General features: G+C 71.9%; 75 protein-coding genes (1 of these 75 cut by a window edge). 28 read left to right on the top strand and 47 right to left on the bottom strand.

What is annotated here, in order from left to right:
* Nucleotides 1-167: 167 nt before the first annotated feature.
* Nucleotides 168-338 (bottom strand): hypothetical protein, encoded by a 171-nt coding sequence (locus ACIQFY_RS14080; RefSeq protein ID WP_153257418.1) that lies wholly within the window; start codon nt 336-338, stop codon nt 168-170.
* A gap of 135 nt (nt 339-473) precedes the next feature.
* Nucleotides 474-4,133, bottom strand: coding sequence for a S8 family serine peptidase (locus ACIQFY_RS14075; protein WP_400340608.1), 3,660 nt, complete (start codon nt 4,131-4,133; stop codon nt 474-476).
* A gap of 158 nt (nt 4,134-4,291) precedes the next feature.
* Between ACIQFY_RS14075 and ACIQFY_RS14070 the strand changes: the two genes are divergently transcribed.
* The 4 genes from ACIQFY_RS14070 (at nt 4,292) to ACIQFY_RS14055 (ending at nt 9,135) form a co-directional block, all read left to right on the top strand.
* Nucleotides 4,292-4,948 (top strand): TetR/AcrR family transcriptional regulator, encoded by a 657-nt coding sequence (locus tag ACIQFY_RS14070; RefSeq protein ID WP_066657692.1) that lies wholly within the window; start codon nt 4,292-4,294, stop codon nt 4,946-4,948.
* Nucleotides 4,945-5,661: a hypothetical protein gene (locus tag ACIQFY_RS14065; RefSeq protein WP_400340606.1), complete on the top strand. Its 717-nt coding sequence runs from the start codon at nt 4,945-4,947 to the stop codon at nt 5,659-5,661. The genes ACIQFY_RS14070 and ACIQFY_RS14065 overlap by 4 nt, the downstream gene beginning before the upstream one ends.
* Complete coding sequence (locus ACIQFY_RS14060; RefSeq protein ID WP_400340604.1) at nt 5,658-7,727, top strand: YhgE/Pip family protein; 2,070 nt, start codon at nt 5,658-5,660, stop codon at nt 7,725-7,727. The genes ACIQFY_RS14065 and ACIQFY_RS14060 overlap by 4 nt, the downstream gene beginning before the upstream one ends.
* Nucleotides 7,728-8,115: 388 nt before the next feature.
* A complete protein-coding gene (locus ACIQFY_RS14055; RefSeq protein WP_400340603.1) occupies nt 8,116-9,135 on the top strand; it encodes a LacI family DNA-binding transcriptional regulator in 1,020 nt (339 codons plus the stop codon).
* Nucleotides 9,136-9,290: 155 nt separating this feature from the next.
* On the opposite strand, the gene ACIQFY_RS14050 is transcribed toward ACIQFY_RS14055, so the two are convergent.
* From ACIQFY_RS14050 to ACIQFY_RS14035, 4 genes are all read right to left on the bottom strand, one after another.
* Nucleotides 9,291-9,962 carry a TrmH family RNA methyltransferase gene (locus tag ACIQFY_RS14050; RefSeq protein ID WP_400340623.1) on the bottom strand — a complete coding sequence of 224 codons (672 nt, stop codon included), beginning with the start codon at nt 9,960-9,962 and terminating at the stop codon, nt 9,291-9,293.
* Nucleotides 9,963-10,059: 97 nt separating this feature from the next.
* The gene (locus tag ACIQFY_RS14045; RefSeq protein WP_400340601.1) at nt 10,060-10,371 is read right to left on the bottom strand and encodes a DUF4190 domain-containing protein; all 312 of its coding nucleotides are present in this window, start codon (nt 10,369-10,371) and stop codon (nt 10,060-10,062) included.
* A gap of 58 nt (nt 10,372-10,429) precedes the next feature.
* Nucleotides 10,430-11,296, bottom strand: a complete 867-nt coding sequence (locus ACIQFY_RS14040; RefSeq protein ID WP_400340600.1) for a hypothetical protein — start codon at nt 11,294-11,296, stop codon at nt 10,430-10,432.
* Nucleotides 11,293-12,069: a TetR/AcrR family transcriptional regulator gene (locus ACIQFY_RS14035; RefSeq protein ID WP_400340598.1), complete on the bottom strand. Its 777-nt coding sequence runs from the start codon at nt 12,067-12,069 to the stop codon at nt 11,293-11,295. The genes ACIQFY_RS14040 and ACIQFY_RS14035 overlap by 4 nt, the downstream gene beginning before the upstream one ends.
* 138 nt (nt 12,070-12,207) lie before the next feature.
* Between ACIQFY_RS14035 and ACIQFY_RS14030 the strand changes: the two genes are divergently transcribed.
* Entirely contained in the window at nt 12,208-13,005 is a 798-nt protein-coding gene (locus tag ACIQFY_RS14030; protein WP_058730132.1) for an HAD-IIA family hydrolase, read from the top strand.
* Between the two features lie 93 nt (nt 13,006-13,098).
* Here the strand turns inward: ACIQFY_RS14030 and ACIQFY_RS14025 are convergent, their stop codons facing one another.
* From ACIQFY_RS14025 to ACIQFY_RS14015, 3 genes are all read right to left on the bottom strand, one after another.
* Nucleotides 13,099-14,535 (bottom strand): phytoene desaturase family protein, encoded by a 1,437-nt coding sequence (locus tag ACIQFY_RS14025; protein WP_400340596.1) that lies wholly within the window; start codon nt 14,533-14,535, stop codon nt 13,099-13,101.
* Entirely contained in the window at nt 14,532-15,428 is an 897-nt protein-coding gene (locus ACIQFY_RS14020; protein ID WP_400340595.1) for a UbiA family prenyltransferase, read from the bottom strand. The genes ACIQFY_RS14025 and ACIQFY_RS14020 overlap by 4 nt, the downstream gene beginning before the upstream one ends.
* A 108-nt stretch (nt 15,429-15,536) precedes the next feature.
* Complete coding sequence (locus ACIQFY_RS14015; protein ID WP_400340593.1) at nt 15,537-16,418, bottom strand: lysostaphin resistance A-like protein; 882 nt, start codon at nt 16,416-16,418, stop codon at nt 15,537-15,539.
* 84 nt (nt 16,419-16,502) lie between these two features.
* Between ACIQFY_RS14015 and ACIQFY_RS14010 the strand changes: the two genes are divergently transcribed.
* Nucleotides 16,503-17,192: a metal-dependent transcriptional regulator gene (locus ACIQFY_RS14010; RefSeq protein WP_066652032.1), complete on the top strand. Its 690-nt coding sequence runs from the start codon at nt 16,503-16,505 to the stop codon at nt 17,190-17,192.
* Nucleotides 17,193-17,557: 365 nt separating this feature from the next.
* On the opposite strand, the gene ACIQFY_RS14005 is transcribed toward ACIQFY_RS14010, so the two are convergent.
* The gene (locus ACIQFY_RS14005) at nt 17,558-18,853 is read right to left on the bottom strand and encodes a sodium:proton exchanger (protein WP_400340591.1); all 1,296 of its coding nucleotides are present in this window, start codon (nt 18,851-18,853) and stop codon (nt 17,558-17,560) included.
* A gap of 349 nt (nt 18,854-19,202) precedes the next feature.
* Nucleotides 19,203-19,847 carry a HEAT repeat domain-containing protein gene (locus tag ACIQFY_RS14000; protein WP_400340590.1) on the bottom strand — a complete coding sequence of 215 codons (645 nt, stop codon included), beginning with the start codon at nt 19,845-19,847 and terminating at the stop codon, nt 19,203-19,205.
* 91 nt (nt 19,848-19,938) lie between these two features.
* Between ACIQFY_RS14000 and ACIQFY_RS13995 the strand changes: the two genes are divergently transcribed.
* Nucleotides 19,939-20,892, top strand: coding sequence for an aldo/keto reductase (locus tag ACIQFY_RS13995; RefSeq protein WP_400340588.1), 954 nt, complete (start codon nt 19,939-19,941; stop codon nt 20,890-20,892).
* A gap of 141 nt (nt 20,893-21,033) precedes the next feature.
* Here ACIQFY_RS13995 and ACIQFY_RS13990 read toward each other — a convergent pair whose 3' ends face one another.
* Nucleotides 21,034-23,394, bottom strand: a complete 2,361-nt coding sequence (locus ACIQFY_RS13990; RefSeq protein ID WP_400340586.1) for a hypothetical protein — start codon at nt 23,392-23,394, stop codon at nt 21,034-21,036.
* Complete coding sequence (pyrE, locus tag ACIQFY_RS13985) at nt 23,391-23,942, bottom strand: orotate phosphoribosyltransferase (protein WP_058729844.1); 552 nt, start codon at nt 23,940-23,942, stop codon at nt 23,391-23,393. The genes ACIQFY_RS13990 and pyrE overlap by 4 nt, the downstream gene beginning before the upstream one ends.
* A gap of 76 nt (nt 23,943-24,018) precedes the next feature.
* Between pyrE and ACIQFY_RS13980 the strand changes: the two genes are divergently transcribed.
* The 3 genes from ACIQFY_RS13980 to ACIQFY_RS13970 all read left to right on the top strand — a co-directional run bounded on the left by ACIQFY_RS13980 (nt 24,019) and on the right by ACIQFY_RS13970 (nt 28,221).
* Nucleotides 24,019-25,707 (top strand): hypothetical protein, encoded by a 1,689-nt coding sequence (locus ACIQFY_RS13980; protein WP_400340584.1) that lies wholly within the window; start codon nt 24,019-24,021, stop codon nt 25,705-25,707.
* A 93-nt stretch (nt 25,708-25,800) separates the two neighbouring features.
* Nucleotides 25,801-27,153: a peptidoglycan DD-metalloendopeptidase family protein gene (locus ACIQFY_RS13975; RefSeq protein ID WP_400340582.1), complete on the top strand. Its 1,353-nt coding sequence runs from the start codon at nt 25,801-25,803 to the stop codon at nt 27,151-27,153.
* 231 nt (nt 27,154-27,384) lie between these two features.
* On the top strand, nt 27,385-28,221 hold the full coding sequence (locus tag ACIQFY_RS13970) for an exodeoxyribonuclease III (protein ID WP_400340581.1): 837 nt from the start codon (nt 27,385-27,387) through the stop codon (nt 28,219-28,221).
* Between the two features lie 358 nt (nt 28,222-28,579).
* On the opposite strand, the gene ACIQFY_RS13965 is transcribed toward ACIQFY_RS13970, so the two are convergent.
* The gene (locus ACIQFY_RS13965) at nt 28,580-29,503 is read right to left on the bottom strand and encodes an AEC family transporter (protein ID WP_400340579.1); all 924 of its coding nucleotides are present in this window, start codon (nt 29,501-29,503) and stop codon (nt 28,580-28,582) included.
* A 126-nt stretch (nt 29,504-29,629) separates the two neighbouring features.
* Here ACIQFY_RS13965 and ACIQFY_RS13960 point away from each other — a divergent pair, with 126 nt between their 5' ends.
* Nucleotides 29,630-30,223, top strand: coding sequence for a nitroreductase family protein (locus tag ACIQFY_RS13960; RefSeq protein ID WP_400340577.1), 594 nt, complete (start codon nt 29,630-29,632; stop codon nt 30,221-30,223).
* Between the two features lie 70 nt (nt 30,224-30,293).
* Nucleotides 30,294-31,052: an HAD-IIB family hydrolase gene (locus ACIQFY_RS13955; protein ID WP_209684113.1), complete on the top strand. Its 759-nt coding sequence runs from the start codon at nt 30,294-30,296 to the stop codon at nt 31,050-31,052.
* Nucleotides 31,053-31,143: 91 nt separating this feature from the next.
* Here ACIQFY_RS13955 and ACIQFY_RS13950 read toward each other — a convergent pair whose 3' ends face one another.
* Nucleotides 31,144-31,767 (bottom strand): phosphoribosylanthranilate isomerase, encoded by a 624-nt coding sequence (locus ACIQFY_RS13950; RefSeq protein WP_400340575.1) that lies wholly within the window; start codon nt 31,765-31,767, stop codon nt 31,144-31,146.
* 64 nt (nt 31,768-31,831) lie between these two features.
* Nucleotides 31,832-32,884 carry a serine/threonine-protein kinase gene (locus ACIQFY_RS13945; RefSeq protein WP_066652012.1) on the bottom strand — a complete coding sequence of 351 codons (1,053 nt, stop codon included), beginning with the start codon at nt 32,882-32,884 and terminating at the stop codon, nt 31,832-31,834.
* Between the two features lie 200 nt (nt 32,885-33,084).
* Between ACIQFY_RS13945 and ACIQFY_RS13940 the strand changes: the two genes are divergently transcribed.
* Nucleotides 33,085-33,288, top strand: coding sequence for a DUF2945 domain-containing protein (locus ACIQFY_RS13940; RefSeq protein WP_058729617.1), 204 nt, complete (start codon nt 33,085-33,087; stop codon nt 33,286-33,288).
* Between the two features lie 4 nt (nt 33,289-33,292).
* Here the strand turns inward: ACIQFY_RS13940 and ACIQFY_RS13935 are convergent, their stop codons facing one another.
* From ACIQFY_RS13935 to ACIQFY_RS13905, 7 genes are all read right to left on the bottom strand, one after another.
* On the bottom strand, nt 33,293-34,066 hold the full coding sequence (locus ACIQFY_RS13935) for a DedA family protein (RefSeq protein WP_209684115.1): 774 nt from the start codon (nt 34,064-34,066) through the stop codon (nt 33,293-33,295).
* A 329-nt stretch (nt 34,067-34,395) separates the two neighbouring features.
* The gene (locus ACIQFY_RS13930; protein WP_400340573.1) at nt 34,396-36,525 is read right to left on the bottom strand and encodes a fructose-specific PTS transporter subunit EIIC; all 2,130 of its coding nucleotides are present in this window, start codon (nt 36,523-36,525) and stop codon (nt 34,396-34,398) included.
* A gap of 82 nt (nt 36,526-36,607) precedes the next feature.
* The gene (locus ACIQFY_RS13925) at nt 36,608-37,612 is read right to left on the bottom strand and encodes a 1-phosphofructokinase family hexose kinase (RefSeq protein WP_235426453.1); all 1,005 of its coding nucleotides are present in this window, start codon (nt 37,610-37,612) and stop codon (nt 36,608-36,610) included.
* Between the two features lie 17 nt (nt 37,613-37,629).
* Nucleotides 37,630-38,418 (bottom strand): DeoR/GlpR family DNA-binding transcription regulator, encoded by a 789-nt coding sequence (locus tag ACIQFY_RS13920; RefSeq protein ID WP_400340572.1) that lies wholly within the window; start codon nt 38,416-38,418, stop codon nt 37,630-37,632.
* Nucleotides 38,419-38,567: 149 nt separating this feature from the next.
* Nucleotides 38,568-39,122, bottom strand: a complete 555-nt coding sequence (locus ACIQFY_RS13915) for a DUF2231 domain-containing protein (RefSeq protein WP_400340570.1) — start codon at nt 39,120-39,122, stop codon at nt 38,568-38,570.
* A gap of 90 nt (nt 39,123-39,212) precedes the next feature.
* Nucleotides 39,213-41,381, bottom strand: coding sequence for an ATP-dependent Clp protease ATP-binding subunit (locus ACIQFY_RS13910; protein WP_400340568.1), 2,169 nt, complete (start codon nt 41,379-41,381; stop codon nt 39,213-39,215).
* Between the two features lie 53 nt (nt 41,382-41,434).
* Entirely contained in the window at nt 41,435-42,829 is a 1,395-nt protein-coding gene (locus ACIQFY_RS13905; protein ID WP_326496668.1) for an MFS transporter, read from the bottom strand.
* Between the two features lie 77 nt (nt 42,830-42,906).
* Here ACIQFY_RS13905 and ACIQFY_RS13900 point away from each other — a divergent pair, with 77 nt between their 5' ends.
* Nucleotides 42,907-43,056: a hypothetical protein gene (locus ACIQFY_RS13900; RefSeq protein WP_400340566.1), complete on the top strand. Its 150-nt coding sequence runs from the start codon at nt 42,907-42,909 to the stop codon at nt 43,054-43,056.
* Nucleotides 43,057-43,461: 405 nt separating this feature from the next.
* On the opposite strand, the gene tatA is transcribed toward ACIQFY_RS13900, so the two are convergent.
* Nucleotides 43,462-43,752, bottom strand: coding sequence for a twin-arginine translocase TatA/TatE family subunit (gene tatA / locus ACIQFY_RS13895; protein ID WP_396137163.1), 291 nt, complete (start codon nt 43,750-43,752; stop codon nt 43,462-43,464).
* Nucleotides 43,753-44,005: 253 nt separating this feature from the next.
* Complete coding sequence (locus ACIQFY_RS13890) at nt 44,006-46,750, bottom strand: glycoside hydrolase family 2 protein (protein ID WP_400340564.1); 2,745 nt, start codon at nt 46,748-46,750, stop codon at nt 44,006-44,008.
* A gap of 317 nt (nt 46,751-47,067) precedes the next feature.
* On the opposite strand from ACIQFY_RS13890, the gene ACIQFY_RS13885 reads away from it, so the two are divergent.
* Together ACIQFY_RS13885 and ACIQFY_RS13880 are read left to right on the top strand one after the other, a co-directional pair.
* Nucleotides 47,068-47,466, top strand: a complete 399-nt coding sequence (locus tag ACIQFY_RS13885) for a pilus assembly protein CpaE (RefSeq protein ID WP_400340562.1) — start codon at nt 47,068-47,070, stop codon at nt 47,464-47,466.
* A 79-nt stretch (nt 47,467-47,545) separates the two neighbouring features.
* A complete protein-coding gene (locus ACIQFY_RS13880) occupies nt 47,546-48,376 on the top strand; it encodes an aldo/keto reductase (RefSeq protein ID WP_326496671.1) in 831 nt (276 codons plus the stop codon).
* A gap of 50 nt (nt 48,377-48,426) precedes the next feature.
* Here the strand turns inward: ACIQFY_RS13880 and ACIQFY_RS13875 are convergent, their stop codons facing one another.
* Nucleotides 48,427-49,575 carry a methyltransferase gene (locus ACIQFY_RS13875; protein ID WP_326496672.1) on the bottom strand — a complete coding sequence of 383 codons (1,149 nt, stop codon included), beginning with the start codon at nt 49,573-49,575 and terminating at the stop codon, nt 48,427-48,429.
* Between the two features lie 39 nt (nt 49,576-49,614).
* Here ACIQFY_RS13875 and ACIQFY_RS13870 point away from each other — a divergent pair, with 39 nt between their 5' ends.
* Complete coding sequence (locus ACIQFY_RS13870) at nt 49,615-50,118, top strand: hypothetical protein (RefSeq protein WP_400340560.1); 504 nt, start codon at nt 49,615-49,617, stop codon at nt 50,116-50,118.
* A 153-nt stretch (nt 50,119-50,271) separates the two neighbouring features.
* Here the strand turns inward: ACIQFY_RS13870 and ACIQFY_RS13865 are convergent, their stop codons facing one another.
* The 4 genes from ACIQFY_RS13865 to dnaK form a co-directional block, all read right to left on the bottom strand.
* The gene (locus ACIQFY_RS13865) at nt 50,272-50,682 is read right to left on the bottom strand and encodes a heat shock protein transcriptional repressor HspR (RefSeq protein ID WP_251160524.1); all 411 of its coding nucleotides are present in this window, start codon (nt 50,680-50,682) and stop codon (nt 50,272-50,274) included.
* Between the two features lie 123 nt (nt 50,683-50,805).
* Nucleotides 50,806-51,810, bottom strand: a complete 1,005-nt coding sequence (locus ACIQFY_RS13860) for a DnaJ C-terminal domain-containing protein (RefSeq protein WP_326496674.1) — start codon at nt 51,808-51,810, stop codon at nt 50,806-50,808.
* Between the two features lie 24 nt (nt 51,811-51,834).
* Nucleotides 51,835-52,509 (bottom strand): nucleotide exchange factor GrpE, encoded by a 675-nt coding sequence (locus tag ACIQFY_RS13855; protein ID WP_326496675.1) that lies wholly within the window; start codon nt 52,507-52,509, stop codon nt 51,835-51,837.
* Nucleotides 52,510-52,511: 2 nt separating this feature from the next.
* Nucleotides 52,512-54,383: a molecular chaperone DnaK gene (dnaK, locus tag ACIQFY_RS13850; protein ID WP_326496676.1), complete on the bottom strand. Its 1,872-nt coding sequence runs from the start codon at nt 54,381-54,383 to the stop codon at nt 52,512-52,514.
* 619 nt (nt 54,384-55,002) lie between these two features.
* On the opposite strand from dnaK, the gene ACIQFY_RS13845 reads away from it, so the two are divergent.
* Nucleotides 55,003-57,564 carry a hypothetical protein gene (locus ACIQFY_RS13845; RefSeq protein WP_400340557.1) on the top strand — a complete coding sequence of 854 codons (2,562 nt, stop codon included), beginning with the start codon at nt 55,003-55,005 and terminating at the stop codon, nt 57,562-57,564.
* Nucleotides 57,565-57,675: 111 nt separating this feature from the next.
* Nucleotides 57,676-58,077 (top strand): DUF3060 domain-containing protein, encoded by a 402-nt coding sequence (locus ACIQFY_RS13840; protein WP_326496678.1) that lies wholly within the window; start codon nt 57,676-57,678, stop codon nt 58,075-58,077.
* A 310-nt stretch (nt 58,078-58,387) separates the two neighbouring features.
* On the opposite strand, the gene ACIQFY_RS13835 is transcribed toward ACIQFY_RS13840, so the two are convergent.
* Genes ACIQFY_RS13835 through ACIQFY_RS13820 form a run of 4 tightly spaced genes read right to left on the bottom strand, consistent with a single transcriptional unit; the run spans nt 58,388 to nt 63,535 of the window.
* Entirely contained in the window at nt 58,388-59,746 is a 1,359-nt protein-coding gene (locus ACIQFY_RS13835; RefSeq protein WP_326496679.1) for a polysaccharide biosynthesis tyrosine autokinase, read from the bottom strand.
* Between the two features lie 36 nt (nt 59,747-59,782).
* Nucleotides 59,783-60,706 carry a glycosyltransferase family 4 protein gene (locus ACIQFY_RS13830; RefSeq protein WP_400340620.1) on the bottom strand — a complete coding sequence of 308 codons (924 nt, stop codon included), beginning with the start codon at nt 60,704-60,706 and terminating at the stop codon, nt 59,783-59,785.
* Nucleotides 60,618-62,198, bottom strand: a complete 1,581-nt coding sequence (locus ACIQFY_RS13825; protein WP_400340555.1) for a hypothetical protein — start codon at nt 62,196-62,198, stop codon at nt 60,618-60,620. Before ACIQFY_RS13825 ends, ACIQFY_RS13830 begins: the two co-directional genes overlap by 89 nt.
* 41 nt (nt 62,199-62,239) lie before the next feature.
* Nucleotides 62,240-63,535 carry a hypothetical protein gene (locus ACIQFY_RS13820; protein ID WP_326496681.1) on the bottom strand — a complete coding sequence of 432 codons (1,296 nt, stop codon included), beginning with the start codon at nt 63,533-63,535 and terminating at the stop codon, nt 62,240-62,242.
* Nucleotides 63,536-63,557: 22 nt separating this feature from the next.
* On the opposite strand from ACIQFY_RS13820, the gene ACIQFY_RS13815 reads away from it, so the two are divergent.
* Nucleotides 63,558-64,376 (top strand): glycosyltransferase, encoded by an 819-nt coding sequence (locus ACIQFY_RS13815; RefSeq protein ID WP_326496682.1) that lies wholly within the window; start codon nt 63,558-63,560, stop codon nt 64,374-64,376.
* A 30-nt stretch (nt 64,377-64,406) separates the two neighbouring features.
* Nucleotides 64,407-65,594, top strand: a complete 1,188-nt coding sequence (locus ACIQFY_RS13810; protein ID WP_400340553.1) for a glycosyltransferase — start codon at nt 64,407-64,409, stop codon at nt 65,592-65,594.
* A 91-nt stretch (nt 65,595-65,685) separates the two neighbouring features.
* On the opposite strand, the gene ACIQFY_RS13805 is transcribed toward ACIQFY_RS13810, so the two are convergent.
* From ACIQFY_RS13805 to ACIQFY_RS13795, 3 genes are read right to left on the bottom strand one after another with little or no spacing between them, the layout of a single operon-like run.
* A complete protein-coding gene (locus ACIQFY_RS13805) occupies nt 65,686-66,429 on the bottom strand; it encodes a sugar transferase (RefSeq protein WP_326496684.1) in 744 nt (247 codons plus the stop codon).
* A gap of 45 nt (nt 66,430-66,474) precedes the next feature.
* A complete protein-coding gene (gene galE, locus ACIQFY_RS13800; RefSeq protein WP_400340551.1) occupies nt 66,475-67,560 on the bottom strand; it encodes a UDP-glucose 4-epimerase GalE in 1,086 nt (361 codons plus the stop codon).
* 1 nt (nt 67,561) lies between these two features.
* The gene (locus ACIQFY_RS13795) at nt 67,562-69,565 is read right to left on the bottom strand and encodes an acyltransferase family protein (RefSeq protein ID WP_400340550.1); all 2,004 of its coding nucleotides are present in this window, start codon (nt 69,563-69,565) and stop codon (nt 67,562-67,564) included.
* Between the two features lie 94 nt (nt 69,566-69,659).
* Between ACIQFY_RS13795 and ACIQFY_RS13790 the strand changes: the two genes are divergently transcribed.
* On the top strand, nt 69,660-70,586 hold the full coding sequence (locus tag ACIQFY_RS13790) for a hypothetical protein (RefSeq protein WP_400340548.1): 927 nt from the start codon (nt 69,660-69,662) through the stop codon (nt 70,584-70,586).
* A gap of 76 nt (nt 70,587-70,662) precedes the next feature.
* Here the strand turns inward: ACIQFY_RS13790 and ACIQFY_RS13785 are convergent, their stop codons facing one another.
* The 7 genes from ACIQFY_RS13785 to ACIQFY_RS13755 all read right to left on the bottom strand — a co-directional run bounded on the left by ACIQFY_RS13785 (nt 70,663) and on the right by ACIQFY_RS13755 (nt 79,435).
* Nucleotides 70,663-71,859 (bottom strand): glycoside hydrolase family 1 protein, encoded by a 1,197-nt coding sequence (locus ACIQFY_RS13785; protein ID WP_400340618.1) that lies wholly within the window; start codon nt 71,857-71,859, stop codon nt 70,663-70,665.
* 8 nt (nt 71,860-71,867) lie between these two features.
* Complete coding sequence (locus ACIQFY_RS13780; protein ID WP_400340546.1) at nt 71,868-72,755, bottom strand: alpha/beta fold hydrolase; 888 nt, start codon at nt 72,753-72,755, stop codon at nt 71,868-71,870.
* Nucleotides 72,752-74,515 (bottom strand): ABC transporter ATP-binding protein, encoded by a 1,764-nt coding sequence (locus tag ACIQFY_RS13775; RefSeq protein WP_326496689.1) that lies wholly within the window; start codon nt 74,513-74,515, stop codon nt 72,752-72,754. The genes ACIQFY_RS13780 and ACIQFY_RS13775 overlap by 4 nt, the downstream gene beginning before the upstream one ends.
* Nucleotides 74,512-75,471 carry an ABC transporter permease gene (locus ACIQFY_RS13770; protein ID WP_326496690.1) on the bottom strand — a complete coding sequence of 320 codons (960 nt, stop codon included), beginning with the start codon at nt 75,469-75,471 and terminating at the stop codon, nt 74,512-74,514. Before ACIQFY_RS13770 ends, ACIQFY_RS13775 begins: the two co-directional genes overlap by 4 nt.
* Complete coding sequence (locus ACIQFY_RS13765; protein ID WP_066651916.1) at nt 75,468-76,448, bottom strand: ABC transporter permease; 981 nt, start codon at nt 76,446-76,448, stop codon at nt 75,468-75,470. Before ACIQFY_RS13765 ends, ACIQFY_RS13770 begins: the two co-directional genes overlap by 4 nt.
* The gene (locus ACIQFY_RS13760) at nt 76,445-78,226 is read right to left on the bottom strand and encodes an ABC transporter substrate-binding protein (RefSeq protein WP_326496691.1); all 1,782 of its coding nucleotides are present in this window, start codon (nt 78,224-78,226) and stop codon (nt 76,445-76,447) included. Before ACIQFY_RS13760 ends, ACIQFY_RS13765 begins: the two co-directional genes overlap by 4 nt.
* Nucleotides 78,227-78,331: 105 nt before the next feature.
* Nucleotides 78,332-79,435: a LacI family DNA-binding transcriptional regulator gene (locus ACIQFY_RS13755; RefSeq protein ID WP_400340543.1), complete on the bottom strand. Its 1,104-nt coding sequence runs from the start codon at nt 79,433-79,435 to the stop codon at nt 78,332-78,334.
* 206 nt (nt 79,436-79,641) lie between these two features.
* On the opposite strand from ACIQFY_RS13755, the gene ACIQFY_RS13750 reads away from it, so the two are divergent.
* Nucleotides 79,642-79,797, top strand: a complete 156-nt coding sequence (locus tag ACIQFY_RS13750; RefSeq protein ID WP_326496693.1) for a hypothetical protein — start codon at nt 79,642-79,644, stop codon at nt 79,795-79,797.
* A gap of 194 nt (nt 79,798-79,991) precedes the next feature.
* On the opposite strand, the gene ACIQFY_RS13745 is transcribed toward ACIQFY_RS13750, so the two are convergent.
* Entirely contained in the window at nt 79,992-80,732 is a 741-nt protein-coding gene (locus tag ACIQFY_RS13745) for a GntR family transcriptional regulator (protein WP_326496694.1), read from the bottom strand.
* A gap of 134 nt (nt 80,733-80,866) precedes the next feature.
* Here ACIQFY_RS13745 and ACIQFY_RS13740 point away from each other — a divergent pair, with 134 nt between their 5' ends.
* A complete protein-coding gene (locus ACIQFY_RS13740; protein ID WP_400340617.1) occupies nt 80,867-82,030 on the top strand; it encodes an MFS transporter in 1,164 nt (387 codons plus the stop codon).
* A 126-nt stretch (nt 82,031-82,156) separates the two neighbouring features.
* Here the strand turns inward: ACIQFY_RS13740 and ACIQFY_RS13735 are convergent, their stop codons facing one another.
* Together ACIQFY_RS13735 and ACIQFY_RS13730 are read right to left on the bottom strand one after the other, a co-directional pair.
* Nucleotides 82,157-83,323, bottom strand: a complete 1,167-nt coding sequence (locus tag ACIQFY_RS13735; protein ID WP_400340541.1) for a Vms1/Ankzf1 family peptidyl-tRNA hydrolase — start codon at nt 83,321-83,323, stop codon at nt 82,157-82,159.
* Complete coding sequence (locus ACIQFY_RS13730) at nt 83,323-83,598, bottom strand: hypothetical protein (protein ID WP_251154157.1); 276 nt, start codon at nt 83,596-83,598, stop codon at nt 83,323-83,325. The genes ACIQFY_RS13735 and ACIQFY_RS13730 overlap by 1 nt, the downstream gene beginning before the upstream one ends.
* 363 nt (nt 83,599-83,961) lie before the next feature.
* On the opposite strand from ACIQFY_RS13730, the gene ACIQFY_RS13725 reads away from it, so the two are divergent.
* The 4 genes in view from ACIQFY_RS13725 to ACIQFY_RS13710 are tightly spaced (at most 23 nt apart) and all read left to right on the top strand, a layout consistent with a single transcriptional unit that may run on beyond the window.
* The gene (locus ACIQFY_RS13725; RefSeq protein ID WP_251160513.1) at nt 83,962-85,326 is read left to right on the top strand and encodes an ABC transporter substrate-binding protein; all 1,365 of its coding nucleotides are present in this window, start codon (nt 83,962-83,964) and stop codon (nt 85,324-85,326) included.
* Nucleotides 85,323-86,426, top strand: a complete 1,104-nt coding sequence (locus tag ACIQFY_RS13720; protein ID WP_326496697.1) for a sugar ABC transporter permease — start codon at nt 85,323-85,325, stop codon at nt 86,424-86,426. The genes ACIQFY_RS13725 and ACIQFY_RS13720 overlap by 4 nt, the downstream gene beginning before the upstream one ends.
* Nucleotides 86,427-86,449: 23 nt before the next feature.
* Nucleotides 86,450-87,358, top strand: coding sequence for a carbohydrate ABC transporter permease (locus ACIQFY_RS13715; protein WP_400340615.1), 909 nt, complete (start codon nt 86,450-86,452; stop codon nt 87,356-87,358).
* A gap of 2 nt (nt 87,359-87,360) precedes the next feature.
* Nucleotides 87,361-90,115, top strand: partial view of a glycoside hydrolase family 2 TIM barrel-domain containing protein gene (locus ACIQFY_RS13710; protein ID WP_400340613.1) — the 5' portion only. 302 nt of this gene lie beyond the right edge of the window; the window shows 2,755 of its 3,057 coding nt (coding positions 1-2,755); the start codon lies at nt 87,361-87,363; the stop codon falls past the right edge of the window.

Below are 90,115 nucleotides of genomic sequence, written 5' to 3'. Positions count from 1 at the left end.
CGGCCCGCCCCCGCCCGCGGCCGGGGCGAGACCCGTGGCCCCCGCCGCCCGCGGGGGGCCCCCCGCCCCCCCCCCCCCCGGCCCGCCCCCCCCCCCCCCCCCGGCGGGGGGGCGGGGGGCCCGGGGCCCCCCCGCCTCCCGTCCGTCGTGGTGGTGGCGTTCCGCGATCAGGCGCGGAAGAAGTCCTGGTACGACGGGTCGCCCACCGGCTGGGCGTGACCGGGCTGCGCGAGCCGCTCCTCGACCATGGCCTGGAGCGCGTCGGGCGGGGTCAGCCCACGGCGGCGCCACTCCATCGGGTTCGCCCGGAGCTGCATCAGGGAGGTGTGGGATCGCATGGTCTCACTCTCCCATCCATTGCCTAGTTTGCCTAACTACATGTCCCATTGCCGCACTCGGGACCACTCCGCTCGGAGACCGGGAACGGCGAACGCCCCGCCACCGGACCGGTGACGGGGCGTTCGTGTCGATCGCTACTTGCGAGGTGCCACCTTCGCGGTCTCGGCGGAGGTCGCCGAGCCGTCCTGGTAGCCCGTCGCCTTCGCCGTCACCTCGACGGAGAAGCGGTGCCCCGCGTCCGTCGTGCCGAGCGTGTAGCGCTGGTCCGTCGCACCCTGCACCGCGACGCCGTCACGGAGCCACTGGTACGAGTACGAGACCTTCTTGCCGTCCCACGAGCCGGGCTTCGCCTTGAGCGTCTTGCCGACCTTCGGGGTGCCGGAGATCGTGACGGCGCTGCCCTCGCGGAGGGTGAGCGTCGGCGCGGTCTGCGCCGCCTGGAGCACGTCGGCCTGGTCGCCCACCGCGTTGCCGAGGTGGAGCAGCAGGACCCGGGCGTTCGTGGCGTCGGCCTGTCGCGTGACCTGCAGCGCGCCCTTGTCCGCGTAGAGCACACCGGTGGTGGTGCCCTGCGCGAAGGTGAGCGCCGGTGCCGACGGGTCGTACGTCGCCGGGTCGGTCTCGTCCACGACGTTGGAGCCGCTGGTGGCGAGGGCCGGGGCGTACGCCGACTCGGTCAGGACCGAGTAGTCGAACGGACCGGTCGCACCGATGGTCGACGCCGACACCGTCAGCACCTTGACGGCGCTGTCGAACGTGTTGACGTCCTGTCCCGCGGTGCCGCCGTTGAGCGGCTGCGCGTCGACCGTCTTGCCCGTCGCGAGGTCCACCGTGGTGGCGAGCGTCGCGTCGACCGTGGCCGACTTGGCGTCGTAGACCAGGTAGTCCGGCTCACCGTCGCGGTCCGTGTCGATGAGGACCTCGACGTTGGTCACCGCGCCGGGGTTCGCGTCGGCACCCGCGGTCTGGACGCCGAAGGCGAGCGTGTCGGACGCCGCGTCGTAGTTCGCGCCGTAGGCCCGGATGTCGGCGGCCTGCAGGGACTGCTTCGCCGAACCGGCGGGCAGCGGCTCCTGCGGGTCGGTCCCGCCCAGGACGAACGGCGCGACGGACGAGTGGTACCCGGTCACGGCGTCGCCCTGGTCGACCGAGCGGCCGGTGAGCGCGAGCTCCGCGGTCGTGGTCGAGCCCGAGAACGCGATGTCCTTGCCGTGCACGGCGCTGACCGGCTTCGGCGCGACGTACGCACCGAGGCGCATCGGGTTCAGCTTCGCGTCGGTCGGCGTGAAGGACACGACACCGGACTCGGCGGCGACGAACTCACGCTGGTAGCCGGACTGCACCGACTCCTGCGTGGGGTCGATGACGCGACGCAGCTGCGTCGGGTCGGCGATCGTGTACGTCAGCTTGACCGTCGCGGTGCCGTGCGCCGGAGCGGTGACCCGCTTCGTGCTCAGCGAGAACGCGACACCCGGCTGGTCCACCTGGGCCTGGTACGCCACGTCGTACGTGTGCGGACGGCCGTCGGTGTTCTGGATCTGCAGGGTGCGGGACTCGGTGGTCTTCCCGCTGACCTCGACGACACCGTACGAGGCGGTGACGAGCTGGTCGTTCTCGATGCTGCGCACCGTGGTGCCCGCGGTGACCGCCTGCAGCGCGTCGACGCGGCCGGTGCCCTGGCGCAGCAGCGTGGCGTTCCGGTCACCCTGACGAACGTCGTGCGTCGCGGTGTTCATCACGGCGGCCTTGACCTGCGGGGCCGTCCACGACGGGTGCGACTGGAACGTCAGCGCGACGATGCCGGCCACGTGCGGGGTCGCCATCGAGGTGCCGCTCATCGACATGCGGCCGTCACCGGTGCCGTTGGCCGCGGAGATCACGTTGACCCCGGGGCCGGCGACGTCCGGCTTGACGATGTCGTCGAACGAGCCGTGCACGCCACGGCTGGTGAACGGGGCGAGCGTGTTCACGTTCGCCTGGTCGGTCGCCAGCTGGAAGCCCTTGAGCTCCTGGGCGAACTGCACGTGCAGGGTCCCGGCCGTCGCGGCGGCCTGGAGGCTCGCAGCACTGTCCGAGGTCAGCTCGGCACCCGGGATGGTCGCGTTCCCCGCGATGCCGGAGTCGAAGCTGGTCACCGTCCCGGCCAGCAGGACGCCGACACCGCCGGCGGCCTGCACGTTGTTGAAGCGCACACCGGAGCCACACTCGAGCGCCCCGTCGGTCCACTTCAGCCAGACGACCTTGCCCTTGACCTTCGCGGCCTCGTCGGCGCTGAACGCTGCGCAGCCGTCGATGTTCGTGGTCGGGACGACGACGTCGCCCTCCACCGGCAGGGTGCCCTGGTAGTTCTGCGAGTACTGCGCACGGTAGGTGCCGGCGACGTCGGACGGCGCGGTGGCCTTGACGCCGTCGAACAGCGACTGCCCGGTGGCGCTCGCGGCGACGGTGAGGGCGCCCTCGGCGTTGCCCGGCGAGCCACCGATGTCGGTGAAGTCGTCGGCGTTGCCCGAGGCGATGACGGGCAGGACACCGCGGGCGGTGAGCGCGTCGATCTTCGCGTTGTCGGGGTCGTCCGGTGCGCCGTAGTCGGAACCGAGCGACAGGTTGAGGACGTTGATGTCCTTGCCCTCGGTCAGGGCCTGGCCGACCCAGTCGAGCGCGGCACCGGTCAGGTCGGTCGAGCCGCCGCCGTCACCGAACACCTTGAGGGCGTAGAGGCCGGCGTCCGGCGCGGTGCCCGGGCCGATCCACATGTCCTGGACGGACTGGTTGGTCAGCTTCGTGTAGTCGCCGCGGAACGTCTTCTTGTCCGCGGTCAGGCCGTAGCCCGCGGCGGTGCCGGACACGTGCGTGCCGTGGTCGCCGCCCTTGCCGTCGATCGGGTTCGCGTCCGGCTTCGGGGTCGGGTCGTAGCCCGCGCTCGAGGAGTCGGCGTTGTAGGTGGGGCCGGCGAAGTCGTAGCCACCGAGGTACTTCTTCGCGTCGAACCAGCTCGGGTCCGGCGCGCTCGTGCTCGCGATGGCCTGCTCGTACGCGGCCGTCGTGCCGGGGCCGCCGAAGTCGGCCTGGGTGTAGTCGAGACCGGTGTCGAGGACGGCGACGTTGACGCCCTTGCCGGTGCGGCCGGTCTGCTGCCACGCGTCGAGCGAGCGCGTGTAGACGTCGCTCGCGGCGTTCTTCGGGCTGACGCCGTCCGCGCCCGGCTGCACCAGGTCGGGGTCGACGCCGCTCGGGGCCTTCGACGCGTCACCCGGGGTCGGGTCGACGATCTTCTTCGGCGTGAGCGGGATGATGCTCTCGACGTCCGACCGGCTGGCGATGTCGCGCAGGGCGTCGACGTCGGCGACGACGGCGACACCGGGGACGGTGTACTCGGTCGAGTACAGCTCCGTCGCCGTCGCGTCGGAACGCTTGACGGCGGCGCGGACGGCGTCGACGGTCGACGTGATCGCCTGCACGCGCTCCTTCGCGGCGGACGACGGCGTCTTCGACTTCGTCAGGTCGCCGCCCTTCGCCTTCGCGTCGACCTCGAGGGCGCCCTGGCCGGTCGTGCGGACGAACGCCGCGACCGTCTTCTGGGGCTTGGCGTCGCGCAGGGGCGCCGCGAGCTTGAGGTCGGCGGCGGAGAGACCGCTCGGCGCGGCGGTCGCTGCGCCGCCCACGGCGAGACCGCCGCACGACAGGGCGACGGCGGCGATGCCGGCGGTCAGGATGCGTGCGACGCGTGACCGCGTGGTGCGCTCCGTGGTGGGTGGTTGCTCGGGTACTGCACGGTTCGGTGTTGCACGTGTCACAGGGCGCACTCCTCGGCTCTGTCCGTGGTGGGAATTCCTGTGAAGTTATGCGTTCGTTCACAGGCGGAACAGTCCGCACTTTGGAGGACTGGCCCTCGTTCGGGGGTACAGCACCTCGTAACTTGCACAGCTGTGTGCACGTTATTACGATGGTGCTCGTGACCACCACCGACCAGCCCGGACGCGCGCCCCGACGGGACGCGACGGCGAACCGGGCCGCCCTGATCGAGGCCGCACGGAGCGTCCTGCAGCAGGACCCCGATGCCTCGCTCGAGACCATCGCGTCCGCCGCGGGCCTGTCGCGCCGTGCGGTCTACGGACACTTCCCCTCCCGCGACGACCTCGTGCGCGAGGTCGTGACCGGCGGCGCCGCACGGATCGCCGGCGCGATGCCGTCGTCGTCCGAGCTCGCCGACCTCCCGCCCGCCGCACGGCTCGCGGCGATCGCCGTGACGCTCTGGGCCGAGGTCTCGCACGTGCGCTCCATGGCCCGCGTCGCCCTGCGCAGCCCGTTCGCCGAGTCCGTGGCCGAGGTGTTCGCGCCGCTGCGGGCACAGGTCCGCACGGCCTGCGCGCTCGGCATCGACGAGGGCTCGATGCGCGACGACGTCGACGCGGACACGCTCGCCCGCCTGGTCGAGGCCGCCTGCATCGCCGTCCTCGACGAGGCCACCCGGTCCGGCACGAGCGACGAAGCCGGTCGCCGCACGGTCGTGCTGTCGGCGCTCGGCACCGCCGGCATCGACTGGCGCACCGCGCTGCTGTCCGAACCCGCCGCACCCGCACCCCGTACCGAGCAGGAGACCCGCGCATGACGCTCGAACTCGACCACGTCGGCATCGGCGACGAGCCCGGCGCCGCGCTGCCCGTCGTGTCCGCCGTCGCCGCCCCTGGTCGCCCCGGTGTCGTCGCCGTCGAGACCGAGCAGGCCCCGGTGCTCGCGTCCCTGATCGCCGGCGGGCGGATGCGTCCCGAGTCCGGGCGGGTGCTGCTCGACGGACACGAGGACCCCGCAGCGGTGCGCGCGGCCTTCGCGCTCGTGGACACCCCGGGCGTCGCCGAACCGTTCCCCGTCATGACGCTCCGGAAGGTCGTGCGCGAGGAACTCGCGTTCGCCGGGCAGCGCCCCTCCCGCGACCACGTCGACACCGTGCTCGACGAGCTCGGCATGCGGGACCACGCCGACACGCACGTGCAGCGGGTCCCGACCGACGTGCGGGTGCGGCTGCTCGTCGAGCTCGCGCTGCTGCGGGACGGGGTCACGGGCATCGTGCTCACCTCGCCCGAGCGGCACGGCGGCGCCGTGGCCGACTGGTTCGCGGTCGTGCGCGACGTCGCCCGGCGCGGCGTCACCGTCGTCCTCGTGACGTCGAAGGCCGCCGCAGCCACCGTCGAGCAGCTGCTCGACACGATCCGCACCGAGGGTCCCGACGACGCGACCTCGACCGACGGAGGCGACCAGGGCCTCCCGTCCGGCCCCTCCGACCCCGAAACTCCCGCAACCGTCCCGACGGAGGCACCCGCGTGACCATCCCCTCGCTCATCCGCGCCGAACTGGCGCGCCTCACCGCCACGCCGCTCGCCCGGCTCGCGTTCGTCGCCCTCATGGTGGTGCCGCTGCTCTACGGCGGCGCGTACCTCTGGGCGAACCGCGACCCGTACGCCAAGCTCGACCAGATCCCGGCCGCGATCGTCGACCAGGACGCCGGCGCGACGCTCGACGGCGACCGGGTCGACTACGGCGAGGACGTCACGAAGGAGGCGATCGACGGCGCCGACTTCAAGTGGACCGAGACGACCGCGGCCGACGCGCGCTCCGGCGTGCGGAACGGCAAGTACGACTTCGTCGTGACGATCCCGCACGACTTCTCCGAGGCCCTGGCGTCGGCGCAGGGCGACGACCCGAAGCGTGCCGAACTCGTCATGACGACCGCGGACACGAACTCGTACCTCGCCTCGACCATCGCGGAGCAGGCCGGCAAGACCATGCGCACGGCCGTCGCCGAGCGGGTCGGCAAGCAGGCGGCGACGACCCTGCTCGTCGGACTCGCCGACGTGCGGGACAGCCTCGGCGACGCCGTCGACGGTGCGGGACAGCTCGCATCGGGGGCGACCACGGCTGCCGACGGCGCGTCCTCGCTCGCGTCCGGCACCTCCGCGCTTTCCGACGGGGCCTCGCAGCTCGCCTCCGGTACCGCCTCGCTGCCCGCGCAGACCGCGCAGCTCGACAGCGGCGCACAGCAGGTCGCGTCCGGGGCCTCGACCCTGGCGTCCGGCCTGCACTCCGCACAGCAGCAGACCGCGTCGCTGCCGGCGCAGACCGCGCAGCTCAACGACGGCGCGCAGCGGGTCGCCGCGGGGAACGCCGCGCTCGCCGAGAAGGTCGACTCGGTCAGCGCCGACGTCGACGCGGTGCAGCCGGTGGACGCCGCCACGGTGCTCGCGCAGATCACCGCGAACCTGCCCGAGGGCGTCACGCTGACCCCCTCGCAGCAGGAGGCGATCACGAAGGCGGTCGGCGACGTGAACACCGCCGGCGCCTCGGCCAAGGAGACCTACGCGTCGACCAAGTCGGCCGTCGACCAGCTCCGCGACGGGTCGGCCCAGGTCGCGGCCGGCACGTCGGCGCTGGCCTCGGCGTCGCCGCAGCTCGCGGACGGCATCGCATCGGCGTCGAGCGGCGCCTCGCAGCTCGCATCCGGCTCGTCGCAGGTCGCCGCAGGCACGTCGACGCTCGCCGCCGCGGCACCGACGCTGTCCTCCGGTGCGGCCTCGCTCGCGGACGGTGCCGCGTCGGCCGCGTCCGGTGCCTCGCAGCTCTCATCGGGTGTCGACCAGCTCGAGGACGGCTCGAAGGAGCTCGCCGCGAAGCTCGACCAGGGACGCACGAGGATCCCGGCGTCGACCGCCGCACAGCGCTCGTCGCAGGCGTCCGTGATCTCGGACCCGGTCAAGGTCGGCGACGACAACGTCGCCGCCGCGTCGAACTACGGCGCCGGCCTCGCACCGTTCTTCATCTCGCTCGCCGCCTGGATCGGCATGTACGCGCTGTTCCTCATCCTCAAGCCGATCTCCAAGCGGGCGATCACCGCCGTGCAGAAGCCGCTGCGCGTGGTGCTCGGCGGCTGGCTCACCCCGGCGCTCCTCGGGGTCGTGCAGATGGCGGCGCTGTTCCTGATCGTGCGGTTCGCGCTCGACCTCGACGTGGTGCACGCCGGGTCGACGGTGGCCGTGATGGTGCTCGCCTCGGCGACCTTCGCGGCGATCATCATGGCGCTCAACGTGCTGCTCGGCTCGGTCGGGCAGTTCCTCGGCCTGGTGCTCATGCTCGTGCAGCTCGTGACCGCCGGCGGGACCTTCCCGTGGCAGACGCTGCCGGGGCCGTTGGCGGCGCTGCACTTCGCGCTCCCGATGACCTACTCCGTCGACGCGATCCGGCAGACGATGTACGGCGGGTCGTTCGCGGCGGTGTGGTCGGACGCGGGGGTGCTCGCGTGCTGGTTGCTCGGCGCGCTGCTCGTGTCGTACGTCGTCACCGCGCGGCAGACCCGCTCGCGGACGCTGCGCGACCTGCGGCCGAGCCTGATCGGGTAGCGCGGGCGGCGCGCGCGCTCGGGCGCGGGCGGCGCGGCGCGGCGCGGGCGGCGCGGCGCGGGCGCCCGGCGCTCGGCGCTCGGCGCTCGGCGCTCGGGGCTCGGGGCTCGGGGCGGCCGTCAGCACAACGAGAAGCACGTCGCACCACGGGATTCCGTGGCGCGACGTGCTTCCAGTGGTGCGCGAGCACCCGGCACCACGCGCCGCCTCCGCGCCACCTCCGCCCCGCGAGCACGCCGGACACCCTGCGCCCGCCCCACCCACCGCACCCCACCGCACCGCACCCCACCGCACCGCACCGCACCCTCGGTCCGCCCCTCATGTCCTGACAACCGCTCGAGTCGGGGCCGCTACGATCGAGGGACACCACGACGGGTCGAGGGAGATCATGGGAGACGGCAGGTCCGCCACCGCAGACGGCAAACCGGCGACCATCTACGACGTCGCCGCCCGCGCAGGGGTCTCGAAGTCCCTCGTCTCGCTCGTGCTCCAGCGCTCCCCGAAGGTCAGCGACCAGCGCCGCGAGGCCGTCCTGCGAGCCATCCAGGAACTCGACTACCGCCCGAGCACCGCGGCCGTGTCCCTCGCCGGCACCCGCAGCCGCACGATCGGCGTCGTGCTCGACGACTTCCGCAACCAGTGGTTCGTCGACCTGCTCACCGGCCTGCGGGAGGCGCTGCAGGACCAGGGGCACCGCCTCGTCGTCGCCGACCGCTTCCTCAACACCGGGCTCGACGCCTCACCCGTCGAGGGCTTCCTGTCCATGCGCGTCGAGGGCATCGTCATCGCCGGCGAGCCCGACACCGACCTCGCGATCCCGGCGAGCATGCCCGTCGTCGTCGCCGGCGGTCGTGCGGTGCTCCCCCGCGCCGACACCGTCGCGAACGACGACCGCGCCGGTGGTCGGATGGCCGCCGAGCACCTGCTCGCGCTCGGCCACACGCGCATCGGCTTCGTCGGTGGGCGCTCGGCTGCGTCCGCTGAGCGGCTCACCGGCCTGGAGGCACGGATCACCTCCGCCACGTCGGCCGCCTCGCTCGCCACCCACGTCATGCCCGTGGAACCCACCGAGGAGGCCGGCGCCGAGGCCGTCGGGCACCTGCTCGACGCCCACCCCGACGTCACCGCGGTGTTCGCCGCGAACGACGTCATGGCGCTCGGTGCGATGTCGGGGCTCGCTGCACGGGGCTTGCGCGTCCCCGAGGACGTGTCGGTGATGGGCTACGACGACACCCCGCTCGCGGCGTCGTCCTACGTCGGCCTCACGAGCATCGACGACCGCAGCGTGGAGATCGGCCGCGGCGCCGGGGAGCGTCTGCTCGCCCGCATCGCCGACCCGACCGCTCCGGCGCAGGAGACCCTGGTCGAGCCCCGGCTCGTCGCCCGCCGCACGACCGCTCCGCGCTGACACGAGCGAGCCCGCGCGCACACGAGACTCGCCTGGGCGGACACGTTCGCGGCCCCGGTGCCGCGAACGTGTCCGTGGAGCCGAGTCTCGTGCGCGGCCCCGCCGGCCCCGCGGCCCCGCCGGCCCGGCGGCCCGGCGGCCCCGCGGCGAGCGCGTCAGTCCGTGGGCAGGACCGCGTGCTGGACGACCCAGGCGTGCATGACGATCGCCGCCGCGGCCGAGGCGTTGATGCTCCGCGTCGACCCGAACTGCGTGATCTCGAGGTGGGCGTCCGCACCCGCGACGGCCTCGTCGGTGAGCCCGGGTCCCTCCTGCCCGAACAGGAACACGCAGCGCTCCGGGATCGCCGCGGTCTCGATGCGCTCGGCACCCGGGGTGTTGTCGATCGCGATGACCGGTCGCCCCTCCTCGTGCATCGCGGCGAGGAACGCCGCGACGTCCGGGTGGTACCGCACGTGCTGGTACCGGTCGGTGACCATCGCCCCGCGCTTGTTCCAGCGCCGCCGACCGATGACGTGCACGGTGCCGGCGAGGAACGCGTTCGCACTCCGCACGATCGACCCGATGTTGAGGTCGTGCTGCCAGTTCTCGATCGCGACGTCGAAGGCGTGCCGGCGGGTGTCGAGCTCGGCGACGATGGCGTCCATCGACCAGTACCGGAAGCGGTCGACGACGTTGCGAGTGTCCCCGGCGGCGAGCAGCTCCGGGTCGAGCCGGGGGTCGTCCGGCCAGGGCTCGGGGTGCGGCCCGACGCCGTTCGTCGTGGCCTCGTGGGTCGGTGGCAGCGTGGGACCGCCCGGCTGCGCCGGTCCCGTCGACGGGACCACGGGGTCGGACGGGAGGCGCTCGGTCACGTGACCAGCGTAGGGCGCGTGCCCCGCGCCTCCCGTCCGGCGACCGCCGTCAGCCGCCGGTCGCGAGGAGTCAGTACGACGTCGGGTACGTGACCGACGGCTCGGACATCGCGACCGCGACGAGCGCGATGAAGAGCACGGCGTAGAAGACCGTGATCACCCCGCCGACGATGACCGCGGCGAGCGCCAGGCCACGGCCGCCCTCGTCACGCTTCTTCGCCTGGGACATCGCGACGAAGCCGAGGACGAACCCGACGATCGGCGCGACGAACGCCGCCACGAGCGCGATGATCGCGAGGGTGTTCGTGCGCTGCGGGGCGGCCGGCGCCGTTGCGTACTGCTGGTTCGGGTGCTGCTGGGGCTGGACGTTCTGTTCTGACACGGCTGACGAGCCTAGGAGCGCCGCGTTTTCGTGGAGAAGTGCCAATCTTCGTCCGGCCTCAGGTCGTGCCGGGGCGCAGGAAGTCCTCGGCGTCGTCACCGCTGCCGGTCGTCGTGAAGATGCGCTTGCGGTCGCCGGGGCGGGCCGGGTCGTGGAGCACGGTCACCGTCCCACCGAGCACCGGAGCGGTGCCGTGGGTGAAGCCCTCGGTCCGCTCGACCCAGCGCCGGACGCCGTGCAGGTCCACGAACGAGAACGTCCACCGCAGCAGCGTGCGCGACGCGTCCGGGGTCGTACCGCCGCTGATCGCGGTGACCTCGCCCGTCGTGCGACGGCCGTTCGCCAGCACGTCCGTGAGCCGGGCGCGCCGGTTCCCACGGCCGATCCGCGTGGCACCGCCGGCCACGAGCGCGAGGACGGTCACGACGGTGAGGAGCCCCGGCAGCCACCACACGGCGGTGTACAGGATCCAGCTGCCGATGCCCCACGTCTCGTCGTGCCCGAACGTCGGGTCGACGGCCACGCCGACACGGTCCGGGGCGGGCCACTGCGTGGTCGTGGCCCACCAGGTGCACGCGGTGGCACCGACGAGCCAGAGCGGCAGCGGCCCGAGCCCGACCAGGTCGGTGGTGCGCCCGGACCAGCGGTGGTTCCACCGCGTGTACACGCCGACGGCCACCAGGGTGCCGACGACCGCGCTCGGGGCCGCCCACAGGTGCGTCTCCGGGTCGGGGCTGTCGGAGAAGATGCTGTTGACCGTCATCATCCGGAAGCGCAGGACGAAGTCCGACACCGCGAGTCCACCGACCACCCCCGCGGCGACGACCAGCAGTGCACCGACGACGGTCATCGTCAGGGCAGGGGTCGAGCCGCGGTACCGGGCCTCGCGTTCGCGGCGTGCCTGCTGCGGGTCGACCGTGCTCACGACGCGACGGTGCCGTGCGTGCGGACGCGGGCCTCGATGCCGGCGGTGATGATCTCGAGGCCCAGGGCGAAGCGGTCGTCGTACGAGTGCTCGCCGAGGATCTCCCCGACCACACGGTGCCGCTCGGGGCGCCCGGCCTCGGAGTCGCCGCGGCCGACCTGCACGCCGGCGTGCCCGACGACGAAGTCGTAGACCACGAAGAACGCGTACATGGCCTCGCGCTCGGGCAGACCCGCCTGCTGCAGGGCCCCGACGACCTTCGCCACGACGGCGTCGGACTCGGTGGAGGCGAGCGGGGCGCGCTGGCTGTGCGACTCGAGCACGAGGGGGTGGGTGCGCATGAGGTCGCGGAAGGTGCAGGCGAAGACGTGGACGACCGAACGCCAGTCGTCCGGCCAGACGAAGGTGGCCGTGAACTCGTCGACGGTACGACGGACGAGCTCGGCGTGCAGGTCGTCGAGGCCGCCGATCGTCCGGTGCACGGTCATCGGTGCGACGCCGAGCTTCGCGCCGAGGGCGCGGAAGGAGAGGCGGTCGAGGCCCTCCTCGTTGGCGATGGCGGTGGCGGCGTCGACCACCTGCTGTCGACTCAGGACGTTGGGGCGACCGCGGCGTCGACGGGGTGCGGCGGCGGTGTCGGCTGCCGGTGCCGTCCCGGTGGGGGCGTCGGTCGCCGGGGTGGCTCCGGTGGGGGCGTCGGCCGCTCCCGCGCCGGTACGGCCGTCGGTCGTGGTGCGCGGCTGGGCGGTGGGGCTGCCGGGGTCGACGAGCACGTTGAGGCCTCCTTGATCCGGTACGTGTCCCGAAAATCGTAGCCCAAAGCCGAACGCCGGTCGGTGTCCGGTCGGCCAGTCCTCCACAGCCGGGTGACCACCGGGTCCGGCGAGCGGCGGCCCCAGTACGCTGGACCCATGGCGACCCGCGACGAAGTCGAGTGCTGGCTGACCGACATGGACGGCGTGCTCGTCCACGAGAACCAGGCCCTGCCGGGCGCTCCCGAGCTCATCCAGCAGTGGTTGGACGAAGGGACCGAGTTCCTCGTCCTGACGAACAACTCGATCTTCACGCCGCGTGACCTCAGCGCCCGGCTGCGGTGGTCGGGGCTCGAGGTCCCCGAGGAACGCATCTGGACGTCGGCGCTCGCCACCGCGGACTTCTGCCGCTCGCAGATGCCCGGGGGCTCCGCGTTCGTGATCGGCGAGGCCGGCATGACGACGGCGCTGCACGAGGCCGGCTTCATCATGACCGAGACCGCGCCCGACTACGTCGTCGTCGGTGAGACCCGCAACTACTCGTTCGAGGCGATCACCAAGGCCGTCCGGCTCATCCGCGACGGCGCCCGGTTCATCGTGACGAACCCCGACGCCACCGGGCCCAGTGCCGAGGGGGTCCTGCCGGCGACCGGGGCCATCGCCGCGATGATCGAGAAGGCCACCGGGAAGCAGCCGTACGTCGTCGGCAAGCCGAACCCGATGATGTTCCGCTCGGCGATGAACCGGATCGGGGCCCACTCCGAGAACACGGGCATGATCGGCGACCGCATGGACACCGACGTGCAGGCGGGCATCGAGGCCGGGCTCCACACCGTCCTGGTGATGACCGGCATCAGCGACCAGGCCGAGATCGACCGGTACCCGTTCCGCCCGAGCGAGGTCATCGCCGGCGTGCACGAGCTCGTCCGCGCGGAGCCGATCGAGGTCGAGCTCTAGCGATCGGTCACCACGGGTCCCGGTGCGCCGACCGGCGAGTCACCACCGGTCCCGGCCTGCGGACCGGCGACCGGAGCAGGCGCGCCGTCGCGCTCAGACCGGGTTCGCCCGGAGCAGCCGCTCCGTCGCGATCATCGCGCCACCGACGACCGCCGGGATCCCCCCGCCGGGGTGCACCGACGCGCCCACCCGCCACAGCCAGGGCCGCCAGCGGTCGTTGTACGAGGGGCGGTGGAACGGCCCGCTCTGCCACGGCGGACGGGCCGCCCCGTAGAGCGCCCCGTGCGGTTCTCCCCCGGTGCCGTAGTACTGCGGGTCGAGGACCACGTGGTCCTCGAGCAGGTCGGTGATAGGTCGGTCGAGACCCAGCGCTGCCGACACCCGGTCGATCTCCCGCCGCACGAAGGGGTGGTCGATCTCGTAGTGCGCGCCGTCCGCGGGTGCGGTCAGCAGCACGCCCACGGTGCCGTGCGGGTTCGGGGAGAGCTCGCCGGCGCGGTAGTGGTTGACGAACACCATCGTGTCCGCCGGCTCGTCGCCCGCTTCGAGGCTCCGGTACAGCGCGTCCGGCTTCGTCGGCAGCACCACGCTGTGCGTCGCGAGGCCCTCGGGCAGCTCCTCGCGCAGCACGCCGTAGAGCGCGACGGCGGAGCAGGACAGGGCTCGGGGGCGGGGGCGGGAGCGCGGGCGGAGCAGCGCGGACATCGCGGACGGACCGGCCGGTCCGGTCAGCGCGGCGAGCCGGTCGGCGTCGAGGGCGCTGACGACCAGGTCGGCGGGGTGGTGTGCGGCCTCGGTGGTGACGCCACCGCGCGCGATGCGGGTGACGGCCTCGCCGGTGCGGACCTCGACGCCGGCGGCATCGGCGAGTCGCTGCAGCGCGAGCACGACCTCGTACACGCCGCCGCGGGGCACCCACGCGCCGGTCTCCGCCATGATCGCCGGCATGCTCGCGTAGAGCGCGGGGGTGCGTGCGGGTGAGACCCCGGCGTTGAGGGTGTGGATCGCGATGATCTCGCGCAGTCCGTCCGGCAGCCAGGACAGGCCGTCGAGGTAGGCGCGCGTGGTGAGCCGCGAGCCGTAGACGGAGAGCAGGCGACGGACGGCCGGCAGGGCCGAGCGGTCGAGCGGGTCGGCGAGCAGGAGCCGCGTGACGTCGTCGGCGAGCGGCGCGTGCAGGTCGGCGAAGCGTCGCCACGCCGGGTACCAGGGGTGGTCGGGCGAGACCGGCAGCGCGGTCTCCTCGACGCCGTGGAAGTACCGGCCGACCTCGGGCATGCGCACCATGTCGAGGTGCCCGTCCTCGCCGGAACGTCCGCCGAGTCGCCGCAGCAGCTCGTCCCACACCGTCGGGAAGGTGACGAGCGACGGCCCGGTGTCGATCCGGTCCGCCCCGAGCTGGATGCGACGGCTCTTGCCGCCGAGCCGGTCCGACGCCTCGAGCAGGGTCACCCGGTGCCCGGCACGGGCGAGCAGGGCGGCGGCGGTGAGGCCACCGATCCCGCCTCCGACGACGACGACACGACTCACCGGGCACCTCCGAGCACGATGGACACCAGGAGCAGCACCCCGGCGAAGGATCCCGCGATGTACGGGAAGGCGACCGACAGGCGGTACAGGCGGTGACCGGTCTCCGGCGACGGGGTACGCAGCAGGCGCACGACGAGGACGCCCGCGATGAGCAGGTTGACGGCGGCCACCGGGATGCTCACCACCGCGAACAACACCGTCGACACCGCCCACCAGGCGCCGCTCCACAGTGCGGTCCCCCGGGGTCCGAGCCGGACCGCGGTCGTGGTGATGCCCGCGTCACGGTCCTCGACGATGTCCTGCACGGCGTCGAAGGCGTGCTTGGCGACGCTCCAGGCCATCAGTCCCAGCGCGGCGGGCCACGTCGGCTCCTCCTCGAGGGCGAACGGCACGATGACCAGCGGCAGCGCGTACGCCGCGTTGCTCAGCGAGTCGAGGTACGGCCGGGCCTTGAAGCGCAGCGGTGGCGCGGAGTAGCAGACGAAGACGACCGCGTAGAGCAGGATCGCGGCGTTCGCGAGCGGCGGCAGCGTCAGCAGGAACGCGACGAGGAACGGCACGTTGACCACGGCGACCGCGCAGACGATGAGCCGGACCTCCGACTGCCGGATCCTGGCACCCTCGATGGACCCCTTGCGCGGGTTCGTCGCGTCGGTGTCCTGGTCGAACACGTCGTTGACGCCGTAGATGAGCAGGTTGAACGGCAGCGTCAGCCAGATCAGGATCGGCAGCGCCCGCAGGTCGAACAGCGCTCCGGTGAGCCACACGGCGACCAGCCCCGAGCCGATCGTGTTGATCCACAGGACCGGACGCGAGACGTGCACCAGTCGGCGCACGGTCGCACCGGCCCCGGACCGCAGGGTCCTGGGCAACTGTCCGGTCCCGTCGGTCACCGGCCCGAGCGTACCCGGCGTCTCCGACCGGCGGCCCGGGTGCGCACCGGCGGACGAGTCAGCCCGGCGGCACCCGCCGGGCCCGGTACCGGAGCGCAGGCGGTCGGGTCAGACGGCGGACGGGAGGCGCGGCTCGTCCCCCTGCACCTCGGGCGCCCCCACGGGCGGCACCGACCGCCACCGGCGCAGCAGGCGGCGGCCCCGGTCGTCCCGCCATGCGACCACGCCGCCGGCGACCACCCCGAGGGCGAGCACCGCGAACGCGAACAGTCCGAGGAGTCCGACGGGCACCATCCGCACCAGGTCCTGCGTCGGCACCGTGGCCGACACCGCGATCGACCCGAAGTCCCAGAAGGCGTGCAGCAGCACGGGCGCGAGCAGGTTCCCGGTGAGCCGGCGGGCGAGGTAGAGCGTCGAGCCGAACGACGCGGCGAAGACGACCTGCACGACGGTCGCACCGACCCCCGCACCGGAGAGGACGTTGAGGAAGTGCAGCAGCCCGAACAGCACGCACGACGCGATCCACACGCCGAACTCGGGCAGCCGCCGCCGGAGCCCGACGAGCAGCACGCCGCGGGTGAGCAGCTCCTCGAACACCCCCACGAACAGGACCCCGACGGCGAGCAGCAGGAAGTACCGCACCGGCTGGGCGCCCCACTCGACGAGCGGGAGCCGGGCGACGCACACGGCTGCGATCAACGCCGGGGCCGTGAGCGTCCACCGGAGTGCCGTCCGACGGCGGTCGGTGGTCGCGATCGGCCACCAGCCCAGCGCGGTGACGTAGACGCAGAGCACGAGCACCGCGATGCCCTCCGGCACCACGAGTGCCCCGAGGACGCCCTCGACGGTCTGGCCGAGCGTGCTGTAGTCGTCGCTCGGCCGCGAGCGCCAGGCGCTGACGGCCGCGAAGGCGACGAGCGGCGCGAGGCCGAGCAGGAGCGACGGGGGCACCGGCCAGCGACGGCGTCGGACGGGTGCGGTGGTGGTCACCCGCCGTTTGTACCATTGACGCATGCGCCTGCCCTCCCTGTCCGTCATGGCCCGGAGTGGACACTGCACCACGGCGGTGTCGTGATGCGCCTGCCCTCCCTGTCCGTCATGGCGGAGGACTACGTGAAGCTCGTGTGGAAGTCGACCGAGCGCGGCGGCGAGGGGCTCGCGACGCGGGACATCGCGGCGGCCCTCGGGGTCTCGGCGTCGACGGTGTCGGGCAACCTCCGGAAGCTCGACCGCGACGGCCTCATCGAGCACACCCCCTACTACGGCGTCGTGCTCACCCCGCTCGGGCAGCAGGTCGCCGTGGCGATGGTCCGTCGCCACCGGCTCATCGAGACGTACCTGGTGCAGCGGCTCGGCTACTCGTGGGACGAGGTCCACACCGAGGCCGAGGCGCTCGAGCACGCGGTGTCCGAGACGTTCCTCGAGCGGGTCGACGCCGACCTCGGCCACCCGACGCACGACCCGCACGGTGACCCGATCCCGGCGACGGACGGGTCGGTCCCGTCGTCGGCCGGCACGCTGCTCGGCTCGGTCGAACCCGGGGCCTGCGGGGTCGTGGACCGGGTGTCGGACGACGACCCGGCCCTGCTCCGGTACTTCGACGAGCTCGGGGTCGCTCTGGGTACGCACCTGCGCGTCGAGCGGGTCCGCGACTACGCGGGTGTGATCGCCGTCAGCCGGCGGGCTCCCGACGGCGAGGAGTCGCTCGTCGACCTGCCGGCCGCAGCCGCCTCCGCCATCTGGCTCGCCCCCGACGCCGACTGACGCCGCGGCCGGGGCCGCCCGCTCGCCGAGCGGGCACTTCCTGACACACTCGGCGGCTCCTGCCGACGGATCCTGCCCGCCCGACGGAACGCACGCGGCATGTCCTGCCCGTTCGATGCGGCTGGTGCCCACGAACGGACGGGAGGCCCGGTTCCAGCCCGCCCCGAGCCTCCCGTCCCACCATTCCCGTCGCACGACATGCCGCTCACCTCCGCCGCCGACGGCACGTCGTGCGACCTGAACGGTCGCCGACGGCAGGTCATGCGACCGGAACGGCCGCCGGCGGCAGGTCGTACGACCGGGACCGCCCGCGGCGGCGGCCGCAGCCGCCGCCGCCGCTGCCGCGGGCGGAGCCGCGCTGCCGCCTACGCGGCCGGAGCGTCGGCGGCGCCGGCCCGCCGGAACGGCGCCCGCAACGTCGGCACGATGTCCTTCCGGTTGATCCACAGCACCACGAGCGCCGCGACCACGTGCACCCCGCTCAGCACCCACCGCCCGCTCGTGTCCGTCACCACGAACTGCACCGCGAACAGTGCCACGAGCGCGATCGCCGACCACCGGTGGAAGCGCAGCGCGATGATGATCGCCACGCCCAGCACGGTCTGCGACGCGGTGAGCACGAACTCCTCGACCTGCCGACCATCGAGCGGCAGCCCGCCCGTCGTCCCGCCACCGAGCACGTGGGCGATCGGCAGCGACCCGACGAGCAGCGACCACTGGTTGACCTTCGACGCGATGAGCGTCCCGATCGCCGCGCCACCCATCCCCCGCAGGGCGAAGAGCGCTGCGACGATGAACTCGGGCGCCTCGGTGGCGAGCGGCGCGAGCCACTGCACGAGGAAGTAGCTGTCGATGCCGAGCGCGCTCCCCGACTCGACGAGTGCGTCCGCGAACGGCTCCGCCGACGACAGGATGACGGCGGCGGCCACGAGGAACAGTGCGACGATCGTCCAGCGGCGCGCACGCTGCGGCATCGAGGCGATGTTCCCCGCCATGCCGACCATCTCCTCGTCGCCGCCGTCGTCCGGCGCCCGCGACGCCCGCCACAGGTACGCGACGAAGGCGGCGAGCAGCACGAACCCGAACCACAGCGGGATCGAGCCCATCAGCGGGATGAGGAACGCGACGACCGCCAGGAGCGCCAGGAAGCCGATGTCCAGCCGTGAGGACTGCTCCAGCTGCAGCACCTTCGTCGCCGACCGGGGCAGGGTGCCGGCGCGGACGTACCGGCGGGCGACGAGCAGCGAGATCACCACGACGAGGGGCCAGCCGAACCCGAGCAGCAGCCGGTTCGAGCCGGTCATGTTCGCGGCGGCGAACTGCTCGTACGACGGGTCGTACCCGGAGCGGAACGCGTAGTACAGGTCGACGGCGTACTCGGGCAGCACAGCGATGAGCGCGAGGATCGCGATGGCGAGCGTCCCGGAGATGTCCTTCTGCGCGGCCTCGGCGGCCCAGGCGAGCAGGAACGAGGCGGCGACCACCGCACCGCCGAAGACCAGCAGGTCGACGACGGGGTTCGGGGCGGAGCCCGTGACCCGGAAGACCACGGCGGGCAGGGCGATCACGATGCAGATCGCGATGCGCCCCCAGGCGCTGCGTCCCATGCGGGCGGGCGGTGCGTCGGCATCGACGACGCGGACGGGTGAAGTGTCGATCACGGGGTGGTCCCTTGGTCGGGCCGCACCGATCGCGCAGGGGTGGGGAGCGCTTCGGCACGGCAGAACGGCCGAAGGTCTCGCTCGCCCGCCGGGTGGGACCGGCAGGTGGTGCACCGGGCCGATCGTCGTGATGGCCAGTGTGTCGATGCACGCGCTGGGAGCTACTCCCCTTCGCCGTCCACCCTGGCGCGCTCCCATCCGCGTGTGCAAGCCGATCGGGCCTGTTCGTCGACCCGAATCCGGGTCTTCCGTGGCCCGCCCCGGAACGGCGGGACGCGCTCGTGGCGCACCGTGTGACGGACGGGAGGCCCGTGGCAGCGCAACCACGGGCCTCCCGTCCGTCAGGTGGTCACCCGGAGGCGCGCCCGCCGCGTCCGAGCGCCATCTCGCGTCGGGCGCGTTCGAGCGCGAGCGCCGACCCGGCGTCCGGATCGGCGAGCAGTCGTCCGGTCTCGTCGACGTGCGCGCGGACGGCCTCGCCGCGACGATCGGACGCGTCTGCCAGGACGGGGGCGACGACGTCCTCGCCGAGCGAGACCAGCGCCCGGCTCAGCGCGAGCCGGGTCTCCCGGTCACCCTGACCGAGTTCGCGGGCGAGGCGTCGGGCGAGGGCGGGACCCTCCTCGGCCGGAGCGAGCAGGACGGCCGCGCGCCAGGCCGTCCGACGCACACCGGGGTCGTCGTCGCCGAGCCGGTCGGCCACCTCGGGGTACACCGACCCGTCGCGGATCTTCGACAGGGTGTGGAGCGCCTGCGAGCGAGCCTGCGCCTCGGGACGGTGCAGCTCGTGCGTCAGCCGGGGCACGACGGTCTCCGCCGGCAGCCTGACGAGCGCCCACGTCAGGGCCTCGCGCACCTGCAGGTCCGGCTCGACGGCACAGCGTTCGACGAGCACCTCGAGGTCGGACGGCCTCGCCTCGGTGCCGGCGGCCATCACGGCACGGAGTCGGACGGACGAGCGGGGGTCGGTGAGGTCGTCGGCGAGGGTGGTCATCCCCTCATGCAACACCGGGTACCCGCTGGTCACGTGCGCGCAGCCGAGGCATAGCGTGGACGGGACCCGTACCGCACCGGAAGGACTCCCCATGCCCCGCATCGGAACCAGTGACCTGCACGTGTTCCCCCTCGCCCTCGGCGGCAACGTCTTCGGCTGGACCGCCGACGAGCAGACCTCGCACCGGGTGCTCGACGCGTACACCTCGGCCGGGGGCGACTTCGTCGACACCGCGGACGTGTACTCCGCGTGGGCGCCGGGCAACGAGGGCGGCGAGTCGGAGCGCGTCATCGGCTCGTGGCTCCGCGCGTCCGGGAAGCGCGACGACGTCGTGGTCGCGACGAAGGTCTCGCAGCACCCGCAGTACAGCGGGCTGTCGGCGTCGAACGTCGCCGCGGCTGCCCGTGCGAGCCTCGAGCGGCTGGGCACCGACCGGATCGACCTGTACTACGCGCACTTCGACGACCAGGACACCCCGCTCGAGGAGACCGTCCGTGCGTTCGACCAGCTCGTGCAGGAGGGCCTCGTCCGGTACACGGCGATCTCGAACTACTCGCGTCCGCGTGCCGAGGAGTGGATCCGCATCGCGAAGGACAACGGGCTGGCGCTGCCCGTCGCGATCCAGCCGCACTACAACCTCGTCACCCGTGAGCCCTACGAGTCGGACATCGCCCCGCTCGCCGCGTCCGAGGGCCTGGGGGTCGTGCCCTACTTCGCCCTCGCCGCCGGGTTCCTGACCGGGAAGTACCGCACGAAGGACGACTTCGCCGGCAAGGACCGCGAGGGGCAGGTGTCGGGCTACTTCTCGGACGAGGGACTGGCCGTGGTCGACGCGCTCTCCCGCATCGCCGAGGCGCACGAGGCCGAGATCGCATCGGTCGCCCTCGCGTGGCTGCAGGCCCAGCCGGACGTCGTCGCGCCGATCGCGAGCGCGCGGAACACTGAGCAGCTGCCGGCGCTCCTGGCGTCCGCGGACCTCGAGCTGGGCGCCGAGGAGCTCCGCGCCCTGGACGAGGCGTCCGCGCGGGTCCCCGCCGCGTCCTGACCGGCGCCGCCCGCCCCGCCCCCGCGCCCCCGCGCCCCCGCGGCGCGGCTAGCCCCGCAGAACGCAACCTCGGCGGTTGCTCGCAGCGGTACAACGCTGTGAGCAACCGCCGAGGTTGCGTCTTGCGGAGAGGGGGGCGGGTCAGGTGCCGCTCGGGGCGAGCGAGCCGGTCAACGGCTGGCCGCTCGAGCGCGTCGCGAAGCACGAGATGAAGGTGTTGCCGCGGTCCCAGGTCTCCTGGTCGGGCGCGTAGGTGCCCTGCACCTGCACGTCGCCGTACCGCGCCGCCGCCGCGGTGTCGACGGCCTGGGCGGTCTGGCACACCTGCGCCGCCTGCGCCGCCAGGTCGTCCGGCCCCGGCCACGCTCCGGCCTCGACCTGGATGCGGGCGGTCAGCTGCCCGGCGTGCGCTGCCGTGCAGTCGACCACCGTGAAGGACTGCGCCCAGGCGTCGGTGAACGGCGACAGGCACTCACCGCCGGCGAGCTCGTTCCAGGCGTGCTCACCCGGGGCGGCCTGGGTGGTCGCGAACTGCAGCGGCGGCGCGGGGGCCGCGGCGGCTTCGGTGGACTGCTCTGCCGAGGGCTCGTCCGAGGGAGCGGCCGACGCAGCGGCGGACGACGCGCTCGCCGCGGGAGCGCTCTCCTCGCTGATGGAGTTCCCGAGGATCCAGCGGGTGAGCCCGAAGACCGCCACGAGCAGCACCACGATGAGCACGACGGCGCCGATCACGAGCAACTGCTTGCCGCGCTTGCCCTCGCCCGCGAGCCGACCGAAGCCCTCGTTGATGAAGTTGTCCCGTCCGCCGCCGTCGCCGGGAGTCGTGCTCCCCGAGGCCGCGCGGTCGGGAGCCGTCCCACGGGTTGCTGCGCGTGCACCGGGCGTCCCGTCACGACCGGGAGCGCCGGCCGGAGCGGCGACCGCGGGCATCATGCGCGTCCCCGAGTCCTCGGGGTCGTACCCGGTGTCGCCGAGCTGCCCGACCGCAGCCGTGCCGAACAGGTCCTTGATGACGCTCGTGTCGCTCGTCTCGCGGCCGTCCCACTCGTCCTGGTCGAGGTCGTCCGGTGCAGCGGCGGGCAGGCGCTCGACGGGGTGTTCGTCCGTTCGCTCGTCGTGCTGCTCGTCGTGGACGTCGTCCTCGTCGCGGCGGTCGCTGCGGGCGTCGCGATCGCCGGCCAGCCCCCGGAGGTCCTGGCCGACGGACGGCGGGAGGTGCGCCGGGTACGCAGCGGTGGCGTCCGACGACGCCGGTTCGATCAGCGGCGGCGCCGCGGTCGGCGGCACGGTGGCGTCGGGCTCCGCCCACCAGGGGGTCGCCGCTGTAGCGACGGGCATCGGCGCGTCCGCATCGGAGTCGTCACGTCCGACACTGCCCACGGCCGGCAGCGCCGTCGTCCGTGCCACGTCGTCGTCCTTCGCATCCGCCGGGGCCGACGTCGGCACCGGAGCGGGTACCGGCAGCGGTGCCGGCACCGGCGCCGCGAGCAGCCCGCTCGGGAGCCCACCGGCAGGCGTGTCGACCTCGCCCGCGACCACGTCGTCGTCCGCCTCGTCCGCGAGCGACCACGACCGCGCCCCGAGTGCCGTGGTGTCGAACCGGTCGGTCGTCAGCGTCGTCGGGACCTCGCCGGTCTCGTCGTCCCGGATCGCCCAGTCGAACGGCCGTTCCGTCGCGCCGGCCGGGGCAGCGTCGCCCGCTCCCTGCAGGCGCAGCAGCTCGGTGAAGCTCGGCGGCTCGTTCGTGGGTGCCGGCGCGGGCGGCAGGACGTTCTCGACCCCGAGCGGCTGCGCGACCGGCCCGGTCGGCGTCGGCGCGGGCGTTCCCGGCTGCGACCCGGTGACCCGCCCGAGCCAGTCGACGTCGCTGCGCCCCTGGCCGAACGGGTCGGCACGTCGTCGCTCGTCGTCGACGGCGCGGTTCTCGGCAGCGCGCTCGTCCCGGTGGCGCATCGCGGTCGGCAGCGAGATCGAGGACGGGTGCGAGACCGTGCTCGTCGGCGGCACCGGCGCAGCGGGCGGGATGCGGTCCCCGAGCGTCTCGCGCTCGTGCTCGGCCGTCGCCTGCGGGTTCTCCGACGGCTCGCGGAGCTCGTCGCCCATGTGGATCGCCTGGGTCGCCCCGGCATCCTCGTCGGACTCGGATCCGGACGCAGCCCCGGACGTGGACCCCGGCCCGGACCCGGCCTCACGGTCGCCGACGGGCGGCGCCGGCACGACCGGCGCGGGCACGACCGGTGCGGGATCGACGGCCTCCGGCTCGAACGGCTCCGGCAGCGGCGCGCCGGTCTCACGAGCGGCCCGCTCCGCCTCGCGCCGCTCGCGGCGCGAGGGCCACTCGTCGGCACCACGCGGCGCACCGAAGATGTCGGCGGCGCTGCGGAGACCGCGGAACGGAGCGTCCGAGCCGGACGCGCGCAGGGCCTCCCGGTCGTCCGCCCCGTCTGCCGGGCCGGACGGACGGTCGGGATCGCGCGCGTCGTCCGGACGCTCCCCGGTCACGCGCTCAGCCCCAGGTCGGCCAGTCCGATCGCGGCGAAGTAGGGGTAGCCGGCCGCCTCGATGCGCTCCTTCGCGCCGGTGTCGCGGTCGACGACGACGGCCACTGCGGCGATGATCGCGCCCTCGCGCTCGAGCGCCTCGGCAGCCTTGAGCGGCGAGCCGCCCGTCGTGGAGGTGTCCTCGAGCACGACGACGCGCTTGCCGCGGACGTCCGGACCCTCGACCTGGCGACCGCGGCCGTGGTCCTTCGGCTCCTTGCGCACGACGAACGCGTCGTAGGCGAGGCCGCGCGCCGCGGCCTGGTGCAGCACGGCGCTCGCGATCGGGTCGGCGCCCATGGTGAGACCACCGACGGCGTCGACGTCCGGCACCTGCTGCAGCAGGTCCGTCATCACCTGACCGATGAGCGGAGCGACCCGGTGGTCGAGGCTCACCTTGCGCAGGTCGATGTAGTACGACGCCTGCTTGCCGCTGGTGAGCGTGAAGTCGCCGTGGAACACCGCGTCTGCGGAGATGTGCTGGATCAGCTGGTCGCGCGTGTCGGTCACAGCCCACAAGGGTAGTCGCTCGGCCCCGGAACGCCATCGCCAGGCGGCGTCACGGCTCGCTCGGTACGCTCCGCTCATGTCACCCGTCGCGCCCGGCCCGTCCGGCCGCGCTGCGGTCCCGGAGCCGGTCGCGATCGCTCCGGCGGGTCCGCCGTCGCGCCGCCGGTGGGTCGCGTCCGGCCAGGAGGCACTGGGCGCCGCCGTCGCGCTCGCCCTGTCCGTCATCGCCCTCGGCCACGTCCTGGCCACCGAGCGGGTCGCCCTGCTCTGGTACGACGGCGACTCCGTCCTGCTGCCGCTCGTCGAGCGGTCGATCCGGCTCGGGCAGCCGTTCGAGTGGGCGATGTCACCGGCCCTGTTCTTCTTCCCCGAGCTGCCCGTCTACCTGCTCTGCTCCCTCGTCACCGCGACCCCGCAGCAGGCGCTGGCGCTGAACGGCGTGCTCGTGCTGCTCGCCGTGTACGCGCTGGTGCGGGCGGCGGCGAACGAGCTCATGCCGGCCGCACGCCGGTCGGCCAGGATCGCGGTGTCCGCCGTCGCGCTCGGGTTCGTGACCGCGATCGTGCTCACGGAGTACACCGCCACCGCGACCTCGCTCGAGCTCGGATCACTCCTCCTGACGACGACCTACTACTACGGCGCTGTGCTCGCCATGCTCGGCACCGCGGTCCTGGTGCTCCGAGCGGTCCGGACCGGCCGTGCCTCCGTCGTCGTCCTCGTCGTGACCGGGCTCGTCGCCGCGTGCACCACGGCGTCGAACCCGTTGTACGTCCCGTGGTCGGCGGCGCCCGTCGTCGTGACCCTCGTGCTGCTCTCGCTCGCGCGACGCGTCCCCTGGCGTCCGACCGGGTGGATGTCGGCCGTCCTCGTCGCCGGGTCCGTCGTCGGGTACCTGCTCCGGATCCCGCTCGCCCCGTTCGTGTCGCTCGACCCGTCGACCTACGTGCACCCGGAGCAGGCGGGCCGGACGCTCGCCTTCTTCGCGGCGCTGACCGACGACCGCGCCGGGTCGGCCCGTGGCGACGCCGAGCTGCTGCTGCTCTTCGCGGGCGTGGTGCTGGCCGTCGGCGGCACGGTCTGGGCCTGGCGGGTGCGGACCGCGCGGACCGTGCTCGTCGCGACCGTGCTGCCGCTCGTGACGGTCGTGGCGGTGTCCGTCGGGGTGGTCGTCGCCGGGTCGGAGACCCCGCGGTACCTCGAGCCGATCGTGACCGCACCGCTCCTGGCGCTCGTCGCCGTCGCCGAGCTCGTGCGCTCCGCCGTCCGTCGGACCCGGGTGCACCGGCCGCGCCGCGGCGTGCAGCTCGCCGCGGCGATCGCCGCGGCGGTGGTCCTGCTCGGCGGGGCGGCCGTCGCCCCGACCACGGTCAGCACCGTCGCGACGGCCCGGTACGCGCCGGCGGACTGCCTGGACCGCTGGGCGGACGGCCGGCAGGTCACCGGCGTCGGGCAGTTCTGGACCGTCCGGCCCCTGGCGGCGTACGCGTCCGACGACGTCGAGCTCCTGCAGGTCCGGGACACGTTCGAGACCTACCCGTGGCTCGTCGACCTCGGTGCCTACCGGGATGCCAGACCGACCTTCGTGGTGATCGGTGCCAACGACGTCTGGACGACCGCGGTCGAGGACTCGCTCGGGGCGCCGGCGACCATCACGCACTGCACCGGGTTCGACGTCTACGACTACGCGGGCACGGTCGGGGCGGCCGTCCTGCAGCGCGACGTGGTCGGCAGCGCGGACGCCATCCGTCGCGAGCGGGGCTTCTGAGGCGCGGTCGCGGCCCGCGATGCCGTCGGGAGTTCTCCACAGGCGGCGCGGCGGCGTGTCGCGCGGGCTGTACGGATGTATAGGCTCGACCCCGTGACTCGTCCCACAAGCCACCGCGTCCCGCGCCCCGCCCTCCGTCTCCGCATCGCCGCCACCGGCCTGGCCCTCGCCGGCCTGCTCGCGACGGTGCTCGTCGACGCGCCGAGCGCGAGCGCCGCGAAGTACCCCTCGTGGGACGAGGTCATGGCGGCCCGGGGGCAGGAGTCCGCGAAGCAGGAACAGATCACGAAGATCCGCGGGGTCATCTCCGGCCTGTCGGACCAGGTGCAGGAAGCCGAGGCCGAGGCGAAGCGCCTCGGTGACGACTTCTTCGACGCGCAGAGCGAAGCGCAGGAAGCCGCGGCCACCGAGCAGAAGCTCCGTGCCGAGGCCGACGAGCACGCCGAGATCGCCGAGCGCAGCGCGTCGCAGGCGGGGCAGTTCGCGGCGCAGATGGCGCGGCACGGTGGCGCCGACGTGACGGCGTCGGTCCTGGCCGAGGGCGAGGACGCCCGCGACCTGCTGTACGACCTCGGCGCCCTGAGCAAGCTGTCGGAGCAGGCCGAGCGGGTCGAGGCGGCGGCGAGCGCCGACGCCTCGGTCGCCCGGTCGCTGACCGCGCAGGCCGACCGCGCGTCGAAGGCGCTCGACGAGCTCGCCGCCGAGGCCGAGCGCAAGATGCAGGCGGCCCAGGCAGCCGCCGACAAGGTCCAGGCCGCGTACGACGAGCAGCAGGAGAACAAGGCGCGGCTCGACGCCCAGCTCGCGACCCTGACCTCGGGGCGTGTCCGCACCGAGGCCGAGTTCGCCGAGGGTGAGAAGGTCCGCAAGGCGGCTGAGGAGAAGGCCCGGCAGGAGGCCGAGGCCGCCCGGCAGCGCGAAGCCCAGCGGCTGGCCGAGGCACAGGCGGCGGCAGCGAACCGCGGTGGCGGCGGCGGCGCGCCCGCTCCGGCTGCCGGCGGTGGCGGCGGTGGCGGCGGGGTCGGTTCCGGCTCCGGCACCGGTTGGGTGCGCCCCGGCGGTGGCTACGTCATCAGCCCGTACGGGTACCGCGTGCACCCGATCACCGGTCGCGTCACGAAGCACGACGGTCTCGACCTGACGAGCGGCTGCTCGACGGCGATCGTCGCGGCCTCGTCCGGCACGGTCGAGTACGTCGGCTGGTACGGCGGGTACGGCAACTACGTCCGCATCAACCACGGCGGCGGTGTCTCGACCGCGTACGGCCACATCGTGAACGGCGGGTTCCGGGTCTCCCCCGGCCAGCAGGTCTCGGCGGGGCAGCTCATCGCCCTGGTCGGCTCGACGGGCAACTCGACCGGCTGCCACCTGCACTACGAGGTCCACATCAACGGCGCCACGATCGACCCGGCTCCGTTCATGGCGGCGCGGGGCGTCCGCCTCTAGTCCGGAGCGAACGGCGGGCGCCGCGCGGCACTGCACTGCGGGCGGCGCACGGCGGGTAGCGGGCGGCACACGTCACGCCGCGACTCCGACATCGCACCTGTCGATCGACGGGTGCGATGTCGCACACCCGGCCAGATTCGTCGGGCCAGCGGCGTCGGGCCGGAGGCGCCGGGTGTCAGCTCCTGGTCCGGCGCGAGCGGCGTGCCAGCCGTCACCGGTAGGTTCGATCCCATGCGCGTGGCGACCTGGAACGTGAACTCCGTCCGCACCCGAGTGGGCCGGATCGTCGACTGGCTGGTGCGCGAGGACGTCGACGTCCTCGGCATGCAGGAGATCAAGTGCAAGCCGGAGCAGTTCCCGGGCGAGGCGTTCGAGGCGGCCGGCTACCAGGTCGAGGCGCACGGGCTGAACCAGTGGAACGGCGTCGCGTTCGCCAGTCGCCTGCCGATGGAGGACGTCACCCGTGACTTCCCCGGTCAGCCCGGCTTCCTCAAGGGCCACGAGGGGCCGGACCTGCCGGTCGAGGCACGGGCGATGGGCGTCACCGTCGACGGTGTCCGTCTGTGGAGCCTCTACGTCCCGAACGGCCGGGAGCTCGGTGACCCGCACTACACGTACAAGCTCGACTGGCTCGCACAGCTGGCCGACCGCACGACCGAGTGGCTCGACGCCGAACCGGACACCCCGCTCGCGCTGATGGGCGACTGGAACGTCGCGCCGCTCGACCAGGACGTCTGGGACCTCCGGGTGTTCGAGGGCGCGACGCACGTCAGCGAGCCGGAGCGTGCGGCGTTCCGCGAGTTCGAGACCCGCGGGCTGCAGGACGTCGTCCGCCCCCTCGTGCCCGAGGGCTACACCTACTGGGACTACAAGTCGCTCCGCTTCCCGCGCAACGAGGGCATGCGCATCGACTTCGTGCTCGGGTCGCAGGCGTTCGCGGACGTCACCGTCGGCGCCACGATCCACCGCGACGAGCGCAAGGGCGACGCCCCGAGCGACCACGTCCCGGTGTCGGTCGACCTCGACCTGGAGACCTCGCTCGACGACGATCGTCCGATGATCTTCTGACGCCGGCCCGGTCCCGGCCGACAGCCGGCGCCGCGCCCGCGATCTCCGAGCGCGCCCGCGCCCGACGTCCCCGAGCGCGCCCGCCGCTGACGTCCCCGAGCGCGCCCGTCCCTGTCGTCTCCGAGCGCGCCCGTCCCTGTCGTCTCCGAGCGCGCTCGAGGCCACCCTGTGCCCGCTCGGACCACCGCGAGCGTGCACGACGTGCCGCGCGGTGGTCACCGACCGGGCTCGATCGGTCGGCCGAACCCGCTGACCGTGACAGGAATGGCCCGGTCAGCACCGGCGGGCACCGGCATGCACCGGCATGCACCGGCAGGCACCGGCAGGCACCGGCAGGCCCGGGCGGCGCGTCCGCGCGCTAGGGGTGCAGGAGCGCGGCGATGACGACCAGGACCGGGACGGCGCCGATCGTCGAGACGAGCACCACGTCGCGCGCCACCGGGACGGCCGCCTGGTAGCGCTGAGCGTAGTTGAACACGTTCTGGGCCGCCGGCAGCGCCCCCAGGGTGGTGAGGACGAAGACGTCCTGGTCGTCGAGCCCGAAGACGAACCGGGCGACGACGTACGCCACCGCCGGCATGACGAGCAGCTTGAGCGCCGAGGCCACGAGCACGTCCGGTCGCGTGGCACGGTCCCGCAGCGGGGTCGCGCCGTGCAGGCTCATGCCGAACGACAGCAGCACCACGGGCACCGCAGCAGCACCCACCAACGAGAACGGTTCGAGCACGGGCGCCGGCAGCTCGAGGCGGAGCGAGGAGCACACGAGACCGACGAGCGAGGCGATGATGATCGGGTTCCGGAAGGGTCCGACGACCCGGGACCGCCACCCACCACCGCCCGCCGTCGCCGCGTCGAGGACCGTCAGGGCGAGCGGGGCCAGCACGACGAGCTGCAGCAGGATGACCGGGACGACCGCGGTTGCCTGGCCGAGGACGTACACCGCGACCGGCAGACCGATGTTGTTCGCGTTCACGTAGCCGGACGCCAGGGCCCCGACCGTGGTCGTGGCGACGGACCGCCGGAGCACCAGGCGGAACACCGCGACGGCGACGAGCCCGACCGTGACGGCACTGACCAGCGACACCCAGAGCATCGGGGAGAGCAAGGACTCGATGTGCGCCGTGGCGATGGTGTGGAAGAGCAGGCACGGCATGAGCACGAAGAACGCCAGGCGGCTCATCACGAACTGCGCGTGCGGACCGAGCAGGCGGACGCGCCCGACCACGTAGCCGGCGGCGATGATCGCGCCGATGATCGCGAACCCCGTCAACACGCCACCCATCGCACCCATCCTCGCAGCCCGACGGCACGGACGGCGACCAGCACGGCAACACGTGCGGCCGACCGGCCTACATGTGACGTCACTCAGCCGGGAAATGCGTACGCATCGAATACCGTTGCAGGCACCATGACCTCGACGCCCGACACGCTCTCCCGTTCGACCGACTCCAGCCAGCCCCTCGTGCCGCTGCTCGAGGAGCGCTGGAGCCCGCGCTCCTACGACGACACCGCGACGATGACCGACGCCCAGCTCGACGCCGTCCTCGAGGCCGCTCGCTGGGCCGCGTCCGCGATGAACCACCAGCCGCGCCGCTTCGTCGCCGGCCGCCGCGGCACGGACACGTTCGCGAAGATCAACGACAACCTGCTCGGCTTCAACGCCGCGTGGGCCTTCCGCGCCAGCGCCCTGGTGGTCGGCGTCCTCGAGACCACGACCGAGGACGGCGACGAGCGCCCCTTCGCACAGTACGACCTCGGCCAGTCCCTCACCGCGCTGACCGTGCAGGCGCACGCCGAGGGCCTCCACGTGCACCAGATGGCCGGCATCGACGCCGAGGGCCTCCGCGCCGCCTTCGACCTGCCCGAGCGCTTCCTCCCCTACACCGTGACCGCGATCGGCACCGTGGCAGACCCGTCGCAGCTCGACGAGAAGGCCGCCGAGCGCGAGGTCGCTCCGCGCACCCGCCTGCCCCTCGACGAGGTCGTCCTCGTCAAGGAGTAGGGACGACGCGCAGCAGCGCACGACGACGGCCGGGACCCCGCTGCCCACCGGGCCTGACAGAATCGGTGTCATGACCACGCCCCGCCTCGTCGCCTTCGACCTCGACGACACCCTCGCGCCGTCGAAGTCCCCGCTCGACCCGCGCATGCTCGAGACGTTCGCCGCGCTGCTCGCCACCGTGCCCGTCGCGGTGATCTCGGGCGGCAACTTCCAGCAGTTCGAGCAGCAGCTCGTGCACCCGCTCCGCGAGCGCGAGGGCCTCGTGCTCGACGACCTGCACCTGCTCCCGACGTGCGGTACGGCGTACTACCGCTGGTCCGGGTCGGACTGGGCCCTGCAGTACGCCGAGGACCTGACGGACGACGAGAAGGCCCGTGCCCTCGCGGCCGTCGAGTCGCAGGCGAAGGCCGCCGGCTACTGGGAGTCGGAGACCTGGGGCGAGATCCTCGAGGACCGCGGCTCGCAGATCACGTTCTCGGCGCTCGGGCAGTCCGCTCCGGTGGACGTCAAGAAGCGCTGGGACCCGACCGGCGAGAAGAAGGACCACCTGCGTCGGCTCGTCCAGGCGGAGCTCCCGGACCTCGAGGTCCGCTCCGGCGGGTCGACCAGCGTCGACATCACCCGGAAGGGCATCGACAAGGCGTACGGCATGCGTCGCCTCGCCGAGCTGACGGGCATCCCGCTCGACGACATGCTGTTCGTCGGCGACCGCCTCGACCCCGAGGGCAACGACTACCCGGTGAAGGCCCTCGGCGTGCCCTGCCACGCGGTGGAGGGCTGGGAGGACACCGACGCGTTCCTCACGGACCTGATCCCCACCCTGCGCTGACGCGCACACGGACGGACGGGAGGCCCGGTGCCAGCTCGCACCGGGCCTCCCGTCCGTCCCGTGGTGGCGTCAGGCGCGACGTCGCCCGGCGTCAGGGGATGCTGCGGGCCGCCTCGACGAAGGAGCGGATCTTCGCGGCGTCCTTGACGCCGCGCTCCGACTCGACGCCGCTCGAGACGTCGACGCCGTCCGGGTCGAGCGCCTGCACGGCGGCGACGACGTTCGCGGGCGTCAGACCGCCCGCGAGGATCCAGGCCTCGTCCACCCGATCGGCGAGCGTCGCCGGGTCGACCAGCGTGCCGCTGCCGGGCACCGCGGCGTCGAGCAGCAGCAGGTCGTGGTCGAACGCCGCGCGCTGCTCGGCGGTCTCGCGCAGGTAGTCGTCGGCGGACACCGCGCGGATGGTGAAGAAGCCCGCGTCGCGGGCACGGGCGAAGTCGCTGGCCGACTCGCGGCCGTGCAGCTGCAGGGTGGTGAGCCCCACCTCGGAGGCGATGCCCACGACCTCGTCGATCGGCTGGTCTCGGAAGACCCCGACGGCGTCGATGCCGTCGGGCACCCGCTCGACGAGCTCCTTGGCCAGGTCGGCCGTCACGGTGCGGGGGCTGCCGGCGGCGAACACGAACCCGACCGCGTCCGCACCGGCGTCCACAGCGGCGTCCACGGTCTCGGGCGTCGACAGGCCGCAGATCTTGATCCAGCGCTGGTCGCTCATGGTCCCATCCTGCCAGGGCGGACCGTCGGACGATGCCCTCGATCTGCGCTGTGGACGAACCCGCTCAGTGCAGCGTGCCCGCGACGTACGCTGCCGCACACGCGGCGAGCACACCGAACGTGGCGAACGAGCCGACGAGCACGTTCCGGCGACGCCAGCGGCGCACCGCCGTGAAGGTCCCGCGCTTCGCGTGCTTGTGCGCCGCGCGGTGCAGCTTGTGGTCACGCTTGTGCTTCGTGCGGTCCGGCCCGAGCGGCACGGGACCGGTGATCTGCGTCGACCCGCCGCGCAACGCGTTCGCGACGGCCACTGCCGTCGGGCGCTTCGCCGGGTCGCGGTGCGTCATCTTGGCGAGCAGGTCCTTCCACTCGACACCGACCTCCGCGGGGACCTGCGGGTCGTTCCGGAGCCGCGCGAGGGCAGCCTCGATGAGGGTGCCGGAGTACTCCTGCTTGCCGGTCAGCGACTCGAGCAGCACCAGGCCGAGCGAGTACACGTCGGTCGCGAAGCCGATCGGCTCACCGGCCACCTGTTCCGGGCTGAGGTACGCGGCCGTACCGATGATCGTGCCGTCGTTCGTCAGGCGGGAGCCGTCGACGAAGTGGGCGACGCCGAAGTCGGTGAGCTTGACCGAGCGGACGAAGCCGGATGCGCCCTCGTCGTTGATGAGGATGTTCGCCGGCTTGACGTCACGGTGCACGATGCCGCGCGAGTGCACGTAGGCCAGGGCGTCGGCGAGCTGTGCGCCGAGGTCGGCGACCTCGTAGTTGTGCAGCGCACCGCCCGCGAGCCGACGGAGCAGCGTCGTGTCGGCGATGAGCTCCATCACGATGAAGCGGTGCGGACCGTCCTCGAACTCGTGGGTCCCGGCGTCGTAGAGCGGGACGAGGCCCGGGTGCGAGAGCATGCTGAGCAGGCGGATCTCGCGCTCCTGGCGGACGCGGTCGGCCGTGGTCATCGAGTCCGGTGTCGCGAACAGCTTCACGGCGACGAGCCGGTAGGTGTGCTCGTCGCGGGCCTCGTACACGGACCCCATGCCACCGGTACCGATGAGCTTGACGAGCCGGTAGCGGCCGGAGAGGACCGTGTCGGCTCGTGCGCTGTCGACCAGGGTCATGGTGCACGTCGTTCCGTCTGGAGCCATCGGGGACCGCGGCACACGCCGCGAACTGACTCGCCGTCAACGGTACGCGTCCCACCTCGATCCCGCAGGGGCGTTACGACATCGTGATGGGGGACAGATGCCCGTGGATCCGCGGATCTGCGGGGGTACGGTCCGGAGTCACGGAACCACACCCACTACGCAAGGAGGACATCGTGGCGCTGTCGAAGGGCGACGAGGTGCACTGGAACACCTCGCAGGGCAAGACGACCGGCAAGCTCGTCGAGAAGAAGACGAAGGACTTCACGTTCGACGGTCAGGACTTCAAGCCGACGGACGACGACCCGTACTGGATCATCGAGTCGGAGAAGTCCGGCAACAAGGCCGCCCACAAGGAGTCGGCCCTCACGAAGAAGTGACCGGTCAGTCGTTCGCGGGCGTCGCACGGCGGCGTCCGCGGGCGGCTCCGGTCGTCGCGCCGTCCTGCGCCGCCGCACGCTGCTCGGCCCGCTCGGCACGGACGCGGCGGATGCGCCGGACCACGAACGTCACGACGACGACCGCGATCGCCACGTAGAGCACGCGGTCGATCCACTCGGTGTACTGCTCGACCTTGTCGTACTGCGTGCCGAACGCGGCACCGAGCAGCACGAGCGCACTGTTCCAGATGCCGCTGGCGATGATCGTGAAGACCGAGAACGGCACGAGGTGCATCCGGTCGGCGCCGGCGGGCAGCGAGATCAGGCTGCGCACGATCGGCACGAAGCGGCCGAAGAAGACCGCGCTCTTGCCGTGCCGGTGGAACCAGTCGGCGGCCTTGCGGAAGTCGTCCTCGTCGACGAGCGGCAGTCGTCCCAGCAGCCGGACGGTCCGTTCGAACCCGATCACCGCGCCGAGCCAGTAGAGCACGAGCGCACCGAGGTACGACCCGAGCGTCGCCAGCACCAGGACGAGGACCAGGTTCATCTGCCCGGCACCCGCCAGGAACCCCGCGAGGGGCAGGATCACCTCGGACGGGATCGGTGGGAACACCGTCTCGACGAAGAGCATCAGCGCGACGCCCCACTCCCCCAGTGCGTCGATGAGCTGGAGCACGAAGCCCGACAGTCCACCGAGGTCCTCGGTGCCCTCCGGCCGGGAGCCCGCGGCGGTGGTCGTCACGGGCAGGGTCGGCGGCAGCGTGAGGGCGGTCGTCATGCCCCGAGTCTCCCTGAGTGCCCTGACAGATCACGGTGCGCCGCCCGCGCACGCGCCGGACGCCGCCGTCTCGCGGACATGCCCCCGTCCGGCCGTCATCGGTGCCGCTCCCGAGACGCCGGCGTCGGACCGAGACGCCTCGTCATCGCCGAGACGCCTCCACATCCGGCGGCGTCTCGGCAGCAGGCCGGCGTCTCGCGGAGACGCCGGCGTCTCGCGGCCCGGCGACGCGACTCGGCACGACCCCGCGGTGCGAGCCGCACGACGACGGACGGGAGGCCCGTGGCGGATCCGCCACGGGCCTCCCGTCCGTCGTGTGGTGACGACCGCTACACGGCGGCCGGCGCGCGCTGCCCGACCGTCTCGCCGGCCACTGCTGCCTGCTCGGCCGACGCTGCCTCGGCGGCGGGCGACTTGCGCACCCACTTCTTCAGCCCGACCAGGACCAGCGCGGAGACGACCGTGCCCGTCAGGATCGCGACGATGAACATCAGGACGTCGCCGATGGCGAAGAAGACGAAGATGCCACCGTGCGGAGCGCGCGACGTGACGCCGGCACCCATCGAGATCGCACCCGTGACCGCGGCACCGATCATCGAGGCGGGGATGACGCGCAGCGGGTCGGCCGCCGCGAACGGGATCGCCCCCTCGGAGATGAAGGACGCACCGAGCAGCCACGCCGCCTTGCCGTTCTCGCGCTCCGGCTTGGTGAAGCCCTTGCGGTACAGCACGGTCGAGGCGAGCGCCAGGGCCAGCGGCGGGACCATGCCCGCGGCCATCACGGCCGCCATGATCTCGAACGGCACCACGTTCGTGGCGGTGCCCGCACCGAGGCCGGCGACGGCGAACGCGTAGGCCACCTTGTTGACCGGGCCGCCGAGGTCGAACGCCATCATCAGGCCGAGGATGATGCCGAGCAGGATCGCCGAGGCACCGGAGAGCGAGTTGAGGAACCCGGTCAGCTGCGTCATGAGCCACGCGATCGGCCCGCCGAGCACGAGGAGCATGAGGCCCGAGGCGATGATCGACGCGAAGAGCGGGATGATCACGACCGGCATGAGGCCACGGAGCCAGCGCCAGGTCGGGATGCGGCCGATCCAGTACGCGGCGGCACCGGCGATGAGACCACCGACGAGCCCGCCGAGGAAGCCGGCGTTCATGAACACGGCGATCGACCCGGCGACGAAGCCCGGCGCGATGCCCGGGCGGTCGGCGATGGCGTAGGCGATGTACCCGGCCAGGGCGGCGACGAGGAACCCGAGGGACACCCCGCCGATCTGGAAGGCCGCTGCACCGAGGTAGTATCCGAGGCCCTCCGGCGGCAGGTTGAGGAGCGTGTAGTTCGTCAGCGTGTAGACGGCGTTGTTCTGGCCGGAGTCGCCGTGCGGGAGCGCGATGGCGTAGCCGGAGAGCAGGAAGCCGAGGGCGATGAGGAGACCGCCGCCCGCGACGAACGGGATCATGTAGCTCACACCGGTGAGCAGCCAGCGCTTGAGCGCCTGCCCGAAGTGCTCGTCGGCCTTGTTCGACTCGGTCGCGGTGGCGGCACCGCCCTGGACGCGCGCGGCGTTCGGGTCGTCGGCGGCGCGGATCGCCTCGGCGACCATCGCGTCGGGCTCGTCGACGCCACGCTTGACCGGCCCGGACACGAGCGGCTTGCCGGCGAACCGGCTGCGGTCACGGACGTCCACGTCGACCGCGAACACGACAGCGTCGGCGCGGGCGATGAGCGCGGGGTCGAGCGGCTCGACCTGCGAGGAGCCCTGCGTCTCGACGTGCATCTCGGCTCCGGCGCGCTCCGCGGCGGCGACGAGGGCGTCGGCGGCCATGTAGGTGTGCGCGATGCCGGTCGGGCACGCGGTGACGCCGACGATGACCTTGCGTGCACCGGTGGCGCCGCCGGTCGCGCCGCCGGCTTCTGCGGCCTGCGCGGGCTGCGACGTGGTCGGACGGGAGGCACTGCTCCCGTTCCCGACACCGGCTGCGGCGACCTCGCCGCCCACTTCGCGCTGCACCAGGTCGACGACCTCCTGCGGGGTCGAGGCGGTGCGGAGCGCGGCGGTGAAGTCCTCGCGGATGAGTGCCCGGGCGAGGGTCGACAGGACCGTGAGGTGGTCCTTGTCGGCACCCTCGGGCACGGCGATCATGAAGACGACGTCGGCGTCGCCGTCCGGCGCTCCGAACGGCACCTTCCGGGCGAGCCGCGAGAACGCCAGCGTCGGGCTCGACACCGAGGCCGACCGGGCGTGCGGGATCGCAATGCCGCCGGGCACACCGGTGCCGACGCTCGCCTCGCGCTTGATGGCGTCCTCGGCCAGGGTGGCGCCGTCGGCCGCGCGGCCGGTCGCGGCGACGCGGTCGGCGAGCACGCGGATGACGTCGGACGACGTCGCGCCGAGGTCCTCGTCGAGGCCGACGAGCTCGGCGCTGATGAGGCGCTGCGTCGTGTCTGCGGACATGGGGTTGCTCCTTTGCAGTGGCGCCGGGGGCGCGGGCAGTGCTGGTTCGGGGTGGTGCTGCGGGGTGGTGCTGCGGGATCGGTCAGGCGATCGGCGCCGGGACCTGCGTCGTGTGCAGGGTCCGGACCGTCACGCTGCCGGGGTCGGTGTGGTCGAGGGCGGGCACGTCGCTCCCGGGCAGTGCCGCGGCAGCGGCCCCCGTGGCGACGGCCTGGGCGAGGCGCTCGGACGCCGAGGCTCCGGCGACCTCGGCGAGCAGGTAGCCCGCGAGGGACGAGTCACCGGCACCGACCGTCGAGCGGGCGACGATGCGGGGTGCGGCGGCGACGTGGCTGCCCTCGCCGGAGACGAGGACGGCGCCGGCGCTGCCGAGTGTGAGCAGCACGGTGTCGACGTGCTTCTCGCGCAGCCGGTGGGCGGCGGCGACGGCTGCCTCGAGGTCCTGCTCGTAGACCTCGGGGTCGCCGCCGACGACCTCGGCGAGTTCCTCCGCGTTCGGCTTGACCAGGTCGATCCGCTCCCCCGACTGCAGCAGCGCGGTGAACGGGATGCCCGACGAGTCGACCGCGACCCGGACATCGTCGCCGTGGCGCTCGCGCACGGCACGGACGAGCACGGCGAGCGCGTCGTCGGGCAGGCCCGGCGGCAGGGACCCGGCGAACACCACCCAGCGGGCGGACGGCCCGGTCGGGGTCGGTCCGGCGGCGTCGGCGACGAGCGCGGCGAGGTCCTCGAGACGACCCGCGAGCGAGGGCCCGGGCTCGTTGAGCTTCGTCGTCGTGCCGGTCGGCTCGGTGACGGTGACGTTCGAGCGGAGCGGGGCACCGATCGGCAGCGCGGCGGTCGGGATGCCCCGGGTCGCCAGGCCGAGCAGGACGGGGTCGAGCTCGTCGCCGGGCAGGACCGCGAGGGTGTCCCCGCCGCTGGCGACGACGACCCGGGAGACGTTGACGCCCTTGCCGCCCGGCTCGGCCGTGGTCCGGACGGCCCGCTGCACGGCGCCGCGCTGCAGCTCGCCGCCCAGCTCGATCGTGCGGTCGAGGGACGGGTTCGGCGTCACGGTGACGATCCGGGTGCTGGGGTGCACGGTGTGCTCCTGCTGGTTCATGCGACCACGACCTCCACGTCGGCGTCGGCGAGCGCTCCGGCGAGGTCCGCCGGGGGCTCCTGGTCGGTGACGAGGGTGTCGACCTCGTCGAGCCGGGCGAAGCGCATGAGCGCCTCGACGCCGTGCTTGGCGGCGTCGGCGAGGACGACGCTGCGTCGGGCCGCGAGGACGTAGGCGCCCTTGACCCCGGCCTCGTACTCGTCGGGCGTGCTCAGCCCGAAGCCGGCGGACAGGCCGTTCGTGCCGACGAACGCGATGTCCGGGCGGAGCGCCGCGATCTGCTCGACGGTGGCCGTGCCGACGGCGGCGCTCGTCAGCCCGCGCACCCGCCCGCCGAGCAGGTGCAACTCGACGTGCTCGCTGTGCTGCAGGGTGGCGGCGATCGGGACCGAGTTCGTGACGACGGTCAGGGTGGCTCCGGGGGTCGCGGGCTCCCAGCGGACGAGCTCGGCGGCGACGGCGGCGCAGGTGGTGCCGGCGTCGAGGGCGATGGACCCGGTGAACGACGACGGCACCAGGCGCATCGCAGCGCGGGCGATCGCCGTCTTCGCGGTGCCGTGCTGCCCCTCGCGCTCGGCGACGGAGAGCTCGACCACGCTGGAGCGTCCGACGGGCACCGCTCCCCCGTGCACGCGGCGCAGGAGACCGGCGGTCTCGAGGGCGTCGAGGTCGCGGCGCACGGTCTCGGTCGTGACGTCGAAGTGCTCGGCGAGGTCGGCGACGGACACCCGCCCGGCCGACTGCAGCGCGGCGGCGATGGCGTCCTGCCGCTCGGTTGCGTACATGCCGGAACTCCTTCGTTCTCGTTGGTTCGAGGAACTGTACGTCCGAAAGCAACACGAACGCAACTGTTTCGTGGCAGAACCAACACGAACGAAGGAACGCCCGACCTGCCGGTGCAGATCGGGCGTTCCTGTGGAGGCCGAGTGGAGCGTCAGTCGTCGAAGGGGACCCGGTCGCTCGACCCCACCCCGGCACGCTGCCGGTAGGACAGGTGTCCGCCGAGGTACCCGCCGACGCTCACGACGGTGAGCCCGACGACACCGAGCGCCTTGCCCGCCGCGGTGTTGCCCTTCCGTCGCTGCCACCACGACAGGCCGAAGAACGTGATGCCGACCCAGTTGACCGCCTGGTGCACCCACCCGGTCCGGCGCTGCTCGAGCGAGAGCTCCGCCCAGTCGACGTAGCCGGCGATCGAGGCACTGCCCGCCGATGCGATCCCGACCCCGGTCAGCGTCTGCGCCGCGCGCGCGTTGCCCTTCCCGCCGATCAGGTCGAGGACGGCTGCCGAGATCCAGGCGCCGAGTGGCACCTGCACCATCAGCGGGTGCAGGGGGTGTCCGAACGGCACGCCGTGCAGCACCTGCCGCAGGGCCTTCGGCTTCGCGACCGCGCGGACGACGCGCGTGTCGAGGTCGACGGCCTTGTCGAGCACGCTGGCGTGCTCGATGGAGTCGGTGAGGCGACGGATGATCGGCAGCTCTGGCATGCCCTGGACGCTAGGCCGCCGGGCCCGGTGCCGGTTCCAGGAACCGGCACCGGGCCTCCCGGCCGCACCCTGCCGCGGGGCGGACGCGACCTACTCCTCGACGATCTCCGCGAGCTCGAACGGCTCGACCGTCAGCTCGTCGCCGTCCGCGGCGACGTCCACGCGGACGGTGTCCCCGTCGCGGACGTCCCCGGACAGGATCGCCCGCGCCAACCGGTCGTCGATCTGCCGCTGCATGAGGCGGCGGAGCGGCCTCGCCCCGTAGACGGGGTCGTAGCCGCGGTCGGCGAGCCAGCTGCGCGCCGCCGGCGTCACGGCCAGTTCGAGTCGGCGGTCCGACAGACGACGAGCCAGACGGTCGACGTACAGCGACACGATCTGGCCGAGGTCGTCGGTGGTGAGCGCCTGGAACACGACGATGTCGTCGAGACGGTTGACGAACTCGGGCCGGAACGCCTGCTGCACGAGCTCACGCACGGCCTCGTCCCGTTGCTCGTCCGTGAGCGTCAGGTCGGTCATGAACTGCGATCCGAGGTTCGACGTCAGGACCATGATCGTGTTCCGGAAGTCGACCGTGCGCCCCTGCCCGTCGGTCAGGCGTCCGTCGTCGAGCACCTGGAGCAGGACGTCGAACACCTCGGGGTGCGCCTTCTCGACCTCGTCGAGCAGCACCACCGAGTACGGGCGGCGACGGACGGTCTCGGTGAGCTGCCCGCCGGCCTCGTACCCGACGTACCCGGGCGGGGCACCGATGAGCCGCGCGACCGAGTGCTTCTCGCCGTACTCGCTCATGTCGATGCGGACGAGGGCCTTCTCGTCGTCGAACAGGAACTCGGCGAGCGCCTTGGCGAGCTCGGTCTTGCCGACGCCGGTAGGGCCGAGGAACAGGAACGAGCCCGTCGGGCGGTCCGGGTCGGAGATGCCGGCGCGGGTGCGACGCACCGCCTCGGACACGGTGGACACCGCGGCGCGCTGCCCGATGATCCGACGGCCGAGCTCGGTCTCCAGGTGCAGGAGCTTCTCGGTCTCACCCTGCAGCAGGCGCCCCATCGGGATGCCCGTCCACTGCGCGATCACGGCGGCGATGTCCTCGTCCGTGACGCTGTCGTTCACCATGCGGTCGGCGCTCTCGGCCTGCTCGGCCGCTGCGAGCTCGGCCTCGATCCGGGGTTTCTCGCCGTACTCGATGCGCGACACCGTCTCGTACTGCGCCTCCCGCTGCGCGCGCTGGCTGCGCATGTTCAGCTCGTCGAGCTGCTGCTTGAGCTCACCGATGCGGTTGAGGCTCGCCCGCTCGGCCTGCCACCGCTGCTCGAGCTCGTCGAGCCGCTCCTGGCGCCCGGCGAGCTCCGCGCGCAGGGTCGCCAGCCGCGCCTTCGACGCGTCGTCCTTCTCCTGCTTCAGCGCGAACTCCTCGACGCGCAGACGGTCCACGCTGCGCTTGAGCTCGTCGATCTCGACCGGACTCGAGTCGATCTCCATGCGCAGTCGGCTGGCGGCCTCGTCGATGAGGTCGATCGCCTTGTCGGGGAGCTGGCGACCGGAGATGTAGCGGTTCGACAGGCTCGCAGCGGCGACCAGGGCGGAGTCGTTGATCGTCACCTTGTGGTGCGCCTCGTACCGCTCCTTGAGTCCGCGGAGGATCGCCACGGTGTCCTCGACGCTCGGCTCCCCGACGAACACCTGCTGGAAGCGGCGCTCGAGCGCGGCGTCCTTCTCGATGTACTCGCGGTACTCGTCGAGCGTCGTCGCGCCGATCAGCCGCAGCTCACCGCGGGCGAGCATCGGCTTGAGCATGTTCGACGCCGCGACGGACCCCTCACCGCCGCCGGCCCCCATGAGGGTGTGCAGCTCGTCGATGAACGTGATGACCTGACCGTCGGAGTCGTCGATCTCCTTGAGGACGGCCTTGAGCCGCTCCTCGAACTCGCCGCGGTACTTCGCGCCGGCGATGAGCGCGGACATGTCGAGCGACACGAGCCGCTTGTCCTTCAGCGAGTCGGCGACGTCGCCGGCGACGATGCGCTGCGCGAGCCCCTCGACCACGGCGGTCTTGCCGACACCGGGCTCACCGATGAGCACGGGGTTGTTCTTGGTCCGCCGCGTCAGCACCTGGGAGACACGGCGGATCTCGGCGTCACGGCCGATCACCGGGTCGAGCTTGCCGCTCCGCGCGATCGCGGTGAGGTCGACGCCGTACTGCTCGAGGGCGGTCTTCTGCCGTTCCTGCGAGTCGGGGGCGCCCTGGAGGTTCGCCATGCGGTCCGTCCTTTCCGTGCGGTGGTGGTGTACTTGAGTCTACTGCACTCAACTTACGAGCGCAGCGGTGCATTCCGGATCCCGACCGCGCTGACGACGGCGCCGGCGGCGAGCAGCAGCGCCATCACGACCATCGCGCGGTGCAGCCCGTCGACGCTCACCCCGCCGCCCAGGACGACGCCCGCCAGGGCCACCGTCACCAGCCCGGCGATGCGGGCGACCGCGTTGTTCACGGCGGATCCGGCGCCGGCCTCCGCCTGCGGCACCGACCCGAGGACGGCACTCGTCAGCGGCGTCACCATGGTCGCGATCCCCGCGCCGATCAGCACGAGCCCGGGCAGCACCGACCACCAGTAGCCCGCCGGGTCGTCGCCGGCGAGCAGCATCAGCAGCGCGCCGACCGCGGCCACGGCCGGCCCGGCAGCCATGAACCACCGTGGACCGTACCGGCCGGAGAACGAACCGACCGTGGTGGACAGCGCCAGGAGCATCAGCGTCGGCGGCAACGTCGCGAGTCCGGCGACCCAGGCGGGGAAGTCCCAGACCTCCTGCAGGAACAGGGTCACGACGAAGAACACCATCCCGAGCGCCCCGTAGATCGAGAGCGTCGCGAGGTTGCCGACCGTGAAGTTGCGCGCGCGGAACAGCTCCAGCGGCACCAGGGGCGAGCCGGCGGTCCGGGTCACGCGGAGCTCCCACGGCACGAACGCCACGAGGGACGCCGCGCCGAGCACGAGCGCGGCGACGACGACCGGCGCGCCCCACCCGAGGCGCTCCTGCTCGATCAGGCCGAGGACGACACCGCCGACCCCGACCACGGCGAGCACCGCGCCGACGGCGTCCACCCGCGGACGGTCACCGGTGACCACGTCGCCGGAGATCCGCCGGACCAGGGGGATCGTCACCGCGATCGGCACGGCCGTCACCACGAAGATCCAGCGCCAGCCGATGCCGTCGACGATCAGCCCGCCGACGACCGGTCCGAGGATGGACGCGGCGCTCGACCAGGCCGTCCACGACCCGATGGCCTTCGCCTGCGCGGCGCCCCGGAACGCCGCGACGATGAGCGCCAGGGCGCTCGGGGTCACGAGCGCCCCGCCGACGCCCTGGAACGCCCGGGCGACGACCAGGACCTCGCCCGTCGGCGCGATCGCGCACACCACCGAGGCGACACCGAAGACGACCAGGCCCCACCGGATGATCCGGACCCGGCCGAACAGGTCCGAGAGGGAGCCGGCGACCAGGATCAACGAGCCGAGCGTGACGAGGTAGGCGTCGACGGTCCACTGCTGCACGACGAGACCACCACCGAGCTCCCGGCGGATCGCGGGCAGGGCGACGTTGACGACGCTCGAATCGAGCCCGACGACGAAGGACGCGAGGATCGCGACCACGAGGACCACCCGGCGGTCGTCGCGGAGCGGGGCCGTTGCGGCCGGAGTGGTCATGCGCCCCATCATCCTCGTCGGGGTCGGGCGGCGACCGGTTGCACCGGCGAAACAGCGCCTTCGCGAGCATCGTCCGCATGCACCGTGTCCCTGCACCCCATCGACCACGCCTCACCGGTCTCGACGCAGCACGCGGGCTCGCCGTCCTCGGCATGTTCGCCACCCACGTCGGAGCGGCGGACACGCTCTTCGACTGGTCGGACCCGGCGAGCTGGTCGGGACGATGATCCCCGTCGGCGGAGGTGGGGACAGTGGCAGCGGCCCCGCACCGGTGGCGCCCGCCGTCCCTGAGGGCGGCCCCGGCATCGTCGCCCAGAACCCGCCCTTCCCGCGGATCGAGTGGGCACTCCTGCTCGACGTCACCCAGCACGCCGGGTCGACCTTCGAGCTCGTCGGAGCCCTCGGCGTCGCTCTCGCGGTGCTGGCTGCGCTCGGACTCCACGGTCGGTACGCCCCGACGGTCCTGCTCCCGCCGAGCGCTGTCGGCCGTCTCGCCGAGCACTCGACGATCCACCGACGACGACGTCCTGACGTCGAGCAGGACCGGGCCCGGAGCAGGACGGCGCCCGAACGCCGAAGCCCCCGCGACCAGAGTGGTCGCGGGGGCTGCCGACAGGACGGGGCTGGGTGTCCTAGTTCTTGGGCTCGGCGGTCGAGTGCACGTCGGGCTGCACCGAGGGGCCGGGGTTGACGACGGGCTGCGCGGTCGGCTGCGCCGTGTTCTGCACGGTCGGACCGGTCGTCGCCGTGTTCACGGTGCCGTCGTCGTTCTTCTTCTTGTCGTCGCCCATCTCCTTCTTGAAGATGTTGATCGACTGGCCCAGGCCCTTGGCGAGCGCCGGGAGCTTGGTCGCACCGAACAGCAGGATGATGATCCCGAGGATGATCAGCAGGTGGATCCCCGTCAGGTTTCCGAGCATCATGTCTCCTTGTTCTGGGTCTGGCGACGCCCGTCCGGTCATCGTCGACCGGGAGGGCGGAAGTCCGTCGTCCGATCATCGTAACCCGCACCCGACCGGAAGCCCAGGCGGGAGCCGGAACGGACACCGTTCGCACAGGCTGCGACGGACGACATGGCGGCACCCCCGGGAGGCCGCTGCTCTCCGGGGGTGCGCCGCTCCGACCGCGGGTCGAGGCGCGGCCGGGCCGGCGGTGACGCCGGGTACATCCAGTACATCAGTTCCTGCTGCGAGAGGCCGTCTGAGCCAGGGCGTCGTCGAGCGACCAGAGCGCCGCGCCTTCCGAGAGGCGAGCAGCCTCGGCGTCGGACAGCCCGCGGACCCGGAAGCCCACGCGCTCCCCTGGCAGCAGCGTCATGAAGCCGCGGTCGACGGTGCCGGTCGACGCGATGCGGTCCGGCTGCACGAGCAGGTCCCGCACGAGCGACTCGGCCTCGACGACCAGGTCGTGTCCGTCACCGTCGGCCGCGGGGGCGACCGTCGTGCGGTACCGCGCTGGCTCCCACTGCACGTCCCTGTCCGGCGACGCGGTCCAGACCGCACGACGCCAGTCCATGTCCGCCACGACGAGCTCACGCGTCGGGTCGTCCAGGACGCCGACCGACTCGGGCAGGTCGACGACGGCGACGCCGGCCTCCGACAGCCGGACGGGCAGCGTGACCTCGGCGAGGATCCTGCCGGACACGTGCATGCGCCGGACCCGCACCACGCTGTCGCGACCACCGCGGGAGGACCGCACCGCGATCTCGACGGGCGAGTGTCCGAACGACCCGGGCGACACCCCGAGCGACAGCGTGTCGACGAGCCCCCCGGACTCGGAGGCGCCGTCGGCGGTACCGGTGCTCGCGGCGGTCCCGGCCGCCCCGTCGAGGGGAGCCGACGTGCCGACGCGGTCCGCGCCTCCAGGCCGGTCTCCGGACGACGTCGGAACCGCGTCGTCGTCAGCGGACGGACGCACGACGGGCCGGATCGCCAGCAGGACGTCGTCGTACAGCCGACGCAGCTCGTGGGCGAGCGGCTTGAGCCGCCCGGCGGAGTCGATCGCGGACCACGATGCCACCGGCCAGAGGTCGTTGAGCTGCCAGACGACGACCCCGGTGTTCCGCGGCCAGTGCGTCCGCCAGTGCTCGACGCCGGTCGCGACGGCGCGCGTCTGCTGCAGCTGCGTCAGGTAGTGCCAGCGGTCGAACTCGGCCGGATCGACGACGCCGAAGCGCGGCTCGATCCCCCGTGCCAGCTTGCCCATGCCGTCGTCGGCCTTCTGGTGGTGCACGACACCGGGCGAGTCCACGCGCAGCGGCTCGTCCGTGACCGCGTCGCGGAGGGTGCGCCAGGCGGGCGGTGCCTGCCACCCGAACTCGGACACGAACCGCGGGACGGAGTCGCGGTAGTGGTCGTCGGACAGCCGGTTCCAGACGTCCCACGAGTGGTGGGTCTCGTGGTCGACGTCGTTCGCGGGCAGGGTCTCGGAACCCGACCAGGGCGAGGCGACCGTGTAGAAGCGCGACGGGTCGACCGCGTCGACGATCGTCGGGAGGAGGTCGAGGTAGTAGTCGAGCCCCCAGCCGCGGTCACCGAGCTCCTCGGCCCAGCCGTCCGCGTCGTGCAACCAGATGTTCTCGTTGTTGCCGTTCCAGACCACGAGCGACGGGTGGCCGGCCAGGCGTGCGACGTTGTCCCGGGCCTCGGCGACGACCTCGCTGCGGATCGGCTCGATCTCGGGGTAGGCCGCGCAGGCGAACGCGAAGTCCTGCCAGACGAGCAGGCCGAGCTCGTCGCAGACGTCGTAGAAGTCGTCGGACTCGTAGACCCCGCCGCCCCACACACGGACGAGGTTCACGCCGAGGTCCGCGGCGACGCCGAGCCGGTCCGCGGTCCGCGCGCGGTCCACCCGCGACACGATGACGTCGTCCGGGATCCAGTTCACGCCGCGGACGTCGATGACGGTGCTGTTCACCACGACGGTGAAGGGCTTGCCGATCGCGTCGTCCGCGGTGTCGATCCGGGCCGAGCGGAAGCCCGTCTTCGCCGTCCGGCGGTCCAGGACCTCGCCGTCGACGGTCTGCAGCTCGACGGTCACGTCGTACCGGGGCTGCTCGCCGTAGCCGCGCGGCCACCAGCGCCGCACCTCGGGCACGCGCACCGTGACGACGGTCTCGTCGTCCTTCGGGGTCAGCTGCGCCCGGGAGCGCTGTCGGGTCGTCCCGCCGTCCACGGTCGGGCCGGCGACCGTGACGACGAGCACGAGGTCGTCGTCCTCACCGTCCTGGTCGAGGTCGTTCATCCCGGACCGCTCGACCCGCACGTGCGCGTCGAGGACGCCCTCGCCGGCCTCGACGTCGACCAGCGGCTTCACCTCGGCGAGCCGCGCCGTGGACCAGCGCTCGATCGCGACCGGACGCCACGGACCGCTCGTCACCGCGGTCAGGCCCCAGTCCCAGCCGAAGTTCGAGGCCTGCTTGCGGATGTACGGGAACGGTTCGTCGTACGGTCCCGGCATCGAGCCGGCGCGGGCGGCGACCCGGCCGGCCTCGCGGTACGGCGACTCGAAGAGGAGCTCGAGCTCGCGGTCGCCCGCGGCACCCGGCACGTCGTTGAGGTCGAACCGGTAGCGCCGGTGCATGTTGCGGGTGGTGCCGACGACCACGCCGTCGAGGCTCAGCTCGGCGACCGTGTCGAGCCCCTCGCACACCAGGTCGACGCGCTCGTGCCCCCGAGGTGCGACGTCCACCGTCCGCCGGTAGGCCCAGTCGGCCCGGCCGACCCACTTCGCGCCGTCCTCGTTGCGGTCGACGGTCGGGTCCGCGACGAATCCCTCGCGTTCGAGGTCCGTGTGCACCTGACCCGGCACCGTGGCGGGGATCGTGCGACCCGTGATCCCGGCCGGTGCCCCGGTCGGCACCTGGTCGCCGGCGATCGCCACGGTCCAGTCGTCGCGGAGTTCCTCGCGCTCGAGGGTCATGCGGGTCCTTTGCTGGGCGGACGGGGAGGGCGGACAGGACCCGGCGGCGGCTCGTGGCCGCCCCGGCACCGTGACACCGGCCGGCGGTCGTGCCCGTGGTCGCGTGAGCGGCCGGGAGGCACGGCACCGGTCGCCCAGGCGTCGTCGCGTCCGCGCGCGCGGACGAGTGCTCGTCGCGCGCGGGGGTGCTCGGCGATGCTAGTACGTCGACCTTGCCGACGACCACGACGGACCGACGGACCGCGCGACGCGTCCTGACGGTGTCGGGCCCCGCCGGGTCGTGTCCGCCCTCCGCCGCTGCGTGGCAGGGTGGTGCGGTGATCACCGTCGAACTCGCCCGGTCGCTGCGCGACGCCGGACTCCGCTGGCACCCGGGGACGGGCGACCGGTTCGTGATCGACAAGCCCGGGGTCGACGACGACGTCTACACCGTCTCCGAGATGACGGTGGAACGCCACGACCACCCGAGCGGCACCTCGCTCGGCTTCAACGGGACGACCGAGTGGGCGCTCGACTCGGTCGAGGCATCCGAGTCGCTCTGGCTCCCGCGGGAGGACCAGCTGCGCGACCTGCTCGGACCGGCGTTCGTGTCGCTCACCGCCGGGTTCGTCGTCACGGCGACGATCGACGGGGTCGCACGGGAGTTCCGCAGCGACGACCCGGCCGAGGCGTACGGGGACGCACTGCTCGCGTACATCACGGCCGCCCTCGCCTGACGGTCCGGTCCCCGCGCGCAGCGCGCCCGACTGAGTGTTGCCGGAATGCCTCCTGGGGACGCTTTGGTTGCATGGTGACATGACCGTTCCGAACATCACCCTGAACGACGGCAAGACCATCCCGCAGCTCGGCTTCGGCGTCTTCCAGATCGACCCGTCCGACACGAAGGAGGCGACCCTCACCGCGCTCGAGGTCGGCTACCGCCACATCGACACCGCCGAGATGTACGGCAACGAGAAGGAGGTCGGCGAGGCCATCGAGGCGTCCGGCATCCCGCGCGAGGAGATCTTCGTCACGTCGAAGCTCAACAACGGCTTCCACGACCCGGCCCTCGCCGCCGAGAACGGCAAGAAGTCGGCCGACCTGCTCGGCGGGTACACCGACCTCTTCCTCATCCACTGGCCGCTGCCGACGGTGTCGGACTTCGTGCCGACCTGGAAGGCGATGGAGGAGCTCTACCACGCCGGAACCGCCCGCTCGATCGGCGTGAGCAACTTCCAGGCGCACCACCTCAACCGCCTGGCCGCCGAGACGACGATCACCCCGGCCGTCAACCAGATCGAAGTGCACCCGTACCTCGCGCAGGACGAGCTCCGCGCCTACGGCACCGAGCACGGCATCGCGACGGAGGCCTGGTCCCCGATCGCCCAGGGCCTCGTGCTCGACGACGAGACCATCACCCGCATCGCCGGCGCCACGGGCAAGACCCCGGCGCAGGTCGTCCTCCGCTGGCACATCCAGCGCGGCGACATCGTCTTCCCGAAGTCGGTCACGCGCTCGCGGGTCGAGGAGAACTTCGCGATCTTCGACTTCGAGCTCTCCGACGACGACATGACGGCGATCACGTCGCTCGACAAGGGCCACCGCACGGGCCCGGACCCCGACACGTTCGACTACGTCCCGGCCTGAGCCAGCGACCACGACGAGGCGCCCCGCCGGCCGGCGGGGCGCCTCGTCGTTCAGGCCCCGCGCCGCGAGGCCGTCACGGTGAACTTCGCAGTCCGCACGACCTGCCGCGTCGGGCCGACCAGGCGTTCGAGCAGCGGCCGGTAGCGCAGGTGCGAGTTCCAGACGCACCACAGTTCCCCGCCGGCCTGGAGGATCGTGACCGCGTTGCGGAACATCGCCTCGGCCGCGTCGGTGCTCACCGTGGTGCCCTCGTGGAAGGGCGGGTTGCAGAGCACGAGCTTCGCAGACCCCTCGTCGAGCTCGTCGCCCGCGTCCGACCGGACGACCGTCACCCGGTCCGCGACGCCGTTCGCCACCGCCGTCGCCCGCGTCGACGCCACGGCGATCGCCGAGACGTCGGTCGCGACCACCTTGACGGCCGGGCGGCGGCGCGCCAGAGCAGTCGCGATGACGCCGTTCCCGCACCCGAGATCGACGGCGACCCGCGCCGACGGGACGGCGTCGTCCATGACGTCGAGCAGCACCCGGGTGCCCTGGTCGAGCGACGTCCCCGCGAAGACGCCGCCGTGCGCGACGAGCGTCATCCCGAGCTCGTCGACGTGCACCGAGCGAGGCCAGCGGTTCGTCGCGTCCGCGCGCACCGCCGTCGCACGGAGCGGGTCCTGCGCGATGAGCAGCCGCGACTTGCCGCGACCCCGTGACGCGGTGACCTCGCCGAAGTACCGGCGCAGGACGTCGTTCTGCGACAGGTTCATGTGCTTCGAGACCCCGCCGCAGAGCAGGACCACGTCGGGCGCCGCCCACCGTGCAACGGCGCGGGCCAACTCGTCGAGCCGGTCGTTCGACTTCGACAGCCGGAGGAGCACCAGCCGGACGTCGCGGAAGGCCTGCTCGAGCGTCTCGGTCAGCACGAAGCCGCTCCGGCCGAAGGTGCCCGCGTTCGCCTGCAGCGCCCGCACCCCGACGAGCGAGTCCTGCACGACCCGGACACCCGACGCGCCGTGCACGGTCATCGCCCCGAGGGTCAGCACCCCGTACCGATCGTCGACGACGGCGACCTCACCGGGTTGCCGGAGTGCGTCGCCGTGCACGTGCGGTGCCTCGTCGAGCATGAAGCGGTCGGTGCCGTCGATCGCGACGAGGTCGGGCTCGTCGTTGACCGGGGAGCGCCGGAAGTGGTCGGCGAAGTCGAATGGCACGGCCCCAGGGTACCCAGACGACGGTACGGAGCCGCACCGGTGCGGGAAGCACTGTCGGACCTCGGGCACCTCGGTCTCGTCGAGTTCCGCCCGAACCGGTACACGCGCGTCACGGTCCCCCGCCGCGACGAACTCGTCCCGACGCTGCAGACGCTCCGACTGCTCGTCGGGGGCGTCGTCCGCACCACGATCGGCGGCCTCGGGGACCGCGACCGCGCCGCACTCTTCCGCCGCATCGGGCTCGTGCTCGACTGCATGGCGATGCCCACCGGGCAATGGGGTTCCGACGCGATCACCCCGGTCTACCGGACGTTCCTCGCGGCGTGCGACAACCCCCCGCTCGTGGCGGCGCTGAGCGGGACCCTCGACGGCCTGACCTACCGCCTGCGGCACGACGACATCCGGAGCGCGCGGCCCTGGGAGCACGTCTGGAACAGCCTCGTCGCGCTCCGCGTCGCGGTCGACTGCCGCGACGGACGGCTCGCGGAGCGGGCGAGCTGGACGGTCCACCTGCTCCCCGACCCCGACCGCGGGCGGTCCTGACGTGTGCGCGTCCTGCGTCCGCTCGGTCATCGACACGGTCCGGGCGCACCGTCCCGGTCGCTGCTCCCCCGAGGACGATCGCGCATCGCTCCCCCGCTGCACCGCGGTCGACGGCGCGCGTCGCGACCTCTTCGACCCGCCGGTCGACTGACGTCAGCGCTCCGGGCGGTAGAGCACCACCGCGGTGTTCCGCTGCGGTCGCATGCCGGCGCGCAGCGGGACCGCAGCGCCGGTCGTCGTCGCCGCGAAGACACGGGCGCCCGGTCGCGCGATGAGCTGATCGGCGAGCGCACGCTCCAGTTCACGCACACGGTCGCGGAGCACCTGGTTCTCGTTCTCGAGGTCGAGCACCCGCCGGATCCCCTCCAGCGACACCCCCTCTGATCCGAGCCGCGCGATCTCGCGCAGCTGCGCGACGTCGCGCATCGAGTAGCGGCGCGAGCCGCCGCGGGTGCGTCCCGGCACGACCAGGCCGAGCCGGTCGTACTGCCGCAGCGTCTGCGGGTGCATCTCCGCGAGCTCCGCCGCCACCGCGATCGCGAAGACGGGCGAGTTCTCGTCCATGTCGGTCATGGCTGGTTCCTTTCCGTCGTCCGCGTGGTGCAGAACCAGCCTGGAGGCCCGGTGCGGCTTCCTGACGGAGCCGCGCCGAGCCTCCAGGCCGGTTGTCGTGCTGGTTGCGCAGCGCTAGTTGCGCGCCTTGGCGAGGAGGTCCTCGCGGGGGTCCTCGTCGGGCAGGACGGCGCGGAGGGCCTCGACGGCCTCGCGCTGCTTGTCCGACAGGTGCGACGGCACCGCGACCTGCACGGTTGCGAGCAGGTCACCGGTGCCGCTCTTGGTCGTGACCCCGCGTCCCTTGACGCGCAGGACGCGGCCGGACGGCGTGCCGGGGGCGACCTTGAGCTTGACGGGCTCGCCGCCGAGCGTCGGCACCTGGATCGTCGCGCCGAGCGCCGCCTCGACGAACGTCACGGGGACGTCCACGCGGAGGTGCTGACCGTCCCGCTCGAAGACCGGGTGCTTCCGGACGGAGACGCTGACGACCAGGTCGCCGGCCTCTCCGCCGTCCGGACTCGGCTCGCCGCGCCCGCGCAGGCGGATCTTCTGCCCGTCAGCGACGCCCGCGGGGATGCGGACGTTCACCGGTCGGCCGTTGCCCTGCGAGAGCTTGACGGTGTCACCGGCGATCGCGGTGGTGAAGTCGAGCGTCGTCGACGCGGTGACGTCGCGGCCCTTGGTCGGACCGCCGAAGCCGCGGAAGCCGCCGGACGACTGCCCGAAACCCTGACCGCCCCCGAACATGCCACCGAGGATGTCCTCGAAGCCGCCGGCACCGCCGCGGCCGCCGCCCTGACCGAAGCGGACGCGCTGCCCGCCCTGCTGGCCGAACATCCCACCGAAGACGTCCTCGAACCCGCCGCCCTGGCCCGGGCCACCCGCGGTGAAGCGGGCACCCGAGCCCATGGCACGGACCTGGTCGTACTCGGCGCGCTGCTCCTTGTCGGAGAGCACCGAGTAGGCCTCGCTGATCTCCTTGAAGCGGGACTCGGCCGCGGCGTCACCCGGGTTGGAGTCCGGGTGGTACTGCCGGGCGAGCTTCCGGTAGGTCTTCTTCAGCTCAGCGTCGCTCGCCGTCTTGTCGACGCCGAGGACCTTGTAGAAGTCCTTGTCGAACCAGTCCTGACTGGCCATGAATCCCTACCTCCTTCCCGAGCCTCAGGCGGGGACCGCGACGGCGACCTTGGCCGCGCGGAGCACGCGGTCGCCGAGCTTGTAGCCCGGCTCGACGACGTCCGCCACGGTCTGGTCGGTCGCGCCCGGCGTGGGCAGCTGCACGATCGCCTCGTGCACGTTCGGGTCGAAGAGCTCGCCCTTCTCGCCGATCTGCACCAGCTTGAACTTCTCGAAGCCGCCGCGGATCTTCTGGCCGATGACCTGCATGGGGCCCTCGGTCAGGTCGCCGTGCGCCTCGGCGCGGGTCAGGTCGTCGAGGGCCGGCAGCAGGGCACGGACGACCTCGGCGATGACGGCGTCGCGGTTCGCCTCACGGTCGCGCTCGACGCGCTTCCGGAAGTTCACCAGCTCGGCCTGCGCGCGGAGCATGTCGGCGCGCATGTCGGCCACGAGGTCGCGGTCGGCCTGCGACAGCTTGTCCTCCTCCATGCCGCGGGCCGCGTCGTCGAGCAGGGCCTGGTCCTCCGGCGAGAGGTCGCTGGCCTCGTCGGCACCCGCCTGGTCGGCCTGCGGGCCGCCGGCGGCGGGGCCGTCCGTGGGGATCTCCACGTCCGGCCCCTCCGCCTCGATGAGGTCCTCGGGCTCCTGCGCGTTGGTGGCGTCGCCCTCGACCTGGGGCTCGTCCTCGTTCGGCACGTTGTCCTTGGGGTCCGTCATCGTTACTTCTTGTCCTTGTCGTCCTCGTCGTCCACGACCTCGGCGTCGACGATGTCCTCGTCGTCCGCCTGCTGCCCCTGGCCGTCGGCGGTCGGCTGCTCGCCACCGGCCGCGGCGCCCGCGTCCTGCTGCGAGTAGATGGCCTGGCCGAGCTTGCCCTGCGACTCGTTGAGCTTGTCGAAGGCGGTCTTCACGGCCTCGTCGTCGTCACCCGCGAGGGCCGACTTCAGGGAGTCGACGTCGGCCTGCACCTCGGACTTGACGTCCGCGGGGAGCTTGTCGTCGTTCTCCTTGATGAGCTTCTCGATCGAGTAGACGAGCTGCTCGGCCTGGTTGCGACGCTCGTTGGCCTCGCGGCGGGCCTTGTCCTCGGCGGCGTGCTCCTCGGCCTCGCGCACCATGCGCTCGATGTCCTCCTTCGGCAGCGACGAGCCGCCGGAGATGACCATCGACTGCTCCTTGCCGGTGCCCTTGTCCTTTGCGGACACGTGCACGATGCCGTTGGCGTCGATGTCGAAGGTGACCTCGACCTGCGGCACGCCACGGGGAGCCGGCGCGATGCCGGTGAGCTCGAAGGTGCCGAGCGGCTTGTTGTCGCGGGTGAACTCGCGCTCGCCCTGGAAGACCTGGATCGCGACCGACGGCTGGTTGTCGTCGGCGGTCGTGAAGGTCTCGCTGCGCTTGGTCGGGATCGCGGTGTTGCGGTCGATGAGCTTCGTCATCAGGCCACCCTTGGTCTCGATGCCGAGGGACAGCGGCGTGACGTCGATGAGCAGGACGTCCTTGCGCTCGCCCTTCAGGACACCGGCCTGCAGGGCGGCGCCGACGGCGACGACCTCGTCCGGGTTGACGCCCTGGTTCGGCTGCTTGCCGCCGGTCAGGCTCTTGACGACCTCGGCCACGGCGGGCATGCGGGTCGAACCACCGACGAGCACCACGTGGGCGATGTCGTTGACGCTGACACCCGCCTCCTTGATGACGTCGTTGAAGGGCTTCTTCGTGCGGTCGAGCAGGTCGGAGGTCATCTGCTCGAACTGTGCGCGCGAGATGGTCTCGTCGAGGTTGAGGGGGCCGTCCGCGGTCAGCGTCAGGTACGGGAGCTGGATGTTCGCCGACATCTGCGACGACAGCTCCTTCTTCGCCTGCTCAGCGGCTTCCTTGAGACGCTGCTTCGCGATCTTGTCCGTGGACAGGTCGACGCCGTGCTCGTCCTTGAACTTCTTGACGAGGTGGTCGACGATGCGCTGGTCCCAGTCGTCGCCGCCGAGGCGGTTGTCACCCGAGGTCGCGCGGACCTGGATCGTGGAGAAGTCGTCGTCCTTGCCCACCTCGAGCAGGGAGACGTCGAACGTGCCGCCACCGAGGTCGAAGACCAGGATGAGCTCGTCCTCCTTGCCCTTGTCGAGGCCGTAGGCGAGGGCCGCAGCGGTCGGCTCGTTGATGATGCGGAGGACGTTGAGGCCGGCGATCTCACCGGCGTCCTTCGTGGCCTGGCGCTCGGCGTCGTTGAAGTACGCCGGGACGGTGATGACCGCGTCGGTCACGTCCTCGCCGAGGTACTGCTCGGCGTCGCGCTTGAGCTTGCCGAGGGTACGGGCCGAGATCTCCTGCGGCGTGTAGCTCTTGCCGTCGATGTCGACCTTCCAGTCGGTACCGATGTGGCGCTTCACGCTCGCGATGGTGCGGTCGACGTTCGTGACGGCCTGGCGCTTCGCGGTCTCGCCGACGAGCACCTCGCCGTCCTTCGTGAACGCCACGATCGAGGGCGTCGTGCGGAGCCCCTCGGCGTTGGCGATGACGGTGGGCTCGCCACCTTCGAGTACGGAGACGACGGAGTTGGTGGTTCCGAGGTCGATGCCTACTGCACGTCCCATGGGGCTCCCTTTCGCTGGAGTGATGAAGTCTGCTCGGACTTGCGTCCGATGGGCTCAAGTTTACTCCGGGCGAGAGGCGTGTCAAGCGCGGCCAAGCGAAGTTGCGTCGAGAAGGCGCAGGTTCACGTATGCATCGCATGCAGGAGGCCTTCAGCGACGCATGCAATATTTCATATGTCCATGTTGGAGCCGTGTGTCAACACGGCACGCATTGAAAGACATCTCCACTCACATGAAGAAGACACTCCGCGCAGTCGGGGCCGCTGGGCTCGCCGCTGCCACCATCGTCACCGGGTTGAGCTTCGGGCCCGCTGCCGCGAACGCTGATTCGAGAAGCCCCGACATCCCGACTACAAGCACGATGAAGTGGGTCATGGATCCAGCAATCTGGGATCGTCAAAGCTATCCTCGGGTGACCGCCTTGCGGGTTCGGGCAGATGGCTCGATCGAGAAGCAGGAATTCAAGTCGGACAGGGCAGCAGCGGCAGCGTGGGCTGACGAGATCATCGTCCCCGCTCTGAACGGCGTCGGACCCGTGCAGACAATGGACGGAACGCGGTGTCTGACCGGTAGGGCAAACATGCGGTTCGTCACGTGCGACGGTTCAGCGGACCAATTGATGAGCATCGTTCCGGCGAAGTACAACGGGATCGAGAGACTTGCGATCTCGCGCGTGAGCGACGGAGCAACTCTCCAGGGCGAGAATCTGACATGGTATGGCAACAACGGCTACTACACCGACGTCATCAGCGATGACGTCGCTGACATCACGCCGAATCTCAACGCGATCGCCTCGGACATCGATCTCGAGAGTGGCACGGCAACGCTCTCCGGCGTCGCGTCGTCCGACACGACGGATGTGGACATCAGCTGGACCACGGCGAAGGGCACTGAGAAGAAGCGCAACGTCGATGTGGTCGGCGGGAAGTTCACGCAGCAGCTGACGGAACTTGCGATCGGCACGACGACGGTGCACCTCACGGCCTGGAACGGCGGCGAGGTGATCGCGGAGACGGATGTCGAGGTCAAGCTCGAGGTTGCTCCGGTGACCGCGAACGCCGAGTTCAGCTCGGAGGTCATGAAGACCGTGCAGCTCTCCGGTACCGCTCAGCCGAACGCGCCGATCGAGTTCCGTACCGCCGAGAAGGTGGTCGGCGGTTCCACCGCAGACGGTGCGGGCAACTGGACCGGCACCGTGAACGCTCCGAACGAGCCCGGCCTCTACAACATCGACGTCGTGCAGAAGGTCCGGGATGCGGACGCCGGTCGCGCCGCACTCGACATCGACTACGGCCCGGGTGTCTCGGTGACCTCTCCGGCCGATGGCTTCGAGATCGATCCTGAGGAACCCGAGCTGAGCATCCGCGGCAACGCACCGGCCGGCACGAAGGTCGAGGTCTACGAGAAGGGCCACGCCGCCACGCAGCTCGGAGAGCCTGCCACCGCCGGCTCGAGCGGTACCTACCGCCTGAAGACGGTCCCGCTGGAGGACCGCGAGTACACGCTCGTGGTCGAGGGCATCACGAAGGGCTACAACCGCACCCGGGCGGAGCTGACGGTCAACCCCGGCAAGTCCACGGTCGAGAACCCGACCGCTACGGTCCAGTTCGCGGACGACGTCACGAAGGAGGCGACAGTCACTGGCGCCGGCGTCGACGGCGCGACGATCACCGTCAAGGACGAGACCGGCAAGACGCTGGGAACCACGACCGTGAAGGACGGCAAGTGGTCCACGCAGATCCGGTCGCTCGGTGCCGGCAAGCACACCCTGACCGTCGAGCAGACCGGCATCGAGGGCTCGCAGACCGTGACGACGGAGGCCGACTTCGGTGCCGCAGTCACCGCGACCGGGCCTGAAGCTGCGATCGCGGGCTCGACCGCGACGGTCACCGGTACGGGCGCGGACGGCTCGCGGATCGAGGTCACCGAGAACGGTGTTCCGGTTGCCTCGGGCACGGTCGAGAACGGCGTGTTCTCGATCCCGGTCGAGAAGGTCCAGGACGGCGAGCACACCTACACCGTCACCCAGACCGCACGCGGCAACACGGTCACGACTGCGGAGGTCGTGCTCACTCGCGATGCAGTCGTCACCCCGGTGACCCTGACGTCGCCCCAGTCCGGTGACACCTACCCGGCGAAGTCCACCGTGCGCTTCACCGGGACCGGCACGCCCGGCGCGACGGTCCTGCTCGACGCGTTCGGCGGCCTGGCGGACTACTCCACCACCGTGGCCTGGGACGGCACCTGGACCATCGACCGCCCGATGAACATCGGGACCTACCGGTTCGACGTCGTGCAGACCGCGAAGGGGCAGGAGAGCCGTGTCGACGGCATCGAGCTGGTCGAGGACGGCACGCCCGTCGACGGACCGTTCGAGGTCACCGCGCCGACCTCCGGTTCCACCCACAAGAACGAGGTGGTGGCCTTCACGGGTACCGGCACCCCGGGCAGCACGATCACGATCGACCCGAAGGTCCCGGGCCTGTCGACCGTCACCACGACGGTCCCGCTGAACGGCAAGTGGTCGGTCAACCGGTACGTCGGTTCCGGCGCGTACGACTTCGACGTCTACCAGACCACGAAGGGCGCGGAGAACGGTCGCACGAGCATCCAGATCAACCAGCCCTCGTCGGTCGTGCGTCCCTTCGCAGTGACGTCGCCCGAGGACGGCTCGGAACACAAGAACGAGTCGGTCGCCGTCACCGGTACCGGTACCCCCGGCTCCGACATCCTCGTGCACGTCAGCAACTTCAGCTCCGCCGACGTCACCGCGAAGGTCGGCACCGACGGCACGTGGAAGGCCACCAAGTGGCTCGGCGGCGGCTCCTACGTCCTCGAGGTCTCGCAGACCACGAACGGCGCCCCGAACGGATCGACGACGCTGCACGTGAACAAGCCCGCCGCCCCGGTCGATCAGCCCTTCGCGATCACCAGCCACGCAGACGGTGACAGGTTCACCCCGAACCGCTCCGAGACGTTCCGCGGCACCGGCGCGGCAGGGGCGACGATCACCCTCGATCCGGGCAACGGTCTGGCGAAGGTGACCACCCAGGTCACCAACACCGGCGACTGGTCGGTGACGAAGTGGCTCGGTAACGGCCCGTACACCTTCACGGTGAGCCAGACGAAGGACGGCGAGACCACCTCGCTCCCGCCGTTCACGATCACTCCAGCCGAGTGACATCCCCCAGCACTCTGTGAGTGCTGGGCCGGGCGGGCGGAGTACACGAGCACTCCGCCCGCCCCTGCGGCACCACCTCGACCAGGAACCAACTCGACACAGAAGGACCCCATGCGCACTCGGATGATCGTCAGCGCCCTCGCCGCCTCGGCACTCGTCTCACTCAACGCTTGCACGGCGAACACCCCCAGGCCGTCCCCGACTCCGACCGCCAGCGCCAGCGCCCCGGCGGCCGCCGAGTGTGTCGACGGCGTCGCGGCACTCCAGGCCGACGACCAGCAGAGCAAGCACGACGGCTGCGACGTGTTCGACGTCCTGGGGAACGGCAACACGCTCACCGTCGGTGACGTGAAGCAGCTCACCGTAGAAGGGGACCACAACACCATCACGGTGCACACCGTCGACACCGTCACGAGCAGCGGCACCGACAACACGATCTACTACGACGGTGACGAACCGGACTTCAACGAGCTCGGATCCGGCTCGAAGGTCCTTCCCTCCTCCGCTCGCTGAACCCGACTCACCCGCCGCACACCACGAGAGGGCGCCCGCTGACCGCGGGCGCCCTCTCGTGTTCCCAGTACCCAGCGGCGACGTCCGGCGCCCGCCGATGCGGACGGCGCTGCCGCCGATGCCCAGCCCGCCCGCGTCGACGACGCGAGCAGCGGTACCGACGCACCCGGTCCCTCCAGGCCGGACCGTCCACGGAACGCGCACCCTGTCCCGGTGCTGCGAGCAGCAGCACCAGCGCGCCGTCCAGGCTCGAACACGACGAGGGCGGGGAACCCCTGGTTCCCCGCCCTCGTCCGTCAGCGCGACGAGGTCAGCGCGGCGACCGGTAGGAGTAGTTCAGGGCGTACGGGTCGCGGGACGAGGCACGGGCCATCGTGATCACCGTCCCGAGCGGCTCGGACCCGGCATCCCGCAGCGCAGCGGCGGCCTGCGCGAAGTGCTTCCGGCTCGTCCTGCGCGTCGCTGCGGCCAGGAGCGCACCGCCCGCGATCCGTCCGAGGATCGCTGCGTCCGCCACCGGCAGGAGCGGCGGTGCGTCGATGACGACCACGTCGAAGCGCGCCTCGAGGTCGGCGAGGATCGCCGTCATGCCCGTGCTGCTGAGCATCTCCGCCGGGTTCGGGGGGACCTGTCCGGAGGGCAGGACCACCAGGCCACCTCGGCCCCACGGCTGCAGCGCGTCCTGGAGCTCGGCGCGGCCGATGAGGACGTCCGTCAGACCGACCGCGCCCTCGACGCCCATCAGCTCGGCGACCCTGGGTCGACGGAGATCGCCGTCGACAAGCACGACACGCTGGTCGTCCTCGGCGAGCGCGAGCGCCATGTTGACCGCGACGGTGCTCTTCCCCTCGGCCGGCAACGAGGACGTGACGACGAAGCTCTTCGAGTCGCGCCCGAGTTCGAGGAAGCGCAGGTTCGTGCGGAGTCGTCGGAACGCCTCGGAGCGTGGCGCGAGCGGGTCGCTGTGGACGGCGAGCGGCCGGTCACGGAAGTCGCGGTGGTACGGCACCTCGCCCAGCACCGGGGTGCTCCCGGCCTCCTCGACGTCGGCCCGCCCCTCGAGACGGGTGTCGAGGGCGACGCGCACCGCCGCAGCGGCGAGGCCGGCCAGGAGGCCCAGCGCGAGTCCGCCGACGAGGTTCGACACGATGCGTGGTGTCGCGGGCGCCTCCGGGACGAGCGCAGGTTGCACGGTCTCGATGCGGAACGGGCTCGTCCCGTCCGCGCTCGGCGTCTCGAGCGTCCCGGTGACGACGTCGGCGAGGCTTGCACCGATGGCGTTCGCGATGGCGCTCGCCCTGGTCGGTGAGCCGTCGGTGACCGTGATGTCGATGATGACGCTGTCGATCGGGGTCTGCGTCGCCACCTTCTCGGCGAGCTCGTTCGACGTCATCCGGAGCCCGAGTTCGTCGATGACCGGTTGGAGGACGCGAGCCCCGGTGGCCACCGCCGCGAAGGACTGCACCTTCTGCTCAGCGGCCGTGCCGCCCTGGGCGAGCTCGCTCGAGTTGGTGGAGCCGCCGACCGAGACGTACAGGCTCGTGGTCGCCTTGTACTCCGGCACGGCGGTGACGTTGACGACTGCGGCGCCGAGCAGGCCGAGGACGGCGCCGCCGAGGATGAGGAGCCACCCCTTGCGGAGGGCGCGGAGCAGGATCGAGAGGTCCATGGCGTTCCGTTCTGGTTCGGGTCGAGGTGGTGGAGGTCAGAGGAGGGATCGGTACAGCTGCACGTGCTCACGGACGGCGCGGTCGATCCCCAGGCGGTCCCGGACCGCCGCGGCGTTCTGCTCGAAGGCCGCCGCTGCTCCGGCGTAGTGGTCGACACGGTGCAGCGCGAGGTCGAACCACCGTTCGACGTCGTCCGGGTGCGGACGCTCCCACCCGGTCGGGACCTGCTCGTCAGCGCCGCTGACGTCGAAGAGCAGGACGGGCAGTGCCGTCAGCGCAGCCTCGCTCGTCACGGTCGAGAGGGCCTCGCGGTGTGACGGCAGGACCAGGAAGTGCGCCCTCGCCATCTCCGGACCGATCTCGTCGCGCGTGCGCGTTCCGAGGTACTCCACGGCGTCGGCGACCCCGAGACGACGGGCCTCGGCCTCGAGCTCGGGCCGCAGGGTCTCACGGTGGGACACGATCCGGAGCCGAGCGTGGCGGCCTGCTGCGCGCATCCGTCGGACGAGCTCGAGTGCCAGGTGCACCCGCTTGAAGGCGACCAGTTGCCCCACGTACAGCAGCTCCCACGGCTCGCCGGGAGCCGGGGCCCGGTGCGGCGCCGGAGCGAAGCGCTCGACGGCCAGTGCGCTCCTGATGACGGCGACCTTCTCGTCGCGCACGTGCCTCCCGAGCCGACGACGTTCGTCCGCGGTGAAGACGACGACGCGGTCGGCGCGGCGCTCGACGGCGTTCCGGACGAGGCGGTGGTGCCACGGCTTCCACCCGCTCGTGTGGTGCGTGAAGACGATGCGCTGCCGCGACGGCGCCAGCGCACGGAGGCACGCGTTCGTGAGGTGGTTCAGGTGGACGACGTCGTAGCCGCGCCAGTCACCGCGGAAGTGCGGTGGTGCGGTCGTCACGTCGACGCCGACCGCCGCCAGGCCGTCGGCCAACAGGCTGTCGGGGGTCTCGGCCATGTGCGTGGCGCGGTACTCCGCGGTCTGGCCGAAGATGCCGGAGAGCATGAGGATCTTCACGCTGTGGCCTTTCGTGGTTCGGTGAGGCACGTACCTCAGGAGGGGTGCCGACGAGCCCGAGGGCCATCGGCACGAGGACGAAGTAGATGACGTTCTGCTCGATGACCCCGAACGAGGTGACGCCGGCCTGGGCGCTCCAGAGCACCAGCAGCGCGCTGCCGTAAGCGGAGAGAACCGTGCTCGCCCGGAGACGGAGGGTGTCGCTCAGGCTCAGCATGAGTGCCGCGGACGCACCGGCGAGCACCACCCCGACGAGGCCGAAGCAGAGGTAGCCCTCGAACCAGGTCGGTAGGAGCTGGTCCTTGCCGAGGAAGCTGTGGTAGACGACGTGGTTGTAGACGGCGGTGCTCGACTCGGTCCTCGCGACGTCCGGGGCGCCGGGGACGGGCGACAGCAGGGACAGGCCGAAGGTCCGGAGCCCGAACGGGTTCGACGCCTCGATCCACGGTAGCGCCGCCGCGAGCTGCATCGGGGTCCCGAAGTACGGGATCACGGACTGCAGCGCCGGGACGATCCCGATCGTCGGCGCATCGAGCGCCGTCCGACTGACCCAGAGCGTCGCCCGGAGCGTCCCGATACCGACGAAGAACGTGCCGAGCGCGGCCACCGCGGTGATCATCGGCACGATCTGCAGACGGCGCTCGGAGCGGTCGAGGAACACGAACACCGCTGCGAAGACCGCGTACGCCACCGTTGCACGGTTCAGGCCGTAGGACGCGAGCCCGAAGACGAGGACCAGCCCGAGCGGCAGGAGCAGCCAGGACCAGCGTCGGCCCTCCGAACGACGTCGACGGAGTTCGAGGACGAGGCCGACGAACAGCAGCGGGCGGAGCACCATGCCGATGAGCACGATCCCGCTGCTCCCGATCTGGTCGTTGCCCTGGAGCTGCTCGATCGCTCCGGACAGGAACCCGAGAACAGCGCCGGGGGTCGGGAACCGGATGACCATCCCGACGCTGCCGGCGACGATCAGGACCCACGTCGGGATGCGCGACGGTCGGAGTCGAGCGACCTGCCGTCCGACGTCACCGCGCGTCCGGCCACCGACCAGTCCGACGACGAGCCTGACGACGATCGCGCTCGCGAAGAAGGTGGACCCCAGGATCAGTACCGTCCGTGAGTCCTCCACGTTCCCGAGCCGGTAGTGGAACGCCGAGCCGTTCCCCACGTACTGGATGATCACCGGCGCGACGCACCCGCGGGCGGCCTCCCAGGCACTGAAGAGCGTCAGGCCGTCGAAGCGGACGCCGAGTGCGAGCAGCCGCGAGACCTCGAGGGCGAGGACGACGAGGACCGCGTGCACGGCGACGGGGACCGTGAAGGCGCGAGCGTCACCGTGCCCGGACACGAGGACGCCGAGGCTGAGCAGGACGGGGACCACCGCCGCCGCGCGCACGAGGTGGTGGACCGCTGCGCGACTGTCGTCGATCACTCGGGTCGTGCTCGTCGCCCGGGCCACCGTGCTCCTCGCGATCACCGCGCGACCACCGATCCGCGCGCCGGGAGAGCGCCGAGGCCGCGGAGTCCCGCGAGCCGCACGGCGATGCCGGCGACGTGCCCCAGGCCGGACACGAGGACGACAGTGCTCAACCCGGCGCCGAGGGCAACGGACACCGCCACCGACGCGGTGGTCACACCGCACGCGACGAGGTCCGCGAAGAACCAGGTACGCCAGGCCCGGCGGGCGACGCAGACCTGGCCGACGCAGATCAGGACCGCCCGGACCGAGGTCACCAGCAGGACCGCGACCGTCACCGGCACGACTCCCGGGTACCGGTCGACCAGCTCGGGGAAGCCGAGCGCGAGGACCAGGAGCGACACCACCGAGCCGACCGCGCAGAGCACTCCCACGACCACGACGAACGACCGGGGGGTCCACCTTCCGGGGGCGTCCGTCCCCTCGACGAAGTGGCGCACGACGACCTTCCCGAGGTACACCGGTGCGACCGTGATGACGGACGCGAACCGCATCGCGACGCCGTACACGCCCATCGCGACAGGACCGCCCACCGAGCCGACCGCGGCGATGACCACCCAGACCGCGACCTGCCCGAGCACGTTCGCTGCGATCCCGACCGCAGCGCCCTCGCGTGCCCTCGGGTGCAGACCGACGGGCGTCCGGGGCCGACGGGTGGCGCCGACCAGGACCACGACGGCGATCACGACGTCGGGGACGACCAGTCCCGCGGCGGCCGCACCGCCGTCGGACAGCACCCCGACGAGGACGGCCGTTGCGGCGCCGCCGACCCCGCGGAGCGCGTCGAGCGCAGCGGCGACGCCGGGACGACCGGAGCCCGCGAGGACCCCGACGAGGACCTCCGCCACCGGGACGGCACCACCGAGCGCTCCGGCGACGACCGCCGGTACGAGCTCGCCGGGCGTCGCCGGGCGGGTGAGGACGACGAAACCGACGAGCACGACGAGGAAGGACGCGCACGCGTTGACGATGAGCACGCCCGCTCGCAGGCGGACCATGGCGCCGACGACCGCGAAGAGCCGCGGACCGCGAACACCCCGCTCGGCCGCAGCCGTGTTGGCGGTGATGCCGACGGTGCTCCCGACGACGCTCGCTGCTCCGACGACGAGCGTCTGCAGCACGGCGAACGCGCCGTACTGCTCCGGCCGGACGAGGGTGGCGAACCAGGCGAGCGCCAGGAACTGCACGCCCCGACCGGCGATGCCCGGGGCCGCTGCAGCGAGCAGCACGAACACCCGGAACCCGTTCCCCGGTGCGCGTCGGCCCGGGGACGGCTTCAGGATCGGGTGCATTGTCCTAGTATACAATATGCCTATGTCGAATGCTGCTCGACGCAGCGGGCTGCCGCTCGTCACCGTCGCCGTCCCCACGGTCCGTCTCGACGCACACCTCGACGCGGCCGTCGCATCCGTCCTCACACAGACCATCGAGGATCTCGAGGTGGTCGTGGCGCTGGACGGCGTACCGCTCGAGGGCGATCGTCCGTCCTGGATGGCCGACCCACGGGTCCGGGTCCTCAAGACCCCCTCCCGACAGGGCACGGCCGCGACCCTGAACACCGTCCTCGGCGCGACGCACACGCCGTTCTTCGCCAGGCTGGACGCGGACGACATCGCCGAACCACACCGCCTCGAGCGGCAGATCGCAGCGCTCGACGAGCACCCCGAGTGGGCCGGCGTCGGCTCGGCCGCCACGGTGATCGACCAGGACGGACGACCTCGGGGACACATCGACGTCCCGACGGAGGACACCGCTCGGCAGCTCCTCCGGCGGAACGTGTTCGTGCACTCGGCGATGGTGCTCCGGCGACCGCCGCTGGAACGGGTGGGCGGCTACGACCCGGGCTGCGTGCGGATGCAGGACTACGACCTGTGGCTGCGCCTCAGTGCGACGTGCACCCTCGGGAACGTCGGTGAGCGCCTGGTGCAGTACCGGGTGCACGACGGCATGCACAGCCGGAGGACCCGTGCCTTCTCGGCATCGGCACGGAGAGTGATCGCCTCGCGCCGCCGGCTCGCACGCAGCCTGGGTACACCCGTCGTCCTGCAGTCCGCACACGACCTCTGCTGGACCGCTGGACAAGCACTGCGGAACGCGGGGCTCCGGCGTCCGCGCTACCTCGTCACCACGTGACCGACCCCCACCACACCACCGGAGGCCCTGATGACCACACCCCGTTCCGGCACACTCGTCGTGAAGACGGTCGACGCGACCCTCGACGTCGTGATGCGAGACCAGCTGCGCCACCTCACCACGACCTCGCTGGCACCCGTCACGGTCGCTGCCGGCGACACCGGGCGACTCGATCGCGTCGCCGCGCGGGAGAGGGTGCCGGCTCACGCCCTCGCACTCGCCCGCGATCCGTCCCCCGCACGAGACCTCCGCGCGCTGCTCGAGCTCGTCGGGCTCATGCGTCGACTGCGCCCGGAGACCGTCGTGTACGGCACGCCGAAGGCCACGTTGCTCGCGGGCGTCGCCGCCCGGCTGACGGGGGTGCCGACCCGCGTGCAGGTCCTCCACGGCCTCCGCCTCGAGACGGCGACGGGGCTCGCACGGCGACTCCTCGTCGAGTCGGAACGACTGTCCGTGCTCATGTCGACACACACCCTCGCGGTGGGTCACGGACTCCGTCGCCGGTGCGGGGAGCTCGGCCTGCCGATCGACCGCATCGACGTCGTGGGAGCCGGTTCGGTGGTGGGGACCGACGTCGCTCGTGCGACGGCGATCGCCGACGACCCCGCGCTCCGAGCCTCAGTGCGTGGACGATGGGGGGTGGACGACGACGAGTTCGTGATCGGCTTCGTGGGTCGCGTCACGAGGGACAAGGGCGTCGAGACCCTCGTCCGTGCCGTCGCGGACGTCCGGGACGACGGGGTACCGGCCCGCCTCGTGCTCGTCGGACTCGACGAGGGCACCGAACTCCTCGACGACGACGTCCAGGAGCTGCTGTGCGGTGACTGGGTGACGATGACCGGCAACGTGGACGACCCGGCCGAGGAGTACAGCGGGTTCGACGTCTTCTGCCTCCCCTCGCACCGCGAAGGGCTGCCGACCGTCGTCCTGGAGGCGTGGGCGACGCGCCTCCCCGTCGTGGTGAGCGACTGCACGGGCCTCGCCGACCTCGTGGCGCACGGCGCGACAGGGCTCGTCGTCCCCGTCGGTGACCGACGAGCGACGGGACGAGCACTCCGGGCGGTGGCGACCGACCCGACGCTCCGACGGACGATCGCCCACGGCGGACACCGCCGCGCCACTGAGGACTTCGACCGTCGCGTGGTCTGGGACGCCTTCACCCGGTACGTCGAGCGCGCCCGATCAGAACGCCGCCGGAGCCGGAGCAGCCGAGCATGACGCACGACGAAGGGGCGGTTCGACCGATGTCGAACCGCCCCTTCGTCGGCGGGATGCGAGCGGGCCGGGCAGCCCGGTCCGCTCTGTCACCTCACACGGAACTGCCGACCCCGACCTCGGCAAGGTGGCGTTCGGTCTCCCCGGCCCGGCCGTCGTGCGGGTCGGCCGCAGCACCGCCCCCCGCCCGCTCGGTCTCCCCGAGCACCGGCGCCTGTACCCCGGCCGCGGCGTCCGTCGCGCCGAGAGCGCAGGGCTCGGCACCGGAGGCGCCGCGTCGGGAGAGGACCTCCGGCACGGTGCGGAGCAGGACGACGAAGTCGAGGCCGAGCGAGCGACGTCGGACGTACTCGAGGTCGTACTCGAAGCGTCGGACGTACTCGAGGTCGTTCCGGCCGTTGACCTGCGCGAGCCCGGTGACCCCCGGCCGGACTGCGTGCCGGAGGCCGTGGCCGTCCCGAGCATGGTGCTCGATGAACATCGCGAGCATCGGTCGTGGGCCGACGATGCTCATCTCACCGCGGAGCACGTTGAGCAGGTTCGGGAGTTCGTCCAGGCTCGTCGCACGCAGGAACGCTCCGAGCGGCGTGACGCGGAGATGATCACTCGCGGTACCGGTGCCGTCGATGTCCGGCAGCATCGTCCGGAACTTGAGCATCGAGAAGGTCGTCCCGTGCAGCCCGGTCCGGCGCTGTCGGAAGAACACCGGCCGCCCCTGCACGAGGAGCAGTGCGATCGTCACGAGCAGCCACACGGGCGCAGAGAGGACGAGCAGGACCAGCGCCGCGATGACGTCGAGGACACGCTTGGTCCGGTCGTACGGATGGTTCGAGGACATCGGATTCCTTCCGGGATGAGGAGCGGGCACGGCGTCGGAACCGGCTCAACCAGCCGAGCCGGCGGGGACGGCGACGGCGGGGACGGTCGGGCCGGCGGGGGCAGTCGGGACGGGCGGGTCGGCGGGATCGGCGGGATCGGCGGGGAGTGAGGCGGACCACGCGCTCCTGACCGCGTCGGCCACGCTGCGACGGGCCCGCCAGCCGAGGAGCCGGACGGCACGCGACGGGTCGGCCACGACGGTCACGGGGTCACCGGCGCGTGGCGGGAGGGCGTCGACGACCGCCGGGCGTGCCGCGCACGCCGAGACCGCCTGCACGATCTCCAGCACGGACGTGCCGCGCCCCGTTCCGAGGTTGACCGCGGTGTGTCCGGCATCCGCTCCGTGGAGGTGGTCGAGCGCGGCGACGTGGGCGTCGGCAAGGTCGGCGACGTGGATGTAGTCGCGGACGCAGGAGCCGTCCGCCGTCGGGTGGTCGGTCCCGAACACGGGCACCGGTCGTCCTGAACGGACCGCCCGGATGACGATCGGCACGAGGTTCGTCTCGGCTCGGTCGCGCAGCTCTGGCCACCCCGTACCCGCGACGTTGAAGTAGCGCAGGCTGATCCCCCGCATGCCCCACGCACGGGCGGCGTTGGTCAGCATCCACTCCCCGACGAGCTTGGACTGCCCGTAGGGGTTGACCGGCACACAGGGGTGTTCCTCACGCACCTGCCCACCGGCGACGTCGCCGTACACCGCAGCCGACGACGAGAAGACCAGATCGCGGACGTCGCAGTCCTCCATCGCAGCCAGGAGGTTGGTCAGGCCGCCGATGTTGCGATCGAAGTACCAGGTGGGGCGATCGACGGACTCCCCCACCTGCTTCATCGCCGCGAGGTGCACGACACCGCCGACACCGTGAGCACGGATCGTGTCGCCGAGGCGGGCTCGTGCACGGACGGACGCGAGGTCGAGGTGCACGAAGGGGACACCGCCGATCCGGTGCAGCTCACCGGTGGAGAGGTCGTCGATCACGACGACGTCCCTGCCTGCTTCGACGAGGAGTCGGACCACGTGTGACCCGATGTAGCCCGCCCCACCTGTGACGAGGACGGTCGATCGATCGGAGGACACCATGACGTACAACATATCACGGACGGAATATCGCGGAGAGTCGGTGCCGGAGCGGCCCGCCGAGCTCGCGGGCGGCGGTGGCGGTGAGGTGGGACCGATCGCGGTACACGAGCACGTTCCACAGGACCGGGGAGCAGACGCGGTCGCACAGTGCCGACAGGGGGTCGATCACCGTCACCGGTGGTCCGAGGCCGCGGACCTCACGACGGACACCGGCGTCGAGCAGCTCCCCGATTGGGCGCGCACACTGGTCCGCCGCCTCGAGGTGGCGCGCGAGACACTCGTTCGGGTCGAACGACCACGACGGCGTGTCCTGGAGGAAGACGACACGCGTCCCGGCGGGCAGGGCGGCGAGGGACCGCCGGATGCCGTCGCGCCACACGCGCTCGAAGGGAGCGTCGTCCACCTGGCGCCCCCGGTAGAGCGACGTTGCCTCTCCGACCACGACGACCTCCGGACGTTCAGCGCGGATGCTCGCGAACGTCGCTCGTCGCCACGCATCGCACTCGCGGTACTCGCGACCGAGTTGCGGGTTGACCACCCGGATGTCCGCGAACGGGCAGGCGGCTCGCCCGTGGACGGTCAGGCCGACTCGGGCGTCCTCCGCCGCACGTCGGACGACGTCCGCCCACTGCATCGCGTGGCTGTCCCCGAGCAGTGCGACACGACGGGTTCGTCCCGCGTCGGTCACGCACGGGTCGGGTGGCGGGTCGAGCAGTTCCGCCACGCAGTGTGCCGGGTACGGGAAGGGCAGGTCGCGGAGCACATCCGTGAGCCCCGGCGTGACGTTCGCGGGAACGACATCGGGGGCGCTCGGGCCGAGGGCTGCGCTCGTGGCGTCGGGGCCGGGGACCCGGACGTCCGAGGTCGTGCGCGCCGACACGGCGGCCACACTCGGGACGACGAGCGCGGCCGCCGCCGCCACGGCGAGCACCATCGTGGTCCGCGGACGGCAGCGTTCGAGCAGTCGACGTGCACGACGCTCCAGGACCGCGGCGCTGACCAGGCCGACGGCGACCGCCGCGGCGACGAGCAGGACGCGGAACGGCCACGGCGTGGGCGCTCCGCGCACGAGGACCGGGAGCGCGAGGAGCGGCCAGTGCCACAGGTAGATCGAGTACGAAGCGTCACCGAGCACCACCACGGGTCGCGTACTGAGCATGCGCCGTACCAGGTCGGACCGCGCCGAGGTGCCCGGGAGCACGAGTGCCGCGGTACCGAGCACCGGGAGGAGCGTCAGCGGACCGGGTTGCTCGGTCTCCGGTCCGGCGAGGGCCACACCACCGGCGACCGCGAGCAGACCGGCTGCTCGCACCACCGCGGTGACGGCAGGGGTGAAGGCCACCGAGACGGCAACCGCGAGCAACGCTCCCAGCAGGAACTCCCATGCGCGGCTGGGCAGCATGAAGAAGGCGAAGGGTTCCGCCACCGCCCGGGCCAGCGGCACGCTCACGATCGACGCGACGATCCCGAACCCGGCGGCCCAGATCGCACCCCGCCGCCCCCCGGACCGCAGCGCCAGGATGAGCGCCACCGGCCAGACCGCGTAGAACTGCACCTCGAGCCCGAGCGACCAGAACTGCTGGAACGCACTCGCGGTGTCGTCCTGCAGGTAGTCGACACCTCGGAGCGCGAGCAGCACGTTCTCGTACCCGAGGACGGCCGCGGCCGCCTCGGCAGCGAGCCGCGGGTGCACCAACGGGGAGGTCATCAGGAGCGCGACGGCGAACGTCGAGAGGGCGACCACCACGGCGGTCGGCGCGAGGCGTCTGAACCGCGCGACGACGAAGGACAGCAGGTCGATCGAGCCGAGACGACGTCGCTCGGCGAGCAACACGTTGGTGACCACGTACCCGGAGAGCACGAGGAACACATCGACGCCGAGGAAGCCCCCGTCCAGACCCGGCACGCCTGCGTGGAAGGCGAGTACCACACCGGCCGCGACAGCTCGGACGCCCTGGAGTTCAGGACGGAGGCTCCGTCGGCGAGACGGCGTTCCGGAGGCGCGGAGGAGGAGCATCTGGTAATGATGTCGCATCTGGAACACCAGTACACGGAACATGAATTCCTGTGGAGAGCGCCGGTGATCCGAAGCGCTTGGTATGGTCCTTCCCGTGCGATGGAGTCGAGTCGGTTGGCCCGGTGTCGGGTACGTCTCCCTCGAGGACGTCGACGGCTACGCCGAGCACCTCGCCCGCCTGGTCACCGACGCACCCCCGTCCGTCGCCGCCCTCGCGTCCGTCACCTGGAACGAGGCCCGCATCGCCGAGTGGCAGGTCAGCGAGACCGGCGGGAACGACACCGCGGGCATCGACGCGACCCCCACCCGCACGGTCCGCGCGGTCGTCGTCGCCCGGACCGACGAGGTCCTCGACACCCCGGACGGCCTCTGGCGCCGCTGGAACCACGCCCGCGTGACGCTCGAGTTCCACCGCGCCGTCCTCGAGCCCGCGGACACCGTACCGCTCGCGGTCCTCGCCGGCGACGTCCAGGTCTCCCGCGGCGAGATCGCCCACGTCGACGCCGACGTCTGGGAGCTCCGCCTGCTGCTCTCCCCCACCGGCGAGCTCGCGGTGCACTTCCGCGACGTGGTGATCGAGGTCCGTCCCGTCGCCGAGTCGGCGTGGTCCGACCTGGAGGCGCGCCCCGCCCACGGCTGGCACGGCCCGGTGCCGGACGGCTGGCTCGAGTGGGCCGCTCCCGCGGTGCGCGCTGCGGGTCACGGGGACGTCGGCGGGCTCTCGCTCGAGCTCGACGGGGTCGGCGCGGACCCGACCGGGATCGACGAGGTCGACCCGCGCTGGGGCTTCGCCCCGCTGCACGCCGCCGCATGGTTCGACCGGCGCGGGACGACGGAGGCGCTCATCGAACGGGGCGCGGACGTCACGGTGCTCGACGCCGAGGACCGGACGGCGCTCGACGTCGCCCGCGAGCGCGGGTCGCGCAAGGCGGAAGAGGTGCTGCTCGCCTGGTTCGACGCGCACGCCTTCGGCGAGGCCCACGTCGCCGACGATCCCTCGAGCGACGAGGCGACCCGCTGACCGCAGGGCGACCGGACGACGGACGGGAGGCCCGTGACGACCGGTCACGAGCCTCCAGACCGGAAGAGGGGTCGCGTCAGTCGCGACGCGTCTCGAGCGCGTTCGCCTGCGCGACCTTCCCGTACCAGCGCGCCGAGTCCTTCGGCGTCCGTGCGAAGGTCTCGCGGTCCCATGCGACGAGCCCGAAGGTCGGGCGGTAGCCGGAGGCCCACTCGTAGTTGTCCAGGAGGGACCAGTGCTGGTAGCCCAGGACCTCGATGCCGTCCTCGATGCAGCGGTGGATGCCCTCGAGGGCGCCCTGCGTGTACGCGACCCGGCGGGAGTCGTCGGCGGTGGCGATGCCGTTCTCGGTGATCATCAGCGGGACGTGGCCGGACAGCTCCCATGCGCTGCGGAGCCCGTCGGCCGAGGCCTCCGGCCAGAACTCCCACCCGGTGAGGGTCGTCTCGACGTCGTCCGCGACCGGCACCGGACCGGAGGCGCCGATGAACGTGCGGGTGTACGCCTGCACGCCGAGGAAGTCGTCGCCCGCGGCCTGCTCGAGGTACCAGTCGTCACGCGGGTAGCCGTACTCGCGGAGCATCTCCTCGGAGCCGGGCTCGCCGTTCGCGCGGAACGCCTGCGTGGCGATGGTCCAGCCGGACTGGAGCCCGGAGACCTGGGACAGGACCTCGCGGGACCGCTTGTGCGACGCGAGCAGCTGATCCGCCACGTGCAGGTCCGGGTTCGGCAGGCCGTAGGCGACCAGGTTGGCGGCGTCCTCTCCCCCGGCGAGCATCGCGGCGATGTTCGGCTCGTTGATCGTGCAGACGTAGCGGACGCCGTCCTGCACCACCGGGAGCGCGGCCTCGGTGTAGCGGGCGAACAGGTCGGCCGCGTCGTCGGCGCGCCAGAAGCCGTCGCGCTCGAACCAGCGCGGCACGGTGAAGTGCATGAGGGTGACGATCGGTTCGATGCCGGCCTCGTGGCAGGCCTCGACCATGCGGCGGTAGTGGTCGACCTCGGCGCGGGAGACGTGACCGCGCTCGGGCTCGATGCGCGCCCACTCGATGCTGAACCGGTAGGAGTTCAGCCCGAGGTCGGCGGCGATGCGGATGTCCTCGCGGTAGCGGTGGTAGCTGTCGGCGGCGTCGCCGGAGGGTTCGACGATGGTGGTGTCGGGCTCGTGCTCGTGCACCCACCAGTTGCTGTTGACGTTGTTGCCCTCGATCTGGTGGGCGGCGGTGGCGGCGCCCCAGAGGAAGCCGTCGGGGAACTGCAGCGTGGTGATGATGAGTCCTTTCAGTGCTGCGACGAGTCAGTGCTCGTCAAGAACGAGTCGAAGAGCGCGATGGTCGCGGTCGGGTTCTCGACGTGGGGGCCGTGGTAGCTCGTGGGGACGACCTCGTAGCGGGCGCCGGTGTCCTCCGCCATCTGCCGCTGCCACGGGATCGGCCAGGCTCCGTCCCACTCGCCGTGCGCCACGAGGACGGGGAGCCCGGTCGCGCGCAGCTCGGCGGACGAGTCGGTGTGGTCCTCGAGGATGTGCCCGCCGGCGACGACGCTCAATGGGCTCGTGGCGTCGAAGCGGTCGCGGACCATCCGCGCGTCGTCGGGGAGTTCCTCGTCGGGTCGGTACGCCCACAGCGGGTTCGTGGCGTCGAACAGCTGGCGGAGGTTGCCGCCGGTGTCGTGCAGGATCGTCAGCTCAGTGACCTTGCGGTAGGGCCAGCCGTACGGGCCGGAGCAGAACTGCACGAGGGACCGGAACGACTGCGGCGAGGCGATGGCGGCCTCGCGGGCGATGACCCCGCCGAGCGAGTGCCCGATCAGGTGCACGGGCGCGCCGTCGTCGAGCAGTGCCGCGACCCGGACGACGTCGGCCGCTTCCTCGTCCAAGGAGTAGTCGGACGGTGCGGTCGGTGCCGCCGAGTCGGCCTGCCCTCGGCGGCTGATCGCGACCGCGGTCCAGCCGGCGTCACGCAGGAGCGGCATGAAGGTGCGCCAGTCCTCCTTCGAGCCGGTGTACCCGGGGACGACGAGCACGACACCCTTCGAGGGTCCGGACGGGACCACCCGGTAGGCGGTGAGCCGCCCGACCGGCAGGTCGATGCCGACGACGTTGACGCCCTCGGGCGTGGGGAGGTGCCCGAAGGCCGGGACGGACGGGAACTCGTGCACCGTGGTCATGCGAGCAGTGTCCGCCGCGGGTTCGGCACCGCGTCCAGCAGCGCCACCGTGTAGTCGTCCTGCGGGTGCTGCAGCACCTCGGCCGTCCGGCCCCGCTCGACCACCGCGCCGTCGTGCAGCACCATGATGTCGTCGGTGATGAGCCGCGCGCTCAGCAGGTCGTGCGTGATGTAGAGGAGCGAGACGCCCCACTGCTCGCGCAGGTCCTCGAGCAGCGCGAGCACGCCGGCCCGCAGCGTCACGTCGAGCATCGAGACCGGCTCGTCGGCGATGATCACCTGCGGGTCGCTCGCGAGCGCCCGGGCGATGACGACGCGCTGCCGCTGCCCGCCGGAGAGCTGGTGCGGGAGCTTCTGCGCGAACTGCTCGACGGGGGTCAGGCCCACGGTCTCGAGGATCTCGAGCATCCGGCGACGGGCATCCCGCCCGCGGAGTCCGGTGTAGTTCGCGATCGGCCGGGACAGGATGTACTCCACCGTGTGCAGCGGGTTGAGCGCCGCGTACGGGTCCTGGAACACCATCTGCACCTCGGAGCGCAGGTCCTTGAGCCCCCGCCTCCCGAGCTTCGCCACGTCCGTGTCGCCGAAGCGCACCGTGCCCGAGGTCGGCTGTTCGACGCCGGTGAGCATCTTCGCGATGGTCGACTTGCCCGAGCCGGACTGGCCGACGAGGGCGAGCGACTGCCCGGGCTCGAGGGTGAACGACACGTCGCGGACGGCCTGCACGGGCTGCTCACCGCGGCGGGGCGCCGGGTACGTCTTCACGAGGTGGTCGACGACGATCGGGTTCTTCGCGGCACTGCGCTCACGCGACCCGACGGTGGCGAACGACGAGGTCGTCTCCTGGCGGGAGACCGACCGCTGCGACCGATCCGGGAAGCCCGGCAGCGACACGACCTCCGCGCGCGGGTCCGCGTAGTGCGACAGCAGCATCGTCGTGTACTCGTCCTGCGGGTCGCGGAGGACCTCGAGCGAGCGGCCGTCCTCGACGATCCGCCCCTCGTGCATGACGAGCACGCGTTCGGTGGCCTCGAGCACGATGCCGAGGTCGTGGCTGATGAGGATCGCCGTGAACCCCTCGGACCGCTGCAGCTCGATGATCGTGTCCATCACCGCGTGCTGCACGAGGACGTCGAGCGCCGTGGTCGGCTCGTCGAACACCATGAGCTGCGGCTCGAGCGACAGCGCGAGGGCGATCGACACGCGCTGCCGCATGCCACCGGAGAGCTCACCGGGGTAGCGCGCGAGCATCGTCTCGGGCAGCTTCACCTTGCCGATCAGTTCCCGCATCCGGGCGTCCCAGCGCTCGCGCGGCACGTGCCCGTGCGCCCGGAAGACGTCGACGAAGTGGTTGCGGATCGTGCGCACCGGGTTGAGCGCGTTCATGCCGGACTGCAGGACCATCGCGAAGCCGCCCTGGCGCTGCTGGCGGAGCGCTTCGTCGTCGAGGTCGCGGATGTCGGCGCCGCCGAAGACGATGCTGCCGCCGTTGGTGCGCGCCGGCGGCTTCTGCAGCCGGGTGAGCGCGTAGCCGAGGGTCGACTTGCCCGAGCCGGACTCGCCCACCAGACCGACGAACTCGCCCTTGCGCAGCTGGAAGGAGACGTGGTCGACGGCCTGGACGGCCGTCTGGCCGGCCGACTCGTAGACGACGGACAGGTCGCGGACGTCGAGCAGGACCTCGACCTGGGTGCCGTCGGACGGGAGGCGCGTGGCGGTGCCGCCACGGGCCTCCAGGCCGTCGCTGGTTGCGCCGCTCATGCGGTGACCTCCTTGCGCTTGCGGCGCGCGCCCTCGCGCAGCCGCGGGTTGGACACGGCGTCGACGCCGAAGTTGATCAGGGTGAGGCTCATCGCCAGCAGGGCGATGCAGAGACCGGGGGCGAACAGCAGGATCCACTGGCCGGTGAGCAGTGCGTTCGAGTTCTGCGCCCAGTAGAGGATCGTGCCCCAGCTGACGATCGACGAGTCGCCGAGTCCGAGGAACTCGAGCCCTGCCTCGGCGAGGATCGCGCTGGTCGCCGCGCCGAAGAAGCTGCCGACGATCAGGCTCGTCATGTTCGGCAGGATCTCGCGGAACACGATGCGCGTCGCACCGTCGCCGGAGAACTGCGCGGCGGTGACGAAGTCGCGGCTGCGCAGGGACTGCGTCTGGCTGCGCAGGACGCGCGCACCCCAAGCCCAGCCGGTGACGACGATCACGGCGATGATCACCGCGATGCCGCCGTTCTGCAGGTAGGCCGCGATGACGATCATGAGCGGCAGGCCCGGGATGACGAGGAACAGGTTCACGATGAACCCGATGACCTCGGCGACCCAGCCGCGGATGTAGCCCCAGCTCAGGCCGATCGCGACGGCGACGAGCGTGGACAGGAGGCCCGCGACCGCGCCGACGAGCACGGAGACCCGGGCGCCGTAGATCAGTTGGGAGAGGACGTCCTCGCCGGCGGCGGTGGTGCCCATCCAGTGCGCCCAGCTGGCGTCTGCGTTCCGCGCGAAGCCGTTCTGGCTGCCGCCGTAGGGGGCGAGGAGCGGGGCGGCGATCGCCACGAGGACGAAGAAGCCGAGGATGCACAGGCCGATGCGGGCCTTCGTGTTGCTCCAGACGACGCCGAACTGTCGTCCTGCCGATCGGAGCTTGGAGGGGGCCTGCTGCTCTTGCTGGGTGTCTTGGGTCCGGACGGCAACTGTTGCGTCGGGTGCCTTCGTGTTGGTCATCGGCGCGTCCTCGGGTCCAGGACGCCGTAGAGGACGTCCACGATGAAGTTGGCGATGAGCACCGACACGGTGATCATCAGGAAGAGGGCCTGCATGAGCGGGTAGTCCTGCCCGATCACGGCGTTGAAGAGCAGGTAGCCGATGCCCGGGTAGCCGAACACCTGCTCGACCAGCACCGAGCCGCCGACCACGCCACCGAGCGCCAGGCCGAAGCCGGTCAGGTTCGGCAGGATCGCGTTGCGCGCGGCGTACCGGACGGCGACCGTGCGACCGCGGAGGCCGTTGGCCTCGGCGAAGGTGACGTAGTCGTCGCCGAGGGTGTTGATCATCGCGTTGCGCATGCCGATGATCCAGCCGCCGAGGCTCGTCACGAGGATCGTCACGGCCGGCAGGACCGCGTGCCGCAGGACGTCACCGATGTAGGTGCCGTTCCAGCCCGGGACGCTCGTCGCGGACGACGCCCCGGTCGTCGGGAACCAGTGCAGGACGTAGCCGAGGAAGAACAGCAGCAGGAGCGCCGTCCAGAAGTACGGGAACGTCGACATGAAGCTGCCGGACAGGGTCGGGAGCGAGTCGAGCCACGTGCCGCGCTTCCACGCCGCAGCGACACCGATCAGCGTGCCGATGACGAACGCCAGGACCGTCACCGTGCCGACGAGCACGAGCGTGTACGGCAGTGCGCGGCCGACCAGGTCACCGACCGGCTGCGGGTAGAACGTGTAGCTCGTGCCGAAGTCGAGGGTGACGACCTGGTGCAGGTAGCTGACGTACTGGTCCCAGAGGTTGCCGCTGGGGACGCCGAGCTGGGCCTCGATGGCCTTCTTCGTGGCGTCGGTGACCGGACCGTTCTGGCTCAGCTTCGCGAGCGCGGCGTCGGACGGGCTGCCCGGCATGAGGCGCGGGAGCACGAAGTTCAGCGTGACCGCAGCCCAGAGGGTCAGGACGAAGAGGACGAGTTTCTGGAGGATGTACTTCACTTGCCCGCCTCCTTCTGCTGCGTCTTCTGCTCTTCGAGGATCTGCTTGCCTGCGGCGCTGTCACGGAGCCGGAGCTTCGTGAAGATGAGCAGCGGGGCCGAGTCGTAGTTCTGCGGTGCCATGTACGGGTCCTCCGCGCTCGGCCAGCCGACGAACTTGCCGGTGTTGAACAGGCCCCAGAGTCCGCCGTAGTACATGCCGATCACGGGCAGGTCGTCGTACACGATGGCCTGCAGCTGGTCCAGGATCCGCTGCTGCTCGGCACGGTCGGTCGTGCCGCGGTACTCGTCGAGCAGCTTCTGGGTGTCCGCGTTCTTGTACCGCTCGAAGTTGTTCACCGTCGACTTGCCGACCGGCTGGTAGAAGTCGCTCGACAGCAGCGAGTTGTACGCCTGGAAGACGTCACCGTTCCCCATGCCGCCCATCGCCATGTCGAACTTGCCGTTGTTGATGTTCTGCTGGTAGCCGGCGGGCTGCGGTGCCTGGATCTGCACCTTCACGCCGATCTTCCCGAGGTCACGCTGCACCTGCTGGGCGGCACGGAGCCAGTCCGAGTAGCCGTTCGCGGTCATCAGGTTGATCTCGAGCTGCTTGCCGTCCTTGACGAGCTTGCCGCCCTGCTGCTCGTAGCCGGACTTCGCGAACTCGGCGAGGGCGCGGTCGGTGTCCTGCGTGATCATCCCCTCGTCGGGGATCGACGGGTCGAGGTACTGCTCCTGGTTCGGCAGGATCAGGCCGGTCTGGCCCGCGGCGCTGAGGTTGCCCTCGGAGGCGGTCTCGGCGATGCCGTCGCGGTCGAGCGCGTAGGAGATGCCCTTGCGCACGTTGACGTCGTCGTACGGCGCCTTCGTCAGGTTCGGGATGAGACCGATCACGCCGCCGGCGGGGAACCACCACTGGTTCGTGTCGGACGCGGCCCCCCACGTGCCCTTGACGTCCGAGATGAACGAGTACGCCCAGTCGTAGCCCCGTGTGACGGTGTCGAGCTGCGTGTTCGTCGCGGGGAGCACGAGGTGCTTGATCGCGATCTTGTCGGCCTGCCAGTACGTCGGGTTCTTGTCCATCGAGTACTGCTGATCGGAGTAGTTGCCCAGGACGAACGGACCGGTGCCGACCGGGTTCGGGTCTCGCCAGGTGACCGGGTCCTTCACCTTCCCGTAGTGGTGTTCGGGGAGGATGTAGGTCGCGCCGATGATGTTGAGGCTCGGGACGTCCTCGCCGTTGAGGTGGAAGACCAGGTGGTCGCCGTCCCGATCGATGCGGTCGATGTGCTGCCAGGCACCCTTGACGTCCATCGCCGGGAACTTCTTGAGCAGGTCGAACGTGAAGAGGACGTCCTCGGGGGTGAACGGCGTGCCGTCGGACCACTCGACGCCCTTGCGGATCGTCATGTCGATCGTCCGCGCGTCGGGCAGCTCCCAGGAGCTCGCGAGCCACGGGGTGCCCTTGCCGTCGAGCGGGTTGATCTCGATGAGCGGCTCGTACATCCACTTGCTCGCGGTGCGGGCGTTCGGGATGTACGGGTTGAAGTTGCGGTCGAACAGTGGGTTGCCACGGTCCGCGTTGATGAGCATCGTGTCCTTGCCGATGCTCGGGTCCGGCTGGGAGCGGACCTGGATGCTGCAGCCGGTGGCCACGAGGGCCACGACCGCGAGTCCGGCGATGGCGGCGGCGATGCGGCCGCGGCGGCGGGCGGGGGTGTGCGGCGCCGGTGGCGTCGGCCGTCCGTCCGGGCGCGGGTCGCGGTGCCCGCGCGTGCGCTGTGGGGGAAGCGTCATTGCTCGGTCGACCTCCGTGTCGAGTGGGTGCTCCGCCCAATGTATGCGCTTACATCACCACGTGCAACCTCCGGGTTCCGTGCCGGGGCGGAACGTCGGCGCCGCTCACAGCGCGGGCGGGCAGCTCTCGCGCAGCAGCACCTCGACCGGCAGCCGCAGAGCGCGCGGGGGCCCCTCCCGCCGTTCGAACCGGTCGACGATCGCCCGGACGGCCGCACGACCGAGCTCCCCCATCGGCTGGTGCACCGTCGTCAGGGGCGGCGTCGAGAAGCGCCCGGCGTCGATGCCGTCGAAGCCGGTCACCACGACGTCCTCGGGGACGCGCAGCCCCCGCGCGCCGGCGGCGTCGAGCACGCCGAGCGCGGACTGGTCGTTCGAGCAGATCACGCCGCGGGGGACGTCGACTCCGTCGAACAGGGCCGACGCGAGCTCACGAGCCCGTGCGCGCCCGAAGTCGCCGTGCACCACCCGCACGTCGGACGCCGCCAGGTCGTTGTCGGCGAGCGCCTGGCGGAACCCCGCCGAACGCTCGATGTCGTCCGGAGAGTCGATCGGCCCCGCCAGGTAGGCCAGCGAGCGGATCCCGAGCCGACCGATCACGTGCGACGCGAGCGTGCGCATGCCCGCGGCGTTGTCGACGCTCACCGAGTCGAAGCCGTGCGAGCGCCGGTCGTCCGCGAGCACCACGACCGGGATGCGCCGGGCGACGTGCTCGAGCAGGTCGTCGGGCACCGTCTGCGCGAGCACCGCCAGGCCGTCGACGCGGCCCGCGACGTCGTTCACGATGACGTCCCGCGAGGACCCCCGCCCGGCCGCCACCATGAGGGCGAGCCCCCGCTGCCACGCCTCGGTCTCGGCACCGCGCAGGACCTCGTCGAAGTACAGGTTCGACGAGAACGGTTGCGTGACGTGGCGTCGGTCGTCGACCACCCGGACGCCACCGTCCGTGACGAGGTCGGGTCGCTCGTCCGGGACGACGTCGAACCCGGGCAGCAGCAGGCCGACCACGCCGGTCCGCTTGCCGGCCAGGGCACGTGCGTTGCCGGACGGCACGTAGCCGAGGCTCCGGATCGCCGCCTGCACGCGGTCGCGGGTGCCCTCACGGACGGCGTCCGGCGTGCGGAGCACGCGGGAGACGGTGGCGATGGACACGCCGGCCTGGGACGCGACGTCGTAGACCGTGGGAGGTGCGGTGCGCTGCGCGCTCATGCCGTGCCTCCCGTCCGACGTCCACCCGGCCGCTGCACCGGTGCGCGGCCGCACCATCCTAGGCACGGGCCCGACTCCGACTCCTCCACAGGCCGGCCGACACCCCTTGCGTTCCGCGGAGGGGCGGGCGCAGACTGTTGCGACCTCAGAACGTCCCGTGAGGAAGCGCACCACGACGGTGCCCACGCACACAGGAGGAACTCTCGATGTCCCAGCAGACGCGGTCCGGCAGCAAGCACGCCATCCGACTCACCACCGACGAGGCCGAGGTGCGCGACGCGCTCCTCGACCACACCGAGCACGGCGCGACGCTGTCCGTCCAGGAGATCGACGGGTCCGAGGAACCCACGACCAGGGCCTGACCAGCCGGGAGGCACGGGTCGGGTCCGCTTCGTCGGTCCGGCCGGTGCCTCCTGGCCGGTGCGCCCCGGTGCCTGTTGGCCGGTGCGCCCCGGTGCCTGTTGGCCGGTGCGCCCGGGTGGCGAGTGCGGCCGTTCGCTCCTGACCGGTGCGCCTGGGTGGTCAGTTGGCCCGGGTGGTCAGTGCGCCTGGGTGGTCAATGCGTCTGGGTGGCGGCCGGCTCGCCGTCGCCGAGCGTCTCCGGGCTGCCGACGATCGCCATGCCCGCACCGCGCAGGCGCCGTCGCTCCTGCGCGATGAACGCGAGCAGGCGGTCGTTGGTCCCCGCGACGTGCGCCGCCAGCAGCTCGGCCGCGCGGTCGGCCTCGCCGGCACGGACGGCCTCGAGGATCGCGCTGTGCTCGTCCCACGCGGCCTCGCGCGCCTCGGCGGTGCGGACCTCGATCCACCGCGTCCGCTCGAGCCGGGTGAGGGCGTCGGCGATCGCATCGGTGACGAAGCGGTTTCCACCGAGCGCGGCGAGGTCCAGGTGGAACGTCGAGCCCATGCGGATCCCGGCCTCGCGGTCGGGTGTGCTGCGGAGCTGGTCGAGGTGCGCACGGACCTCGTCGAGCTGCTCGGCGGAGGCACGCTCGACGGCGAGACGCGCCGCGGCGGGTTCGAGCACGCCGCGGAGCTCGGCGAGCGACGCGATCTCGTCGAGGTCGATCGGGGTGACCGTCCACGACCGCCCCTCGTGGAGGATGAGCCCCTCGCGCTCGAGCCGTGACAGCGCAGCGCGCACGGGGGTCCGCGAGGCGTGGAAGCGCCCCTCGAGTCCGCGCTCCGAGATCCGCTCTCCGGGGGCGATGTCGAGGGTCAGGATCGCCGCGCGCAGGTTGTCGTAGAGCTGGCTCGTCTGCGAGACGGGCGCGGCGGTCTCGGTCGTCTCGGTCACGGCGGACCAGCGTAGTGCAGATCGACGTGTGTTGGTATACCGTCCTGGTACACCAGCCGCTCCCCGATCGAGACGACGTGCCCGCGCAGACCACCACCGCCGCTCCGCCCGTCGTCCCCGCCAGGGCGTGGACGATGCTCGCGCTCGGCGTCGCAGCACAGGCTGCCGGGACCCTCGTCGTCTCCGCCCCGGCGCTGCTCATCCCGCACCTGCTGGCGCAGGGGATGCCCTTCGCGTCGGCGGGACTGTTCGCGGCCGCCCCGACGATCGGCCTCGTCCTCACCCTCATCGCCTGGGGCGCGGTGACCGACCGCGTCGGCGAACGGGCGGTGATCGCCGGCGGACTCGCGCTGACCACCCTGACCGTCGTCGCCGCGTGGGTCACGGCGGGCGACCCACTGCTGCTCGGCGTCGCGTTCCTGGCCGCGGGCATGACGAGCGCGTCGACGAACGCGGCGAGCGGACGGGTCGTGGTCGGGTGGTTCCCGAGGGAGCGGCGCGGCCTCGCGATGGGCATCCGGCAGATGTCGCAGCCGCTCGGCGTGACGCTCGCTGCCGTGACGGTGCCGCTGCTGACCGAGACGCACGGTGTCCGGACCGCACTCGTACTGCCGTTCGTGTTGTGTGCGGTGCTCACCGCGCTCTGCGCCGTGGGCGTCGTCGATCCCCCACGGCCTCGGCAGGCCCGGGCAGCGGTGACGACCGCGACGATCGACGCGGTCCCCGCGAACCCGTACCGGGCGTCCGGGTTCCTGTGGCGGGTGCACCTCGTGTCGGTGCTGCTCGTCGTGCCGCAGTTCACGCTCTCGACGTACGGGCTGGTCTGGCTGGTGGGCCTCGGGTGGTCGACGCCTGCGGCCGGACTGCTGGTCGGCGCCTCGCAGTTCGTGGGGGCCGTCGGGCGCATCCTGGTCGGTGCCTGGAGCGACCGCGTCGCTTCCCGGGTCGGGCCGTTGCGCGTCGTCGCGGTGGCCGCGGCGGCCGTGATGGGCGCACTCGCGCTCGTCGACGTGTCGCACTGGGCGCCCGCGGCGGTGTTCCTCGTCATCGCCACGAGCGTCACCGTGGCGGACAACGGGCTCGCCTACACGTCGGTGGCCGAGGCGGCGGGGCCCTCGTGGTCGGGCCGGGCGCTCGGTGCGCAGAACACGGGGCAGTTCCTGGCGGCGAGCGCCGTCGGTCCCGGTGTCGGCGCGCTCGTCGGGGTGCTCGGCTTCGCGGCGTCGTTCGCGATCGTGGCCGCGCTGCCCCTGCTCGCGCTGCCGGTCGTCCCGCGCGCCGACGTCTCCCACGACTGACGCCCAGCACCGCCCGCAACACGCAACGTCGGCGGTTGCTCGCAGGGGTGTACCGCTGCGAGCAACCGCCGACGTTGCGTCCCGCGGAAGGGGCGTCCGTGCGAGGGGCCTCCGCGGCGGACGGGGTCAGGCAGGGACGGCGGGACCGACCGGCCAGCGCAGGAGCGCGGACGCGGGGGCACCGCTCGGCAGCGACGCCGCGTTCACCAGGACGAGTTCGGCGTCGGTCAGGACGACTGCCCGGACGAGTGCGCACACCGCCGGGACCTGCCCCAGCACCGACGCCCCCGCGGCCTGCTCGGGAGCGGTGGCGACCCAGGGTGCGGCATCGAGCGCGTACAGCGTCCGGTCCCCGAGCGCACCGGCGTCGAGCGTGATGACGGCCGCCTGGGCCTGCTGCAGCGCGGACACGACGGCACCGATCCCGCTGACGCTCTCGTTGTCCCCGCGGCCCTCGTGCGTGCGGAGCAGGTCCTGCACGTCGTGCCGCCGCGACGCCAGGACGCGAGCGAGGGCGAGGTCGACGTGCTGCACGAGCGCCTTCTCGGAGGCGTCGTCGGCGCGCGGGTCGACCGCGACCTCGGTGACCAGCGCCCTGGTCGACGTCGAGAGCTCACCACGCAGGAGTTCGCGGGCACGGATGTCCCCGGCGAGCACGATCAGCCGGGGCGCGGTCGCCCGGACGGTCTCCTCGATCGCGGCCGCGACCTCGCCGGCGGTCTGCTTCCAGATCTCCTCGGCGTGCTGGTGCCAGTGCGGCTGCTTCCACCCGGCACCGGACTTCGCCTTGTGCAGCGTGTCGGTCCGGCCCTGCACGCGCTGCTCGTCCTCGGCGGCGCCGGTGGGGGCGTGCCCGAGTCGGTAGCTGCGGAAGCCGCCGCCCTCACGTCCGACGGTGACGACGAGGAACGGCAGGTCGAAGGGCCGGTGGGCGAGCAGGGGCAGCAGGTCGGGGACGGCGCCGGTGCCGATCGACTCCTGGCCGTGCAGGTGCCCGGGCAGCACCTCGCTGAGCACGAGTTCGTCGTCGCGGACGAGCACGTAGCGGGCGACGGGTGCGGGGACACCGGGCTGTTCGACGAGCTCCTCCTCGATGATCTGTGCGGCACGGTCGGAGCAGCCCTGCCCGGCGAGCGCATCGGAGACGGTCCGGCGCTGGAGCGCGGCGATGCGGCGCGGGTCCTCCCGGTTGCCCGAGGCGTCGACGTACGCCCACGTCCAGGTACCCGGCTTCTGGAGCGCCTGGACGATCTCGGGCTGCAGGGCGCTGGTCTCGCGGGTGGTCTGGGCCATCAGCGCTCGCCCTCCTCGTCGGTCTCGGTCGTGAAGACGGCGTCCGATCCCCCGCCGACGCCCGACCCGTCGTCCTGCAACGACCCCTCGAGCTCGCCGTCGTACCCGGAGGCCGTCACCGTCTCGGCGTCGTCGGTGTCGTCGGGCACCGGTTCGGACTGCCGGAACTCCTCGACGTGTGCGTTGCTGCCGTGCCCCTGGACGATGCTCTGCGCCTCGTGCGCGAGCTGGTCGTCGAGCTCGGGTCCGTGCGTGCTGTTGCCGCGATCGGTCATCGCCTGCCCCTTTGCGTCGGTGCCGCCGACGTCGCTGTCGGGCCGCCTGCGGCTTCGGTGTTGTGCGTGCTGACCACGGTGCGCGCTCGGCGCTGACCACGTTCGGAGGTCGGAGCGAACACGCAGCCAGCGCGGTGCGGGGCGGCGACGGCCCGCCCCGAGGCTCGCGTGAGCGGACGGATTCGCGTCGCCGCGACCGCGAACGTGTTCGCGGAACCGAGTCTCGCGCCGTCGCGCTCGCCCGGCGTCCCACCCGGCCACGGTTCGGTCACGACGTTCTGTGGATACTTCGGGAATGCACAGCCTCGCTCGGTTTTGTGCTTTGCTGGCTCCGACCCCGCTCAACGACGAACCGGAGCCGTGATGACACCCATCCCATCGAGAACCGTCCTGTCACGACGGAACCTGCTCGGACTCGGACTCGGAACAGCTGCGGCGGGGTTGCTCGCCGGGTGCGCCGTCCCGGGATCGACGAACGTCAACAAGGCTGCGCTGGTCCCCGCGGCCGCCGGTGGCGAGACCGTCCAGATCACCTACTGGGCGTGGCTCAAGGACCTCCAGAAGGTCTGCGACGTCTGGAACGCGAAGAACCCGCGCATCCAGGTCACCGCGAACTGGATCCCCGGGGGCAACGCGGGCGGGTACCAGAAGATGTACTCCGCGCTCGCGGCCGGCGGCGGTCCGGACATCGGGCAGGTCGAGTTCCGGCAGATCCCGGAGTTCATGCTCGCGAACGGCCTGGTCGACCTCGCCCGGTACGGCGCGAAGGACGTGCAGTCGAAGTACGACGAGGCCGCGTGGTCGCAGGTCGAGTTCGTCGACGGCGTCTACGGCATCCCGCAGGACACCGGCCCGATGGGCTTCTACTACCAGACCGCGATCCTCGAGCAGGCCGGCGGTCAGCCCCCGACGACGTGGGACGAGTGGCGCGACCTGGCCGACAAGGTGCGCGGCACGGGCAACGGCAACTACCTCGAGGTGTTCCCGGTCGCCGACGCCTCGCCCTTCGCCGCGTACGCGCAGCAGGCAGGGGCGCGCTGGTTCCGGACCGACGGGGACGCCTGGGTCGTCGACATGACCGACGACAAGACGATGATGGTCGCGGAGTTCTTCGACGGGGTCATCGACGACAAGCTCGTCGACACGAGCGCGGGGGCGTACTCCCCGGGCTGGTACGCCGCCGCCGCGAGCGGCAAGATCGCCGCGGTCACGAGCGCGAGCTGGGGCGACGCACTCATCCAGTCCGTGCAGGGCGGCGAGGGCAAGTGGAAGGTCGCCCCCATGCAGACGTGGGGCGACACCGGCTACGGCTCGAGCTCGATCGGCGGCTCGACGGCCGCCGTGCTGGCGAACGCGAAGCACCCGGCGGAAGCGCTCGAGTTCATCACGTGGATGACGACCTCGAAGGAGGGCGTCGACGCGATGATCAAGTACTGCGGCATCGGCTGGTCCCCGGCGAAGGACTACATCGGCAAGGCGCGCCAGCAGCCGTCCGAGTGGTTCTCCGGGCAGAACTACAACGAGGAGGTCTTCGTCCCCTCGGCCCAGGAGCAGAACCTGGAGTGGTCGTGGTCGCCCGTGACCCAGTCGGCCTTCACCAGCCTGCAGAACCAGTTCCGCCGCAAGCTCACCGGTGGGCTGAAGCTCACGGACGCGGTCGAGCTCGCCCAGCGGGAGATCGTCCAGTCCTTCAAGGACAAGGGCCTCAGCGTCAGGACCGCACGATGACCGCCACCCAGCCGGGATCCGGCTTCCGCACGAGCACCAAGGCCACGAGCGCCCAGAAGCGCGCCCCGTGGATCCTGCTCGCCCCGTTCCTCGCCCTGTTCGTGCTGACGTTCATCATCCCGATCATCAGCGCCCTCTTCCAGAGCTTCACCACCGTCGACCGCGAGGGCCTGTTCGGCGAGGACGGTGTCACCGGCCGCTTCGCCGGCTTCGACAACTACGTCACCGCGCTGAACGACGCCGGGTTCGTCGGCTCGATCTGGCGCATGCTCCTGTTCGGCATCGTGCAGGTACCGGTGATGATCGTCCTCTGCACGATCCTCGCGCTGCTGCTGGAGTCGGCGAGCGCCCGCTGGCCCGCCTTCTTCCGCGCGGTCTACTTCATGCCGTACGGCGTCCCCGGCGTCATCGCGACGATCCTCTGGTCGTTCCTCTACGTGCCCGGCCTGTCACCGATCGTGTCGCTGCTGCAGTCGATGGGGCTGCAGCCGGACTTCCTCGGCGCGAACAGCGTGCTGTGGTCGATCGCGAACATCGTCACGTGGACCTACACGGGCTACAACATGCTCATCATCGTGGCGCAGCTCAAGTCGATCCCCGGCGAGGTCTACGAGGCCGCGAAGATGGACGGCGCCGGCCCCTTCCAGGTCGCGTGGCGGATCCAGATCCCGCTCATCGCCCCGGCCCTGGTGCTCACGACGGTCTTCTCGATCATCGGCACGCTGCAGCTCTTCGCCGAGCCGCAGATCCTGTCGACGGTCGCGCCCGCCATCGACACCGAGTACACGCCGAACTACGCCGCGTACACGAACGCCTTCGCGTTCAACGAGTACGGCGTCGCGAGCGCGCAGGCCGTGATCATCGCGCTGGCCGCGTTCATCCTGTCGTTCGCGTTCCTCGCGCTGACGAACCGTGCGCCGAAGAACGAGCGCGACCAGAAGAAGCGGGCCAAGCGCGACGGCCTGGAGGCGCGGCGCGCGCTCCAGACGCGCGGCACGTCCGCCACCGGGTCGCGACCCGCCACCGGCGTCGCGGACCGCAGCACCACCGCCGGAGCCGCGCCGCGCCTCCAGGCCGACAGCAAGGGGGCGGAAGCATGACCAGTGAAGCCATCGAGGCGCCAGTGACCAAGCAGGCCGCCGAGCCCGTCGACACCACGTCGATCACGGCGCACCAGCGCCGCAAGCTCGACCGCTCCCCTCGCTCGCAGATCGTCGTGACGGCCATCCTCGTCATCGTCGCGGTCTACTTCCTCGTGCCGCTGTACTGGGTCGTCATCGCGGCGACGAAGACCACCGGCGCCCTGTTCGCGACGAACGGGTTCTGGTTCGGCGGCGAGTTCGCGCTGTTCAGCAACATCCAGCAGGTGTTCTCGTACGACGGCGGCATCTTCGTCCGCTGGATCGTGAACAGCGTCCTGTACTCCGGCGTCGGCGCGGTCCTGGCGACCTACTTCGCCGCGGCCGGCGGGTACGCGCTCGCGAAGTACGAGTTCCGCGGGCGGCAGCTGGTGTTCGGCACGATCCTCGGCGGTGTGCTCGTGCCGGGGACCGCGACGGCGCTGCCCCTGTTCCTGCTCTTCTCGACGCTGGGCCTGACCGACACGTACTGGAGCGTGCTCATCCCGAGCCTCGTGTCGCCGTTCGGGCTGTTCCTGTGCCGGGTGTACGCGGCGGCCTCGGTCGACACCGCGCTGCTCGAGCAGGCACGCATCGACGGTGCCGGAGAGCTGCGGATCTTCCACACGATCGTGCTGCGCCAGATGACCCCGGCGCTCGTGACCGTGTTCCTGTTCCAGGTCGTCGGCATCTGGAACAACTTCTTCCTGCCGCTGATCATGCTGGCAGACCAGAAGCTCTACCCGATCACACTGGGACTCAACAACTGGCGGGCACAGGTCGATCGTCTGCCAGAGTTCTACCAGCTCACCACCGGCGGCGTGCTCGTCTCGGTGATCCCGCTGGTGATCGCGATCATCGTCCTGCAGCGCTTCTGGCGCGGGGGCCTCACGGAAGGATCGGTCAAGGGTTGACCATCGCTGCTCACTCGTCCTCCGCCAGCACCACGCCCGATGCGCTCGACGCGCTCGCCTCGACGGCACCGGGCTCGGACACCCGGCTCGCGCCGCGGGCCTGGTTGCACACCGACGCCCCGTCCCTGTCGCTCGACGGGGACTGGGACTTCCGGTGGTCGCCGGTCGCGGACGTCCCGCTCCCGGGGGTGGAGGACGGGTGGGGCAGCCTCCCCGTGCCGTCGCACTGGGTCCTGCACGGGCACGGCGCGCCGAGCTACACGAACCTGCAGTACCCGTTCCCGATCGATCCGCCGCACCCGCCGGAGGAGAACCCGACCGGCGACCACCGCCGCACGTTCGAGGTACCCGCGTCCTTCGACGCCGCGGCCCGGGTGCTGCTGCGCTTCGACGGTGTCGAGTCGCACTTCCGGGTGTGGCTGAACGGGTCCCTCGTGGGCTGGTCGACCGGATCCCGACTCGCGACCGAGTTCGACGTGACCTCGCTGCTCGTGCCCGGGTCGAACGAGCTGCTCGTCCGGGTGCACCAGTGGTCGGCGGCCTCGTACCTCGAGGATCAGGACCAGTGGTGGCTGCCCGGCATCTTCCGGAGCGTCACCCTGCTCGCCCGACCGACCGCGCCGATCGACGACGTGTTCGTGCGTGCCGGCTGGACCGCGACCCTCGGGAACGCCGCCACGGCCGGTACGGCTGCCTCCGGACGTCCGGAGACCGGCACGGGAACGATCGCGTTCCCGACCCTCGACGCCGCGTTCCCGGTGCGCTTCCGGGTGCCCGACCTCGGTGTCGACGTGACGTGGGCCTCGGCCGACGAGGTCGCACCGATCACGCTCGAGGGCGTCGAGCCGTGGAGCGCCGAGGTCCCGCAGCTGTACGACGCGACCGTCTCCACCGGCACGGACGCCGGCGGCCGCGCGGGCGGCGAGACCGTCGCACTGCGCCTCGGCTTCCGCACCGTGTCGATCGTCGGCGACCGGTTCCTGGTGAACGGCGAGCGCGTGGTGTTCCACGGGGTGAACCGGCACGAGACCCACCCCGTCCGCGGCCGCGTCTTCGACGAGGAGCACGCCCGCGCGGACATGGCGCTCATGAAGCGGAACAACGTCAACGCGATCCGCACCTCGCACTACCCGCCGCACCCCCGTGTGCTCGACCTGGCGGACGAGCTCGGGTTCTGGGTGGTCCTGGAGTGCGACCTCGAGACCCACGGCTTCCTCTTCACCGACTGGGTCGGGAACCCCTCGGACGACCCGGCCTGGCGCGACGCCTACCTCGACCGGATCGCCCGGACGGTCGAGCGCGACAAGAACCACGCGTCGATCGTCATGTGGTCGCTCGGCAACGAGTCGGGCACCGGCCGGAACCTCGCCGCGATGTCGCAGTGGGTGCACGACCGCGACGACGAGCGCCCGGTGCACTACGAGGGCGACTACACCGGCGCCTACACCGACGTGTACTCGCGGATGTACCCGACGCTGCAGGAGACCGAGTCGATCGGCGGTGGCCCGGAGACCCCGCTGCTCGGGTGCGGTCCGGCCGAGGCCGCGCGGCAGCGGACGAAGCCGTTCCTGCACTGCGAGTACGTCCACGCGATGGGCAACGGACCCGGCCAGATCCAGGAGTACGAGGACCTGGTCGACAGGTACCCGCGACTGCACGGCGGCTTCGTGTGGGAGTGGCGGGACCACGGACTCCTCGCGCAGACCGCGTCGGGTGAGGACTACTACGCGTACGGCGGCGACTTCGGCGAGGTCGTGCACGACGGCAACTTCGTGATGGACGGCCTCGTGCTGCCCGACGACTCCCCGACGCCGGGGCTGGCGGAGTTCGCGGCCGTCGTGGCCCCGATCCGGTTCTCGCTGTCGGACACCACCGTGCTCGTCGAGAACCGGTACCACTCCGCATCGACCGCGGGACTGCGCTTCCGCTGGACCCTGTCGCGGAACGGGGTCGAGGAGGCCAGCGGCCGCTTCACCCCCGGCGTCGTCGCGGCCCGGCAGTCGGCCACGGTCCCGGTGTCCGACGAGGTGCTCGCGGCAGCCGCGGACTCCAGGTCCCTGGCCCCCGGCGACGAGCTGTGGATCGACGTGACGGCGGAGCTGGCGGGGCCGACCGCGTGGGCGGACACCGGCCACGTCGTCGCACGCACGCAGCGGCTCGTGGCGAGCCGCGCGGCGGACGTGCCCCGGGCCTCCCGACAGGGATGGGACGGCGACCGTCTCGGCGAGGGGACCTTCACCGCCCGCGGTGACCTGGTGTCCTGGAAGGGGCACGAGGTCGCCGGGCCGCGGCTCGAGCTGTGGCGCGCACCGACGGACAACGACAGCCTGGCCTCGCAGGGCGGGTACGAGACGGCCGACCCGGTGCTGACGAAGGGCGTCGGCGACCCCACCGCTCCCGCGTCGGCGGTCCGGTGGCGCGAACGCGGGCTCGACCGGTTGACGCACCGGCTCGTGTCGGTGTCGCGGACTGACCACGGCCTCGAGCAGCGCGTCCGTGTGGCGGCGGCGAACAGCGGGTGGGGCGTCGACGTCACGCACCGCTGGACCCTGACCGACGACGGACTGCTGCTGCAGACCGACGCGGTGCCGTTCGGGGCGTGGGACGTCACCTGGCCGCGGATCGGCGTGCGGTTCGACCTGCCGGCGTCGCTGCTCGACGGCGATGCCTCGTGGTTCGGGACCGGACCGGCGGAGTCGTACGCGGACTCGTCGCGTGCTGCTCGGGTCGGCCGGTTCAGTGCGCCGGCGCGGGCGC

The organism is Curtobacterium sp. NPDC092190, assembly GCF_044755625.1.
Taxonomy (GTDB): domain Bacteria; phylum Actinomycetota; class Actinomycetes; order Actinomycetales; family Microbacteriaceae; genus Curtobacterium.
Note: the sequence above shows the minus strand (reverse complement) of the source record. Positions and strands in the feature narration are given on the sequence as shown.

Excerpts from the sequence above, each read along its gene's own strand:
- ACIQFY_RS14080 (WP_153257418.1), bottom strand. The coding sequence starts at position 338 with ATGCGATCCCACACCTCCCTGATGCAGCTCCGGGCGAACCCGATGGAG.
- ACIQFY_RS14065 (WP_400340606.1), top strand. The coding sequence starts at position 4,945 with ATGACGCTCGAACTCGACCACGTCGGCATCGGCGACGAGCCCGGCGCC.
- ACIQFY_RS14055 (WP_400340603.1), top strand. The coding sequence starts at position 8,116 with ATGGGAGACGGCAGGTCCGCCACCGCAGACGGCAAACCGGCGACCATC.
- ACIQFY_RS14030 (WP_058730132.1), top strand. The coding sequence starts at position 12,208 with ATGGCGACCCGCGACGAAGTCGAGTGCTGGCTGACCGACATGGACGGC.
- ACIQFY_RS14010 (WP_066652032.1), top strand. The coding sequence starts at position 16,503 with ATGCGCCTGCCCTCCCTGTCCGTCATGGCGGAGGACTACGTGAAGCTC.
- ACIQFY_RS14000 (WP_400340590.1), bottom strand. The coding sequence starts at position 19,847 with ATGACCACCCTCGCCGACGACCTCACCGACCCCCGCTCGTCCGTCCGA.
- ACIQFY_RS13995 (WP_400340588.1), top strand. The coding sequence starts at position 19,939 with ATGCCCCGCATCGGAACCAGTGACCTGCACGTGTTCCCCCTCGCCCTC.
- ACIQFY_RS13980 (WP_400340584.1), top strand. The coding sequence starts at position 24,019 with ATGTCACCCGTCGCGCCCGGCCCGTCCGGCCGCGCTGCGGTCCCGGAG.
- ACIQFY_RS13970 (WP_400340581.1), top strand. The coding sequence starts at position 27,385 with ATGCGCGTGGCGACCTGGAACGTGAACTCCGTCCGCACCCGAGTGGGC.
- ACIQFY_RS13965 (WP_400340579.1), bottom strand. The coding sequence starts at position 29,503 with ATGGGTGGCGTGTTGACGGGGTTCGCGATCATCGGCGCGATCATCGCC.
- ACIQFY_RS13960 (WP_400340577.1), top strand. The coding sequence starts at position 29,630 with ATGACCTCGACGCCCGACACGCTCTCCCGTTCGACCGACTCCAGCCAG.
- ACIQFY_RS13955 (WP_209684113.1), top strand. The coding sequence starts at position 30,294 with ATGACCACGCCCCGCCTCGTCGCCTTCGACCTCGACGACACCCTCGCG.
- ACIQFY_RS13950 (WP_400340575.1), bottom strand. The coding sequence starts at position 31,767 with ATGAGCGACCAGCGCTGGATCAAGATCTGCGGCCTGTCGACGCCCGAG.
- ACIQFY_RS13945 (WP_066652012.1), bottom strand. The coding sequence starts at position 32,884 with ATGACCCTGGTCGACAGCGCACGAGCCGACACGGTCCTCTCCGGCCGC.
- ACIQFY_RS13935 (WP_209684115.1), bottom strand. The coding sequence starts at position 34,066 with ATGACGACCGCCCTCACGCTGCCGCCGACCCTGCCCGTGACGACCACC.
- ACIQFY_RS13930 (WP_400340573.1), bottom strand. The coding sequence starts at position 36,525 with ATGTCCGCAGACACGACGCAGCGCCTCATCAGCGCCGAGCTCGTCGGC.
- ACIQFY_RS13920 (WP_400340572.1), bottom strand. The coding sequence starts at position 38,418 with ATGTACGCAACCGAGCGGCAGGACGCCATCGCCGCCGCGCTGCAGTCG.
- ACIQFY_RS13915 (WP_400340570.1), bottom strand. The coding sequence starts at position 39,122 with ATGCCAGAGCTGCCGATCATCCGTCGCCTCACCGACTCCATCGAGCAC.
- ACIQFY_RS13910 (WP_400340568.1), bottom strand. The coding sequence starts at position 41,381 with ATGGCGAACCTCCAGGGCGCCCCCGACTCGCAGGAACGGCAGAAGACC.
- ACIQFY_RS13905 (WP_326496668.1), bottom strand. The coding sequence starts at position 42,829 with ATGACCACTCCGGCCGCAACGGCCCCGCTCCGCGACGACCGCCGGGTG.
- ACIQFY_RS13900 (WP_400340566.1), top strand. The coding sequence starts at position 42,907 with ATGCACCGTGTCCCTGCACCCCATCGACCACGCCTCACCGGTCTCGAC.
- tatA (WP_396137163.1), bottom strand. The coding sequence starts at position 43,752 with ATGATGCTCGGAAACCTGACGGGGATCCACCTGCTGATCATCCTCGGG.
- ACIQFY_RS13890 (WP_400340564.1), bottom strand. The coding sequence starts at position 46,750 with ATGACCCTCGAGCGCGAGGAACTCCGCGACGACTGGACCGTGGCGATC.
- ACIQFY_RS13880 (WP_326496671.1), top strand. The coding sequence starts at position 47,546 with ATGACCGTTCCGAACATCACCCTGAACGACGGCAAGACCATCCCGCAG.
- ACIQFY_RS13865 (WP_251160524.1), bottom strand. The coding sequence starts at position 50,682 with ATGGACGAGAACTCGCCCGTCTTCGCGATCGCGGTGGCGGCGGAGCTC.
- ACIQFY_RS13860 (WP_326496674.1), bottom strand. The coding sequence starts at position 51,810 with ATGGCCAGTCAGGACTGGTTCGACAAGGACTTCTACAAGGTCCTCGGC.
- ACIQFY_RS13855 (WP_326496675.1), bottom strand. The coding sequence starts at position 52,509 with ATGACGGACCCCAAGGACAACGTGCCGAACGAGGACGAGCCCCAGGTC.
- dnaK (WP_326496676.1), bottom strand. The coding sequence starts at position 54,383 with ATGGGACGTGCAGTAGGCATCGACCTCGGAACCACCAACTCCGTCGTC.
- ACIQFY_RS13845 (WP_400340557.1), top strand. The coding sequence starts at position 55,003 with ATGAGCATCGTTCCGGCGAAGTACAACGGGATCGAGAGACTTGCGATC.
- ACIQFY_RS13840 (WP_326496678.1), top strand. The coding sequence starts at position 57,676 with ATGCGCACTCGGATGATCGTCAGCGCCCTCGCCGCCTCGGCACTCGTC.
- ACIQFY_RS13835 (WP_326496679.1), bottom strand. The coding sequence starts at position 59,746 with ATGGACCTCTCGATCCTGCTCCGCGCCCTCCGCAAGGGGTGGCTCCTC.
- ACIQFY_RS13830 (WP_400340620.1), bottom strand. The coding sequence starts at position 60,706 with ATGGCCGAGACCCCCGACAGCCTGTTGGCCGACGGCCTGGCGGCGGTC.
- ACIQFY_RS13820 (WP_326496681.1), bottom strand. The coding sequence starts at position 63,535 with ATGCACCCGATCCTGAAGCCGTCCCCGGGCCGACGCGCACCGGGGAAC.
- ACIQFY_RS13815 (WP_326496682.1), top strand. The coding sequence starts at position 63,558 with ATGTCGAATGCTGCTCGACGCAGCGGGCTGCCGCTCGTCACCGTCGCC.
- ACIQFY_RS13810 (WP_400340553.1), top strand. The coding sequence starts at position 64,407 with ATGACCACACCCCGTTCCGGCACACTCGTCGTGAAGACGGTCGACGCG.
- ACIQFY_RS13805 (WP_326496684.1), bottom strand. The coding sequence starts at position 66,429 with ATGTCCTCGAACCATCCGTACGACCGGACCAAGCGTGTCCTCGACGTC.
- galE (WP_400340551.1), bottom strand. The coding sequence starts at position 67,560 with ATGTTGTACGTCATGGTGTCCTCCGATCGATCGACCGTCCTCGTCACA.
- ACIQFY_RS13795 (WP_400340550.1), bottom strand. The coding sequence starts at position 69,565 with ATGCTCCTCCTCCGCGCCTCCGGAACGCCGTCTCGCCGACGGAGCCTC.
- ACIQFY_RS13780 (WP_400340546.1), bottom strand. The coding sequence starts at position 72,755 with ATGACCACGGTGCACGAGTTCCCGTCCGTCCCGGCCTTCGGGCACCTC.
- ACIQFY_RS13775 (WP_326496689.1), bottom strand. The coding sequence starts at position 74,515 with ATGAGCGGCGCAACCAGCGACGGCCTGGAGGCCCGTGGCGGCACCGCC.
- ACIQFY_RS13770 (WP_326496690.1), bottom strand. The coding sequence starts at position 75,471 with ATGACCAACACGAAGGCACCCGACGCAACAGTTGCCGTCCGGACCCAA.
- ACIQFY_RS13760 (WP_326496691.1), bottom strand. The coding sequence starts at position 78,226 with ATGACGCTTCCCCCACAGCGCACGCGCGGGCACCGCGACCCGCGCCCG.
- ACIQFY_RS13755 (WP_400340543.1), bottom strand. The coding sequence starts at position 79,435 with ATGAGCGCGCAGCGCACCGCACCTCCCACGGTCTACGACGTCGCGTCC.
- ACIQFY_RS13750 (WP_326496693.1), top strand. The coding sequence starts at position 79,642 with ATGTCCCAGCAGACGCGGTCCGGCAGCAAGCACGCCATCCGACTCACC.
- ACIQFY_RS13740 (WP_400340617.1), top strand. The coding sequence starts at position 80,867 with ATGCTCGCGCTCGGCGTCGCAGCACAGGCTGCCGGGACCCTCGTCGTC.
- ACIQFY_RS13735 (WP_400340541.1), bottom strand. The coding sequence starts at position 83,323 with ATGGCCCAGACCACCCGCGAGACCAGCGCCCTGCAGCCCGAGATCGTC.
- ACIQFY_RS13730 (WP_251154157.1), bottom strand. The coding sequence starts at position 83,598 with ATGACCGATCGCGGCAACAGCACGCACGGACCCGAGCTCGACGACCAG.
- ACIQFY_RS13725 (WP_251160513.1), top strand. The coding sequence starts at position 83,962 with ATGACACCCATCCCATCGAGAACCGTCCTGTCACGACGGAACCTGCTC.
- ACIQFY_RS13720 (WP_326496697.1), top strand. The coding sequence starts at position 85,323 with ATGACCGCCACCCAGCCGGGATCCGGCTTCCGCACGAGCACCAAGGCC.